Consider the following 114980-nt stretch of genomic DNA (forward strand, 5'->3'; position numbering starts at 1 on the left):
GGGGGTGGCGGACGGGGGAGCAAGCGACATGACGGTCTCCGAAGGGCAAGGTGGAAGAGACGAGGAAATAAAAAAAGCCACGGGGGTTGCCCGTGGCTTCGCTGTGCTTGAGAACTTGCGTGTTATCGCAGTCGATAGCGTGCCGCGCGGCATCCCGGATGGGGCAGCGTACGGCGACGTCGGATCGAGGCGATGGCAATCAGGTTCATGTCGGCAAGCATAAAGCGCTCAGGCGGCGCTTGTCAAAGGGTATGCGCGCACTGTGGCGCGCGTGCATCTGCGGGCCGGCGCCAGGCGGCGCCGCGTGTCACTGACCGCCGCCCGGATTGTCGGCCTCGGTGGTGAACGCGTCGGCGAAGAAGGCGTCTTCTGGCAGCCGGTGGTGGGCGACGAAGTCGCGGCGTGCCGACTCGACCATCACCGGCGCGCCGCAGGCATATACCTCGTAGCCCGACATATCGGGCAGGTCTTCGGCCACGGCGCGGTGCACGAAGCCCGTGCGGCCTTGCCACTGGTCTTCCGGCGCGGCCTCGGAGAGCACGGGCACGAACCTGAAACCCGGGATCTCGCGCGCCCACTGCTCGGCGAGTTCGCGCATGTAGATGTCTTTCAACCGACGCGCGCCCCAGTAGAGCGTCATCGGCCGCGTGAGCCCCTTGTGAACGGCATGCTCGACAATGGCCTTGATCGGCGCGAAGCCGGTGCCAGAGGCGAGCAGCACGATCGGCTTGTCCGACTCCTCGCGCAGGAAGAAGGTCCCCAGCGGGCCTTCGAAGCGTAGGATCTCGCGCACTTTCATGTGCTCGAACACGTGGTCCGTGAACACCCCGCCGGGCATGTGGCGCAGGTGCAGTTCCATGAAGCCTTCCTCGTGGGGCGCGGTGGCCATCGAGTAGCTGCGGCGCCTGCCGTCCTTCAGGATGAATTCGATGTACTGGCCGGCAAGGTACTGGAACCGCTCGTTGGCGGGCAGTTGCAGGCGCATGACCATCACGTCGTCGGCGCGGCGCTCCAGCGCATTCACGCGGCACGGCAGGCGCTTGACCGGGATATCGCCGATGCCCTTGACCTCGCGCGATTCCACGACGAGATCGCTCTTGGCATGCGCGCAGCACAGCAGCGCGAAGCCGCGTGTTTCCTCGTCCTTCGACAAGGCGGAGCTCGAATGCGCACCATGCTCGACGGCGCCCTCGACGAGCTTGGCCTTGCACGACCCGCAACCGCCGTTCTTGCAGCCGTAAGGCAGCCCGATGCCCTGACGCAGCGCCGCGGAAAGCACGGCCTCGCCGTCTTCGACCTGGAACTCGCGCCCGCTCGGCACGAGGGTAACGTTGTAAGCCATACTACAATCCGAAAAATGAAAAATTCGTCGAAACTCTTCGGTCGTCCGCGCCTGCTGGTGGTGGGCTGCGGCGACGTCGGCATGCGTGCGCTGCCGGCCCTCGTCAAACGCTTTCGCGTCTTCGCGGTGACCTCCAGCGATGCGCGTCACCCGGCCTTGCGCGCGGCGGGTGCCGTACCCGTCGTCGCCAACCTGGACCATGCCGCGAGCCTGCATCGCATCGGACATCTGGCGCCACGGGTGTTGCATCTGGCGCCGCCCGCCGGGGTGGCAGGCAGCGGCCGGCTGGACCTTCGCACCCGCCGGTTGCGCGCCGCACTGACCCGTGCGCCGAAGCCTGCCATTGTACCCGACGGGGGCCATCGGACCGTGCCACGACAGCCACGTCGGGTATTGGTCTACGCGAGCACCAGCGGGGTGTACGGCGACTGTGGCGGCGCCCGGGTGAACGAGACACGTACGGCATCGCCACGCTCGCCGCGCGGGCAGCGGCGCGTCGACGCGGAGCGCACCGTGCGCATGCTGGGTCGTCCGTCATCGCACGCCCGGAACACGCGCCGCACCCTGGCAGCGGGACCCGCGCGGGCCATGAGCCCGGCCGCCGGCGGCGTGCGTGCGACCTGGCGTCGATCGGCGCCAGGTCGCACGCCATGGCGCACGACGCTGGTGCGCATTCCCGGCATTTACGCGGCCGACCGTCTGCCCGTGGGGCGTCTGCAGCGCGGCACGCCGGCACTGCTGCCGGCCGACGACGTCTTCACCAATCACATCCACGCCGACGATCTCGCCGCGATCCTGATTCGCGCGATGTGGCGAGGCAAGGCGCAACGCGTGGTTCACGCGAGCGACGACACGGAATGGCGCATGGGCGAGTACTTCGATCGCGTGGCCGACGCGCTCGGGCTGCCGCGGGCCCCGCGCGTGTCGCGCGCCGAAGCCCAATGTGTGCTGGAGCCGACGCTGCTGTCGTTCATGTCGGAATCGCGCCGGCTCGACAATACGCGCCTCAAACGCGAGTTGGGCTACCGGCTGGCATATCCGGACGTGGCGGCACTGCTGGCCACGCTGACCCCTTCGGCCCATCCTGCCCTTCCAGCCCCTTCATCCCCGTCAACCCATATAGCCGCCCCGGCGTTGTCCGCGCCTTCCGGTGACGACGCCTGAGCGGCGTGGCGAGCCAATGCCGTGCTGGAGCATGCCTGTGGCGAGCACGGCGTCTTCCGGAATGGCGCGTGTGACGCGGGCGCTGAGATAGGCCGGCGCGCTCGCGCGCGGCCAGGCCAGCCAGGCCAGCCAAACGACGAGTGCGAACCGCGGCGCCATTACGGCAGCGGGCGCGCGCCGGCCGGTGGTTCGGGGTGCGCCGGCGTCGGGTAGGTCGGGCGCGGGGGCGGCGTGCCGGGGCGGCGTACGACGATCTGATCGACTACGGCTTCGACGTCGGCCGTCTCGCCGAGCGCCTTGATGAATTTCGCCACGGGAAAGCCCGGCGCGACGCAGCCCTGCACGACGACGATGCGCCGCTGGAACGTGAGCCAGAGCGATGTTTGCTTCGCCCACGGCAACGCGACGGCAAGGCTCGAAAGCCGGCGTTGGGCGGACTCGGCGATCTCGGTGTCGTATCGATAACTGTTCGACAGCCGGCAGCGTCCCTCCAGCCAGCAGTGGTTGCCCTTCTCGATGCGATGATGGGCGTCGGCAAGCCAGTCCGATTCACGCATCGCGGGGCCCAGCGGGGTGGGGCAGTCGGCGATGGCCGATGAAATGTGGAGAAACGGATCGTGGCCGAAATTGCGCAGCTCGTCCTGCGCGGCGGGGCCCGCGGACGCTTCGGAAGCCCCCGGCGCGCCGCCGGACAAGGCGTTCGGCGCGGCCTGCGCGCCGGCGTGCGCAAGACACGCGAGCGCGGCGCACATGGCGATGGGGCCGCACAGTGTGAAGATGGCTCGGCACATGCTGCCTCCGATGCCCGTCTCGGGCGATACGGACAACGCCGTGGTGTCGGCGCGGGTAGGGTGCGAAAGCTATAATTGCGCGTTATGTCGTGCAACGTCGCCTTATTTCATGCTTTTTTGATCTTTCGCGAGCACGTCGCTTTCGTCGTGGTCCGGAGGCGCCTTTCCAATCCTTTCCGGAACAGGGCTTGAGCGCCATTCTATAAGATGCTTCGGCCGACGCCGGAACGGGCGAACGTGCAAACTTCGGTGCATCTCGACATCGAGGGGAGCACGCATCATGTTCAAGGGGACAGGCGCGCCACGTTTCAATTACCGAGAGAGATCCATGAGTCTGCATGTTCTTCTGGTCGACGACGATCCGGTCGTACGCGACCTGTTGCGCGAATTGTTGCATGCCAACGGCATGCAGGTCTCGGTGCTGCACGACGGCGCGTCGTTGCTGCGCCGCCTCGAACTCGAGCGCCCGTCGGTGATTCTGCTCGACATCATGATGCCGGAGCGCGACGGCCTGCGCGCGCTCCAGGACCTGAGAGCCGCCGGCGAGGACATCCCGGTCATCATGCTGTCCGCGCGCGGCGGGCCGCTCGACCGGGCGCTCGGGCTCGAGCTGGGGGCCGACGACTATCTGGCCAAGCCGTTCGATCCGCGCGAACTGCTCGCCCGCATTCACGCCGTGCTGCGCCGCCGGGGCCCCGTGGCGGCGAGCGCACCCGATGCACGCGCGCCGTATCGCTTCGGGCCGTTCGAGCTCGATTACGGGCTGCGCACGTTGCAGCGCGAGGGCGAGCGGCTGCCGCTGCGCGACACCGAGTTCGCCATGCTCAAGGCATTCACGCACCACCCGATGCAGGTGCTGCCGCGTGTGAAGCTGCACGCCATGCTGTACGGCGACGGCATTGCGTTTCGCGACCGGAGCCTGGACGTGCCGGTGTGGCGCCTGCGGCGTCTCATCGAAGCCGACCCGTCGGCGCCGCGCTACATCCAGACGATTCGCGGCAAGGGGTACGTGTTCGTGCCGGGTGGTGAGTTGGCCGAGGACGCGACGTCCGAGGCGGGCGAGCGCTCCGGTGGTGCGCAAGGCACGGGCGGTGCGGGTGGCGTGGACGATCGCGGTGCCCCCGGCGGCGTGGCGCTTGCGCCAGCCGCGGCGAACCTTGGCGCCATGCGCGCATGGCGGGAGTCGGCGGCGTGAATTGGCGGCGGTTGCTGCGCGACTCTTTGTTCGCGCGCATGGCATGGCTGGGTATCGCCGTCTTGCTGGTGATGCATCTGGTGTGGAGCGCACTGGTGTTCTATCAGCGTCCTCGCCAGCAGGTCGACGGCTTTGCGCGCGGACTGCTCGTGGCCATTCAGAGCGTGGATCAGCGCGCCGTCGATCCGGGCAGTTTCGCGCCGCCGCACGGCTTGCGCCGCGTGCCGTTGGCCGACGCGCCGACGTTTGCCGCCGAAGCCGACGACGCGCGTGCCTCGCGGCTGCGGCACGAGTTGCTCTCGCGTCTTCCAGCGGGCACGCAGTTGCATCTGGTCAACGAGCGCAAGCGGGGCAATCTGTGGGTGCTGTTGCCCGGGCACACGGAATGGATCGTCATCGGACTCGATCTGCCCCCCATGCCGCCGTTCGTGCGTGAGACGCTCGGCATTCTGATCGGCGCCGTGCTGCTCGCGCTGCTCGTCGCCTGGCAAATGCAGCGGCCCATCGCCCGCGTGGCGCAGGCCGCCCGCGTGATCGCGCGCGGGCGGCGCCCGGCGCTGCTGCCCGAGCAGGGGCCGCACGAACTGCGCGACCTCTCGCACGCGTTCAACGACATGGCCAAGCGCCTGGCCGAAGCGGAGGACAATCAGGCGATCATGCTCGCCGGCATTGCGCACGACCTGAAGTCGCCGCTCACGCGACTGCGTCTGCGCGCCGACCTGATCGACAACGAAGGCTCGCGCGAAGGTTTCGTGCGCGACATCAAGTCCATCGATCACATCGTGCAGCAGTTCCTCGCGTATGCCCGCGACGAGGCCGACACGAGCCCGCTCGTAAGCGTCGACGCGTTCCTGCGCGAGCAATTCCCGGCGGAGGATTCGCTGTTCGTTTCTCACCTGCGCGCGGGCGAAGCGTTTCAGCTTCCGCGCACGTTGCTCGATCGCGTGATGTCGAATCTCGTGGACAACGCGCTGGAGCATGGCGAGCCGCCGGTGCGGCTGGCAACGTGGCGCGACGGCGCGGCGGGGTACATCGAAGTGAGCGACTGCGGCGCGGGGATCGCCGAGGATCAGGTGGCGCTGGCGATGCGGCCGTTCGTGCGGCTCGATGCGTCGCGCGGCGGCGAGGGACACTGCGGGCTCGGCCTGGCGCTCGTCGGCCGTCTGGTGGAAGGGCGCGGGGGGAGTGTTCGGCTGGACCGGTCGCCGGGCGGTGGCTTGCGCGTGACGCTGTGCCTGCCGATCCCGCCCGGGCGCACCGGACTCCCGGTATACCAGGGGCGGGACGCGGCAGGCGCGCGGGCCGCCTGACCGATGGCATGACGCCGCAAGGGCGGCTTCGCGCCATCGGCGCCGGACGTCAATAGATTTCCGGCACGATCATCTCGGGCGGAACGGGGTGACGCATGTAGTCGTCGCTGCGTGCGCGCTCGGGCAGCACCACCTGCGAGCGCTCGACGTCGTGATACGGCACCTGAGCGAGCAGGTGGTGAATGCAGTTCAGCCGGGCGCGCTTCTTGTCGTCGGCCTGCACGACCCACCAGGGGGCTTCGGGAATATGGGTGCGTTCGAGCATCACTTCCTTGGCCACCGTGTACTTCTCCCAGCGCGTACGGCTCTCGAGATCCATCGGGCTGAGCTTCCATTGCTTGAGCGGGTCCTGAATCCGCGCCATGAAGCGTGCTTCCTGCTCTTCATCGGAAATCGAGAACCAGTACTTGACGATCTGGACGCCGCTGCGCACGAGCATCTTCTCGAACTCGGGCACCGAGCGAAAGAACTCCTCGTATTCGTTCTGGGTGCAGAATCCCATCACGTGCTCCACGCCCGCGCGGTTGTACCAGCTGCGGTCGAACAGCACGATCTCGCCCGCTGCGGGCAGATGCTGCACATAGCGCTGGAAGTACCACTGCGTGCGCTCCCGGTCGTTGGGGGCGGGCAGGGCGGCCACGCGGCATACCCGCGGATTCAGGCGCTGGGTGATGCGTTTGATCGCGCCGCCCTTGCCGGCCGCGTCGCGGCCTTCGAAGATCACGACCAGACGGTGTCGGCTGCGGATCACCCAGTCCTGGAGCTTGACGAGCTCGCCCTGCAGTCGGAACAGTTCGCGGAAATAGTGCAGACGATCGTCTCGCGCGGCATCGGTCAGGTCGTTCAGGCCGGGCAGGCGAAGATCGTCGATCTCCATCTCGATCTCTTCGTCGTAGCTGTCGATCAGGTCGTCCTGCAGACGGCGCACGAGCCTGTCGTCGGGCGTATGGGCGGCGTCGGAATCGAATTTGGTCATGGCGGCGATCTCTTGCGGGCCGGAAAGACGAAGGACACCCGTAACGTCCGGGTGGTGGCGGGCGGACGGCCTGCGCCGTGGCGCCGGGCGGATGGCCGCGTTTGGCGCGCCCGTGAGGCAGCACCGAGTATGCGACGATTTTATGACAATCGCATGGCGCTGGCGAACGTGACGCCCTTGGCGACCTCGGCCATCGCCTGAAGCACGGGGGCGCCAGTGTGTCGACGGGCAGGGGTGTCGGCAAAAACGCTGTCATGAAAGCGAAATATGACATTGCCATGATGGTCCCTCCCACCGCCATGCGGTGCGGCGACCGTCCTTCCCCTCGCTCGTTCAGACACCGCGCGCATGTTCGCTGACCTGGTTCACAACGCTTACGGCTGCGATCAGGCCGGCCTGATCTATGGCTACCGCTTCGTCGATGGCGCGTCGCCCGAGCCGATCGATTCGGACGATGCGCTGGCGTGGCTGGCACAGGGCGAGCGCGCGCAAGGGTTTCTATGGCTGCATTTCAACTTCGCGCATGTGGCGTGCGAGAAGTGGCTGCAACAGCGCCTGACGCTCCCCGGCGAGTTCTACGACAGCCTGAGCGAGGGGTCGCGCTCCACGCGCATTGAACATTCCGAGGACTGGCTGCTGGCCGTCATCAACGATGTGATTTTCGCGTTCGATATCGCGCAGTCCGAAATTTCGACGCTACGTGTGGCGGCCAACGCGCGACTGCTGGTGACCGGACGTGTGAAGCCATTGCGCTCGATCGACAAGCTGCGCGCGTCGGTCAAACGCGGCGATGCCTTCCGTTCGCCGCTTGCGCTGCTGGTGCACCTGTTGCGCGACCAGGCCGACGTGCTCGAGCGCATCGTGCGCGAGACGAGCCGCCGGGTCGATACGGTCGAAGACCGCCTGTTGCAGCAGCGCATCGAGAGCAATCGCGCCGATCTGGGCTCGCTGCGCCGGGTGCTCGTTCGGCTGCAACGTCTGCTGGCGCCGGAGCCTGCCGCGCTGTTTCGCCTGCTCAGCCGCCCGCCAGCCTGGGGGCATGCGGAAGACGTGCAGGAGTTTCGCCAGGCGACGGAGGAGTTCGCGGTCGTGCTAAACGACCTCTGCGCATTGCTCGAGCGCATCAAGCTGCTACAGGAAGAGATTGCGGCAATGGTGAGCGAGCGCACGGACCGCACCATCTACACGCTCACGGTCGTGACCGTGCTGGCGCTCCCCATCAACATCGTGGCGGGCTTCTTCGGCATGAACGTGGGCGGCATTCCGCTCTCGGATCATCCACACGGCTTCTGGGTGCTCGTGGCGATTGTCGCTACCGGCACCGCAGCCGCAGGCTGGTGGGCGTTTCGCCGCCGTCCCGAGTGATATCGGTGGCGCAATTGCCACGCCCAGACCGGTCGCAGCCGCGGTGTCGCAAGCGCCGTGGCGATCGCCGCGCATGCCGGCGTCGCGGGTGGGCGGTCCTTTAAACGACCGTTCAAAACCCGGGTTTGAAATCCCCACCGCCCATTGGGTGCGGGTTTCGGCGCGTTTCGAACGCGGGCTTGAGGGGGGGCGGCGAAACCGTACCGCCTGTCTTCATCCCGTTATTCAAAATACCATTTGCACGACGAATTAAAGGGTCTGCGAAAGCGCTTGCCTTCCTCGTATAATTCTTCGAATCAAGGATTGACCAGAGAGAGTCCATTCAACCGCTTTCAGGCGAGGAGACCGACAATGAAGTGTCCCCCTGTATCGCCGATGGAAACCGAGAGACTCGCGGCGCTGGCTGAATACGGTCTGGGAAGTGACCGTCCGCTGCCGAGTCTCGATGCCGTTGTCCAGATCGCCGCGCGCATGTTCGACGTGCCGGTGGCCGCGGTCAACATGGTTGGCGATGATCACGTGTTCTTTGCCGCGGCCACGGGGTTTGGTTGCGAGAATGTCGACATGAGTCGCGACGCCTCGTTCTGCGCACACGCGATTCTCCAGGACGGCGTGATGGTCGTGCCGGACACGCACGCCGACGAGCGTTTCCACGACAATCCGCTCGTCACCGGCGCCACGAGCGTTCGGTTTTACGCCGGCGTGCCGCTGCTGTCGGTCGGCGGTCATGCGCTCGGGGCGATCTGCATCCTGGACACGCAACCGAACCCGCACTTCTCCGGCGTGGATCGCGAGCGCCTGCGCGAACTGGCGAAGATGGCGTCCGATCGTCTCGAACTGCGCCGCGTCGAATTGTTCATCGAGCGCGACCGGCACACGTTCGCCGAGCCCGAGCGTTGTTCGCCGACGGCCATGATCCGCTTCAGTGCCACCGGTGAAATCCTCGACTGGAACCAGGCCGCTGCCTCGCTCTATGGCTACGACGTGGCCGAGGGCCGCGGGCGCGCTGTCCTGTCGCTTGTCTCCGATCGAGGGCGAGGGCCGCTGTACGACCACTTCGAACAGGCTGTGCTCGCGGGCACGGTCGACGGCATGACCATGCCGGAACATCTATTCGGATTGCGTAAGGACGGTACCGAGTTCCCAATGAGCGTCTCGCTGTTTTGCTGGCGAGAGAACGGCGTGCCGACGTTCAACGCCCACGTGCACGACCTGGGCGTGGCGCGACGCGAGGCTGACGCGGACCGGCGTCTGGCGAGCACCGATGCGCTTACCGGTGTGGCGAATCGCGCGCGCTTCTATCGCGACACGGAGGCGGCGTCGGTGTGCCGCAACGGCGCCGCCGTGGTGATCCTCGATCTCGACGGCTTCAAGGACGTCAACGACACGCTCGGCCACGCGGTGGGCGACGCTATCCTGCGCGAAGTCTCGCGGCGCCTGTGTCGCAGCGTTCGGCCGATCGATACGGTCGCGCGCGTGGGCGCCGATGAGTTCGGGCTGTTGTTGCCCGGAGTCAGTACGGCCGTCGAAGCGCGGCGTCTTGCGGACGTGGCGGCTGCCGCGGTGGCCGAGCCGATGGTCGTCGACGGTTTCGACGTGCGGGTCACGGCATGCTGCGGCATCGCGGTCAAGCCCTTGCATGCCATGGAGGCGTTGCGCCTGATCAGCAATGCCGACCTGGCACTCTCGGGCGCCAAACGGCACGGCCCGGGCCAGGTCTTCGTCTATGTCGACGCGCTGCGCGCGGAGGCCGTCGAGCGCCGCGTCTACAACATCGAACTGCACCGCGCGGTCAGCGACGGCGAGTTCGTGTTGTTCTACCAGCCGCAGGTGGATTTGCGCGATGGCTCGCTCACCGGCGCCGAAGCGTTGATTCGCTGGCGACACCCGCAGCGCGGCCTGCTCTCGCCTGCGGCGTTCCTGCCGGCGCTCGAACGCGGGCCGCTCGCGGCCACCGTCGGTGCGTGGGTGATCGACGAGGCATGCTCGCAGGCCGCGTTCTGGCGCCGCCAGGGCGCGCCGCAGTTCCGAATGGGGGTGAACCTGTTCGGCTTGCAGTTTCGCGTGGGGAACATCGTCAACGATGTGATGGCGGCGCTGGACCGGCATGGATTGCCGCCCCACGCACTCGAGCTGGAAGTCACCGAGGGCATCGTGCTCGAAGACGATGGGGTGCTTCACGCGTTGCAGCGCCTTCGCGGGCACGGCGTGAGCATTGCCTTCGACGACTTCGGAACGGGGTATGCCTCGATCAGCCAGCTCAGACGCTATCCGCTCAGCCGAATCAAGATCGACCGGTCGTTCGTGCAGGCCATGATGGACGCCGAGCGCGATGCGTCGGTCGTTCGCGCCCTCGTGGACATGACGCGCAGCTTCGACCTGCGCACGATCGCCGAAGGCGTGGAAACCGTGGCGCAACGCGACACGTTGCGCCGGCTCGGATGCGACGAGGGGCAGGGGTACCTGTTCGGCATGCCCATGCCCGCGCGTGAGTTCGGCGAGACGTTCGGCGTCGGACAGGGGCCCGAGCGCCGGTGGAGCTTCGCATGAGCGCGCAGCGCCAGGGCGCTCACGCGGCCGATCGCGCCCCCTGGATCATCTTCCAGCCGTTGCCGGCCGGGTCCCGGAAGCCGGCGTCGACGCTGCCGTATCGGTCGACTGGCGCCTGCGTGAATTCCACGCCGCTCGCCTTCATCCGGTTGTAGCTCTCGCGGCAGTCGTCCACGTACATCACGAGCGGCGGCATCGCACCCTTGGCCACCATCGCGTCGAGTGCGCGCGCCGTCGCGTCGTCGTGAATGGGGGGGCCGGGCCGGAACAGCCCGAGCTGGAACGACGGCTGATCCGGGTGTTGCACCGTCAGCCACCGATAGGGGCCATTGCGCACGTCCGTATGAACGCGAAAGCCGAGTTTGTCGACGTAAAACGCGAGGGCCGTATCCTGATCGTCGACGTAAAGTCCCACCACACCGATGCCTGAGTTCATGAGCGCTCCTTGGTTGATGTGTCGACTTTACCGTCGCGCATGCGACGGCGCTTCTCCAAAACTGCGATGTTGAGATCGGGGCGTTGCGCCGCTTTCAGCACGCAGGACGGCACGCGATCGAGTTCGTTTCCCGCCTGCCGCGCCGCCACGCGAGCGCTGCCGGGCGTGTGCCCGGTAATGGCGCGGAAGATGCGGCCGAACGTGCCCACGCTTTCCCAGCCGGTGGCCAGCGCAATGTCGGTGATGCTCAGGTCGGTGTCGCGCAGCAGGGTGTTCGCCTGCTCGATGCGGCGCGTAAGCAGGTAGCGATGCGGAGGCAGGCCGAAGGCCTGCTTGAACGAGCGCGCGAAATGCGCCTCGGACGTGCCGCTCACCGCGGCAAGGCGCCGAACCGGCCAGGCTTCGTGCGAGGCGGCGTCCATGCGGTCCTTCGCGCGCAGGAGGCGGCGCAGCAGGGTCGGGGCTTGCGCCGGCGCGGCGTCTGCGGGCGCCGTGCCGGTGCGGGGGCGTGCGCGTGAGACCATGAGATTCGCGATTCGCGTGGGGGGACGCCTAGTTTATGCCCAACGCCCGGTCCACGGCCGCGAGCACCCTTTCGGGCGTGATCGCCCGCGTGCATTCGAATGCGCGGGGGGTGTCCTTGTGGCGCGGACACCAGTGAAAGTCGTCGTGGTCGTAGCGCAGCGCGGGATCGTGCCAGCACCCGGTGCAGACCTGCGGCGCGATGACACGGTACGGCGTGTCGAACTCGTTGTGCGGCAGCGTGAAGCCGGACACGAGCACCGTTGGCGTGCGCATGGTCCATGCGAGCCACGACAGTCCGCTCGACAGTCCGACAAAGGCGCGCGCGTGGGCGAGCCATCGCGCCCGTTCGGTCAGCGGCAGATCGCCCGTGGCGTCGATGGCGCCCTCGGGCACCGTCTGCCAGAAATCGCCCTTGCCGTGCCGCGGCTTCTGATCGATGCACACCACCTCGAACCCGCGTGCGCGCAAGCCTGCCACGACCGTTTCCCAACCCTGCGGGCGGTTCCAGTACTTGCACTGCGCCGTGCTCTGCACGGCGATGCACACATAGGGTGCCGCCATCGGGCACGACGTGTCCGGCAAGGCGGTTCGCGCATGCGCCTCGCCGTCGTCCACGCCGAGAATGTGCGCGGCCGTGCGATGCAGGCCCGTTTCCCGAAAGTCGCGCGGTTGCTGGAGGCGCGCCTTGTCGTCGAAGAACAGGCCGACGTTGTAGGTCGCGTAGTACTTGCGTCGCTCGACCTGGTCCTGCGCCACGAAGTCGACGTCGGGATACGCATCGCGGAACAGCGCGGCAACCCCCGGCGTGACCACGCAGGCGAGGCGGCATCCGTGGACATCGGCAAAACGCAGGGCATACGGCAGCCAGCCGAGCACGTCGCCCAGGGCGGCAAGCGGGAACTGGACAAGCACGTCCTGATGCCGGGCGTCGTAACGATGCTCGAAGACCACGACGTCGTTCAGCCAGATCGTGATGCCATACGGCACGTAGTACTTCGCGGGGCTGCGCACCACGCCGGAAGACAGCGGGACGTCGGCGAGCGTGGCGTCGTTGCGCAGATCGCTGATACGCACCCGCCACGGTAGCGGCTGGCCGAAGTCGGGAATCACCACCCGTGCGCCGTCGTTGAAGTCGTACCGTAGGCCGGCGGGACCGACTTGCGTCGGCAGCAGCGCCGGCGGCAGGAAAATCTGTCGGGGCGACTGCGCGAATGGCCCGACTGGGGCGATCGGGGCGCCGGACGTGCCGGGCAGGGGCGAGACATCCGCCGCCGACGACGGCGAAGCATCGAGGGAGGGGGGGCGGCAGGCGGGGGTGGGAGACGCGATGTCGTTCATGGACAACACCTTACGCCAGTCGCTTGCTCGCCGATTTGGCGGCAAACGAGCGAAAAAGGGCGCATTTCGCGAAATTGGCCGGCGTTGCCTTCAAAAGACCCTTCCGCGACTTTGTGCTCCTTCCCTGGCCACGGGCCTGCCCGTGCGCGTACCGTCGCTCAGGGCGCCCCGGTCATCGACTGGTACTGAGCGCGCAGGGCCTGGGTGAACAGTCGATGCGTCTCGCGTGGATTCTCGCGACGGGTGAACATCGCCACTGGCGGCAGCGTCCAGGTGAGCGACCACGGCACGATGGCCACACCGGCAATGCGCACGAGCTCTTCCGCGATGTCGGCCGGCAGCAGTGACACTGCGCGCTCGCTGCTGGCCAGGAGCTCGCCGGTCAGGCGCGACGAGAAGCTCTCGACGATGGGCACCGGCGGTACCACGCCCGCATGCAGGAAAAGATCGGAGAGCTGGTCGCGCATGGGCGTATGGGGGGCGCCCATGACCCAGTCGAGCTCGGCGAGCTGCGGCCATACCGGTGCGCTGCGTCCGAGCCGTGCAGCCAGGCGGCGGCTGGCGACCACGCGCGGCATCTGGTGATGCAGCACCTCGAACTGCACCTGAGAGAGATCGACGCTGGCGGCCGCGCGCCCGATCACCACGTCGAGCGTGTGGTCGCGCAGTTGCGCCATCAGCGCCTCACTGGTGCCCTCGTGGAGGGTGACCGTCAGCCGTTGGGGGATCTGCGCGAGTGTTTGCTGGATGGCCGCCGCGAGCGTCTTGCCGGAGATGTAGGGAATCACGCCGACCTGGAGCCTGGCCGCGTGACCGGCCATCACGGCTTCGATGTCGCGGGTCAGATGGTCCAGGTCATGCACCATTGCCTGCGCGCGGGCCAGAACCACGTCGCCCAGCGGCGTGGGCGTCATGCCGCGCGGGGTGCGGTCGAAGAGCGGGCCGCCGAGCATGCTCTCGAGCTCGGCCAGTGCGCTGGTGACCGCGGGCTGGCTCGTCGCCATGTGTTCGGCCACCCGCGTGAGCGACCCGTGCTGCTGAATCTGCAGCAACAGCACGAGATGTCGCATCTTGAGCCGAGTGGTCAAGCGCCGGACCACTTCCCCGGTATCGAATGGCACCGCCACCATCTGTCCTGAATCCCCTGGAACCCCCGATATGCCGGGCTTATAAGAAAACGTGATGCCCCCATAGTAATTCAGAATCGCCCCCGGCTGGCGGCTGCCTAGAATGGCCTCACCTCTGATGCGACATCGCCGGAGCCGTCGACAGAACGGTTGTGCAGCGCAAACCAGAGTCGAGACATTCACCGAGGACGACATTGCCATGAGCACCAACAACGACCACCAGGCCGCCCTGGAATATCACCAGTTCCCGACCCCGGGCAAGATTTCCGTCACGGCGAGCAAACCGCTCGTCACGCAGCGCGATCTGGCGCTCGCCTACACCCCGGGCGTGGCTATCCCCTGCCAGGAAATCGCGGCGGACCCGGCGGCGTCGTTCAAGTACACCGGGCGTGGCAATCTGGTCGGTGTGATCACCAACGGCTCGGCCGTGCTCGGTCTGGGCAATATCGGTGCGCTGGCCTCCAAGCCCGTGATGGAAGGCAAGGCCGTGCTCTTCAAGAAGTTCGCGGGCATCGACGTCTTCGACATTGAAGTCACGGAAAGCGACCCGGACAAGCTCGTCGAGATCATCGCAAGCCTCGAAGCCACGTTCGGCGGCATCAACCTCGAAGACATCAAGGCCCCCGAGTGTTTCACCGTCGAGCGCAAGCTGCGCGAACGGATGAAGATTCCGGTCTTCCACGACGACCAGCACGGCACCGCGATCACCGTGTGCGCCGCGTTCATCAATGGCCTGAAGGTCGTGGGCAAGGACATCCGCGAGGTGAAGGTCGTCACGTCCGGCGCCGGCGCCGCCGCGCTTGCCTGTATCGACCTGATGCTCGACCTCGGCCTGCCCATCGAGAACGTCTGGGCGACGGACATCGATGGCGTCGTGTACGAAGGCCGCACCGTCGGCATGGACCCGGACAAGGCCCGCTTCGCCCAAAAGACCGACAAGCGCACGCTTGCCGAAGTGATCGAGGGTGCCGACGTCTTTCTCGGCTTGTCCGCCGGCGGCGTGCTCAAGCCGGAAATGCTCGCCACGATGGCCGCGCGCCCGCTGATTCTTGCGCTCGCCAACCCGACCCCGGAAATCTTCCCGGAAGTCGCGCGTGCCGCCCGCGAGGACGTGGTGCTCGCCACGGGCCGTTCGGATTTCCCGAACCAGGTCAACAACGTGCTGTGCTTCCCCTACATCTTCCGTGGCGCGCTCGACGTAGGCGCCACGACCATCACGCGCAACATGGAAATCGCGGCGGTGCATGCGATTGCCGGGCTGGCGCAGGAAGAGCCGAACGATTCCGTCGCGACCGCGTATGGCGCATACGATCTCTCGTTCGGGCCGGAATACCTGATTCCGAAGCCGTTCGATTCGCGACTGATCGTGCGCATCGCGCCGGCCGTGGCGCGCGCGGCCATGGAAGATGGCGTGGCGACGCGCCCGATCACCGATTTCGACGCGTACGCCGATCAGCTCCAGCAGTTCGTCTACCACTCCGGTGCGTTCATGAAGCCGATTTTCTCGGCCGCGAAGCAACTGGTGCGCGACGGCGGCAAGGCTCGCATCGTGTTCGCCGAGGGCGAAGAAGAGCGCGTGCTGCGCGCGGTCCAGGTCATCGTCGACGAGAAGCTGGCGCGTCCGATTCTCGTGGGCCGCCCCGAAGTGCTGCTCGCCCGCATCGAGAAGTTCGGCCTGCGCCTGCGTCTGGGCGAGGACGTCGAAGTCACGAACCCATACTACGACGAGCGCTTCCACCAATACTGGACGAGCTATTGGGAGCTGCGCTGCCGAGACGGCATCACCAAGGAAATGGCGCGTGTGGAAATGCGCCGCCGTCTCACGCTGATCGGCGCGATGATGGTGCGCCTGGGCGACGCCGACGGCATGATCTGCGGCACGGTGGGCGCGTATCACGATCACCTGCGTTTCGTCGATGAAGTGATTGGCAAGCAGGCTGGCGCGAATACCTACGCCGCGATGAATATCCTGCTGCTCGACAAACGCACCGTGGCGCTGGTCGACACGCACGTCAACGACGATCCGACGGCCGAACAGATTGCCGAATTCACGCTGGCGGCGGCGCGGCAGATGTCGTGGCTGAACCTCAACCCGAAGGTGGCGCTGCTCTCGCGTTCGAACTTCGGGTCGGGTAGTGCGGCGTCGGGCACCAAGATGCGTCGCGTGCTGGAGATGGTCACGGCACAGGCGCCGGAGCTCGAGATCGACGGCGAAATGCACGGCGATTGCGCCCTGGACGAAGGCCTGCGCAGCCGCATCCTGCCGCAATCGCGTCTGAAGGGTGCCGCCAACCTGCTGGTGTGCCCGAACGTCGACTCCGGCAACATCGCCTACAACCTGCTCAAGACGGGCGCCGGCAGCAACGTGGCCGTGGGACCGTTCCTGTTGGGCGTGGGTGCGCCGGTCAACGTGTTGACGTCGAGCTCGACCGTGCGACGCATCATCAACATGACCGCGCTTACGGTCATTCAGGCCAATCGCGACTGACGCGACCGGCGCGACTGACGTGCGCACGGCGCTGGCACCCGGCACGCGCGCGCCGTTTCGTCATCCCCCGAACGCAAAACGCCGACGCTCACGAGCGTCGGCGTTCCGGTTACCGCAAGGTTGCGCCGCCATGGGAGGCGACGTCGACGTCACTGAAGTGGCGCAAGCCACCGCCGAGAGACGGGTCAACCGTGGTAACGGTCGTGGTCCTGTTGGTGATCGTCGTGGCGATCCCGTCCCCAGCCGCGGCGTCCACGGTCATCGCGGCCCCGGTCGTCGTGCCCCCAGCCGCCGCGATCAAGCTGCCAGCCGCGCGGCCCCTGATGCCAGGCTGGGGCGCGATAGGCATAGCCCGGACGCGCACGTTCCCAGTGCCCGCCGCGCCATTCGTGACGGTGGCCGTCCCAGTCCCAGAAGCCCGGCGCCCACACATAACCGGCGCGAGGCGGCGGCACCGGCTCGTAACGCGGCGGCGGCGGTGCGCCGATGCTGATCGACACGCCCACCTGAGCGTGGGCCGGTGCGACGGCAATGCCGCCGAGCGTGGCGGCCACGAGTGCGATGGTCAACGTTAGTTTTTTCATTTTCGCCCCCTTTGAAAGCGATGTCTTGGTACGCCTTCATCGTACGAGCGAAGGGCGAGGAGGCGAAGCAAATAGTCGTAAGAAAGTGTTGGAATTGTTTCTTTCCCTTTCCTGAAACGTCGAATTGGCGCGGCTTTCCGGCGTTCGTCCCCCCAGTCGATGTTCGGCCCGTCGCTGGGGGCGAAGGGCGCCGCGACACGGCGAACGGCACGCTCCGCCGGTGCCGCACGCGCCATCGCCATGGTTCGACATGGGGGGGCGGTTCGGGAGCCGCCGGGAATCCATCGGCGTGCCGGAACGCTTGCCGCGGCGCTCACGGATTCGCGGCGCTCGCGCTTCAGGTCGCCGGGTGCTGATGCCGAAATTCCTGCGTGCGTCCACCGTAGCCGTAGGCCGCGCCGCGCGCATCGATGACATGGATGTAGGAACACGGATGCACGTTGCCAAGCAGTCCGGACAGCGTCTCGAACACCTGCGCGATGAACTGGGCCTTTTCGGCCTTCGTGTTCGTCTCGTCCGTCACGCTGATGTCGAGGTGGAACGCATTCCTGCCCTGTTCCGCGAGCGGCGTGCCGGCGATGAACCAGCGCTCGTGAGGAATGAACTCGACGGTCATTGCAATGACGTCCGGTGCCTTGTGCAAGGTGTCGACCGTCAGTTGCGAGACTTCGCGCACGGCGCGGCGGGCGAGCGTGTCGTTGGGCGTGCCCGAGAGTTGCAGGACGATGTGCGGCATGGTGTGACTCCTGGATCGGAAGGACTGTGGAAACAACGCCTTCAGTCTAGGGGCCGGTTTGACATCGGAAAAGCGGGAATATACGATTTCATCCATCGGTTTCTTGAATGGATGAAATCATGATCCCCGGATTCGATTTCGATCAGCTGCGCACCTTCGTCGCGGTAGCCGAGGCGGGCAGCCTTTCCGCCGCGGCGCCGCGCGTGTTCCTGTCGCAGTCGTCGGTGAGCGAGCAGATGCGCAAGCTCGAAGAGCGCATCGGGGTGACCTTGTTCACGCGCGGCAAGCAAGGTGTTGCCACCACGCCCGCCGGCGAGCGCCTGCTCGCCCATGCGCGTCAGTTGCTTGCCCAGTCGGAGCACGCCTGGCATGACGTGCGCGGCTATTCGCTGGCGGGAGAGTTGCGACTGGCGATCACCGATTACTTCCGCCCCGGCGATGTGGCGCGCATGCTGCGGCATCTTGGGGTGGCGTATCCGGCGCTGCGCATTCACGTAACGATTCTGAAAAGCGGCGAGATCGAATCCGGCTACGAGACCGGCGACTTCGATATCGGGCTGTCGATGCGCATCCTCGGCAAATCGCTCGGGCGCGACACCGTGGCCGGCACCCGCGCGCTGGGGCGCGAGTCGCTTGAATGGGTAGCCGCCGCCGACCTGGCGCTGTCAGCGGGCGAGCCGTTGCCATTGCTGGTGTTGCCCGACACGTGCGCGTTGCATCGGTTCACTACGCAATGGCTCGACGGGCATCGCGTCCCATACACGATCGCGCATGTGGCGTCGGGGGTGGCGGGGTTGAAGCTGGCGTTGAGCGCGGGACTCGGGGTGGCCTGCCTGAATGCCTCGGCGGCGGGACCCGGGCTCGCACGCATCGAGACGCTGATGCCCGGGCGCCGCCTACCGGCGCTGCCCGACGCCGAGTTTCACCTGCTGCCCGCGCGTCGCGGCGAGCCGACGTGGGTCACGCAGGCGCGCGAAGCGTTGGCCGGGCAACTCACAGCACATTGAGCGGGATCTTCAGGTAACGCGTGCCATTGGCCTCGGGCGCGGGCATGTCCCCGGCGCGAATGTTGACCTGTACCGCCGGCAGGATCAGCGTGGGCATCTCGAGCGTGCGGTCGCGTGCCTCGCGCATGGCGACAAAGGCGTCTTCATCGATGCCGTCGTGCACATGAATGTTCGCGCGGCGCTGCTCCGCCACCGTCGTCTGCCAGTTGGGCGCGCGCGTGGCGGGCGGGTAGTCGTGGCACATGAACAGACGTGTCGCTTCCGGCAGCGACAGCAAACGGCGAATCGAGCGAAACAACGTGTGGGCATTGCCGCCGGGGAAATCGCAGCGCGCGGTGCCCACGTCGGGCATGAAGAGCGTGTCGCCCACGAAGACGGCGTCGCCCACGCGGTAGGCCATGTCGGCGGGCGTATGGCCCGGCACGAACATCGCCTCGGCCTGCAGCGCGCCGATCGCGAACGTCTCGCCGTCTTCGAAAAGGTGGTCGAATTGCGAGCCGTCCGGCGGCACGTCCGCGCCCAGATGGAACAGCTTCTTGAACACGTGTTGCACGTCGCGGATGTGCGCGCCAATGGCAATGCGTCCGCCCACATGCTCCTTGAGCCAGCGCGCCGACGACAAATGATCGGCATGCGCATGCGTCTCGAGAATCCAGTCGACGGTGAGTTGCTTGTCCGCCACGAAAGCGAGCACCCGCTCGGCCGACGCCGTATGCGTGCGGCCCGCCTTCGGATCGTAGTCGAGCACGGGGTCGATGATCGCCGCCCGGCCGCCCGGGGCATCGAACACGACGTAAGTCACCGTGGCGGTGACGTTGTCGAAGAAGGCTTCGATGTGTGCTGAGGTGGCTGACATGACCGGCTCCTGCAATAATTTATGAATTGATATATTATAAACCAGTAAAGTGTACGCGATGCCGGTGACAAATGGAGAACGGCTTGCGAGGGGTGCGACATGGCGTCGCGCCCGACTTTCCCATTTGCTTCGATCCTGCCATGCCCCGAACCAGCACGCTATCCCTCCTGTCGGCCCTGTCCGCCGAATCGACGCCGTCCGTCGCTCCGACGGGGACGGGGGGAGGTGCGGCCGACACGGACGACACCGACGATAAGGACGCAAAGGGCGCTAAGGGCGCCAAGGCCGTTGCCGGTGCGCTCGACGTCACGCCGCTGCGCGCGGCCGCGCAGGAAGCTAGCGCCCTGCTGCGGGCGCTGGCCAACGAAGACCGTCTGCTGATCCTGTGCCAATTGACGCAGGGCGAGCTGTCGGTCGGCGAGCTCGAAGCCCAGCTCGACATTCGTCAGCCCACGCTCTCGCAGCAACTCGCCGTGCTTCGCACCGAAGCGCTCGTGACGACCCGTCGCGAGGGCAAGCGCATCTATTACTCGGTGGCCGACGGCGCGGTGCTCGCCGTGCTCGCCTGTCTCTACGCCCAATTCTGTCCGAAAGCCTGATTGCCATGACACTCGATACTCTGCATTTCACCCCCTGGTCGGCGCTCGCCGGTGGGGCTCTGATCGGCGCCGCAGCCGTCTGGCTGATGCTGTCCGACGGGCGCATTGCCGGGATCTCCGGCATCGTGGGGGGCCTGCTGCGACCGTATGCCGGCGACGTGGGCTGGCGGATCGCCTTCATCGTCGGCATGCTGCTCGCGCCCTGGGCGTACCGTCTGGTTGCAGTGGTGCCGGAGGCGCAGATCGATGCCGGCACGGCAATGCTCGTGACGGCGGGACTGCTGGTGGGCTTCGGCACGCGGCTTGGTTCGGGCTGCACGAGTGGCCACGGCGTGTGTGGTTTGTCGCGGCTGTCGTGGCGCTCGCTCGTCGCCACGCTCTGCTTCATGGCGACCGGCTTCCTGACGGTCTTTGTCGTGCGCCATGTGCTCAACGTGGGAGGTGCCGCATGAAAAAGCTCGCATTCGCGTTCATCGGCGGCCTCGCGTTCGGCGCGGGGCTGATTCTCGCGGGCATGGCGAACCCCGCGAAAGTGCTTGGATTTCTCGATCTTGCCGGTCGCTGGGACCCGTCGCTCGCCTTCGTGATGGGCGGCGCCATCGCGGTCGGGCTCGTCGGCTTCCGTCTGGCTCGCGCAAACCCGCTTGCGTGGTCGGGCGAGCCGCGTGCGTGGCCCGCGTTGCGCCAGCTGGACAAGCGGCTGGTCGTCGGCGCGTTGGTGTTCGGCGTGGGCTGGGGGATCGCGGGCATCTGCCCGGGGCCGGCGCTGGTATTGCTCGGCGCGGGCTCGGGCAAGGGGTTGATCTTCGTCGTCGCCATGCTGATCGGGATGGCGATTCACGCGGTCGCGACACGGTCCGGCGCGAAGTCCTGACGTCGTGCCGGGTCGTGGTTTCAGCGCTTGCGCGCCAGTTCGGTCCCGGCGTTGGCGGGCAACTGGCGGGTAATGGGGATCGAGAGCACTGAGAACAGGCCGATCACGAGGAACGCCGGCAGGAAGTCGCTGGCGGTGAGTCGGTCGTGACCGGCCAGGCGACTGCTCGCTTGCAGCACCATGCCCGAGATCGTTACGCCGAGCCCCAGCGACAGTTGCTGGACCACGCTCGCGAGGCTCGTCGCGCGGCTCGCATCGGCGCTCTTGATGTCGGCGTAGACGATCGAGTTCAGGCACGTGAACTGCAGCGAGGGGAAAAAACCGCCGAACGCCACCACGGCGAGCATCACAAGGACCGGCGTGTCGTGCGTGAACAGGCCATAAGACGACAGCGCCACGCCGGCGAGCGCGGCGTTGACGATCAGCACGCGCCGGAAGCCGAATCTCGCAAGCACGCGCTGGGCGATCGCCTTCATGAAGATCGCGCCAAACGCCGAGGCGCACGTGATCATCCCCGATTCGAATGGGTCCATGTGCAGTCCCTCCTGCAACGCCAGCGGCAACAGGAACGGCACGGCGCCCAGCCCGATGCGAAAGAGCGAGCCGCCCACCACGCTGGCGTGGAACGTCGGAATGCGCAGCAGCCGGAAGTCGAGCAGCGGCGCCTGCACCCGATTGGCGTGACGCCAGTAGGCAAGGACGCACAGCGCACCCGCGACGCACATCGCGATCACCACGCCGTTGTCGACCTGGTGCTCGCCGATCAGCGCCAGACCCAGCATGAGCAGGCCGCTGCCGAGCGCCGAGAGAATGAAGCCGAGCGTGTCGAGGCGTCCCGCGTTGCCGCCCCGTTCGTTGTCGATGTACTTGCCCGCGAGATAGATGCCGAGCAGGCTCACGGGAATGTTGATGAAGAAAATCCAGCGCCAGTGCAAATAGGCGGTGATCGCGCCACCGAGCGGCGGGCCGATGACCGGGCCGAGGAGCGCTGGCATGGTCAGATACCCGATGGCCTTGACGAGGTCATGTTTGGGCACGGTCCGAAAGATCACGAGACGACCGACCGGAACCATCATCGCGCCGCCAACGCCTTGCAGAAAGCGGGCGAACACGAAGGTCGGCAGCGAAAACGATACCGCGCACAGGATCGAGCCCGCCATGAAGATGCCGATCGCGGTGCGGAATACGTTTCGTGCACCAAACCGATCGGAGACCCAGCCGCAGACAGGGATAAAGATCCCCAGCCCGACCACGTAGGCGGTGAGCGCCATCTTGAGCGAGATCGGATCCTGATGGAGATCGCGTGCCATGGCAGGCAGCGAGGTGGTGATCACCGTGGCGTCGATGTTCTCCATGAACAGGGCGCAGGCGATGATGAGCGGAATGATGACGGCGCGCGACACGATGGGGGAGGCTGCTGGCGCAAAGAGCGCAATTCTCCCACGAATTAAACAGGCGCTTCAATCGCGGAGGCGACGCCTACCGCGTGCCGCACGCCAGCGCGTCTGCCTCGAGCCGGTACAGCACATGACGACGCAGGCGGTGCCCCGGGGGAATCAAAGGGTGCAAGAAGTCCTCGTCGGGACAATGGCGCATGCCGATGCGCTCCATCACCGCGCGCGAGCGCACGTTCGCCGGCACCGTGAAGGATACGAGCTCGCTTAGCCGCAGCGTGTCGAAGGCGAATTGCGCCGCGGCAATGGCCGCTTCCGTCGCGTACCCTTTCGACCACCAGGCTTGCGCCAGCCGCCAACCGATCTCGACCGCCGGCGCGAACGGCGCGTCGAAACCGACGCGCATGAGGCCGACGAATCCGGCGAACGGCGTCACACCGGGAATTTCCAGTGCCCACGGTCCGTAGCCGTGCGTGTGCAGATGCTTCGCCAGCCGAAGCGCGACGGCGTCGCTCTGCGCCCGGTCGAGCGTTGTCGGGAAGTGCCGCATGACCTCGCGATCGGCGTTGAGCGCGGCGAACGGCGGCAGATCGTCGGCGCGCCAAGCACGCAGGATCGTGCGCTCGGTGCGCAGGACCGGCGCGTCGGTGTCGAACGGCGAACTCGAAGTGACGGGCGAAGGGCTCATGCGCGGGCAGTGTCTCCATGGCGTCGGCGCGAGTATTCGCCGATTGCGACAAATCAGGAATGGCTTAATTTCGATGTTTCCAATCTGGATATACGGGGCAAATCCAGACCTGACAGGCCACAGCGGGCGTTAGGCCCCATCTTACGAAAACTCCTGCGTTTAGGGAAATGACATTGCCGCATGAGTTTGACGTATACGTCAATGGATCCGTCATAAGCGCCATTTCTCCGGTGGACCTTGATAATACCGACTCGCGAACGCTCATCGTGGACAATTCGATTGCGGATAGCTCCGATATCGAGGAAACGTTCATTAGGATGGACAGGCATGTCGAAATCCGGAGGCGTCATTAATGTTCGCCGAAAGCCATATGGACGGATTGGCCGGGATTTGTCGTTTGGTATCCGTAGTTTGCGTCGCCCCGATGCGAATCGTCCGAGTGCCGACGCTGCTTTGGATAACAGACTGATCGGATAGCGATTAAGTATTTGCGATCGTATATTTTGCCGCGCCGAATTATCGGGAAAAAGAAGTCGGGACGCTCCCGCGAGTCGAGGGGGAATGCTTTCCACGTCTTGTTCGATGCGTAGTGAACTAAATTGGCATTGTGGAGTCCTGATGACAGGCCCCTCGGATTCACCGGGAATCTCGAAGAAATTGAAGTGGCATGCGCTGGGATTATGATGTGAACAATCCGGCGGTATTCCCGGAATCGTGCCCTGACTTTGTGCATATTCCGAGGTGCCACTCGGATAATTCATTACTTTTTCGCGTCTCAAACCCCATTTGCCGGAAATGCGGTTTTCAAATAATTAAAACTCGTGTTATTTTAAGTGGCGATCCATTTTAACAACGTAAGGACACGCCAGATGGCAAGCTATAAGGAACTCGTCGCCCAGCGCGAAAAGATCGAAAAGCAGATCGAAGAGGCCCGCGCCCGTGAAGTGGCTCAGGTCATTGCAGAAGTCAAACAGAAGATCCAGGAATACGAACTGACGGCGAAAGACCTGGGCCTGGTGGCCACGGATGGCCGTCGTCGCGCCGCTCGTGCGCAGATCGCGCCGAAGTACATGAACCCGGCGACGGGCGAAACGTGGTCGGGTCGCGGCCGCGCGCCGAAATGGGTCGGGAAGAACAAAGAGAAGTTCCTGATCAAGTAAGCCGCCGGCAAACGTCGGGCCGGCGCTGCCGGTCACATGCCAGGGAGAGGTTGGGGGCGGTGCGTCGCGGCAACGCGTGCCAACAGGCGCCGGCGCAAAGCGGCGGCCATCTTCACCGTGTCCCTGAGAGCAGTAAAGCAGCAGCCCAGTTATCGCATTGCCCCCCAACCCGGATCGCCTGGCTGTGGCTTGATGTGATGCAGCGCCACGCACGAAAAAAACCCGCCCTTCGTTGATCGATGGCGGGTTTTTTCATCGTCGGCATCCGGCGCGCTAGGCGGCGTTCGTATCGTCCGGAGGGAACATCAAGGTGACTTGCAAGCCGCCGGCAGGGCGGTTGCTGAACGACACACGGCCGCCGAGTTGCTGCGTGAGCTTGTCGACGATGGCGAGTCCCAGCCCGCAGTGTGCATTGCCGCCGCGCGCCGGATCGAGGCGCACGAAGGGCCGCACGATACGGTTGATGTCCTCGTTGGGAATGCCGGGGCCGCTGTCTTCGATAACAAGACGCCAGCCGCCCGGGTCCTGTGATGTTCGGATCGTGAGCGGCGCGCGCCCGTACGTCACGGCGTTATCGAGCAGATTGTTCACGATGCGCTCGAGATACGTCTGCTTCAGCTTGAAGCCGGGGCCGGCCTGAAGATCCAGATCGATGGCATAGCCCTGGTCGAGAAACGGTGCGATCAAGGCTGGGATGCGCGCTTCCACCGGCGACGCCGCGCCCTCCATCTCGACGCCTCGGGCGAACAGCAGGAACTGATCGACGATACGGGTCATCGACTCGGCGTCGCGCGTGATGCCTTCGCTCATCTGCATGTCTTCGAGCATTTCCGCGCGCAGGCGCAAGCGGGCGAGCGGCGTTTTCAAGTCGTGGGCAATGCCGGCGAGCATCGTGTTGCGCTCCCGGTCCGTTTGCACGATGTCGTGGCTCATTCGGTTGAAGCGCTCTGTCAACTGCCGCAGTTCTAGCGGGCCGCGCTCCTTGACCTGCGTGCGCACGCGATGCGTGGCCAGTTGCTCGGCCGCCGCGGCCATGTCGCGCACGGGGCGCTGCAACTGCCAGGCAGCGAACAGCGCGAAGATGACGGTAATGCCCAGCACGGCGGCCAGGCCCGGAAGAATGGTTGCCGTGCCCGGCGGATTTCGCACGGACAACACCGGCGTGGCAATCCAGTAGTCGCGGTTGGGCAGGCGCGCCCAGATGCGCGGCGGCGGCGTGCGCTCCACGCGCAATTGCGTCCCGGCGGGCAGCCGGCGCGCCAGTTCGGTGGTCAGGCGTGCGCTTTTGCTCGCGGGCTCGAACACGTCGCCGTGCGCGAACGACACTGGCACGACCTGCACGAGGTCGGGCAGCGTGAGCGCCGAGTTGCCGTCGTGCACCTCGGCGGCGGCCTTGATGATGAACGCCATCTGCTCGGCGGCGTTCTGAACGCGCGTTTCGTCGTGATCGCTGCGAAGGATCGTCAGATACGAGAAATGGCTGATGACCAGCGCCGCAATGATGATCACCGCGAGCCGGCCGAACAGCGTGTCGAAGCGAAGCCCCTTCATGCCATGCTCCGCATGAGGGACGGAATGTCCAAAATCGGCCGCATGCCGGAATCCTTGTCAGACCGGGAATATCGGCGCCGGACAGCGTGGCGCCGTGCGTTTCGCTTCATTAACCGGTGGCCATGTCGGCGCGCTGGCCGTCGGGGACGAAAATGTAGCCGCGCCCGCGCACGGTCTGAATGAAGCGCGGGCTCTGCGCGTCCTCGTCGAGCAGCCGGCGCAGGCGCCAGATCTGCACGTCGATGCCGCGGTCGTTGACGTCGCTCTCCGCGCCGTAGAGCAATTCGATGATGCGTTCGCGCGAGAGCACCTGCATGGCGTGGTTGACCAGCAGGCGCAGCAAGCCGTACTCGCCATCCGAGAGCGTGAGCAATTGCGCGTCGCGGGTGAGCGTGCGGCTGCGGAAGTCGAGTACGAACGGACCGAACGTGTAGTTCTCGCGCTGTTCCGGTACCGCCGCATCGGGCGTCTTGCGTCGGCGCAGCACGGCGTTGATACGCGCGAGGAGCTCGCGCGGGCTGAACGGCTTGCCCAGGTAGTCGTCGGCGCCGATCTCGAGTCCGACGATGCGATCGATCTCGTCGCTGCGAGCGGTGAGCAGAATCACCGGCACGTCGTCGTTGCGCGCGCGCAGGTCGCGCAGGGCCGTGAGGCCGTCGACTTTGGGCATCATCAGGTCCAGCACGATCAGGGCGGGGCGCTCACGCTCCAGGCGCGCGGCCAGCCCGTCCCCGTCGTGCATGACCGCGACGGAGAAGCCGTGACGGCTCAGATACTCTCTGAGCAGGTCGCGCAGGTCGGGATCGTCGTCGACAACAAGAATTTTCATATTCGATCGGACAGGGTGTGTCGTCATGATAGTGGCCTCGGCGCGCGCCCAGACACGCATTTTGTTTCCGGACATTACAGTCTTGGCGGCCTGTAACGATGCGTAATAATAGAGCGAGCCCGCGTAACGCGCGATTTTCGCACGCATCACGTAAGCTTCAATCTCACCATTTCCGCATACCCAGTCGCGCATTCCGCATGTTTTCATGTGGCGAGAATGGCGCGATCAGGCATTGCACGGCACCGCCGCGGCCGGATGAGGTGACGTTCCGCGATGACGCGCGTCGACAGGCGTGCATCGACGAAATGTGCCGATGAATTGCCTCGGTCCGATGCCGCTTCGAAATGCGACGCAAGGATTCGACGCGAACCATCTCGCGTGCCTTCGGTCTTTTCACAGCACTGCCAATCTTGAGCCGGCGGCACGAAAAAACCAGACAGGTGCGTCGCCCGCGTCACGCCGGCGACGCCCGCATGGGCCGCGCCTGCGCGAAGGCATGTCGGTCTGCTATGCTGATCGGCCAAATCCGGCTTCAGGCGCGGCCCCGCAAGGTTTTCGGGCATCTTTGCCGCGCCGCAGCAAACCGACCGAAAAAAACGTCGTCCCCAACGGACGAATCCGCCAACGACTCCGCTGTTACGAGGAAGTTATGACCGAGCACGGTCCCCACGGTTCGGAACCACCGAACGGTTCTGATCGGCCCACGTCCCCCAACGGGACGCCACGTACCGCCACGCCCGCGCTTGCCGAATCGCGCCGGCGCCGATGGCTCGTGCCCGGCATCATCGGATTGATCGTCCTGCTCATTGCCGGCGGCGTGTATTACCGTTTGCACGCGCCAAAGGCGCAGGGTCCGGGGCAGGCGAGCGGGCGTCGCGGCGGTCCGCCGGGCGGCATGGCCGGCGCGGGCATGCCGGCCACGCCGGTGACCGCCGTCGAGGCGAAAACGGGCGATCTGCCGGTCTTCCTCAACGGGCTGGGTACTGTCACGCCGACGCGCAGCGTCACCGTGCACTCTCGCGTGGACGGCCAGCTCATGAAGGTGCACTTCAAGGAAGGCGACATGGTCAAGGCGGGGCAGTTGCTCGCCGAGATCGATCCGCGTCCGTTCCAGGTGCAGGTCACGCAAATGGAAGGTCAGTTGGCCCGTGACCAGGCGCTGCTCAGGAACGCGCAACTCGACCTGGCCCGCTATGAAACGCTGCTCACGCAGGACTCGATCGCCAAGCAGACGGTCGACACCCAGCGCGCGCTCGTCAAGCAGTACGAAGGGACCGTGAAGTCCGACCAGGGGCAACTCGACAACGCGCGGCTGCAGCTGAACTATGCGAGCGTCACCGCGCCGGTGTCGGGCCTGGCGGGCCTGCGACAGGTCGATCCGGGCAACATCGTCCACGCCTCGGACACCAACGGTATCGTCATCATCAACGAAGTCACCCCGATCACGGTCGTCTACACGATCCCCGAAGACAATCTGCCGTCGGTGGTCAAGCGATCGCGCGCCGGCGAAGCGCTGCCGGTCGAAGCGTTCGACCGCGCGAACAGGATCAAGCTCGCCGACGGCAAGCTGGCGTCGATCGACAACCAGATCGATACGACCACCGGTACCGTCAAGCTCAAGGCAGAGTTCGCGAATCTCGACGGCGTGCTGTTCCCGAACCAGTTCGTCAACGTGAAGATGCTCGTCGACACGCTCAAGGGTGCCACGCTCGTGCCGAGCGCCGCGGTGCAGCGCGGCACGCAGGGCAGCTTTGTCTACGCCGTGCAGCCCGACCACACCGTCAAGTTGAAGACGGTGAAGCTCGGCCCGACGGACGGTGTCAACGTGGCGGTCGAAGCGGGTATCGCGCCGGGCGAGAAGCTCGTGATCGACGGCATGGACAAGCTGCGCGACGGCGCGAAGGTCGAGGTGATCACCCCCGAGAGCCGGGCGGCAGCCGTCGCCCCGCGCGCCCCGGGCGCCCCGGGCGACAAGCGCGGCGCCGCTGCCAACGGCGGCCATCGCCGCCAGGCGCAGTGACGATGCGCCGCGCGATCCCGCGTGAGGCCGGGCCTGGCCCGGCGGCGACGCCGGACGCCGCCGCGCCCGCGATCCCGCGCGAGCACGCCGCCCGGCCCGGCGCCGGATGGCAGCCCCAGAGACGCCTTCGAACGTAGCCAATGAATCCGTCACGCCCGTTTATCCTCCGGCCGGTCGCCACATCGTTGCTGATGCTGGCGATCCTGCTCGCCGGTTTCGTCGCCTACCGGCTGCTGCCGCTGTCGGCATTGCCGGAAGTCGACTATCCGACCATTCAGGTCGTCACGCTCTATCCGGGCGCCAGCCCGGATGTGATGACATCGTCGGTGACCGCGCCGCTCGAGCGCCAGTTCGGCCAGATGCCGGGGCTCAACCAGATGTCGTCGACCAGTTCGGGCGGCGCGTCGGTGATCACGCTGCAGTTCTCGCTCAATCTCGGCCTCGACGTCGCCGAACAGGAGGTGCAGGCCGCCATCAACAGCGCGAGCAACCTGCTGCCGAGCGATCTGCCGATGCCGCCGATCTACAGCAAGGTGAATCCGGCCGACACGCCGATTCTCACGCTGGCGATCATGTCGAAGACCATGCCGCTGCCCAAGCTGGAGGATCTCGTCGACACCCGCGTGGCGCAGAAGATCTCGCAGCTGCCCGGTATCGGTCTGGTGAGCCTCTCGGGCGGGCAACGCCCCGCGGTGCGTATCCAGGTCAATCCACGCGCCGTCACGTCGTACGGATTGAACATCGAGGACGTGCGCACGTCGATTGCCGCCGCGAACGTCAACGGCGCGAAGGGTAGTTTCGACGGACCGCTGCGCGCGTCGACCATCGACGCCAACGACCAGCTCGCCTCGGCCGACGAATACCGTAACCTGATCATCGCCTACAAGAATGGCGGGCCGATCCGGCTGTCCGACATTGCCGACGTGATCGACGGCGCGGAGAACACCAAGCTCGCGGCGTGGGCCGACACCACGCCCGCCATCGTGCTCAACGTGCAGCGCCAGCCGGGGGCGAACGTGATCGAGACGGTCAACAAGGTCAAGGCGCTGCTGCCGCAGCTTCAGGCCTCGTTGCCGGGCAGCATCGACGTCAAGCTGCTGACCGATCGCACCACCACGATTCGCGCCTCGGTCTCCGACGTGCAGTTCGAGCTCGTGCTCGCCGTCGCGCTCGTGGTCATGGTGATTTTCGTCTTCCTGCGCAACGTCTCGGCGACCCTGATCCCGAGCGTGGCCGTGCCGCTGTCGCTGGTCGGCACGTTCGGCGTGATGTATCTGTCCGGTTTCTCGATCAACAACCTCACGCTCATGGCGCTGACCATCGCGACGGGCTTCGTGGTCGACGATGCCATCGTCATGATCGAGAACATCGCGCGCTACATGGAGCAGGGCGAGAAGCCGCTGCAGGCGGCGCTCAAGGGCGCCGAGCAGATCGGCTTCACGATCATTTCGCTCACGTTCTCGCTGATCGCCGTGCTGATTCCGCTGTTGTTCATGGGCGACGTGGTGGGCCGGTTGTTCCGGGAGTTCGCGATCACGCTGGCCGTGTCGATCCTGATCTCGGCGGTCGTGTCGCTCACGCTCACGCCGATGATGTGCGCCAAGCTGCTGCGTCACGTGCCCGAAGAGAAGCAGGGCAAGTTTTATCGCAAGACCGGCGAAATGTTCGATCGCATCATCGCGAAGTACGGCGAGTGGCTCACCTGGGTGCTCGACCGTCAGCGGGCCACGCTGCTTGTGGCGCTCGGCACGCTCGTGCTCACGGTGTTGCTGTATCTCTGGGTGCCCAAGGGCTTCTTCCCGGTGCAGGATACCGGGGTGATCCAGGGCATTTCCGAGGCGCCGCAGTCGATTTCGTTCGCCGCGATGAGCGAGCGCCAGCAGGCGCTGGTGGCCGCGGTGCTCAAGGATCCGGCCGTCGAATCGGTGTCGTCGTTCATCGGCGTCGACGGCGTGAACACCACGCTCAACAGCGGGCGCCTGTTGATCAATCTGAAGGACAAGCATACCCGTGGGCTCGACGCCTCCGAGGTCATCCGCCGCATTCAACCCGAGGCGGCGAAGGTGCCGGGCATCGCGCTTTACATGCAGCCGGTGCAGGATCTGACGATCGAAGACCGTATCAGCCGCACGCAATACCAGTTCACCCTGCAGGACCCGAGTCTGGACACGCTTGGCGTGTGGGTGCCCAGGCTGGTCGACAAGCTCCGTGAGGTGCCGGAGCTGGCCGACGTGACGAGCGACCTTCAGGTCAACGGACTGCAGGCGTACGTCGAGATCGATCGCGATGCCGCGAGCCGACTGGGCGTGACGCCCGCCGCCGTCGACCAGACGCTTTACAGCGCGTTCGGCCAACGCCTGATTTCGACGATCTACACGCAGGCGTCGCAATACCGCGTGGTGCTGGAAGTCGCCGACGACTTCCGGCGCGGGCCCGATGCGCTCAGGGGCATCTACGTGGCCTCGACCTCGGGCGTGCAGGTGCCGCTCACGTCGTTCGCGAAGGTCATCGAGAAGCCCACGCCGCTCGCGATCAACCATCAGGCGCAGTTCCCGTCGGCGACGATCTCGTTCAACCTGGCGAAGGGCGCGTCGCTCGGCCGGGCGGTCAAGGCGATCACCGCGGCGGAGCAGTCGATCGGCCTGCCGGTCAGTACGCAGACCACATTCCAGGGGGCCGCGCAGGCGTTCCAGGCATCGCTCTCGAATACGCTGTGGCTGATTCTCGCGGCCGTGATCACGATGTACATCGTGTTGGGCGTGCTCTACGAGAGCTACATCCATCCGATCACGATCCTGTCGACGCTGCCCTCGGCCGGCGTCGGTGCGTTGCTCGCGCTCATGGTCTCGGGCAACGACATCAGCATCATCGCGATCATCGGCATCATCCTGCTGATCGGCATTGTGAAGAAGAACGCCATCATGATGATCGACTTCGCCCTCGAGGCGGAGCGTGAGCACGGCATGACGCCGCGCGAGGCGATTTATCAGGCGTGCCTGCTGCGTTTTCGCCCGATTCTGATGACGACCATGGCCGCCGTGCTCGGGGCGCTGCCCCTCATGCTCGGCTCGGGCGTGGGCTCGGAGCTGCGTCAGCCGCTCGGGATCACGATGGTGGGCGGGCTGATGGTGAGCCAGGTACTCACGCTCTTCACCACGCCGGTGATCTATCTGTGGTTCGATCGACTCGCCTACCGGGCGCGGGCCTGGCGCGAGCGACGTTTCGGGCCGTCGGACGACGTATCGCACGACGACCGGGGCGATGCTGACGACTCGGGCGGCCAGGGTGGTCAGGGCGGCCCGGCAACCACGGACGGTCCTGCGCGATGAACCTGTCGGCTGTCTTCATCAGGCGCTCCGTCGCGACGGTCCTGCTCACCATCGGGGTGACGCTGGCGGGCAGTGTCGCGTTCGGGTTGCTGCCGGTCTCGCCGCTGCCGCAGGTCGATTTCCCGACCATCTCGGTGTCCGCGTCGCTGCCCGGCGCAAGCCCGGAGACGATGGCCGCCAGTGTGGCCACGCCGCTCGAACGCTCGCTGGGGCGCATTGCGGGCGTGACGGAAATGACGTCGAATAGCACACTGGGCTCGACACGCGTCACGTTGCAGTTCGACCTCTCGCGCGACATCAACGGCGCCGCGCGCGACGTGCAGGCCGCCATCAACGCCGCGCGCAGCCTGCTGCCCACGGGCCTGCCGAGCAATCCGACCTATCGCAAGGTGAACCCGGCGAGCGCGCCGGTGATGATCATCGCGCTCACGTCGGAGAGCATGACGCGCGGCCAGATGTACGACGCCGCCTCGACCATCCTTGCGCAGAAGATCTCGCAGCTCGACGGCGTGGGCGATGTGACCGTGGGCGGCAGTTCGTTGCCGGCGGTGCGCGTCGAGCTCAACCCGACGGCACTCAACAAGTATCAGATTCCGTTGGAAACGGTGCGCACCACGATTCAGTCGGTGAATGCGAATCGTCCCAAGGGAGCGCTCGAAGACGGCGACCGCCGCTGGCAGATTCTCGCCAACGACCAGGCGAAGACGGCCAGCGAATACATGCCGGTCATCGTGAGTTACAAGGACGGTCGTCCGGTGCGTCTCTCCGATGTGGCCGACGTGGTGGATTCAACGCAGGACCTGCGCAATGCCGGATCGGCAAACGGCAAGCCGTCGGTGCTGCTGATCGTCACGACCCAGCCGGGCGCGAATATCATCCAGACGGTCGACGGCATCAAGCGGATTCTGCCGAATCTGCGCGCGTCGATCCCGGCGGCGATCAATCTCGATGTGGTGCTGGACCGTACATCGACGATTCGCGCGTCGCTCAGGGAGGTGGAACGCACGCTGCTGATTTCGATCGCGCTGGTGGTCATGGTGGTATTCCTCTTCCTGCGGAACTGGCGCGCGACGCTCATTCCGAGCGTGGCGGTGCCCGTGTCGCTGATCGGCACCTTCGGGATCATGTACCTGTGCGGGTTCAGTCTCGATAACCTGTCGCTCATGGCGCTGACCATCGCCACGGGCTTCGTGGTCGACGACGCCATCGTGGTGCTGGAGAACATTTCGCGGCACATCGAGGAAGGGCTGAGTCCGTTCGCGGCGGCGCTCAAGGGCACCCGCGAGGTCGGCTTCACCGTGTTGTCGATGAGTATCTCTCTGGTGGCGGTCTTCATCCCGCTGCTGCTCATGGGCGGCATCGTGGGACGCCTGTTCCGCGAGTTCGCGGTCACGCTCTCCGCGGCGATCATGGTGTCGCTGGTCGTGTCGCTCACGACCACGCCGATGATGTGCGCACGTCTGCTCAAGGGGCGCGCCGCGCCGGGCGTTCCCCCGGAGACGGCGCCGCTCGCACCCGAGCCGCCGCGTCGAGCGTCGGTCTGGGCGCGCGTGGGCGACTGGACCGAGCGCATGTTCGCGGCGATGTTGCGCGAGTACGAGCGCTCGCTCGGGTGGGCGCTGCGGCATGGGCCGCTGATGCTGATCATTCTCCTCGGCACGATCTGTCTGAACGTCTGGCTCTATGCCGTCGTTCCGAAGGGTTTCTTCCCGCAGCAGGACACGGGGCGCATGATCGGCTTCATCCAGGCCGACCAGGCCATTTCGTTCCAGGCGATGGAAAAGAAGCTGGCCGACTTCATCACGATCGTGCGGGCCGATCCCGATGTCGCGACGGTGACCGGCTTTACCGGCGGGTCGAACCGCAACGGCGGGATGATGTTCGTCACGCTCAAGCCGCTGGGCGAGCGAAAGATTTCGGCCGATCAGGTGATCGCACGCCTGCGCGGAAAGCTCGCGAAAGAGCCCGGGGCGATGCTCTATCTCCAAGCGGCGCAGGACATTCGCGTGGGCGGGCGGTCGAGCAATGCGCAATATCAGTACACGCTGCAGGCCGACGATCTCCAGCAATTGCGCGAGTGGGAGCCGAAGGTGCGCAACGCCATTTCGCGTCTGCCGAACCTCGCCGACGTCAACACCGATCAGCAGGACAAGGGCCTGCAGACGACGCTCGTGGTCGACCGGGACCAGGCGTCGCGTCTGGGGCTGACGATGAGCCAGATCGACAATGTGCTCAACGACGCCTTCGGGCAGCGCCAGGTTTCCACCATCTACAACCCGCTCAATCAGTACAAGGTCGTGATGGAAGTCGCGCCGCGCTGGTGGCAGAGCCCGGAGTCGCTCAAGGATATCTATGTGGTGACCTCGGCCGGCGCGCAGGTGCCGCTCTCGGCGTTTGCGAGCTACAAGCCGACGAACACGGCGCTGGGCGTGTCTCACCAGGGGCAGTTCGCCGCGAGCACGATTTCGTTCAACCTGCCCCCGGGCGTCTCGCTCTCGCAGGCGCAGGCGTCGATCCAGGACGCTGTGAACCGGCTTGGCATGCCCACGTCTGTGCACGGCAGCTTCCAGGGCACGGCGCAGGCGTTCCAGTCGGCGCTGTCGTCGCAACCGATCCTGATTCTGACGGCGTTGCTCACGGTGTACATCGTGCTTGGCGTGCTCTATGAGAGCTACATCCATCCGCTGACGATTCTCTCGACGTTGCCGTCCGCGGGCGTGGGGGCGTTGCTGGCGTTGATTCTCTTCGACACGGAGTTCAGCATCATCGCGCTCATCGGCGTGATCCTGCTGATCGGCATCGTGAAGAAGAACGCCATCATGATGATCGACTTCGCGCTCGACGCGCAGCGGCGCCACAACATGCCGCCGCGCGAGGCGATCTTCCACGCTTGCGTGTTGCGTTTCCGCCCGATCATGATGACGACCATGGCGGCGATGCTCGGGGCGATCCCACTGGCCCTGGGCACGGGCGACGGCGCCGAGCTGCGCCAGCCGCTGGGAATTTCCATCGTGGGCGGGCTGCTGGTGAGCCAGGTGCTCACGCTGTACACCACGCCGGTGGTGTATCTGTACCTCGACCGTTTGCGTCTGCGTTGGGCCCGCTGGCGTGCCCGCGCACGCACCGGTCACGGCGACGCCGGGGAGGTGGGGCATGGCTGACAGCGTTTGCCGTCCGCGACGGTCCCCTCAGGCGCGCATCGTCGCGTTCGTCGCGCTTTCCAAAACCCAAGTCCCGGCCGATGGGCCGATGTGTGCTATGTCCCGTATCCCGAATCGTGAAGCCGTTCCCGCCTGCTCTCATGCCGTCCCGGCAGCGTGCGATGCGCGAGGGCGAAGCGTGCGGGCGCTTCGGCCCATGCGCCGCACGGCCACGTTCCTCGCGGCGAGCGCCGTGCTGTGGCTTGCCGGTTGCGCCGTGGGGCCAGACTACGTCCGCCCGGAAATCGACATGCCGGCCGCATTCAAGGAAACCGGCGACTGGAAATTCGCGCAGCCCAATGACGCCGCAGCCAAGGGCGATTGGTGGGCGATCTACCAGGACCCGGTACTCTCCGACCTGATGTCGCAGGTCGACGTCAACAACCAGAACATCAAGGTGGCCGAGGCGAACTACCGGCAGGCCCTGGCGGTGGCGTCGCAGGCACGCTCGGCGTTCTTCCCGACGATCGGCGCCGACGCCGGACTGACCCGCTCCAGTTCGCGGGTGAGCAACACGGCGGTCAGCGGCTCGGGCGCAGGCGGCATTTCCAACAGTTATTCCCTGTCGGGCACGGCGAGTTGGGAGCCGGATATCTGGGGCAGCGTGCGTCGCTCGGTGGAAGCCGGCAATGCCAGTGCGCAGGCGAGCGCGGCCGATCTGGCCAACGCGCGGCTGTCAGCACAGGCACTGCTTGCGCAGAACTACTTCGACCTGCGCGTGACGGACGCGCAAAAGGCGCTGCTCGATCGCACCGTCGCCGCGTATGAGGAGACGCTCAGACTGACGCAGAATCAATATGCGGTCGGCGTCGCGCAGCGCTCCGACGTCATCCAGGCGCAGTCGCAGTTGCAGTCGGCGCAGGCGTCGGCGCTCGACATCGAAGTGACGCGGGCCCAACTGGAGCATGCGATCGCGCTGCTCGTCGGCAAAGCGCCCGCGACGTTCTCGCTCGCTCCCGCGCCATTGCGTGCGGCCCTGCCTCCGGTGCCGGCCAGTCTGCCGTCGCAATTGCTCGAGCGCCGGCCCGATATCGCATCGGCGGAGCGCGCGGTGGCCGCGGCGAACGCCAGGATCGGCGTGGCCAAGGCGGCCTTCTTCCCTTCACTCACCTTGTCGGCCACGGGCGGCTTCCAGAGCAGCAGCTTTGCCGACTGGCTCACGCTGCCGAGCCGGTTCTGGTCGGTCGGCCCCGCGCTGGCCGCCACGCTCTTCGACGGCGGTCTGCGCCGGGCGCAGACCGACGCCGCCATCGCGGCCTACGACGCGCAGGTGGCGACCTACCGCCAGACAGTGCTCACGGCGTTCCAGGCGGTCGAGGACAACCTTGCCGCGCTGAACTATCTCGGCCGCGAGGCTGCCGTGCAGACGCAGGCGGTGCAGTCCTCCCGTGAGGCGGCGCAGCTCATCCTCAACCAGTACAAGGCCGGCACCGTTGCGTTCCAGAATGTGCTGACGGCCCAGGCCACGGCCTATGCCACCGAGCGCACCTCGCTCACGATTCTCGGACGTCAGTTCACGGCGAATGTGCTGTTGGTGACGGCCCTGGGCGGCGGCTGGCATGGCCTGCCGACCGACGGCGATGGCGCGGCCCGCGACGACGCCGCGCCCGATGCGGCAAAGGCCTCGGGCGCGGCCGCCGGCAAGTGACGAGACTCGGCCGTTGCCACTACGCATCCGCCGATGCCGGGCGGTGGCCGAGCACTAATTTCGCCTCCGGTGTTTAAGTAATTTCCGAACTTCGCATTCGGAATGAGAGAAACGCGCCCGGCGAAACCTCCGAACGCCGGTGACGCGAGTAGCACAGACTCGGGCGCTGCGTGTCTGTGCAATTTCATCTCCCTGCGAGCCCGGTCAAGCAGTTAGACGGCAGTTACCGCTCTATCGGGCAGCACGCGGGCCTCGCGCGGGCTGAGCACGCCGCGTGGCAGTGCCGCGCGGCCTCCGCGACTATGTGACGTTTCCCATCTGATTGGCGCGACCGCTTTTTGCCAGAATGATCCCGCTTCGCGGCGACGGCAGACGCGGGGCACCCACCGTGCATGGCATGAGGCGCGCACGGCCACTACGGGGCTGCCAGATGACGAATAAGGAGGGGGACAGGGATGACGATCAATGTCGTGGTCGCGGATGACCATCCGATTGTGCGCTTTGGGATACGACGCCTGCTCGAAGAGCGCGAAATGATTCATCTGGTCGGCGAGGCGGCCAATTCGTCGGAGCTCGTGAGCTTGCTGGCCAAGGCGCCGTGCGACATTCTCGTGACCGATTTCTCGATGCCGGGCGGGCATTTCAAGGATGGCCTGTTTCTCATCGGTTACGTGCGCCGCTACTTTCCCAACATCAAGATCATCGTCGTGACGATGCTGGAGAATCTGGCGATCCTGCGCGGCATGCTCAAGCTGGGGGTTCACTCGATCCTCTCGAAGCTCGACGAGCAAAGCTCGATCGCCGACATCGTGTGCGTGGTGGCGGACGGCAGCCGCTACATCCCGGCGGGGCTGGCGACGCGGCTGCACGACGCCGTGGCCGACGATACCGAGATCGACGCGACGAAGCTCTCGGGGCGGGAAGTCGAAGTGGTGCGGTTGTTCGTCTCGGGGCTCACCATCAGCGAAATCGCGTTCAAGCTCAGCCGCAGCGTGAAGACCGTCAGTTCCCAGAAGACCAACGCCATGCGCAAGCTCGGCCTCGACCGTGACGTTGATCTCTATCATTACGCCACGCGCTCGGGCATCGCCTGACGGCCGCAGGCCACGCCCGCCGCTCTCCTGCCGGGGGCGGACGCGCGACGTGCGGCGGCGCCGCGTCAGGCAGGCAGACGAATCCCTCGCATATCCCGAAGAATCAGCTCGCCGGCGCGCAGCATCTGCTTGAGTTGGTGCACTACCTGTTTGATCTCCTGCACTTGCGCTTCGGACACATCCGGTTGCTGTTCCTGCGCCACGACCAAGGCATCGAGACGCCGCGTATAGTCCCGCATGGCCTCGGTCGCGGCCTGCGCATCCGTCGGCACCGACGCCGCCGGCGCGGCCACCGCCTGTGACAGCAGATCGCTGATGGCCGAGACGACCTGCTCGAGCTCGCCGCTCTTGTCCGCCGCGATTCTACGCGGCAACACATCCGCCATGCCCGTGATGTACGACGCCATGACGTGGTTCTGCACCAGCAAATCGTTCAGTTCCCCGACGCAGACCTGCTTGGACTTCGGCTCGAGCATCATGCGCTTGAACGCCCCGCCGAAATTGCCGAAGGCGATGTGCATGTCCTTGCGCGCCATGCGATAGGCCAGATCGTCGCGCTTGCCGTCGCGCCCGGCGCTCGCCTCGAGGTAAGCACGGGTCGATTGCACGGCCTGGCGAATGAGCGGTCCCATCAGACGGTACTCCCAGTATGGGAACAGGTACGAGCACACCAGCGCGACGGCCGAGCCGATCAGGGTGTCGATGGCGCGCTCGCCGATGACCGACAGCGATCCCGGCAGCAGGAAGTGGAACAGCAACAACACATACGACGACATGAATACCACCGACAGGCCGTAGTTGAAGAGCGACAGACTGTTCCCCATGACCATGCAGAAGAACATGAGCGCAAGCAGCACCCAGGACTTTTGCACGAACGAGAGGATGACCAGCACGCTCACGCAGCCCACGAGCGTGCCCGTCAGACGCTGGGCGTTCTTCTGCTTCGTCAGGCTGAAGCCCGGCTTCAGAATCACGATGATGGTGAGCAGCACCCAATAGCTGTGCGCCTGGCCGGCGAGCACCGACCAGTTCTCGCAGATGATCAGGCCGGCCGTGATGGCAATCGTCACGCGCAGCGCATGACGAAAACTCGGCGACGAGAATGTCAGGTTTTTCCAGAGCAGCTTCGGCGAGAAGCTCTGGCGCGAGGTAAAGCGCAGCAGCGCCTGATCGATCTGCACCTCGGTGGCCGTGCCGGCCGTGGATAGATCCGTATTGCGATGCATGCGCTCCACGATGCGCGTGGCGCTCCATACGCGGCGGAAGGTGCTCGTGAGCGCCTGATAGGCCTCGGGTGAGCGCTGCGGCAACTGTTGCTTGCGCATCAGCTCGATCTCGTACTCGATGGCGCGGAATTCCGCCCGCCAGCTGCGTTGCGCCCGCGAAGGCTCGTTCGTGGCGATGGCGTAGCCGATGGCATCCACCTCGTTCGCGATCTTGCGCACCATGTCGCGGAAGAACAGCAGTACGTCGTTGTCCGCGAATTCGCGGCGCAACATCGGGTAGTCGGTGTGCACCGAAACTACCGTCTCGTGCAGATCGACGATGTTGATGAACAGGTTGAACAGCATCGTGCGGCGCGGCTCGAGCGTGCCGGTACGCAGGCGCGGCAGGTTGCGCAGGATGATCTCGCGCGCGGCCTGCTGCTTTTCCACGACATTGACCTGCGCGGCGATCAGGCGCCGGTAACATTCGTCGATATCGGTCGAGGTATCGTAAAAGGCCGCTTTGGCCGCCAGATATTCCGACGTGACGAAGAAACTCTCCGCGAGTGTCTGCTGTTCGATGCGAAACCACCAGATGCGACAGACGACGAGACTGAAATAGGTGTACCAGAGCCCGCCCGCGAGCACGGCACCGGCGTCCAGCACGGCCTGATGCCGCGTGAGATCGGCCTCGACATTCAGGACCATCATCATCAGGCAGGCAAAGCTCACCAGCGAGGCGCGCATGCCATACACGACCAGCATCGAGAGGCCGAACGTCAGGATCAGCGTGGTGATCCACAGTTGCCAGGGCTGGGCGGCCGTGGCCATGCCGGTAATGAGGACGGTGAGGGCGCCGAGCAGGGTGCAGCTGAGCAGCTCCGTGTGCTTGTGTCGCAGCGGTCCGTTGATGTCGACCACGCTCGCGCAGAGCGCGCCGGAGGCGACTTCGATACCGAGCAGGTGCTGGTCCATGCCCCAGAACAACACGAGAGCGGGCAGCACGACACCCACTGCCTGCCGGGTGCCGCTGAAAAAGTAGTGGCTGTAGAGGAACTTCTTGATATCGGTCTGGTAGTCCATGCGTCGGGTGCGAGGGTTCCGCAGCAAAGGCGGCCGCGCGACGGGGTACGGCGCGGCGCACAGAGAGTCTAGCCGAAGCCCTGCGCGCCGCGAAGAGGGGATACCGCCGGTTACACGCGGCGCGCCGAGGCACGCCAATGCATCGCATCCGCGGGGCTGCCGGCAGGCGTCACGCATGAGGGGGCGGATTTCAGGATCCGTCCGATGGGCTGTGCGACAGGCCATTTGCTATGCTTGCGAACAGATCCGATCAGCCGCCACGCCCGCATGCTCCACCTATTCTTTTCCAACCGGTTCACCACGCTCGAAGCCGCCTTGCTGCGCGATCTCGCGCAAGCGCCCGGCCAGGGCGACGCCGCCGCGAATCCCTTCGACACGGAAACCATCGTCGTGCCGAGCGTGGCGGTGCGGCGTCGGCTCGAACTGGACTACGCGGACATCTTCGGCGTATGCGCGAACGTCCGGCTGACCTACCTCGCCCAGTGGCTCTGGGACATGGCGGGCAAGCTGCTCACGGTGCCGGAGAGTTCGCCGTTCGCGCCGGACCGGCTCGTCTGGCCGCTGTACCAGTGCCTGGCCCAGCCGTGGGTCAGGAGCTCGCCGCGTTTGGCCGGCTATCTGGCCGGCGCCGACGATGTCATGCGCTTCGAACTGGCGGAGCGTCTGGCGCACATCTACGACCAGTATCTGACCTATCGGCCGAACTGGCTCGAGCGTTGGCAGGCCGGCGAGCCCATCGATGCCGGCACGGCGCCGGGCTGGGGGCAGGTGCAGCGTGACGACGAAGCGTGGCAGAGCGCGTTGTGGCGAAAGGTGCTGGCGCATCTGGACATCCGCGAGCGTCATCCCACGCTCCGGGCGATCGACCGGATCGAACAACTGACACCGGAAACGGTGCCCCATGGCTGGCCCAGGCGTGTGTCGGTGTTCGCACTGTCGTCGATGCCGCCGTTGTCGATGGCGCTGCTCAAGGCGATGTCTCGCCTGATCGACGTCCATCTGTACGTCCTCAATCCGTGCGAGAGCTATTGGTTCGACATCGTCCCGCCGTCGCGTCTGTCGTATCTCACGCGCCGCGATGGCGCGGCGCACCGGGAGGTGGGGCATCCGTTGCTGGCCGAGTGGGGTCGCCAGACGCAGTCCCACATCGACGCGCTGTATGCCGATCTCGCGCCACAGGCGGTCGAGGACCGGGCGCTGTTCCAACCCAATCCTGCCCCGACGCTGCTCGCCGCCTTGCAGAACGGCATCCTCACGCTGGACGACGGCCGTCACGGCACCACGCAGGGGGGCGGCGCCGATGGTTCGGTGCAGGTGCATGTGTGCCACAGTCTGGCGCGCCAGATCGAGGTGCTTCACGACCGGCTGCTTGCCTGCTTCGACGAAATTCCCGATCTGCGGCCCGACGACGTGCTGATCACCGTGCCCGATCTGGCGCGCGCGGCGCCGCTCATCGACGCCGTATTCGGGACCGCCACGCCTCGCATTCCCTATCTCGTGACGGGCCTGCCGCCCACGCGCACCAATCCGGTCGCGCGCGCCTTCGCTTCCATACTGGCATTGCCGCAGCAGCGGGTGGCGGCATCGAGTCTCGTGGAACTGGCGCGCACGGAAGCCGTGGCGCAACGCTATGACCTCGGGGGCAATGTGCTCGATGCCATCCAGAACTGGCTGCACGCCGCCGGCGCACGTCGCGGCTGGCGCGGCGACGCGCTGCTGCGGCTGGAGGCACCGCGGCAGGCCGCAGACGGCGACGGGGAGATGGCGCCCGCGCTGGAGCGTCATACGTTGGGAGACGCCATGATGCGGCTGTTCCTCGGCTATGCGCTGCCGGATGACGCCTTGCCGGTCGACGACTGGCTGCCGGTCGGCGGTATCGAGGGCGGTCGTGCCGAGTTGCTTGGCCAGCTGGCGCGTCTGATCGACGATCTCGACATGACGTCCGTTGCGCTGCGGACGGAGCGCACGGGGCTTGAGTGGCGCGATCAGTTGCTCGCGATGCTGGAGCAGTTCTTCTCCGACGAGACGCGCTTCGCCGACGACGTGGCCGAGGTGCGCATGGCAATCGAGCAGATCGGTTCGGCCATTGCCGACGGTGCACCGGAGGTTCGCGTGCCGGTTGAAGTGGTCGCCCGCGTGCTGGCCGACGCCCTCGACGATCCCACGCGCGGCGGCGTGCCCTCGGGGCGCGTGACGTTTGCCGCCATCCCGAGCCTGCGTCTCTTGCCGTACCGCGTGGTGTGCATGATCGGCATGGACGACGGTGTGCTTCCGGGGCGCGTACGCGCCGACGAGTTCGACCTGATGCGCGTGTTGCCGCAGCGAGGCGATCGTCAACGACGCGACGACGAGCGCAACCTCTTCCTCGACCTGATGCTCAGCGCCCAGGATCGTTTTCTCATCACCTACACCGGGCGCAGCGTGCGCGACAACGCACCGCTGCCGCCCTCGACCGCGGTCGACGAACTGCTCGATTTCACGGGACAGTTGCTTGCCCCGGTATCCGCGGGGTACACGCTCGAGGCACAGCGCGAGGCGCGCGACGCCCTGATCGTGCTGCATCCGTTGCAACCGTTTTCCCCGGCATATTTCGACGGTCGCGACGCGTCGCTCTTCAGCTACGACGTGTCCAACGGCGACGCCGCGCGGGCGTTGGCCGACCCCCTGGCCGTGCCCGCATCAGACGTCCCCGAGGCGCCCTTCGTGCGAGAAGCGCTGCCCGCCGTGGCGCAGACGCATCTGACGCTCGACGACCTGCTCCGCTTCTGGCGGCATCCCGGCCGTGCGTGGGCAAGGGACAGACTGGGACTGTCGCTTGGGGAGATGCTCACCGAAGTGGAGGACGACGAGCCGTTCGTGCTGGATTGGGCGGGCCGCGATGCGCTGGCGTCCAGGCTGCTGCCGCGATTGCTGCGCGACGATGCACGCGACGCCCGCCATCATGCCGAAGCCGTCGAGCGAATCGCCCGCGTGAGTCATGAGTTGCCGGGCGGCGCGACAGGCGCGGTCTGGCGCCGGCGCGAGCTGGGTGGCTTGCGCGCGCTCGCGGCGCAGGTGCGCGAGGCCCAGGCCGAAGGGACGCAGGAGCTATTGGTGGCCCTGCCGTTGACGCCGGCACTGCCGCCGTCGTGGAAGGCATCGACGCCGGCCGCATGGCACGGTGACGCGACCTTGTCGGCGCAGTGTCTGTTGCAAGGACGGCTCGCACCGGTTTCGCGTTACGGGCTGGTGATGTATCGCTATGGCAGCATGCGTCCAAGCGATCTGCTCGCCGCGTGGCTGGCGCATCTTGCCTTGTGTGCGCATTTGCAGCAGAGCGCGCATGCCGGTCTGGATGTGGCGCCAAGAACGTTGTGGTACGGCGAGAACGAGACGTTCGCCCTTCGTCCCGTGGAAGACGCGGCGGCGTTGCTCGCCCAATGGGTGGCGTTGTACCGGCTGGGCCAGACGCGTCCGCTACCGTTTTTCGCACGCAGCGCGTGGAAGCTGGCGAGCACCGGCAAGGCCGCAGAGGCCGAGAGCGCCTGGCAGGGTTCGGCGTTCGCACGCGGTGATGCCGACGATCCTTACACGCGGCTACTTTGGCGCGGCGTGGAGAATCCCTTGGCGCCGCCCTTCGATCTGCTTGCGAATACCGTGTTCGGGCCGGTGGTTCAACATCTCGAAGTCGTGGAGGGCGCATGACGCAACTCATCGACCTCGACGTGTTCGGCTGCGATCTGGACGGCGTCTGCCTGATCGAAGCGTCGGCCGGCACCGGCAAGACGTGGAACATTTGTGCGCTGTACGTTCGGCTGTTGCTCGAGAAACAACTGACAGTCGAGCAGATTCTCGTCGTGACGTTCACCAATGCCGCGACCGCCGAACTGCGCGAGCGGATTCGCGCACGCCTGGCCGGACTGGTGGCCGCCATGGCACCGGTGTTCGATGAGGCATCGAACGACTGGCATGACGAGGACGTGGATGAGGGGGAGGGGTTCTCCGATTTCGATCCCGACGCCAGCGACGACCCGTTGTTCAGCGTGATGATCGCCGGGCTGATCGAGCGCGGCGAGATGACGCCGAAAGCCGTTCGCGACTGTCTTCAGACCGCATTGCGCGGGTTCGACCAGGCGTCGATTCATACGATTCATGGATTCTGTCAGCGGGCGTTGGCGGAAGTCCCGTTCGCGGCCGGGCTGCCGTTCGCCTACGAGTTGGTGCCGGACGACAACGGTGTGCGCCACGATCTGGCTGTCGATTACTGGCGACGGGTGGTCGAGCCGCTCGCGGCGCAGGACGATGGCTTCGCGGCTTGGCTCGTCGATCGCAAACGCTCGCCGGGCACGCTCACCGACCAGTTGGCGCGCCGCCTGAAGAAGCCGATGTCGGCGTTGCGTTGGCCGCCTGCCGTCGACGCCGCCCCGCCATCGCCCGACGACGCCCTGCTCGCGACCTACCGGGCCGCGCGCGAATGCTGGGAGGCGCAAGCCGCGGTCATCGCCGACCTGATGCGCGCCGCGCTGCCGTCGTACAAAAAGAACATCTATCACGAAGGATCGCTCTCCCAGGCGGTTGCCGCGTGGCGCCGTTACCTGTCGGCAGGCGACGTCGGCGCGCCGCTCGGGCAGAAGGCCGAACTGCTCACGAGCGCACGTCTGGCCAAGGACATCAAGAAGGGGGAGACGCCGCCCGATCATCGGTTCTTCGACATGGCGGATGTGCTGGTTCGTGCGCGCGCCGACGCCGACGAACGCTACGCCATGCAATGGCTGCGAATCCTGCGCGACTGGCTGGCGCAGGCGCCCGAGCAACTGGCGCTTCGCAAGCGCGAGTTGCGAGTGGTGTCGTTCGACGACCTGCTCGGCAACATCGCACGTGCACTCATGCAGCATCCAGAGTTGGCCGATGCCCTGCGAGAGCGCTATCCCTGCGCGCTGATCGACGAGTTTCAGGACACCGATCCGTTGCAGTTCGCCATCTTCAGCGCGGTTTACGGAAACGGTGGACACGGCGGACACGATGGACACAGCGGGCACCGTGGACAGCGCACGCCCACCTCGCCCGCGCAGGGGCGTGGACCGATGTTCATGGTGGGCGACCCGAAGCAGGCCATCTACAGTTTCCGCGCGGCCGATCTGCACACTTATCTGTCCGCGCGCCAGAACGCCGATGCCGCCTATACGCTGGCGGTCAATCAGCGTTCGACGCCGGCCATCATCGACGCCGGCAACCGCCTGTTCGGCGCCAACGACCGGGCGTTCGTGCTCGAAGGGCTCGAATATCCGCCGGTACGTCCGGGCGCGCGGCGTCGTCCTCCGCTCACCGACGTGCGGGACGTCGCCGACTTCACGGTCTGGTGGCTGCCCGACGATGACGAGCCGCTGTCGAAGGACGACGCGTTGCAAGCCTGCGCGAAGGCCACCGCTGCCGAGGTGGCGCGCTTGCTGGCCGGTGCCTCGCGCGGGGACGTCCTCGTCGGCGAGCGCCCTCTCGCGCCGGGCGATATTGCCGTGATCGTCCAGACGCACCGCCAGGGGGCGCTGATGAAGGCGCGCCTTGCCGAACACGCCGTGGGTAGCGTGGAACTCACGCAGGATTCCGTATTCGCGAGCGAAGAGGCGGAAACCCTGTTGCGGGTGTTGCGAGCGGTGGAGTCGCCGGGCGATGTTCGTGCGCTGCGCTCGGCGCTGGCGACGGAACTGTTCGGTCTCGACGCCACCGCGTTGTATCGCATGCAGACGAGCGAGGCGTCCGACGCCGAAGCCATTGCGTGGATCGAGCGACTTCAGCGGTATCGTCAGTTATGGGCGGACCGGGGCTTCTCAGCGATGTGGCGCACGCTCATGCGCGAACTTGGACTGGCGGCGCGCCTGGTGGCGCAGTCCGGCGGCGAGCGACGGCTGACCAATTTCATGCACCTGGCCGAGCTGGCGCAGGCGCGCTGGGCCGAGCAGCCGGGCATGCCGGCGTTGCTGCGCTGGCTGGCCTCGCAGCGCAACGCCGGCGGTGGCGAGGAGGCCCAGTTGCGTCTCGAGTCGGACCAGAACCTGGTGCAGATCGTGACCGTGCACAAATCGAAAGGCCTGGAATACGGCGTGGTGTTCTGCCCGTTCCTGTGGGACGGCGCGGTGCGCGACGGCGGTGGTCTCGACGGGCTCGAGTATCACGACGGACCGACGGCAGTGATCGATTTCACCGACGCCGCGGGCAAGGGCTCACCGGCCGCCGCCGCGCTGCGGCAGGAGCAATCGGCGGAGCAGGCGAGGCTGCTTTACGTTGCGTTGACACGCGCCGTCTACCGCTGCTATCTGGCCGCCGGCATTTACTCGTCCCGGCGCAGCGTGAAGGAATCGTGCGGCGGCATGCTCAACTGGCTCGCGGCCGGGCAGGGGATTGCGTTCGACGCGTGGATCGCATCGACGATCGATACGGACGAACGGGTGCAAACCATCCGGGCCGCATGGAAGTCCCTGATCGGTGGCCCGCTCGATGTGGTGCCGTTGCCCATCGGCGATGCGCTCGACGCGGCCACGCGTGTCGCACCTCCGATGGCCCCCGAACTCGCCACGCGCACCAGCACACGCGCATTGCGCGAAGCGTGGCGCATCGGCAGCTTCTCGGGCCTGCTGGCCGGGATGCACGCCGGGCCGCAATTGGGGGGCGGTCAACTCAGCGCGCCCGAACGCACGCGTCCCGACTACGACGCGCAGGCCAACGCGGGGCCGACATTTGCCTTGCCCCCGGAAGGCGACGACGTCTGGCCGCCGTCCGATGACATTCTTCGCTTTCCGCGCGGCCCTGCGGCCGGCGAGAGCCTGCACCGGGTATTCGAACTGGCGGATTTCCAGTCGCGTGCGCAGTGGCCTCACGCCGTATCGCGTGCACTGCGGGAGCGTCCACCGGGACGAGGTGCCGAGAGCAACGACACCTGGCGCGCCATGATGATGAACATGCTCGCCGACACGCTCGCCACGTCACTGCGCCCCGGCATGCAGCTCGCCGACGTGTCGCTGGCCGAGCGACTCACCGAAATGGAATTCACCTATCCGGCCGATGCCGTCCCGCTCGAAGCGCTGCGAGGTTTGCTTCGACAGTTCGGCTATCCGGACCTGCCACTCGACGCCACGGTACTGCGCGGCTATCTCAAAGGGTTCATCGACCTGGTGTTTCGCCATGGCGGGCAGTGGTGGATTCTCGACTGGAAGTCGAACTACCTCGGCACCGCCCCGGAAAACTACGGTTCCGAGGGCTTGCGCGAGGCGATGGCCGAGCATGGCTACCATTTGCAGTATCTGCTCTACACACTGGCGTTGCATCGCTATCTGCGGCGCCGTTTGCCCGATTACGACTACGACCGCGACATGGGCGGAAGCCTCTACCTCTTTGTTCGGGGCGTGCGCCCCGACTGGGCCAACGCCCATCTGGCCGGTGACGATGTCCCCGGCGTCTTCTTCGACAAGCCGTCGCTCGACATGGTGAACGCGCTGGATCGTCTGTTCGCTGCAGGGGACAACGCCGCGCTGGCGCAGGCGCTGGCGCTGGACGCGCCACCGGCCCCGCTGACGGCCGATGGGGAGGACGCATGAACGAGCTGCGTCGCACCGCCGACACGCCGTCGGGGGCGCAAGCCGACAGCGGTGTCGTGCGTCTCGCGCAAGGTTTCGCACGCCGCATGGCCCTGCTCGCCAAGGGCAACGGCGCCGACGAGGTGACGTGCCGCTATGTCTGGCGTGCCTCGCTTGCCGTAAGCCTCGCGACTGCGGAAGGTCATGTGTGCGTGCCCCTCGGCGACCTGCTCGACACCCAGGCCAGCGGCGAGTTGTTTCCTGGCGACGCCCCTTCGCTGGCCGTCTGGCGAGAGGCCCTTTTCGCCAGTGGTCTGTGCGCGCGGGCAAGCCTCGCGCATGCATTGACGAACCATGCGCCCACAGGCGCGTCGACTGGCGCGTCGACGATCGATGCGCCGGCCGAGGCGTTTCCGCTGTTGCTCGACGAGCGCGATCGTCTCTATCTGGCGCGCTATTACGGCTACGAGGCGCGTCTGGCGACGGCGCTCGGGCGCAAGCTGTCGACTGGGCAGCGCATGGCCGTCACCTCCGAGGACCGCGCTCGCCTGCGACGATACTTCGGCGAGGGGGTGCTGACGGGGGCGGACGGACAACCGGAACCGAACTGGCAGATGGCGGCTGCCGCGCTGGCGCTGCAACGCTCGTTGGTGGTGCTCAGCGGCGGCCCCGGCACCGGCAAGACCACGACAGTGGTCGGTTTGCTAGCCTGCCTGCTGGAGCGCGACGCCGATCTGCGCGTCGCGCTGGCGGCGCCCACGGGCAAGGCCGCGCAACGCATGCAGGAGGCGCTCACCGCGCGCCAGGATCTGCCCGAGACCGTGCGGCAGGCGCTGCCCGAGGTGGCACTCACCCTGCACCGTCTGCTCGGCGTGCTTCCCGAGTCCGCGGATCAGGTCGGACGTCGCTTCCGGCATCATGCGGGCAATCCGCTGCCCTACGATCTGATCGTGGTGGACGAGGCATCGATGATCGACTTGTCGATGGCGACGCAACTGCTGGAAGCCGTGCCGGAGGGCGCCCGTCTGATTCTCCTGGGTGACAAGGACCAATTGGCGGCCGTGGAGGCCGGGGCGGTCTTCGGCGAACTGAGCGCGCAGCGTGCGTTTTCGCCACAGATGCGTTCGCGTCTACTCGACGCGCTGGGGTGGCCGCGGGATCGTCCGCCGCTCACGGGGCCGTTGGCCAGGCCTGGTGCGCAGGGTCAAGGCGGTGTCGACGCAACTGCCGATGATGCCGAAGCGGCGAACACGCAGCACACGCAGCGCGCCCGCGGGCTTGAAGATGCGGTGGTCTGGCTCGAACGCACCTATCGGTTCGGTGCCCACTCGGCCATTGGCCGACTGGCTACCGCCATCAAGGCGGGCAAGGTCATCGAGGCGCGCAAGGAGTGTGTCGCGCCGGACACCGTCCAGATGGCGGAAGTGGTGGATATGACGGAAATGGCGGGGGCGGACAGGGTGACGCTGACCGAGGACGGCGGCATCCAGTTGTCGCCGACGAATCTCAATGCGCTCGCCGACGGGTATTCGGCTTACCTCGACGCGCTGACGCAGGCCTTCGAGACGATCGATCGGCTCGGCGACCCTGCGGCGGCGAGTGTCGCTGACGTCGCCATGGTCGCGCAGCCGGTTTTCGCCGCCTTCGGACAATTCCGCGTGCTGTGCGCCACGCGCGGCGCTCGCCGCGGCGTCGAGTTCCTCGGCGCACAACTGACGGCCGTGCTGGCGCGACGCGCGGGCGTCGCCCTCGGCGCTGGCGGCGGGGCATGGTTTGCGGGGCGTCCGGTACTGGTCACGCAGAACGAGTACGCGTTGAACCTGTTCAACGGCGACATCGGCATAGCCCTGCCGCTCGGTCCGTCCGGTACGCTGCGTGTGGCGTTCGCCACGCCGGACGGCGGCTACCGACTGTACTCGCCGGCAAGCCTGCCCGCACACGAGACCGCGTTCGCGATGACGATTCACAAGTCGCAAGGCTCGGAGTTCGATCGCGTCGCGATCGTCCTGCCCGAGCAGGCGAGCCGCGTGCTCTCGCGGGAATTGATCTACACGGGCGTGACGCGTGCCCGCCGGCAAGCCGCGCTTTATGCGCCGTGGCCGGTCATCGCATCTGCCATCGCGCGGCCGACGCAGCGCGACGGCGGCTTGACCGACCGCTTGCGCGAGGTGTTAGCTACGATGCCGGCTTCGCCGCCGCAATCGCGGCTTCCGTGACGGCGCCCAGGCGCGTGACGAGCAACTGGTCGATCTTGTAGTTGTCGATGTCGACCACTTCGAATTTGTAGCCGGCGGCCTCCGTTGCTTCCGATTTCTTCGGAATGCGCTTGAGTTGATAGATCATGAAGCCGGCGATGGTCTCGAACTCGCCTTCGCCCGGCAATTCGTCAATGCCAAGCGCTTTCTTGACGTCTTCGACCGACGTCACGCCGTCGACGAGCCAGGAGTGCTCGTCGCGCTGCACGATCTGGTCCTCGTCGGCGGGGTGGACCACGTCGCCCATGAGCGCGCCGACGATGTCGTTGAGTGTCACGACACCGACGACGAGGCCGTATTCGTTGATGATGACGGCGAAACCCTCGCGGGTTTCCTTGAAGCGCGCAAGTGCCTCGGACAGGTTCAACGTGTCGGGAATCACCAGCAGCTTCTTGGCATAAAGGCGATCCAGGTTGCGGATGACGCTCGACAGGTCTTCGCTGGCAATGCGCTGGAGCAGATCCTTCGAGTCGACGTAACCGAGCACGTTGTCGATTTCATCGCGGCAGACGAGATACTTCGAATGCGGGCTTTCGGTGATTTTCTGGCGAATGCTGCGCTCGTCCTCTGCGATGGTGAAGTACACCACGTCGTCCCGGAATGTCATCACCGATCCGACCGTGCGCGACTCGAGCTCGAAGACGTTTTCGATCAGATGCAGCTCCTGCTTGCGCAGGACACCGGCCTGAGCGCCGGCCCCTACCATCGCCGCGATGTCTTCGGACGTGATGTTCTCGATGGCGTGCGTGGGCAGCTTGAAGATGCGCAGGAACAGGTTCGCGACGCCGTTGAAGACGAACACCAGCGGGCGCAGGACCTTCAGGCACAACAGCATCGGATCGATGATGGCCGTGGCGACGCGCTCGGGATTGACCATCGCCAGACGCTTCGGAATCAGGTCCGCGAACTGAATGAAGGCGATGGTGATGAACAGGAATGAGCCGATGCCGGAGAGCCGCAAGGCCAGCGCCTGATCCACGAACGGGGAAATCCAGGCAAACAGATAGCCGGTGAGGAAGCTCTCGCCAAGGACGCCGCCGAGCACGGCCACGGCGTTCACACCGATTTGCACGACCGTGAAGAAATTGCCGGGTTGTTCCTTGAGCGCGAGCACCTTCACGGCTTGCTGGTCGCCCTTTTCCATGAGCACCTGGAGTTTGGTGCGCTTGGCGGCGGTCAGCGAGATCTCCGCGGCGGAAAAGAAGGCGCTTGCCAGCACCAACAGAAAGATACTGAAAAGAAAGCCGTAACCACTCATATTGTTTTCCCTGGACGTGCGATGGCGGTACCTGGCCGCGACGCAGGCCGGACCGGTTCGCACGGGGGAGGGTCCGGTGGCAGGGAGACATTTCAAAACAAGGCCCGTGGGGGCCGTCATTTTGAGATGCCTTCGGGCTGGGCGCGCAGTGCGCGTCCGGGGTCGGTCCTGCCGTCTGGCGGGCCGCGTCAGCCGTTCGGGCTGTACCGCTGACCGATAGCATGCCATAAGTCGAGGCCGTATCGTCAGGCGATCCCGCCGTCATGAGCGGAATGGGACACGCCATGCGTCGCGGACGACGGGCGTGTCCCACGGGGTCCGCCGTCATGCGGAACACGCCTTGTCTACTCCCGGGCGGTGGCTTGCACGAGCTGCGAGACACGCCGTACAGAACCGACAATCGGCGCAGCACCTCTCGTGCATCGTGATGCCTGCCTCGACACGGTGTCGGGGCCGTGGCCACGAACCACGCCTTCTCCGATGAGGACTTCACGATGATGCATGGCATTCAACCCGCAATCCACGCGCCCGGCACGGGCGGTCTGACATCGCTTTCCCCGCTTGCACCCACGGAGTCGGTTTTCCGGGCGGGCGGCGTCGCCGGCACTGCATTGGCGCACGTTGCGAACGCACGTGTGGCGGCATCGTATCACCCGTGGTCGGTCGACCGGGCATCAGCCAGGTCGATGCCGGTCGTTGCGAACCACGCGATGCGCACGGATTTCCAGGCGGTATCATTCGGCGGCGACGTTGGCGTCGTGACGGCCGGATCAGTGGAATCGATGCAGTCGATGGAATCGGCCGAAGCCGACCCGACGCATGGGGGCGACTCCCTGCTCATGGCACCACGCACCGGCGCCCCGCGTGTTGCGCAGCCGGTACTTTGCCCATCTGCGCTGGCGGCGCTACATGTCTGTGCAAGCCTGCCGTCGCCCAATGCGCGCGGCGCGTCGATCGATGGGCGCCAGCATCCGGTCGTCATGCCGGACGGACGCAGCGAACGCGCGCAGCTCTGCCGCGACATCGTCGCGGGCGCCTTGCTCGGTACGGAAGGGCGTAATGGCACCGTGCCGTTCGAGCCCACCCGGGAAACGGTGACGCGAACCGTGGCCGATACCGCGCGTCGCTGGACGGGCAAGCCGTCGCTCGCGGGCAAGAAGGAGTGGACGCAGGCGTGCATGACGTTCGAGGCGCCGGGCGGCTTCATCGGCAGACTCAACGATCGGCTGCATTCGGGAGCGCGGGTTCTGCCAGACGCGCAAAGCACCGAATGGATGCTTCGGGTCGGGTTCGCCGACAGTTTGCCGATGCATCAGGCTCTGGTCCGCGGCGACTTGCCACCGTCCGTTGGCATGGGCACCGACGAATGGGCGCGGCTGGCGCTGGGCGTCGAGCATCTGGGGGCGCGCCACTGGGAGATGCGCCACACCGAAGTGATGGACGCGGCAGTGCTGCCCGCAACGAACACCAAGGCATTCACCGCCCTCGCCACGTCGATGTCGACGCTGCCGGCGCACATCGCCACGCAACGCCTGCGCAACAAGCTCTCGATGTACGGTGTGCCGACGGCACCCGCGCCAGGCACCAGTACCGCGCCATCGGTCGGTTGAGGGGCTTGCACGTGGCAGTCGCGCGGCGCGAATGAAAAAAGCGCCCGGGGTGAAGTGCCCCGGGCGCTTTGCACTGCAACGTCCGCGCCGACGCACAGGGCGTCGGCACGCGGCGAGGCATCAGGTACGGCGATAGATCTCGGCGCCGCTCTTGACGAACTCGACGGCCTTGACTTCCATGCCCTGCTTGAGGGCGGCTTCGTCCGTGATGCCTTGCTTGGCCGCGTAATCGCGCACGTCCTGCGTGATCTTCATCGAGCAGAAGTGCGGACCGCACATCGAGCAGAAGTGCGCGACCTTGGCCGAATCCTTCGGCAGCGTTTCGTCGTGGAATTCGCGTGCCTTGTCCGGATCGAGACCCAGGTTGAACTGGTCTTCCCAACGGAATTCGAAACGCGCCTTCGACAGCGCGTTGTCGCGAATCTGCGAACCGGGGTGGCCCTTGGCGAGATCGGCGGCGTGCGCGGCGAGCTTGTACGTGATGATGCCTTCCTTGACGTCGTCCTTGTTCGGCAGACCCAGGTGTTCCTTCGGCGTGACGTAGCACAGCATGGCCGTGCCGTACCAGCCGATGGTCGCTGCACCGATGCCCGACGTGATGTGGTCGTAGCCCGGCGCGATGTCCGTCGTGAGCGGTCCGAGCGTATAGAACGGCGCTTCGTCGCAGTACTCGAGCTGGAGATCCATGTTCTCCTTGATGAGTTGCATCGGCACGTGGCCCGGGCCTTCGATCATCACCTGGACGTCGTGCTTCCACGCGATCTGGGTGAGTTCGCCCAGCGTCCTGAGTTCGGAGAGCTGCGCTTCGTCGTTGGCGTCGTAGATCGAGCCGGGGCGCAGGCCGTCACCCAGCGAGAAGGCGACGTCGTACGCCTTCATGATTTCGCAGATTTCTTCGAAGTGCGTGTACAGGAAGCTTTCCTTGTGATGCGCGAGACACCACTTGGCCATGATCGAGCCGCCGCGGCTGACGATGCCGGTCATGCGGTTGGCCGTCATCGGCACGTAGGCGAGACGCACGCCGGCGTGGATCGTGAAGTAGTCGACGCCTTGCTCGGCCTGCTCGATGAGCGTGTCGCGGAACATTTCCCACGTCAGTTCCTCGGCCTTGCCGTTGACCTTTTCGAGCGCCTGATAGATCGGCACGGTGCCGATGGGCACCGGGCTGTTACGCAGAATCCACTCGCGCGTTTCGTGGATGTGCTTGCCGGTCGACAGATCCATCACCGTGTCGCCGCCCCAGCGGATCGCCCACGTCATCTTGTCAACTTCCTCGCCGATCGACGACGTCACGGCCGAGTTGCCGATGTTCGCGTTGATTTTCACGAGGAAGTTGCGGCCGATGATCATCGGCTCCGATTCCGGGTGGTTGATGTTGTTCGGGATGATGGCGCGCCCGCGTGCGATTTCGCTGCGCACGAATTCCGGCGTGATCTCCGCCGGGATGCTGGCGCCGAAATGCTGGCCGGGATGCTGGCGCGAGAGCAGCTTGGCCAGACGCTCGCCTTGCGGGCCCGTCTGGCGCACGCTCTCGATGTATTCCTGACGGCGGAGGTTTTCGCGGATCGCGATGTATTCCATTTCGGGCGTGATGATGCCCTGACGCGCGTAGTGCATCTGCGTCACGTTCTTGCCGGCCTTGGCGCGACGCGGCGTGCGATGCAGGCCCGGGAAGCGCAGCTCCGCGGTCGCGGCGTCGGCGGCCCGCTCGCGGCCGTAGGCCGAGGTCAGGCCCGGTAGCGCTTCGGTGTCGCCGCGCGCTTCGATCCATGCGGCACGCAGGGCCGGCAGGCCGGAGCGGATGTCGATCTTGGCGTTTGGATCGGTGTACGGGCCCGAGGTGTCGTACACGTAGATCGGCGGGTTCTTTTCGCCGCCGAAGCTCGTCGGGGTGTCGGCTTGCGAGATTTCACGCATCGGCACCTGGATGTCCGGGCGCGAGCCTTGCACGTAGATCTTGCGGGAATTCGGCAGCGGTGCGATCGCGGCTTCGTCCACGCGCGCGTTGGCTGAGAGGAACTTCGGGTTGGCGTTCATGCAATGTCTCCTGGCGGGGCACGTGTTGACGCCGACAATTTCGGCGCAAAGCGGCTCAGGAGCATGAACGGGGGCGAGGAATTTCTACGCTCCCTGCGCTGGCATTATCCAGATCAGGTTCTAAGGGTATTTCTCACCCACAACTCACGTTGCAGGACCCCTGCGCTTAGCTTTGCGGCAACGATACACCGACATGCCGGGCGAACACAAGCATGATGTGTCCCGAAAAACGTGAACGGATGATGGTGCAATGCGGCATGCGCGCACGCCCCACGCCAGGTTCGCTGGCGAGCGCACAATGCGGGCCGCGCGGTTCCCCGGACCGGGGATGTCGGCGACTTGGCCGACGTTGGCCTGGCGAATTTATTCGCTTTTGGCTCTTTTGATTCAGGCAGGAGGTGCGTATCGTCAACGATGTGAATGCCGGATCCGAACTGACTTCAATCGAACGGAGAGACCATCCATGCTGCGCCTGAACTACATCAAAGCCGCTCCGCGCCCGTATGAATACCTGAGCACACTGAGCCACTACTTCCACGATTGCGGACTGCCGGACGGCCTCGTCGAACTCGTGTGGCTGCGCGCCTCGCAGCTCAATGGCTGTGCGTACTGCATCGACATGCACGTGACAGACGCGCTGAAAGTCGGCATCGAGCCGCGCCGCGTGCATCTGCTCGATGCCTGGCGGGAGACGGAGCTTTATTCGCCGGCCGAGCGCGCGGCGCTCGCATGGACGGAAGCCGTCACCAACGTGCAGGACGGACACGTGCCCGACGACGTGTTCGCGGAACTGCGCGCGCATTACGATGACAAGGAGATCTCCGACCTGACCTTCGCCGTTGCCACGATCAACGCGTGGAACCGGATGGCCATCGCATTTCGCGCACCGCTGCCAAAGGTGCCGCACGGCGTGCGCTGAACTGCGTCCGAATGCACCTTGGCGGTGCGATGGGCCTGCGCCGGGCCCGGCGCGACTTCCGTTTGCGCACTATCGCCGATCGACCGTGCGTGACCGATGCGCGGGCGAACCGCGACCGTGTGGCGCAGACTCACTGTGCCAGCCGGACTTCGCGCTGAAACTCGCGCGGCACGAGCCGAAGCACGTCGCGAAAGAAGCGCCGATCGGGGGGCGGAAGCATCGGCAGCACCCTTCCCAGCGAGTGAGCCGCGTGCAACGCCTGCGGGGAGTCGCCGTCCTGGTGCAGCGCGAACCACAACATCTCGAACCACAGGTTGGCGAGCTGCAACGGCTCGAAGCCAACACGCCCCTCTTCGTGATCGGCGAGCGTGGTGGCCAGCACGTCGGTCCAGCGGGTGAATCCCTTGGCGCGCGAAAACGGTGCGCCGAACGGCTGCACGGCGTCGAGAAATGCGTCGACGGCGAGCGGCGTGCTCGCGCGCAACGTTGCAAGATCGGGATCGCGCCGCGCCGGCACGGCACCGCGCGCGATGCGCAATAAAAAAACGGTGTTCCAGACGGAGTTGCCGCCCACGCCGAAGCGGTCGCAGATCCATTCGGACAAACCAATCCAGCGCAACGCCTGACGCTGCACGTCGGCGGCGGCGAGGCGGCGTCCCGGGTCGATGAGCGCGCCCTGCCAGAACAACCACAGCGTCAGCCCGATGTTGGCCGCAACGTGTTGCGCCAGTTCGATCGAATCGCCTTCGAACGCGGCCTGCAGCGCGTCGGAAAAGGCGGCCAGCGCATCGGCGGCCGATTTGGCGCGCGCCGGCATCGGACCCGGACGGGCGGCGTGCGACTTATGCAGCAATGCCTGCAGATTTCGGCTCTCGAAGCGAATCCGCGGGTTGTAGACGAGACACGGGGCAAGCGTCGTGTCGTCGCCGATGCGTTGCAGATGGGCGAACGCGCCGGCTTCGTCGCGCAACGCGTAGGCTTGCCACGCCTGCACGATCCAGTGCATGGCGCGCAGCGTGGGCGAGCCCGGCGGGTTCGCGCCGAACGTTTCCGCCAGCGTGGTGAGGGTCCGCCTCGTGCGTTCGGCGTCGCCCATGCGGCGCCAGACGATCGTCTCGGCGAGCAGCGCGATGCCTCGCTGCACGTCGTCGACGGCGCAAACCTGCGCGGCATGGAACGAGGGGATGGCGCCCGTGCGCTGACGCCGCACGTCACCCGGCGCGCTTGCTTGCGGTGGCGCGAAGAACACGCCGTCCTGCATGTCGCGCTTGCCCAGCGTCAGGTGATGCCAGAACGCGATGTCCTGCATGACGTAATCGAGGGCGGGGGAGTGTGTATCGGGCGCCGTGTCCTGCGGGAGGCCGAGAAAGGCGGCAATCGCGCGGCGCGGGCTGTCCGGCGCGGCATTGCCGATCGTCACGCGGACCCGCGGAATTTCCCGGGGCGCGAGCCAGAACGGCCCTTTGCCACGCCCGCGCGTGGGCAGCAGACGCGGGTCGGCGTGGCGATCCTCGCCCCAGCCGACCGCGACATGCCAGCGCGCGAAATCCGAAAAAGCGCGACTGATCAGCATGCGCAGATCGCCCGCCGCGCCGGACGTCTGCCCGAAGCGGGACTTCAGCGATGCCAGCGAGACAGGCGAATTCTCGTAAAGCGCCGCGTAATACACCCGCATGAGCAGCCAGAGGCTTTGGTAGCGGACCGCCTCGCCATTGATCGTTTGTGGCGCGTCGAGGCGTACGGCGAGGGGGGCGGCGCCAGTGGCGCTGACGTTCGTGACGGTGGCGGGAATGTCGGGCATGGCGTCGAGTTTCGTCGAATGACGTCGGAGAAGCGCCCGCTTCGCGCCGGGGCGGCGTGCAGCCTGCGCCGCAATCTCACGGTCTTCGGGAGGGGCGCACCGATGATACGGCGGTTACGTCGGTTACGGTAGCTTTGCTTTGCGTCTGTCGAAACCCGAACTAAGCTGCATACGCTCTCGAGAACCGGCGCCTGGCCAGCGTCCAGACAGCATGCCGGCGATGCCCCGGAGGGTCCGCAACGTCCCGCATGTCCGACGAACCTCCCATGAAATCAGGACAACGAAATGAATACGATAGTCTCTCGCCGGTGGCGTGCCGGCCTGTGGCGGCGGCTGGTCGGCGCGGTCGTCTTGCCCGCAACGCTCGCCGCCACCCCTGCGGCCTATGCGGCCGACGTGCCGAAAGCCGCGCCGGGGCGCATCACCGAGCGCGCCGACTGGGGCAAGCTGTTCGCCGCGGAGGGCGTGAAGGGCACGATCGTGGTGCTCGACGCACGTACGCAAACCTATCAGGCCTACGACGCCGCACGTGCCGAGAGGCGCATGTCGCCGGCGTCGACTTACAAGATATTCAACAGCCTGCTGGCGCTCGACTCCGGGGCGCTGGACAACGAACGCGCGATCATTCCCTGGGATGGCAAGCCGCGACGCATCAAGAACTGGAACGCGGCGATGGACCTGAGGACCGCGTTTCGCGTGTCATGCCTGCCCTGCTATCAGGTCGTCTCGCACAAGATCGGGCGCCAGTACGCGCAGGCGAAGCTGAACGAGGTCGGGTATGGCAACCGCACCATTGGCGGCGCGCCGGACGCCTATTGGGTCGACGACAGTCTGCAGATTTCGGCGCGTGAGCAGGTGGACTTCGTGCAGCGTCTCGCGCGTGGCACGTTGCCGTTCTCTGCGCGCTCGCAGGACATCGTGCGCCAGATGTCGATCGTCGAAGCCACGCCGGACTATGTGCTTCACGGCAAGACGGGCTGGTTCGTCGACAAGAAGCCCGATATCGGCTGGTGGGTAGGGTGGATCGAGCGCGACGGCAACATCACCAGCGTGGCGATCAACATCGACATGCTGTCGGAGGCCGACGCCCCGAAACGGGCACGCATCGTGAAGGCGGTGCTGAGGGACCTGAAGCTGATTTGATCGCGCGGCGGCGCATCGTGGTCTGGCGTGCCGTTTACCGTTGCCAGGCGCTGCGCTGTGGGAACGCCTTCGGGCGTGACCACCGCGCAACGCCTGGCGAGGATTACAGTGCGCGTCCGTGTTTCAGGGCGGCCGCAATTTCGGCCACGTGTCGGCCTTGCGTGCGGGCGATCTTCAATTCGTTCTCGCTCGGCTGGCGGGAGCCGTCGGCAGCCGCCAGTGTGGTTGCGCCGTACGGCGTGCCTCCGGTGATTTCCGTCATGTTGGTCAGCGCGGGTTCCGTGTAAGGCACGCCCACGATGACCATGCCATGGTGCAGCAACGTGGTGTGGAAGCTCGTGATCGTCGTCTCCTGTCCGCCGTGTTGCGTCGCGGTGCTGGCGAACACGCTGCCGACCTTCCCGGCGAGCGCTCCCTTGGCCCACAAACCGCCGGTCTGGTCGAGGAAGTTACGCATCTGGGCCGTCATGTTGCCGAAGCGCGTGGGTGTGCCGAAGATGATCGCGTCGTAGTCGGGCAGTTGATCGACGCGCGCGACCGGTACGTTCGCAAAGGCTGCCCGTGCCGCTTTCGCGCCGCTCTTTTCCAGCACGTCGTCGGGAACGAGTTCGGGGACCTGCATGACGCTCACTTCCGCACCGGCGACGCCGCGCGCCCCTTCGGCAACGGCTTCGGCCATCTTGTAGATGTGCCCGTACATGCTGTAGAACACCACCAGGATCTTGGCATTGGCCATGGGAATCTCCTTTGGGTCGAGGAAGGCTGGCGTCGCGGGCGACATGCCACGCGAGGCGAGCCGTTCCATCATAGTCGACGCACATGACGAAACGTGTGCGCGACGACGCGCGGCACGGGGCCGGCGTGTTGTCTTCCCGATGCGGACCTGACGCCGGCCGGATGCCAACTCGATCCTGACCTGATGCCGATGCGGTGCTCGCGCCTTGCCCCCCACTGCTGGCGCGATGTTGCGACGAGCGGGGAGTTACGCGGGGATCAACGCAGGCGCGAGCCGATGAGGCAACCCAGCGCGAGTGCCGCCATCAATACCGCGACGCTGGCCGATACGCCACCCGCCAGTGCCAGCCCGGTCGCGGCAAGGCCGTGCGCCAGCAGGGCCGCGGGCACGAGCAGCATGGCGCTTACAACGCTCCAGCGCATCACATATCTCCACAGGAACCGACTCACGACGTGCATGCGTGCGTCGAGTTGATGCCGCTGCCAGAACGACAGATCGGCCGCCGCATGGAAGAGCCAAAGCGGGCTGAAGTATTTGATGAACAAGTCCATGACGCCATACGAGAAACACAATGCCCGCCGGGGGCGGGCATGGCGTCGAGGCGCGATGGCGAGACCGTCACGCGCTTTGTGGGGGGGGAGTCGACGCCCCACAATTGTAGCAGGCGCTCACTCACAATGCTCGGACGGTTTGCGATTCCCTTGGGCTTATTTCGTTGAATATCGATCAATCGTAGGTCAATAGTGCTCTTTATTCGTTATTTGTGGTTATTTTTTGGGTGTCGCCGTCTTCGCTCCGCGTGCGGCCTTGCGGGAAGGGGCCGCGAGCGCGTGTGGCGAGGCGGCCGTGACCTGCTGGATCAGCTCCCACACGGACTGTGCGGCGGGCGAAAGGGTGCGGTTCTTGCGGCGTACGAGCGTGATCGTCCGGTCGATCTGGGGCACGAGCGGCAGGGCGATGAGCCGCCCGTCGTTCTTGGGTCCGGGCATCGTGGGCAGCGCAAGCGCCGGCATGATGCTGATGCCGATGCCCGCCTCGACCATGCGGAACACGGTGATGGCGTGTCCGACTTCCTGCGCCACCTGGCAGTAAGCCCCATGCGCTGCCAGCGCACGGTCGATGAGCGGGCGGCTACCCGACGCGTAGTCGAGCAGCACGAGTTTCTCGCCATTGAGCGCTTTCCAGTCCACGGCCGCCTGTTTCGCGAACCGATGTGAGCGATCGCACACCACCAGGAACGGCTCGACCATGATCGGCTCGCCGACGAGGTCGTCGGCGCCCTCGGACGCGACGATTACCCCGAAATCGACTTCGCCATGACGCACGCTGTCGGTCGCCAGCGTCTGGACCTGGTCGCGCAGCATCAGCGTGATGTCCGGGTAGCGAGCGGCACAGGCCGAAATACATTCCGGCATGAGATTGGCCGAAATGGTCGGCGCGCTGGCTACGCGAACCCGGCCACGACGCTCCTCGGCCAGGCCGTGCGTGTCGCGCAGGGCGCTTTCCAGCTCGTCGAGCACCCGGGCGAGGGTGGCGGAGAGGCTGGCGCCCACTTCGGTCAGCGTGACTTCCCGCGTGGTACGGTCCACGAGCTTGAGTCCGAGTTCTTGTTCGAGCTCCCGAATACAACGGCTGACGGCCGGCTGAGTCAGGCCAATATCCTCTCCGGCGCGGCTGAAGCTGCCGAGGTCGGCCACTGCGAGGAACACCTTGAGCTGGCGCAGCGAGATATTCATGCGAATTTTGTATGAATAAAATTTTTAAATGAATTTGTATTTTAACTGTCCTTGCGGTCTAATACGTGAAAACCCGTATCGCGAGCGCACACTTCCGGTCACTTCCGATCGCCCGCCGATCGATTGAGACCCGCGGGCGGCGACATGCCGCCGGTGCGTGTCCTGGCGTACGGGCTTTGTCTTTTCAGGCGTATTCGAGATCGACAATGGCCAGACCGCGTTTTCTTCCCGACAATTTCACGTTGATGCTGGTGGCGACCGTCGCGTTGGCCAGCTTTCTGCCGGCGCATGGCGAGGGCGGGGTGGCCTTCAATCTGCTGACCAACGTGGCGATTGCGGCCCTGTTCTTCCTGCACGGCGCGAAGCTCTCGCGTGAAGCCGTGCTCGCCGGCGCCACGCACTGGCGCCTGCACCTGCTGGTGTTTGCCAGCACGTTCGCCATCTTCCCGATCGTCGGTGTGGCGCTCAAGCCGGTGCTCTCCTGGATGGTGACACCTGAGCTATACCTCGGCGTGCTGTTCCTGTGCACGCTGCCGGCAACGGTGCAGTCGGCGATCGCGTTCACGTCCATCGCGCGCGGCAATGTGCCGGCGGCCGTGTGCAGTGCCTCGGCGTCGAGCCTGTTCGGCATTTTCATTACGCCGCTGCTGGTCGGGCTGGTCGTGGTTCATCACGACGGCAACACCGGCGCGTCGCCGTTCGACTCGATCGGCAACATCATGCTCCAGCTGCTCGTGCCGTTCATCGCGGGGCAACTCTCGCGCAAGGCGATCGGCAAATGGGTCGAACGCAATCGCGGGCTGCTCAAGTTCGTCGATCAGGGCTCGATTCTGCTGGTCGTGTACACCGCGTTCAGCGAGGCCGTGAACACGGGGCTTTGGCACCAGATTCCGCCGCTCGCGCTGCTGGGCCTGCTCGGCTGTTGCGCCGTGATCCTCGCGATCATGCTGGCGTTCACCACCTTCTCGGCGCGCTGGCTGGGCTTCTCGCGAGAAGACGAAATCACGATCGTGTTCTGCGGTTCGAAGAAAAGCCTCGCCAGCGGAATTCCGATGGCCAAGGTGCTGTTCGCGACCGGCCCGCTGGGCGCCATCGTGCTGCCGCTCATGCTGTTTCATCAGATGCAACTGATGGTGTGTGCCGTGTTGGCGCAGCGATACGCAAATCGCCAGCGTGCGGCGCAATCGTCGAAGACGCTCAAGGCCGGCGCCGCCAAGCCGGTCGCGCGCGACGCGAAATCCGACGGCAGCGCCAACGCCGGCGCGGGCCGCTGAGCGTCGTCGCGCCCGCGCCACGGCCCGGCAAGGGCCGTTGTCACACGTTGGTCGTGCGCAAGTGCTAGAATTGCGGTTGTTTCGCTTCTTGACGACCACCCCGGTCCGGCGGCGCCCGACGCATCTGTCCCCGACAGGCCCCTCTCGCGCCAGCCTTGAGCATGGCGCGCAGCGCCCCTTGAATCTTCGCGAGTGAGCTTTGATGCGGATCCTTCCGCGTGGCGGCCCCCGTTTTTTTAAAGAGATGTCCCATCATCATGGCTGATGTAAATGCTGTTCCGACCCCCGGCTTCGATAGCTTTGGGCTGCATGCGGACATCTTGCGGGCCATTGCCGAGCAGGGCTACACCCAGCCGACGCCGATCCAGGCGCAGGCCATCCCGGTGGTGCTGTCCGGTCGTGACGTCATGGGTGCCGCGCAGACGGGGACTGGCAAGACCGCGAGTTTCTCCCTGCCGATCATCCAGCGGCTGCTCCCTGACGCGAACACGAGTGCATCGCCCGCCCGCCATCCGGTGCGCGCGCTGATCCTCACGCCGACGCGCGAACTCGCCGATCAGGTGGCCGACAACGTGCGCTCGTACGCGGGGCACACGCCGCTGCGCAACACCGTGGTGTTCGGCGGCGTCGACATGAACCCGCAGAAGGACACATTGCGCCGCGGTGTGGAAATCCTGATCGCCACGCCGGGACGCCTGCTCGATCACGTCGAGCAAAAGACGGTCAACCTCAGCCAGGTCAAGATGCTCGTGCTCGACGAAGCCGACCGCATGCTCGACATGGGCTTCCTGCCGGACCTGCAACGCATTCTGAACCTGCTGCCCAAGCAGCGTCAGACGCTGCTGTTCTCGGCGACGTTCTCGAACGAGATCAAGAAGCTCGCATCGAGCTATCTCACGAATCCGGTCACGATCGAAGTGGCGCGTCGCAACGCGACGGCCGACAAGGTCGAGCAGACCGTCTATGAGGTCGACGAAGACGACAAGCGTGCCGCCGTGGTGCAGATCCTTGGCGAGCGCGACCTCAAGCAGGTCATCGTGTTCGTCAACAGCAAGATCGGCGCGAGCCGTCTGGCGCGTCAGCTCGAGCGCGATGGCATCGTGACGGCCGCCATTCACGGCGACAAGTCGCAAAACGAGCGCATGCTGGCACTCGAGGCCTTCAAGCAGGGCGGTATCCGCGCACTGGTCGCCACCGACGTGGCCGCACGCGGTCTCGATATTTCCGATCTGCCTGGGGTGATCAACTACGATCTGCCTTACAACGCCGAGGACTACGTGCACCGGATTGGCCGCACGGGCCGTGCGGGGGCGTCGGGCGAAGCGATTTCGCTGTGCGCGCCGGACGAGCGCAAGCAGCTCGTGGAAATCGAAAAGCTGATCAAGCGCGAGCTCAAGCGCGGCCAACTGACACTGGAGCGCCGCAGCCGTTCGCGCGACGACCGAGGCGATCGCTACGAGCGCAGCGACCGGGGCGAGCGCACTGAGCGCACCGAGCGCCACAGCCGTCATGAAGGCTTGCGTGTTGGCCGCAGTGGTGGCAGCGGCGCGCCGCGTCGTGTGCGCCCGGAGGACGAATTCTTCTACAAGCCGTACGAGCCGTCGCCGAGCGCATCGGACGCGCAACGCGACAGCAACCGTGCCGCACAAGAGGCCGGCGCTCCGACGGCATTCGGCGCGCTGCCGGAAAAGGCACCGAAGCGGCAGGTCGCCGCCCTGCTCGCGGGGTTCCCCCGCAAGGCAGGCAACTGAGGGCCTGGACGTCGTGTCGGATTGAGCCCCGTCTGCCGCCGATAACAATGAGCCAGCGCGAATGCGCTGGCTTTTTTGTTGGCGGAACGCTGGCGAGGGGGCGGTTACGGGCGGCCTGGTGACTGATCGGGCCGATCAGGCCGGTTCGCGATTGAATCGTCGGCGCCCGTCACGTTTGCTGGACAGCGTGGCGACCTGTTGTTCTTCCTGGGCCTATTGGCCCCATCGCTCCCGCCACGCCTGGGTCGCCGCGGCATAGAAGTCCTCGCGGTGCGATAACGTGGCGAGCGAGGGCGGCAGGCCGAGGTGTCGCGCGGCATCCCTGAGCGCTGCGAGCACGGCGTCCGGCGTGTCCAGCGCGAGCGGCGAGGCGCCATTCTGCTTGCTCAGCTTCTCGCCGTCGTCGGCCATCACTAGCGGTACGTGCAGGTAGCGTGGCGTGGGGGCATCGAGACAGGTCTGCAAATAAATCTGACGCGCCGTCGAATCCAGCAAGTCGGCGCCGCGTACGACATCGGTGATGTGCTGCGACTGATCGTCGACGACCACGGCCAACTGGTAAGCCCACTGACCGTCGGCGCGCTTGAGCACGAAGTCGCCGACTTCCGTGGCCAGATTCTGCGACTGCGCGCCCATCCAGCGGTCCTCGAAGTCGATGCGCGCGGCGTCGCCGTCGGGCACGCGCAGACGCCATGCGCGGGCCGTCCTGCCATGTAGGCCGTCGCGGCAGGTTCCCGGGTACGCGAGTGTGGTGTGACGCGCATGCACGCGCGTGAGCGAATCGGCGATTTCGCGGCGCGTGCAGCCGCATGGATAGATCCGTCCGCGGGCCGTGAGCGAGGCCAACGCGGCTTCATAGCGCGCATGGCGTTGGCTTTGCCAGACGATCGGCTCGTCCGAGTGCAGACCCAGACGTTCCAGGGTGCGTAGAATGTCGTCGGCCGCGCCGGGCACGCACCGCGGCTCGTCCAGATCCTCCATGCGCACCATCCAGATGCCGTCATGGGCGCGGGCATCGAGCCAACTGGCCAGCGCGGTGACGAGCGAGCCGCGATGCAGCGGCCCGGTTGGCGAGGGGGCAAAGCGGCCGCGGTATTGGCTGCGCGAGGATCGGCTGTGAGACGCTTCCGGCCCTTCGGGAGCGGCTTGCACATCCCCCACGTCGCAGGTCTCGCGCGCTTCACGCGCCGGATGCCCGTCGTTTCCCCGGGGCGCGGGGCCATCCGGTGAGCACGCGCCGTTCGCCGGCAAACGGTTCACCGATGCGCTCAGGCCGACGCCGCCAGCGACGCGGCGCGCTCGGCCGCCTGCGCCTGGGCATCGGCGCTCGTACGGGTGCCGGCGCACGCCGGACACTGTTCGCCTTCGATGTATTCGGCGCTGCGCTGCGCCTGTTCCGTGACGACGGCACGGCATGCGAAGCACTGTTTCGTCGTGGACGGGGCGAGCTCGGGCGTGAGCGCCGTGCGGTAGTCGAATACGAAGCAGTCGCCCTGATAGTGCGCGCCGCCCACGTCCTCGAAGTACTTGAGAATGCCGCCGTCGAGCTGGTAGGTGTGCTCCAGGCCGATGTCGCGCATGTAGATTGCGGCCTTCTCGCAGCGGATGCCGCCAGTGCAGAACGACACGATGGTCTTGCCCTCGAACTCGGCGCGATGCGCGGCGATCACGTCGGGGAATTCCGAGAATTTGGCGAGGCGATAATCGACGGCGTTCTCGAACGTGCCGACATCGACTTCGAAATCGTTGCGCGTATCGAGCATCACGACCGGACGGCCCTCGTCGTCCTGCCCGGCGTCGAGCCAGCGCTTGAGCGTGACGGGGTCGACGCCGGGGGCGCGACCGTCCGCCGGCTTGATGACCGGCATCTTCATCGTGATGATTTCTTTCTTGGGGCGCACGAGCATCCGCCGGAACGGCTGCGTGTCCGAGAGGCTTTCCTTGACCTCGAGATCGGCGAAGCGGGCGTCGGCCCGCAGGCCGGCGAGAAACGCATCGATGGCATTGCGCGCGCCGGCGAGAAACAGATTGATGCCTTCCGGCGCGAGGAGAATGGTGCCCTTCAGGTCGAGTGCCTGGCAGCGTTCGAGCAGGGTCGGACGCAGGGTCGCGATGTCGTCGAGCGTGACGAACTTGTACGCAGCGATATTGACGATGGACATGGCAACGGAATTCGCAGGATGCGTGAAACAATAAAGCGCCATTATCGCCGATTCGGTACACGTTCGTGCTTGATTCAGGGCAAATCGCCCCCGGGTGCCGTCGGCAAGCCGCCGGAGATCGGGACATGGCGCGTCGGCGCGCGTCGCGGGGTGGGGCGCGCTGTTATCGGTGGTCAGGACGCGGTGCGGCGACGAGACCTTGTTGCGCGACCCCCTGTTATTTTGGATAGCGCGCGCGCTCGGCGATTCCTTTATTCGCTCATGCGGCGCGTGGCAGTCCGTCACCCGGCAGACGCGGCGATTTCGGAATTCCGGAAGACGCTGAAGACGGGGAGGGCGCGTTACAATGTCGCCCATGTCAGAACCTCGCTTCGTCCACCTCCGCCTCCATTCCGAATACTCGATCGCCGATGGCATCGTGCGGCTCGATGATGTCGTCAAGGCCGCCGCCAAGGACGGTCAGGGCGCGCTTGCGCTCACCGACCTCGCGAACATGTTCGGCGCCATTCGTTTCTACAAGGGAGCCCGCGGCAAGGGCGTCAAGCCGATCATCGGCTGCGATGCCTGGATCACGAACCCGGCCGACCGCGACAAGCCCTCGCGGCTGCTGCTGCTTGCGCGCGACCGTGAAGGCTACCTGAACCTCTGCCAGTTGCTTTCCCGGGCATGGCTGGGCAACCAGTGGCGCGGGCGGGCGGAAATTGACGCGTCGTGGTTGCAGCCCGACGGTCTGGCGCGCGGTTTGCTGGCGTTGTCAGGCGCGCAGATGGGCGACGTCGGCATGGCGCTGGCGGCGGGCAATCCGGAATTGGCGCTGCAATGCGCCAGGCATTGGGCCGACGTATTCCCGGGCGCGTTCTATATCGAGTTGCAGCGCACGGGCCAGCCGGGCATGGAGGCGTACGTGCAGCAGGCCGTGCAGCTCGCGGCCAGGGCCGGGTTGCCGGTCGTGGCCACGCACCCGATCCAGTTCATGACGGCCGACGATTTCACGGCGCACGAAGCGCGCGTGTGTATTTCGGAAGGCGAGATGCTCGGCAATGCGCGCCGAGTACGGCGCTTCACGCAGGACCAGAGTTTCCGCACGCAGGACGACATGATCGCCGCGTTCGAAGACGTGCCGTCGGCGATCGCCAACACCGTCGAGATCGCCAAGCGCTGCAACCTCACGCTCGAACTGGGCAAGCCGAAGCTGCCGCTGTTCCCGACGCCCGACGGCATGTCGCTCGACGACTACCTCGTACAGTTGTCCAAGGAGGGGCTGGAGAAGCGTCTCGAGCTGCTTTTCCCCGACGAGGCCGAGCGCGACAAGCAGCGTCCCGATTACTACAAGCGGCTCGAATTCGAGACGGGCACCATCATCAAGATGGGCTTTCCCGGCTACTTCCTGATCGTGGCCGACTTCATTCAGTGGGCGAAGAACAACGGCGTGCCGGTGGGGCCGGGTCGCGGCTCCGGCGCGGGCTCGCTCGTTGCCTACGCGCTCGGCATTACCGACCTCGACCCGCTCAAATACAACCTGCTGTTCGAGCGCTTCCTCAACCCGGAACGCGTGTCGATGCCCGACTTCGACATCGACTTCTGCCAGGATGGGCGCGACCGGGTCATTCAGTACGTGAAAGAGAAGTACGGCGCCGACGCCGTTTCGCAGATCGCCACCTTCGGCTCGATGGCAGCCAAGGCCGCGGTACGCGACGTGGGTCGCGTGCTCGATCTTGGCTACAACTTCGTTGATGGCATCTCCAAGCTGATCCCGTTCAAGCCTGGCAAGCACGTCACCATCGACGATGCGCTCAAGGAAGAGCCGCAACTGGCCGAGCGCTATCAGACGGAAGATGAAGTCAAGCAACTGATCGAGCTGGCGCAGCGTGTCGAGGGGCTGACGCGAAACGTCGGCATGCACGCGGGCGGTGTGCTGATCGCCCCGGGCAAGCTGACCGACTTCTGCCCGCTCTACACGCAGGGCGGCGGCGAAGACGCCAGTGGGGTCGTGAGTCAGTACGACAAGGACGACGTGGAAGCGGTCGGCCTCGTGAAGTTCGACTTTCTGGGACTGACCACGCTCACGATCCTGAACTGGGCGGAGCGCTACATCAAGCGATTGCATCCGGAGATGAAGGACTGGTCGCTCGATCAGGTCTCGCTCACCGACCCGGCGGCGTTCAGCATTCTGAAAAAAGCCAATACGGTGGCGGTGTTCCAGCTGGAAAGCCGGGGCATGCAGGGCATGTTGAAGGATGCCCAGCCCGACCGCTTCGAAGACATCATCGCGCTCGTGGCGTTGTACCGTCCGGGCCCGATGGACCTGATTCCGAGCTTCTGTGCGCGAAAGCATGGCCGGGAAAAGGTGGAATACCCGGATCCGCGCGTCGAGCCGGTGCTTCAGGAGACCTACGGCATCATGGTCTATCAGGAGCAGGTGATGCAGATGGCGCAGATCATCGGCGGTTACTCGCTCGGCGGCGCCGACTTGCTGCGTCGTGCGATGGGCAAGAAGAAGGCCGAGGAGATGGCCGAGCACCGCGAGATCTTCGCCAAGGGGGCCGCCGCCAACGGCCTCACGCGTGAAAAGTCGGACGAAATCTTCGACTTGATGGAGAAGTTCGCGGGCTACGGCTTCAACAAGTCGCACGCCGCCGCCTACGCGCTGCTGGCGTATTACACTGCATGGCTCAAGGCACACCATCCTGCCGAATTCATGGCCGCCAACATGAGCTTGGCCATGGACGACACGGACAAGGTCAAGATTCTCTACGAGGACTGCCTGGCGAACGGTCTCGGTGTGTTGCCCCCCGACGTGAACGTCTCGGCCTACCGCTTCGAGCCGGCCGACGCGAAAACCGTGCGCTACGGTCTGGGCGCCATCAAGGGCAGTGGTCAGTCGGCCATCGAGGAAATCCTGCGGGCACGCGAAGGCAAGCCGTTTACCGATCTGTTCGACTTTTGCGCGCGCATCGACCGTCGCGTCGTGAACCGTCGCACCATCGAAGCGTTGATTCGCGCCGGGGCGTTCGACACGATTCACGAAAACCGGGCCCAGTTGATGGCATCGGTGCCGATGGCGATGGAGGCCGCGGAGCAGGCGAGCGCCGCGGCCAATCAGGTCAGCCTGTTCGATCTCGGCGACGAGAGCCTTCAGGCGCCGCTGGAGTTGGCCGACGAGCCGGCCTGGACCGACAAGCGCAAGCTGCAGGAAGAAAAGCAGGCACTCGGCTTCTATCTGTCGGGGCACATGTTCGACTCCTACGCGGAGGAAGTGCGGCGTTTCGTGCGCACGCGGATTCGCGACCTCACGGACGGCCGCGACAAGCTGGTCGCCGGCGTGATCTCCAGCATGCGCACGATGATGACCCAGCGCGGCAAGATGCTGATCGTGCAGCTCGATGACGGCACGTCCACGCTCGAAGTCACGATCTTCAACGAGCAGTTCGAGGCCAACAAGCATTTGTTCAAGGAAGACGAGTTGCTGATCGTCCAGGGCAATGCGCGGCCGGACAGCTTCACGGGCGGGCTGCGTTTCACCACCGAAAGCGTGATGGACCTCGGCCGTGCGCGTGCACGTTTTGCGCGGGCGCTCAAGTTGTCGTTCAACGGCAATGCCGACTGGACGCGCCTGCGCGCCACCCTCCAGCCGCATTGCACGATGTATCGCGTGGCCGCGACGGCCGGGGCGGGCGGTGGTGGCAGCGGCGGCTTCAATGGTGGCGGCGGGTTCAACGGCGGTGGCGGTGGTGGCTTTGGCCGGCGCAACGGTAGCGGCAACGGCGATGGTGACGGCGAAAAGCAGAACGGCCTGCCGGTGCACATCGTGTATCGCCGCCCGGACGCCGAATGCGAGTCGAGGCTGGGCGACGACTGGAAGGTGCAGCCGGGCGACGAGTTGCTCGGCGAACTTCGCCAGTGGCTCACGACCGACTCGGTGCAGATCATCTACTGACACGAGCGGTCCGGCGCCGGAATGCGCGCAGGATCGGCAGCGTTGTGCGGCGCCGCGTTGCGCCGCCGCCGAAAGACACAACAAGGAAACCCCGATGTTCTCGATCATCGTTCCGACGTGGAACAACCTGGCCCTGCTGCAACTTTGCGTGCGCAGTATTCGCCAGAACTCGCGCTACGCCCACCAGATCATCGTGCACGTGAACGATGGTTCCGATGGTTCGCTCGACTGGGTGCGTGCCGAGGGCCTCGAACATACCGCATCGCCCGACAACATCGGTATCTGCTACGCGGTGAACCAGGCGGCGGCGCTCGCGCGCGAGAAGTACATCGTCTATCTGAACGACGACATGTATTGTTGCCCCGGGTGGGATACCGCGCTGATCGAGCGGGCGCAAGCGATGCCGGACACCGCGTTCATGCTGTCGGGCACGATGATCGAGCCGGTGGACACGGGCAATCCGTGTGTGCTGGTACATGACTTCGGCCGAGAGGTCGACACGTTCGACGAAGCCGCGCTGCTTGCCGCCGTGCCGAACTACCGCAAGCCCGACTGGTTTGGCGCCACCTGGCCGCCGACCCTCGTGCATCGCGACTGGTGGTTCCTGGTGGGCGGATACAGCACCGAGCTGAGCCCGGGGATGAGCAGCGACAACGACTTCTCCATGAAGATGTGGGCCGCGGGCGCCCGGCGTTTCGTCGGCGTGGGCGCGAGCCTCGTGTATCACTTCCAGTGCAAGAGCACGGGCAAGGTTGTGAAGAACGACGGCCGCACCCAGTTTCTGCGCAAGTGGGGCATGACACAGTCGATCTTCGATCGCTACTACCTGCGTCGCGGCAAGCCGGTTCCGGCCGGCAATGACGGACGCCTGGCCGAGCCCGTCGAGGACGGGAAGTTGCGTTGGGAGCTTTTCCGTTCCCGCGTGAAGCGGGCGTTGGCCAGGTAACGCGCCGGCGCGGACGTGCAGGCCGCGACCGCCGTTCCGCCTGGGACGCGTCAGCTCTCCCCGCGTCGCAGCAGATCGTACTTCAGAAAGGCGCTGCGCGCGTTCATCCGTGCGATGGCGGCGCCGGTCGCGCCATCCAGGAAGCCTCGGCGCAGGAAGTAGGTGCGAACAAAGGCCCATCCACCATTGATCCACGGTTTGAGCGGCGAGACCCGCTTGCCACGCAATGCCATCTCCTTGGCGCCGGCGCGCGCGTAACGCTGGATCTTGTCCTCAACCTGACGCGCTTCCGTGTAGCTGTAGTGCAGCAGATGGTGCGACAGCGTGCCGATCGCACCGTCGACGATCACCCGTTCGTGGACGAGATTGTCGGAGAAGCGTCCGGCTTCGCGGCGGAATAGCCGCAGCACATGGTCGGGATACCAGCCGCAGTGCCGCACCCAGTGGCCCAGAAACTGCGACAGCCGGGGCATGCGGTAGCCGGCACGGGAGGTGTCGCCGAGCGCGGCCGCGATCTCGGTCGCCAACTCGGGCGTTACGCGTTCGTCGGCATCGAGTGAAAGGACCCACGGTTGCGTGGCGTACGACAAGGCCCGATTCTTCTGCGGGCCAAAACCCGGCCAATCAGGCGTGACATACACCTCGGCGCCGGCGGCGCGGGCGATGTCGGCGGTGCCGTCGGTGCTCGCGTTGTCCACCACGACGATCTGCGACGCAAACGATTGCACCGATGCGATGCACTCGGCGATGTTGTGGCGCTCATTGCGCGTGAGGATCGTCACCGTCAGTGGCAGGCGCTGCGCCGCAGCGGCACTCAACGGCGCAGCGGACAATGAGGTTTCGGTCATGAACGCTTACGAAATAGCAATATCGGGGCCGAGGCCCGGACGTGGTGTCGACGCCGGTCGGATCGACGCGTCGCGCGCCTAGGCATTGAGCAGCTCGACGAGGGCTTCGCCATAGCGCTCGATTTTCGCTTCGCCGAGACCGGTAATATCGGCCAGCCCTTCACGATGTCGCGGACGGCGCTGTGCGAGTTCGCGCAGGGTGCGGTCATGCAGGATAACGTAAGCCGGCACCTGCTGTGTCTTGGCCATGTCCTGCCGCCAGGCGCGCAGCGTTTCGAACAGTTTCTGATCGGCAACGTCGAGCTCGATTGCCGGCGCCGAGGCGTAACCGGCAAACCGCCCCTTCTTGCCCACGGCGGCGCGCTGACGTCGCAGCATCAGCGTCGTTTCTCCCTTGAGCACCGGCTTGGCCGCCGCGTTGAGCGTGAGCGCACCGTACTGGCTGCTGTCCGGCTCGATCAGGCCGTGGGCGATCAGTTGGCGGAAGACGGCGCGCCAACCCTGATCGTCGAGTTCACCGCCCACGCCGAATGTCGGCAGCGACTCATGACCGAACATGCGGATTTTGTCGGTACTGCGCCCGCGCAGCAGATCGATGAGGTGACCGGCGCCGAAACGCTGGCCCGTGCGGAGAATCGCCGAGAGGGCCTTTTGAGCGGCGACGGTCCCGTCGAAAACTTCGGGCGGGTTCAGGCAGACGTCGCAGTTGCCGCAAGGCTCGCTCGTCTCGCCGAAATATGACAACAGCACGGTGCGTCGGCAACGCGGCGCCTCGCAATAGCCAAGCAGGGCGTCGAGCTTTTGCCGCTCGATGCGCTTCTGCAGCTCGGGCGCATTCGACTCGTCGATGCGGCTGCGATGGACCACCACGTCGTTCAGCCCGTATGTCATCCAGACTTCGGCCGGCTCGCCGTCCCGTCCCGCGCGCCCCGTCTCCTGATAGTACGCTTCGAGACTCTTGGGCAGATCCAGATGCGCGACGAAGCGCACGTCCGGCTTGTCGATGCCCATGCCGAAGGCGACCGTGGCCGCCATGACCAGCCCTTCCTCGCGCAGGAACCGCTGCTGGTGCGTGCGTCGGACCTCGGCATCGAGCCCCGCGTGATACGGCAGGGCCGGAATACCCTGAGTCTCGAGCCAGGCTGCCGTCTCCTCCACTTTCTTGCGCGACAGACAGTAGACGATGCCGGCCTCGCCGCGATGCCGCCCGAGAAAGGCGAGCAACTGCTTGCGGGGATTGTCGCGATCGACGATCTCATACCGGATGTTCGGCCGATCGAAGCTGGAGACGAAAAGGCGCGCCTCGGTCAGTCCCAGGCGGGTCTGGATCTCGTCGCGCGTCGCGGCATCCGCAGTGGCGGTCAGCGCGATGCGCGGCACGCGCGGATAGCGTTCGTGCAGTGCGGAGAGCTGGATGTACTCCGGGCGGAAGTCGTGGCCCCATTGCGAGACGCAATGCGCTTCGTCGATGGCGAACAGCGCCAGTTGCCCGCGCTCGTCGAGCCGGTCGAGCAGATCGAGAAAGCGCTCGGTCAGCAGGCGCTCGGGCGCGACGTACAGCAGATCGAGCTCGCCGCGTGCGGCGCGGCGCTCGGTATCGAGCGCTTCGTCGAAGCCGAGGCTGGAATTCAGATAGGCGGCGCGCACCCCGGCTTGCAGCAACGCATCGACCTGATCCTGCATGAGTGCGATGAGCGGCGAGACGACGATGCCGATACCGGGGCGCAGCAGTGCCGGGATCTGATAGCACAGCGACTTGCCGCCGCCGGTGGGCATCAGGACGAGCGCATCGCCCCCGTCGGCCACATGGTCGACGATGGCGGCCTGATCGCCACGGAATGCGTTATAGCCGAATACGGTACGGAGGACTTCGAGTGCGCTTGCCATGGGCGGGAGTATACCGGTTCCCCCCGCACTGCGGCGCGCCAGACGACCCGGATCGCAGGCTCCGCGGCGAATTTTGCGGCGGCGTCCGAGTCTCGCTCGGACACGTCCCGGCGAGATCGGCCGGTACGTTAGAATAGCGGTTTTTCCGCCGTTCCCGACTTACATGAGCGCAACGCACAAGCCCACCGGCCCGATTCTTCGCCGTCTGCTGGGCTATCTCCAGCCCTATTGGCATATGGGCCTGCTGGCCGTTCTTGCCATGGCGCTCGTGGCGGGAACCGAAGCCGCCATCCCGGCCGTTCTCAAGCCGGTGCTCGACAAGGGCTTTTCGGGCGGCGACCCGTGGAAGCTGTGGTACGTGCCGGCCGCGGTCATCGGCCTGGCGGTCATCCGGGGGCTGGCGCAGTATTCGGCCAACTACATGCTCTCCTGGGTGTCGAACCGCGTGCTGCTCGACCTGCGCGTGCGGATGTTCGAGCGTCTGCTGCACGCCCCGGCGGCGTATTTCCAGCGCGAGACGACCAGCACGCTCATCAACGCCATCGTCTACGAAGTCAACCAGGTGCTCGGCGTGCTGACCACGGTGCTCATCACGCTGGTGCGCGACTCGCTCACCGTCGTCGGTCTGCTGGGCTATCTGTTCTATCTGAACTGGCGGCTCACGCTCGTGGTGGCCGTCATTCTGCCGCTCATCGGCTGGCTGGTCGGCAAGATCAACCGTCGTCTGCGCCGCCTGAACCGCGAGCAGCAGACGCTGACCAATGCGCTGTCGTACGTGGTCGAAGAGGCGGTGGGCGGCTACAAGGTCGTGAAGATCCACAACGGCGAAGCCTACGAAAAGTCGCGTTTCGACAAGATGACCGGCACGCTGCGCGGTTACGCCATGCGCGTGACTGTGTCGGGCGGGCTTGCCCAACCGGTCACGCAGGCGCTCGCGTCGCTCGCGCTGGCCATCGTCATCACAGTGGCGATGATCGAATCGTCATCGGGCGAGATGACCGTGGGTGGCTTCACCGCCTTCGTGACAGCGTTGCTGCTGGTGGTCTCGCCGCTCAAGCATCTGATGGACGTCAACCAGCCGCTGCAACGCGGTGTGACGGCCGCCGAGCTGATTTTCGACGTGATGGACGTGGAAGTCGAGCCCACGGGCGGCGATCGCCGGCTCGAGCGCGCCAAGGGGCGCGTGACGTTCGATCAGGTGAGCTTCAATTACGGTGCGGCCGAGCGTCCGACGCTCGACAGGATTTCGCTCGATGTCGCGCCCGGCGAGATGGTGGCGCTGGTGGGGCCGTCCGGCAGCGGCAAGACGACACTGGTCAATCTGGTGCCGCGCTTCTTCGATCCTACCGGCGGGCGCATTCTGCTCGACGATATTCCGCTCGACGAACTACGTCTGGCCGACCTGCGCAGCCAGATCGCGTTCGTGAGCCAGGACGTGGTGCTGTTCAACGACACCATCGCCGCGAACGTGGCCTACGGTCAGGAAATCGATCCGGAGCGCGTGCAGGCGGCGCTGCGGGCGGCCAATCTCGCCGATGCGGTCGCGGCCATGCCCGACGGCGTGCAGACGATGGTGGGCGACAATGGCATGCGCCTTTCGGGTGGCCAGCGTCAGCGCCTGGCGATTGCCCGCGCGATCTACAAGGACGCACCGATTCTGATCCTCGACGAAGCGACCTCCGCCCTCGACTCGGAGTCCGAGCGTCACGTGCAGGCGGCGCTCGAGGTACTGATGGAAGGGCGCACCACGCTGGTGATCGCGCACCGTCTGTCGACCATCGAGCGCGCCGATCGCATCGTGGTGCTGGAACATGGCCGCATCGTGGAGCAGGGCTCGCACAACGAACTGGTGGCGCATAATGGCCTTTACGCCCATTTGCACCGTATCCAGTACGCCCAGCAACAGGAAGCCTGAGGGCGTTCCTTGCGTCGCAGGCGCCAGGGACCTGCCCCGCCCGTCAATGAGGAGAACACGATGCGCCAACCACCGATCAGTCGCTTTCCCGTACCGGATCTCGCCGGGCTGCCGGCCGATATCCGGGCGCGCATCGACGAAGTGCAGGAAAAGGCGGGGTTCGTGCCCAATGTATTCCTGACGCTGGCGCATCGCCCCGACGAATTCCGGGCATTTTTCGCCTATCACGATGCCCTCATGCTCAAGGATGGCCATCTGAGCAAGGGCGAGCGCGAAATGATCGTGGTCGCAACCAGCGCGGCGAATCAGTGTCTGTATTGCGTGGTGGCGCATGGCGCGCTGGTGCGCATCTACGAGAAGCAGCCGTTGCTGGCCGACCAGGTGGCGGTCAACTATTTGAAGGCGGACCTCACGCCGCGCCAGAAGGCGATACTCGCGTATGCCATGAAGGTGTGCGAGCGCTCGCACGAAGTAAGCGACGACGATTACGCCACGCTGCGTGCGCACGGTCTTGACGACGAGGACATTTGGGACATCGCCGCGATCACGGCTTTCTTCGGGATGTCCAACCGTCTGGCCAATGCGATTTCGATGCGCCCGAACGACGAATTCTTCCTGATGGGGCGCGTGCCGCGCAGCCGCTGACCCGACTTCCCAACCCATTTCGACACTTATGATCTTTGTGACAGGCGGCGCTGGCTTTATTGGCGCGAACTTCGTTCTGGACTGGCTCTCGCAACACGACGAGCCCGTCGTTACCATCGACAAGCTGACCTACGCCGGCAATCTGGCGAATCTGGCAAGTCTGGAACATGATTCCCGCCACCACTTCGCGCAGGTCGATATTTGCGATCGCGTGGCGCTTGATCGCTTGTATGCCGAGCATCGTCCGCGCGCGGTGCTGCATTTCGCCGCCGAGAGCCACGTTGATCGCTCGATCCACGGCCCGGGCGATTTCGTGCAGACGAACATTGTCGGCACGTTCACGATGCTCGAAGCCGCGCGTGCCTACTGGGGCTCGCTCGCGGGCGAAGCGCGCGACGCCTTTCGTTTCCTGCATGTGTCGACCGACGAAGTCTACGGTTCGCTGAGCCCGACCGATCCGGCCTTCACCGAAACGACGCCGTACGCACCCAACAGTCCGTACTCGGCCTCGAAGGCCGGCTCCGATCATCTGGTGCGCGCGTACCACCACACCTACGGCCTGCCGGTGCTCACGACCAACTGCTCGAACAACTACGGCCCTTACCAGTTCCCCGAGAAGCTGATTCCGCTGGTGATCGCGAATGCCGTCGCGGGCAAACCCCTGCCGATCTACGGCGACGGCAGCAACGTGCGCGACTGGTTGTACGTCGGCGATCATTGCTCGGCGATTCGCGAAGTGCTCGCCAGGGGAGCGCCGGGCGAGGTGTACAACGTGGGGGGCTGGAACGAGCAGAACAATCTATCGGTGGTGAACCATCTGTGCAAGTTGCTCGACGAACTGTCTCCGCGCGCCGATGGCAAGTCGTACACCGACCAGATCACGTTCGTCACCGACCGCCCTGGCCATGATCGCCGCTACGCCATCGATGCGCGCAAGCTCGAGCGCGAACTGGGTTGGCGCCCGGCCGAGACCTTCGAGACTGGCATGCGCAAGACGGTTCAGTGGTACCTCGCCAATGGCGAGTGGGTGCGCCAGGTGCAATCGGGCGAATATCAGCGCTGGATCGAGACGCACTACCGTGGGAACGACTGAGGCACGTATGGGCATTCAACGCAAAGGCATCATTCTGGCCGGAGGCTCGGGCACGCGCCTGTACCCCGCCACGCTGGCCGTCTCCAAGCAACTGCTGCCGGTGTACGACAAGCCGATGATCTATTACCCGCTCACCACGCTGATGCTGGCGGGGATTCGCGACGTATTGGTCATCTCGACGCCGCAGGACACGCCGCGGTTCGAGCAATTGCTCGGCGATGGCAGCCAGTGGGGGCTGAACCTGCAATATGCCGTGCAGCCGTCGCCGGACGGCCTGGCGCAGGCGTTCCTCATCGGGGCGGACTTCATCGGCCGCGACCCTTGTGCACTGGTGCTTGGCGACAACCTGTTCTACGGGCACGACTTCGCGGGATTGCTGTCCGCGGCCAACGCACAGCAGGAAGGTGCGTCCGTATTTGCGTATCCGGTGCACGATCCCGAGCGCTATGGCGTGGTGACGTTCGACGAGGCCGGCAAGGCGATCGAGCTGGTCGAGAAGCCCAAGGAGCCGAAGTCGCGTTACGCCGTCACGGGGCTTTACTTTTGCGATAACGACGTGATCGACATCGCGCGCGCCATCAAACCGTCCGCGCGAGGTGAGCTGGAGATTACCGACGTCAACAACGAGTACCTGCGCCGCGGCAAGCTCAATGTGCAGATCATGGGGCGGGGTTACGCATGGCTCGACACCGGCACGCACGAATCGATGCTGGAGGCCAGTACCTTCATTCAGACCATTGAAAGCCGTCAGGGTCTCAAGGTCGCCTGTCCGGAAGAGATCGCCTATCGACGTGGGTGGATCTCGGCGTCGGATATCGAAACGCTGGCGCAGCCGCTCGCGAAGACCGGCTACGGCCAGTATCTGCTGGCGATGTTGCGAGAGCGCGTTTTCTGACCGCCCTCACCTTTAGGTCTTTTTATGCAACTGATTGCTACCGCCATTCCCGACGTCAAGGTCGTCGAGCCGAAAGTGTTCGGCGATACCCGTGGCTATTTCTTCGAGAGCTTCAACCAGCGCAACTTCGACACCGCGCTGGGCGAGACGCTCACGTTCGTGCAGGACAACCAGTCGCGGTCGGCGCGCGGCGTGCTGCGCGGGTTGCACTATCAGGTGCAGCAGCCGCAAGGCAAGCTCGTGCGCGTGCTTCAGGGGGAGATCTACGACGTGGCCGTCGACATCCGCGAAGGCTCGCCGACCTTCGGCAAGTGGGTCGCCGAAGTGCTGAGCGCCGAGAACAAGAAGCAGCTGTGGATTCCCGCGGGGTTTGCCCATGGATTCGTCGTGACGTCGGAGACGGCCGAGGTGCTGTACAAGACGACCGACTATTGGGCGCCGCAATTCGAGCGTTGCATCCGCTGGGACGATCCGACGCTGGCGATTCCCTGGCCGCTGGCGGGCATCACGCCGCTCGTCTCCGACAAGGACCGACAGGGCATGCTGTTCGCGGACTACCGGCACGAAGGTTGATGTCGCGACGGGGCGTCGCTTGCCCCGTCAGGTCCTGGTGTCCGATCCGCATCGGCCGCCGTGGTGCTCGCGTCAACCGACCGAGAGCCCGGCGGCCGATTCATTTTTTGGCTACGGAGTGGCGCCGGGGGTGTCGGCGCCGGCGTCTGCCGCCATTGCCGACGTCTCGCCCGTCACCCGAAGTACGCGGACGTGACGCAGCCCGAGCGGGGCGAAGTGCGCGGCGAGTGCGTCGGCGACCGTCTGCGACGCCCGTTCCATGGCGCCATCGGTCGGCTCGGCAGAGTATGCGGGCGGCGCCGGTTCAGGTTGGGTTTCGACGGTCACGTCGGCCTCCAGCCTGTTGTTCAGATAGTGCAGATTGACGTCGCGCAGGGCCAGGCCATTGGCCCGGCACAGGACTTCGGCCGCGCCCACGACCACGGCGCGCGCCGGCCACTCCTGCAAGGCGGTGCCCTTGGCGTCGCTCTCCGGATCGACGTGCACGAGCACGTCGAGAATCTGCGGCTCGCGCATGACGGCGGCGCGAGCCTGTTCGGCGATGTAGTGCCCTTCGGATACCGACAGCCGGGCGTCGACGAGCACGTGCACATCGACGACAATCTCGTCGCCCATGCGTCGCGTGCGCAGCATGTCGAGCGCACGCACGCCGGGTGTAGCGAGCAGACGTTCGCGAATCGTGATGGTGGTGGCGTCATCCACGCCGCGGTCGATGAGATCCTGCAAGGCGTTCCAGCCGAACTTCCAGCCGGTGCGCCCGATCATCAGCCCCACGAGAGCGGCCGCGAGCGGGTCGAGAATGCGATAGCCGGCAAGGTTGCCAAGGATGCCGCACGCGACCACGAGCGACGACAGGGCGTCGGAGCGGGCGTGCCAGGCGTTGGCGACGAGCATTGCCGAGCGCACGCGCTGGGCTGCGCGCAGCATGTAACGAAACAGGCCTTCCTTGCTCACCAGCACGAACACCGCGACCAGCAGGGCAATCATGTGGACTTCCGGAATTTCCTCCGGATGCAGTAAACGCTCGATGCCCCGCCACAACATGCCGGCGCCCACGGCGAGCAGGATCGCGCCGAGAAACAGCGAGGCCGCGTTTTCGTAGCGGCTGTGTCCGTACGGGTGATCGGCGTCCGGCGCGCGCGCGCTGCCACGGGCGGCGGCGAGCACCACGAAATCGGACACGATGTCCGACAGCGAGTGAATCCCGTCGGCGATCAGCGCCTGCGAGCGCGCGAAAATGCCCACGACGATCTGCGCCGCCGTGAGCACCACATTGACCCAGATGCTCACCCAGGTCGAGTGACGTGCAACCGCGTGCTTGTCGAGCGCCTCGCTCGATGCCGCAAGATTGTCGTAGTTCGTGTAAGGCATGGCGTCGGCGCGAACGAGGGATAAGACCCGTTACATCAGAATGATGTCGTACTGCTCCTGGTGGAACGTCGATTCCACTTGCAGGGAGATGGGCTTGCCGATGAAGTCGATGAGCATCGCCAGATGCTGCGACTCCTCTTCGAGGAACAGGTCGACGACTTCCTGCGAGGCGATCAGACGAAACTCGCGCGGGTTGAACTGGCGCGATTCGCGCAGGATTTCGCGCAGGATGTCATAGCACAGCGTACGTGGCGTTTTCACCTGGCCCTTGCCCTGGCACACCGCACATGGCTCGCACAGCACGTGGGCGAGCGATTCTCGCGTGCGCTTGCGCGTCATCTCGACCAGCCCCAATTGCGAGAAGCCATTCACGGTGATGCGGGTGCGGTCCCGGGCGAGCGCCTTCTTCAGCTCGGCAAGCACCGAGTCGCGATGCTCGGCACTTTCCATGTCGATGAAGTCGATGATGATGATCCCGCCCAGGTTGCGCAGCCGCAACTGGCGCGCAATCATCAGCGCCGCTTCGAGGTTCGTCTTGAAGATCGTGTCGTCGAAGTTGCGCGCGCCGACGTAGCCGCCGGTGTTCACATCGATGGTCGTCATCGCTTCGGTCTGATCGATCATCAGGTACCCGCCGGACTTCAGGTCGACGCGACGCGACAGCGCCCGCTCGATCTCCGTCTCCACGTTGTACAGGTCGAACAGCGGACGCTCCCCGGTGTAGTGCGTCAGCTTGCCGAGCACCGCCGGGGTGTAGGTGGCGGCGAATTCGGCCAGCTTCTGAAACGTCTCGCGCGAGTCGACGAGAATCTTGCCCGTTTCCTCGTGGACGAAATCGCGCAGTACACGCTGCGCCAGGTTCAGGTCCTGGTAGAGCAGCGCCGGCGCGGGCACGCGCGTGCTCTGTTCTCCGATGGTCTGCCACGACTTGCGCAGGTAGGCGATGTCGTTGGCCAGCTCGGCGTCGGCCGCGTCTTCGGCGATCGTGCGCACGATGAAGCCGCCTTTCTCGTCGGCGGGCACCAGCGCCTGGATCTTGCTGCGCAACGCTTCGCGCTCGGCTTCGCTCTCGATACGTTGCGAGATGCCGATGTGCGGCTCCTGCGGCAGGTAGACGAGCGTGCGCCCGGCGATGCTGATCTGCGTCGAGAGGCGAGCGCCCTTGGTGCCGATCGGATCCTTGATGACCTGCACCATGAGCGTCTGGCCCTCGAAAACCGTTTTTTCGATGGGCGGCTGGGGGTGCGGCGTGGACGTATCGTTGTTCGTGCGCGGGTGCCAGATATCGGCCACGTGCAGGAAGGCGGCGCGCTCGAGCCCGATATCGATGAACGCCGATTGCATGCCCGGCAGTACGCGCACGACCTTGCCCAGATAGATGTTGCCGACCAGCCCTCGCGAGAGCGTACGCTCGATGTGCAGTTCCTGCACCGCGCCGAGCTGCATGAGCGCCACACGGGTTTCCTGTGGCGTGATGTTGACCAGAATGTCTTCGTTCATAAGGTGTCGACCGGACTCGAATGGCTTGGCAAATGCAGTACGCGTCAGAAGTCGACGCCCGCCTGGCGCAACAGCGCGGCGGTCTCACACAGCGGCAGTCCCATGATGCCGGAGTAGCTGCCGTCGATTCGCATGACGAATTCCGCGGCCTTGCCCTGGATGCCGTAGGCGCCTGCCTTGCCTTTCGGTTCGCCCGACGCGACGTAGCGCTCGATTTCCTCGCGACGCAACGGTCGGAACCAGACATGCGAGATGTTCAGGGCCTGGTGAATCTGCCCGTGCGCGAACACCGCCACGGCGGTCAGTACGCGATGACGCGTGCCGGACAGGCGGGCGAGCACGGCACGCGCGTCGGCGTCGTCGAAGGGTTTGCCGAGGATGGTGCCGTCGAGGCAGACCGTCGTGTCGGCGCTCAGAATGGGCGCGGCGGGCAGGCCGGCGCGGGCCAGGCGCGCCACGCCGGCTTCGGCCTTGGCGCGCGTGACGCGCTGCACGTAATCGTCGGGCGGCTCGCCAGGCAGTACGGCTTCAAGCGCTTCGGCGTCTTCGTCGGCCCCGGGCAGCAGCAGTTCGTAGCGAACACCGAGCTGGTGCAGCAGCTCCTGACGGCGGGGACTTTGCGACGCGAGATAGATGTACGGCATGGCGGCTTGGCTTGAATTCGTCCAGCCCGGCACACGAATTCGTTTCGATTCGCAATGGTGTGCCGGGCCGCTGGATGGGCTGGGCGAGGGAACGCCCTATTATGCCGCCTTGCGCCCACGCCCGCCAGCGTGGGGCGGGGGACGCACGAGGGCATTTCTCAGGGCGTTCAGGCGCCTTCGAGGAAGTCGGCGCCGATCAGGTCGATGCGGTCGGTGCAGATGGCGTCGACCCCCCAGGCGGCCAACTCGCGTGCCAGCCCCGGGTCGTTGACCGTGTAGACGAGCATGTGCAGCCCGGCCGCCTTGATTTGCGCGACCCTGGGGCCGTCCAGATGTCGATGGCTGGCGTGCAGGGAGACGGTCGCGAGTCGGCGGGCGTCATCGCGCCAGTGTTCGGGAATCGCCTCGTAGAGCATGCCGCGCGGCAATTCGGGCACGGCCGCAGCCGCGGCTTCGAGTGCTTCATACGAAAACGACGACAGCAGCGGCATCTGCGCCTGTCCGTCCCACAGTGCCCGAACGGCTTCGGCGACGCGCTTGCCGGTGTGAGCCTCCCGGCCCGGGCTCGGCTTGATCTCGACGTTCGCGGCGAGTCCCAGCGTCAGACACCGTTTCGCGACCTGCTCGAGGGTGGGCATCGTCTGTCCGGCGAACCGGGCGTCGAACCAACTGCCCGCATCGAGCTTCTCGATCTCGGCATACGTCATGCGCGCGGCGTCGCCATGGCCGTTGCTGGTCCGGTCGACGGTGTCGTCATGCAGCAGGAACACCACGTCGTCGGCCGAGAGCTTGGCATCGAACTCCACCATGCGCAGGCCGAGCGAGGCGCCCATGTCGAACGCCGCCAGCGTGTTCTCAGGGGCCAGCTTACCGCCGCCGCGGTGCGACACAATGCGCGGATAGGGCCAGTGGGGCCACAAATGCGAGGAGAGGGGCGCGTCGCTCATGCTTCGACTCGCTTGCCCGTGGCCGGATCGAACAGATGCAGCGCCTTGGCGGAGATGGCCAGCGGCACGACCGAGCCTGCCGCCGGGCGCAGTTCGTGCGGCAGGCGTACGGTCACGCTCTGATCGCCCCAGCGGCCATGCACGAGGTTGTCGGCGCCGAGCAGTTCGAGCTGGTCGACCTTGATGCTGGTCTGTGCGGCGAAGGCGCCCAGCCCGTTTTGCTGTTCGGCGGGAATCAGGTGCTCGGGACGCACGCCGAGCACGAGTTCGCGGTTGGCGTGCGCGAGGCTCGTGGGCGGCAGGCGCAGCGACGGGCCGCCACCGTCGACCTGGAAGGTGCGGCCTTCCGAGTCGATGCGCCCCTTGAGCAGGTTCATCGCGGGCGAGCCCATGAAGCCGGCCACGAAGAGCGAGGCGGGGCGCTCGTAGACTTCCGTGGGCGTGCCGATCTGCTCGGCGTAGCCCTTGTTCATGACGATCACGCGATCGGCGAGCGTCATGGCTTCGACCTGATCGTGCGTGACGTACAGGCTGGTGGTTTTCAGGCGGGCATGCAGGCGCTGGATTTCAAGACGCATCTGCACGCGCAGTTTGGCGTCGAGGTTCGAGAGCGGCTCGTCGAACAGGAACACGGCCGGTTCGCGCACGATGGCGCGCCCCATCGCCACACGCTGGCGCTGACCGCCCGAGAGTTCGCGCGGCTTGCGCGCAAGCAGCGGTTCGAGCTCGAGAATGCGGGCCGCGGCGAGCACACGCTCGTCGATGGTCTTCTTGTCGATGCCGCGAATCTTCAGGCCGTACGACATGTTCTGGCGCACGTCCATATGCGGATAGAGCGCGTAGTTCTGGAACACCATCGCAATGTTGCGATCCTTCGGCTCGAGCTGATTGACGACCTGCGAGCCGATCAGGATGCTGCCCTCGCTCACCGATTCCAGTCCGGCGACCATGCGCAGCAGCGTGGATTTGCCGCAACCCGACGGGCCGACGATGACCACGAACTCGCCGTCCTCGATGTCGATATCGACCCCGTGCAGGACGTAGTTCTTCTGGTCGTAGGTTTTCTTGACGCTATGGAGTTTGAGATTTGCCATGATTACTTTTCCGAATCGACCAGACCGCGCACGAACCACCGCTGCATGAGCAGCACCACCGCGAGCGGGGGCAGCATGGCGAGCAGCGTGGCGCTCATGACGAGTTGCCATTGCGTGGCGGTGTCGCCGCTGCCGATCATGCTCTTGATGCCCACCACAGCCGTCGTCATCGACGGCGCGTTGGTCACGAGAATCGGCCACAGGTACTGATTCCAGCCATAGATGAAGGTGATGACGAACAGCGCCGCGATGTTGGTCTTCGACAGCGGCAGCACCACGTCGACGAAGAAGCGCATCGGACCGGCACCGTCGATGCGCGCGGCTTCGACGAGTTCGTCGGGCAGCGTCATGAAGAACTGCCGGAACAGGAAGGTGGCGGTGGCCGACGCGATGAGCGGCACCGTCAGGCCCACATAACTGTTGATGAGCCCGAGGCTCGAGATCACCTGCACCGTCGGGAAGATGCGCACCTCGACCGGCAGCATCAGCGTGACGAAGATGAGCCAGAAGAACAGATTGCGCAGCGGGAAGCGAAAATACACGATGGCGAAGGCCGACAGGATCGACACCGAGATCTTGCCGATCGTGATGACCAGCGCCATGAGCAGGCTGTTGCCGAGCATCAGCCCGAACGGCATGGCCGCGTCGCCCGTGCCCTGTCCCCAGATGGTCGAGAGGTTCTCGAACAGATGGCTGCTCGGGATGAGCGATAGCGGAACGTTGAAGATTTCCCGCTCGTTCATCGTGGCGGCGACGAACGCCACATAGAGCGGGAAGACGACCAGCAGCACGCCGATGACCAGCATGACGTGGCAGAAAATATCCAGGCCGCGACGGTTCTCGATCATGCGTATTGCACCTTGCGTTCGATGAAACGGAACTGCACGACCGTGAGCACGATGACGATCGCCATCAGCACCACCGACTGGGCAGCCGAGCTGCCGAGGTCGAGCCCCTTGAAGCCTTCCGAGTAGATCTTGTAGATCAGCGTCATCGTCGACTGGCCCGGGCCGCCGCCGGTCGCGGCATCGATCACCGGGAACGTGTCGAAGAACGAGTACACGAGGTTCACCACGAGCAGGAAGAAGGTCGTCGGCGAGATCAGCGGCAGTACCAGACCGAAGAAGCGCCGCACCGGGCCTGCACCGTCGATCGCCGCCGCTTCCACCAGCGAGCGGGGAATGGCCTGCAAGCCGGCGTAGAAGAACAGGAAGTTATAGCTGATCTGCTTCCAGATCGAGGCGAGCACGACGAGGAACATCGCCTGGCCGCCGTTCAGGGCGTGGTTCCACTCGATCCCGAGCTTGGCCAGACCGTACGTGACGAGTCCGATGCTGGGATTGAAGAGGAAGGCCCACAGCACCGCGGCGATCGCGGGTGCCACGGCGTACGGCCAGATGAGCAGCGTCTGGTAGACGCGCTTGCCGCGCGTGACGCGATCGGCCATGGCCGCGAGCAGCAGCGAGATGACGAGCCCGCAGACCGTGACCAGTCCGCTGAAGATCATCGTGGTACGAAACGATGCGAGGTAGAGCGGATCGCCCCACAGCGCGGTGAAGTTGTCCAGGCCGACGAACTGGCTCGACAGGCCGAAGGCGTCCTGCGCCGAGGTGGACTGCCACAGGGCCTCGCCCGCCGGCCACAGGAAGAAGACGACCGTAATGAGGAGCTGCGGGGCGACGAGCGCGTAGGGCAGCCAGCCGGTGCCGAAGCGGGGGCGTTCTCTGGTGTTATGCGCCATAAACGTATCGATCAAAAAAAACCAACCCGGCCCGCGTTGTCGGCGAGCCGGGTGGTGTCATTGTAACGTCGCGAGTTTCGCGGCGATCGCAGGAATCGTCCCTGCGGCACCGGCGTCGTCGCGCGTCAGGGGCGGCTTAGCTGCCCTGCTTCTCGAAGCGGCGCAGGAGGTCGTCGCCACGGCTGACCGCCTTGTCCAGTGCGGCTTTGGGCGTTTGCTTGCCATTCCACACGCCTTCGAGCTCCTCGTCGATGACGGTGCGGATCTGCGGCATGTTACCCAGACGCAGGCCGCGCGTGAACGGCAGGGGCGGCTTGTTGAGCATCTGTTTGATGGCCATGTCGGCGCCCGGGTTCTTCGCGTAGAAGCCCTGCTTCTCGGTCAGTTCATAGGCCGCCTTCGTGACGGGCAGGTAGCCGGTGTCCTGGTGCCACTTCGCCGCCACGGCCGGCGAGGCGAGGTAGTTCAGGAACTTGGCCACGCCCTTGTACTCGGCGGCCGACTTGCCCGCGAGCACCCACAGGCTGGCGCCGCCGATGATGGCGTTCTGCGGTGCGCCCTTCACGTCGGCGTCGTACGGCATCATGCCCACGCCGTAGCTGAACTTCGCGTACTTGGCGATGTTCGCGAGCGCGCCCGACGTCGTCATGGCGATACCGCAATCGCCGCTGTAGAACTTCGAGGTCACCTCATCCTTGCGGCCCACATACGTGAACGAACCTTCCTTGGCCATGTCGGCCAGGAACTGGATGTGTTTGGTCTGCTGCGGGCCGTTGAATTCCAGCTTGGCATCAAGACCGTCGAAGCCATTGTTCTTCGTGGCGAACGGCAGGCCGTGCCACGCGCTGTAGTTCTCGAGCTGCGTCCAGCTCTGCCAGCCCATGGTGAAACCGCACGACAGGCCGGCGGCCTTGAGTTTCTGGGCATCGGTGCGCACGTCGGCCCAGGTCTTCGGCGGCGTGTTCGGGTCGAGGCCCGCCTTCTTGAAGGCGTCCTTGTTGTAGTACAGCACCGGGGTCGAGCTGTTGAACGGCATCGACACGAGGTGGTTGGTCTTGCTGTCGGCGTAGTAGCTGGCCACGGTCGGCACGAAGGCCTTCTCGTCGAACGGCTCGCCGGCGTCCTTCATGACTTGCCAGACTGGCTTCACGGCCTTCTTGGCCTGCATCATGGTGGCGGTGCCGACTTCGTACACCTGAAGAATGGCCGGCGCGTTGCCGGCGCGGAATGCCGCGATACCGGCGGCGAGGCCCTGCTCGTAATTGCCCTTGTAGATCGGGACGATCTTGTAATCGCTCTGCGACGCGTTGAAGTCGTTGGCGATCTGGTTGACGCGTTCGCCGAGGGCCGATTCCATCGAATGCCAGAACTGGATCTCGGTGGCGGCCAGGGCGGACGCGCTCATGCCGAGCATCATTGCGGCGCCAACGCCGGCGAGGGCGAACTTGCGCAGGGAAGGTTGCTTCATGCCAATCTCCGGTGGTTCACGAGAAGTCTTGTTGTTCGCGATGCGAACCTTGTAGCGCCGCGTAGACTAACACGCTGTCATGTTTTTTCCACTCGCAGTGCACAAACGCTGTTGCAACGCCACGTCTGGCGGGGATTGACAACGTTGGGGGACCGGCCTGCCGACGCAGGGTTGCGGGCAGCGGCAAGCGCGGTGCAACGGGGCGTTGCACCGCACAAGACGGTATGACTTATTTCTGTCTTGCTGCCGATATCGGGAAGATCGGGGTCGCAGGCGACGCCGAGACGCGCTCAGACCCGGTGATAGGGGTGATTGGCGTTGATGCTCCACGCGCGATACAGCTGCTCGGCGAGGAGTACGCGCACCATGCCGTGGGGCAGGGTGAGGCTGGAGAGCCGGATAAGGGTGTCCGCGCGCGCCTTGAGCGCCGGGTCGAGCCCGTCGGCACCGCCGATCACGAACGCCACGTCGCGCCCGTCCTGCTGCCAGCCGGTGAGCGACTGCGCGAGGCGCATGGTGGTGACATCCTGCCCGCGCTCGTCCAGGCACACGAGACGGCAGCCCCGGGGCAGGGCAGCGTCGATGCGCTGCGCTTCGGCGGCCATGACCGTCTCGGCCGTGCGGGAATTGGAGCGCTGCTCGGGCTTGATTTCCTTGAGTTCGATGCGCAGCTCGGGCGGCATGCGCTTGGCGTACTCGGCGAAGGCGGTCTCGATCCAGCCGGGCATCTTGTGCCCGACCGCGAGAATGAACAGACGCATGACGGCAGGAACCTGGGAGCGGCCTACGCCAGACTTACTTTGCCTTGCGGCGCGTCGACGGGGCGCTCGCTTCGCCGCTCTCGTCGCCCTCGTCATCCTCGTCGTCCGGGGCGTCCACGCTGGCCTTGGCGCCGGCCCGGGTGCCGGCGGCCTTCAGGCGTACCGGCTTCTCGCCCCAGATCTCTTCGAGGTTGTAGTACTGGCGCAGGGCCGGCTGCATGATGTGCACGATGGCGTCGCCCGTGTCGACCAGCACCCATTCGCCCACGTCCTCGCCTTCAATGCTCACGATGTCGCCACCGGCGGCCTTGACCTTGTCGCGCACGCTTGCGGCGAGTGCCTTGGTCTGGCGGTTCGAGGTGCCGCTGGCGATGATCACGCGCTCGAACAGGGCGGTGAGGTGCTCGGTGTTGAACACCTTGATGTCCTGTGCCTTGACGTCCTCGAGGGCGTCGACGATGAGGCGCTGCAGTTTACGAATATCCATAGTGCGTCTATTTGGTGATACAGGGGCGCCGGGTGGCGGTCCGGCGGTTCGATGCGGGGCCGTCAGGCGCGGTACAGGTGTTGCGCGCGAATGTATCGCCACACGGGTTCGGGCAGGTTCGCCGGGGGCGTGGCCGCGTCTCGCGCGTGCGCCAGCGTGGCGCGCAACTCGGTGGCGGAGATGTCGACGGCCAGTGAGTCGTCGATCAGGATGCCGCCGCATGGCGTGGATTGTACCCCGAGCGCGGACTTTTCCCGCGCGGCGAACACCTCGCGCAGTTCGGCGGAGGCGGCGTCGCGGTCGAAACCCGGTCTGGCCGCCGCGCAAACGTGGGCATAGTCGAACAGTTCGCGCCAGGCGTGCCAGGTGTCCAGGCGGACCAGCTGGTCCGAGCCGATGAGCAGCGAGAGCGAGGCTTGCGGCCCGAGTTCCCGGCGCATTTCCCGCAGCGTGTCGACGGTGTAGCTGGGACCGGCGCGTTCGATTTCGCGGGTGCTCACGAGCAACTGCGTAAACGGTCGCGAGTGTTCGAGCTCGGCCGCGAGCTGTTGCGCGGCCAGACGCGTCATCGCCAGCCGGTGCGCCGCGGGCGTGCTGCCCTGCTTTTGCGGCTGCTGCCCGGCAGGCATCAGTACGAGTTCATCGAGGGCAAGCGTACGGGCGAACAGCGCGCCGAGCGCCAGATGGCCGGTGTGAATCGGATCGAACGTGCCGCCGAGCACGCCGATGCGCCGCGGCCGGGCGCCCATGGCCGCAGTGACGGCGCTTGCGGCGCTGGTGGCCGTTGCGGGCGCCGAGGCCGGCGCGTCGGAGGTGCCGGCTGCGGCGTGCGCGTCGCGGGTATGCGGTGCAACGGAAGACGAGACAGTCATGCGCACGCGGCCCTTAGACCCACTCGCGGCGCACGAGGAAATCGGTGTAGAGCTGCGCTTCGGGCGTGCCCGGTTCCGGCTTCCAGTCGTAATGCCACTTCACGATCGGGGGCATCGACATGAGGATCGACTCGGTGCGCCCGCCCGATTGCAGGCCGAAGTGCGTGCCACGGTCCCAGACCAGGTTGAATTCGACGTAGCGGCCGCGGCGATGCGCCTGAAAATCGCGCTCGCGCTCGCCGTACGGCATGCCGCGGCGACGTTCGACGATGGGCACATAGGCGTCGAGGAAGGCGTTGCCCACGCTTTGCATCACGGCAAAGCCCGTATCGAAGCCGCCGCCGGAGAAGTCGTCGAAGAAAATGCCGCCGATGCCGCGCGGTTCCTGACGGTGTTTCAGGTAGAAGTACTCGTCGCACCAGGTCTTGAAGCGCGGATACCACTCGGCGCCGAAGGGGTCGAGCGCGTCCTTGCAGGTCTGGTGGAAGTGCTGGCAGTCCTCTTCGAACGGGTAGTACGGCGTGAGGTCCATGCCACCGCCGAACCAGTACGCGGGTGCTTCACCCGCGGCGGTTGCAATCAGGATCCGCACGTTGAAGTGCACCGTCGGGCAGTATGGATTGCGCGGGTGAAGCACCAGCGAGACGCCGAGGGCTTCGAAGCCGCGCCCCGCAAGTTCGGGGCGCGAGGCGCTGGCGGAGCCCGGCAGCTTGTCGCCGACCACGTGTGAGAAGTTCACGCCGCCGCGCTCGAAGAAGTCGCCGTCGTCGAGCACCCGGGTGCGACCGTCGCCGCGCAGCGCGCCATCGGCCGGACGTTGCCAGTCGTCGGCGAAGAAACGTTTGCCGTCGAGGCGCTCCAGCGTCTCGACGATGCGGTCCTGAAGCCCGAGGAGATAGGTGCGTACCGCGCCCGTATCCGGTGCCGGTGCGGCGTCTTGCGCTGCCATGCTGTGACTTCCCTGAACGTAGTAGTTACCGCGATTGTACCGGCTGCTACCGGTTCGGGGGCAGACCCGCGTGGCGCGCCGTCCGGCCAAATGCCACCCGGATGACCTGCATCAAGCCATCCGGCCGGATCCCGGTCATGCCGGCGAATTGGGCAGCGGCGGGGCCGAAGCCGTGCCGGTCGCCGGTGCGGCGGGCATGGCCTTGGGCATCTCGCCCGGGGGCGGCATGAAGATCTGGCGCGGCGCGGGCACCGGCCAGTGCGCCGTGCCACCGACTTCCGCGATCGCCCGGTTGGTGTCGAAGTACACCTGCCAGTAATCCCGGTTGTGGCAGTAAGGACGCACCGCCAGCACGGGGCCGGACGGATTGAACTCGAGGATGGCCACGTCGACCGCCGGCGTGGGCATCACGTTGGGAATCTGGGCGACCCGCGTCTTGAGCCGCGCCACGGCGTCCTGCACGTCGACCGTATGCGCGAGCTGCGCGGTCAGGTCGACGCGACGAAACGCGTTCGCGTCGAAGACGGTGATGTTGTCGCTGAACACCTTGGTATTGCCGACGTACACGCGCAAGTTGTCCGCCGTTGTCATCGTGGTCACGAACAGGCCGATTTCGTCGACCACCCCGGTCACGCCGCCCGCGCTGATCATGTCGCCGGTCTTGAACGGACGCAGCACGATCAGGAAGATGCCGGACGCGAAGTTCGACAGCAGGCCGGACCATGCCGCCCCGATGGCGACACCGGCGGCGGCGAGCAACGCGGCGAACGACGTCGTCTCGATGCCGCAGACGCTCAGAATGGAGATGATCAGGGCGATGCGCAGGGCGATGCGCAGCGTCGATTCGGTGTAGCGAACGAGGGTGGGATCGATGGCCCGCCGGGTCATCGCGCCGCGCACGAGGCGCGCCACCACGTTGATGACGATGCCGCCCACGATCCAGATGACGACGGCCATCAGGATCTTCAGGCCGAAAGGCACCAGATAGTCATTGACCAGCTTGTCGAGGTCGAACATGTGAGTCTCCGTCGAGCGAGGGGTCCGTCGGGAAAACTGCATGAATTCCGCCGAGGCTGGCCGGATACGCGGAACGCGGTGTCCACGCGGTGCCAGCGTGCCAAGTTGCCCCTCGCTTGTCAATCATGCCGGCGCGACGATGTGACGGACCCCAAACGACAACGGCCCGGGCGGACGCAAAGTCCCCGGGCCGTTGCCGATGGGCCGGCGCGCGAGCTGACTTCCCGCACTCCGGTCCGTGACGCCGGATTACTCCGGCTTGCGCGCGAGCGCGCGATTGCCGATGTCGTGGCGATACTGCATGCCGTCGAAGTTGATCTGGTTGACGGTCTGGTAGGCCACGCTCTGCGCGCCGCGCACGGTGTCGGACAGGCCGACCACGCACAGCACGCGCCCGCCCGTGACCTTGAGTACGTCGCCGTCGAGTTGGGTGCCCGCGTGGAAGGTCACACAATCCGCGGTCTCCGCGGGAATCTCGGAGATGCGGTCGCCCTTGCGAGGGGTGTCCGGATAGCCGTGTGCGGCGAGCACGACGCCCAGCGCATAGCGGCGGTCCCAGTCGAGTTCGATCTTGTCGAGCGTGCCTGCGATCGCGTGCTCGACCACCACCGAGAAGTCGCCCTTCAGGCGGGCCATGATCGGCTGCGTTTCCGGGTCGCCCATGCGGCAGTTGAACTCGAGCGTCTTGACGTTGCCGTCGGCGTCGATCATCAGGCCAGCGTACAGGAAGCCGGTGAAGCGGATCCCGTCGGTCTCCATGCCGCGCACGGTCGGCATGATGATCTCGCGCATGACTTTCGCGTGGATTTGCGGCGTGACGATCGGTGCCGGCGAATAGGCACCCATGCCGCCGGTGTTCGGGCCCTGATCGTTGTCGAGCAAACGCTTGTGATCCTGCGACGTGGCCAGCGGCAACACGTTCTTGCCGTCGACCATCACGATGAAGCTGGCTTCCTCGCCCTGCAGGAACTCCTCGATCACCACGCGGGCGCCGGCGTCGCCGAGCTTGTTGTCCGCGAGCATCATGTCCACGGCGTGGTGCGCCTCGTCGAGCGACATCGCCACGACCACGCCCTTGCCGGCGGCGAGGCCGTCGGCCTTGATGACGATCGGCGCACCCTTGGCGTCGATATAGGCGTGCGCGGCGGTGGCGTCGGAAAACGTCTCGTAGTCGGCCGTCGGAATGCCGTGGCGCTTCATGAACGCCTTGGCGAAATCCTTCGACGATTCGAGCTGTGCGGCTTCCTTCGTCGGGCCGAAGATCTTCAGGCCGCGAGCGCGGAAGATATTGACGATACCGGCGGCGAGCGGCGTTTCCGGACCCACGACGGTGAGGGCGATGCCTTCGCGCGCGGCGAACTCGGCCAGCACGTTCGGATCGGAGATCGGCACATTGCGCAGGCGCTCGTCGAGCGCCGTGCCGCCGTTGCCCGGGGCGACGTAGACCAGCTGGATGCGCGGCGATTGCGCGAGCTTCCAGGCCAGCGCGTGTTCGCGGCCACCCGAGCCGACAACCATGATTTTCATCTTATTCCTCGATGACGGCGTTGGTGAACACTTCCTGCACGTCGTCGAGGTTTTCGAGCGCGTCGAGCAGCTTTTGCATCTTCACGGCGTCCTCGCCGGTGAAGACCACTTCGGTTTGCGGTTTCATGGTGACTTCGGCAACTTCGGCCTTCAGGCCGGCCGCTTCGAGCTTGTCCTTGACGGACTGGAAGTCGTTGGGCGGGCAGACCACTTCGAAGCTGCCGTCGTCGTTGGTGATGACGTCGTCGGCGCCGGCGTCGAGTGCCACTTCCATCAGCTTGTCTTCCGGCGTTTCCGGCGAGAACAGGAACTGGCCGCAATGCGTGAAGAGGAAGGCCACCGAGCCGTCGGTGCCCATGTTGCCGCCGAACTTGGAGAAGGCGTGACGCACTTCCGCCACCGTGCGCACGCGGTTGTCCGTCATGGTGTCGACGATCACCGCCGCGCCGTTGATGCCGTAACCTTCGTAGCGGATTTCTTCATAGTTGGCGCCGTCCAGACCGCCCACGCCGCGATCGATCGCGCGCTTGACGTTGTCCTTGGGCATGTTGGCGTCGGCGGCCTTTTCCACGGCCAGACGCAGGCGCGGGTTGCTGTCCGCGTCGCCGCCGCCCAGGCGGGCGGCCACCGTGATTTCCTTGATCAGGCGTGTCCAGACTTTACCGCGCTTGGCATCGGCTGCTGCCTTCTTGTGTTTGATGTTGGCCCATTTGCTATGACCCGCCATGAATTTCTCCGTCGTGCCGCGCTCGGCGGCGATGTGTGCCCTGTCGTTCGAGCGGCAAGCTGCCGCTATAATCGGAGGCAATTTTATCATGCCGCCGCACCGTGCCACGGGTGTTTGCTGCGCCGTGTCACGATCCCCGCCGCGTCTACCGCCGAGGTCTCTCATGCCCAAGAAGCCCGTGCCGTCGCAAGCCTCCGCAAGCGCAGGCATTGTCGACGATCAAGCCGCCCAGGCGGTCCAGGCCACCCCGAACGATCCCGCGGCCGACGCCGGAGACGGCCTCTTCATCGCCCGCAACGACCGGCACGTGCTGCGTCTGCTGCCCGCGATGGGCAACCGCCACGGGCTGATCACCGGTGCCACCGGAACCGGCAAGACCATCACGCTGCAAGTCATGGCGCAGGCATTCTCCGACATCGGCGTGCCGGTCTTTCTCGCGGACGTGAAGGGCGACCTGACCGGCATCACGCAGCCCGGCGTCGAGACGCCCAAGCTCAAGGAGCGCATCGCGAATCTCGGCTTCGATGCGCCCGACTGGCACGGCAGTCCCGCCACGTTGTGGGATGTCTTCGGCGAGCAGGGGCATCCGGTGCGCGCGACCGTCTCCGATCTCGGCCCGCTGCTGCTCGCGCGCCTGCTCGGCCTGAACGAGACGCAGACCGGCGTGCTCAATCTCGTCTTCAAGATTGCCGACGACAACGGCCTGCTGCTGCTCGACAGCAAGGACCTGCGGGCCATGCTCCAGCACGTGGGCGACAACGCCTCGACCTTCACCACCCAGTACGGCAACATCTCGGCCGCGTCGATCGGTGCCATCCAGCGCGGACTGCTCACGCTGGAGCAACAGGGCGCGGACAAGTTCTTCGGCGAGCCGATGCTCAACATCGAAGACTTCATGCAGACGGACGCCCAGGGACGCGGCATCGTCAACATTCTCGCCGCCGACAAGCTGCTGGCCGCGCCGCGTATCTACGCGACGTTCCTGCTGTGGCTGCTCGCGGAGCTGTTCGAGCGTCTGCCCGAAGTGGGCGACCCGGACAAGCCCAAGCTCGTCTTCTTCTTCGACGAGGCACACCTGCTGTTCAACGAGGCGCCCAAGTCGCTGCTCGAACGCATCGAGCAGATGGTGCGCCTGATTCGTTCGAAGGGCGTGGGTGTTTATTTCGTGACGCAAAACCCGGTCGATGTGCCCGATACCGTGCTGGGCCAGTTGGGCAATCGCGTCCAGCATGCGCTGCGCGCCTATTCGCCGCGCGACCAGAAGGCGGTGAAGGTGGCGGCCCAGACGATGCGCGCCAATCCGTCGCTCGATATCGAGACGGTCATCGGCGAGCTTGGCGTGGGCGAGGCGCTGGTGTCGTTGCTCGACGAGAAGGGGCGCCCGGCGGTCACGGAGCGGGCGTTCATTGCGCCGCCGGCCTCGCGCATCGGCCCCATCACGCCGCAGGAGCGGGCGGCGCTGATGGCGGGCTCGCTCGTGGCCGGCGTGTATGAGAACGCCGTGGACCGCGAATCCGCGTACGAGAAGCTCGTCGGTCGCACGCAGGCGCGGCAACCCGAGGGCACGCCGGCGCCACCGTCGCCGGGTGGCGCCGAATCGTCGTCCGGCGGTGGACTGCTCGACGCCATGAAGGACTCGCTCGGCGGCCTGCTGGGCGGGTCGGGCGGCTCGCGACGCAAGGACACCGCCGTCGAAGCCATGGTCAAGAGCACGATGCGCACCGTCGGCAGCCAGTTGGGCCGGGAGATCGTGCGCGGCGTGCTGGGCAGCATTCTGGGCGGCAACCGTCGCCGATAGTCCGATAGTCCGATAGGGCCGCAACGCAGGAAGGGAATCTCGCCAACTCATGTCGCTGAAATCCTCGATGGCACCGGTGCGCACCGGGGTCGCTCACGATCCGCTGTGGCTGCGCGCCGCGCCGCTCATCTTTCTGTTCCTGTGGTCCGTCGGCTTTACCGTGGCGAAGATCGGACTGGCCTACGCCGATCCGCTGACCTTCCTCGCCTTGCGTTACGGGCTGGTGCTCGTGCTGCTCGCGCCGCTGGCGATCGTCATGCGCCCGCCGCTGCCGAAGACGGCCGCCGCCTGGGGACATCTGGTCGTCATCGGTCTGCTGATCCAGGCGCTGTATTTCAGCATGACGTATCTGGCCTTGCGGCTGGGAGTTTCGGCGGGTAGCGTGGCGCTGATCACGTCGCTGCAGCCGATCCTCGTGGCGCTGGCCGTGCCTTATCTGGTGGGCGAACGCGTGAGCGGGTTGAACTGGATCGGTCTCGGATTGGGACTCGCGGGCGCGGCGCTCGTGATCGTGGCGCGCTCGGCGGTCGAGGCCACCTCCGCGCTGGGGCTGGGGCTCACGTTCGTGGCGCTCGGCGCCATTACCTGCGGCACGCTGTACGAGAAGCGCTTCGGTGTAGGGCAGCACCCCATCACCTCGAATCTCGTGCAGTACGCCGTGGGGTTCGCGGCCACGCTGCCGCTGGCGTGGTGGCTCGAGCCGATGCGCGTCGACTGGACCTGGCAGCTCGGCCTGACGCTCGTCTACCTCGTGATCGGCAATTCCATCGTGGCGATCTCGTTGCTGCTGGCGATGATTCGTCGCGGCGAGGCGTCGCGCGTGTCCGCGCTGTTCTTCCTCGTGCCGCCTTGCGCGGCGCTCGCGGCGTGGGCCATGGTCGGCGAGCACATGCCGCCGCTGGCCTGGGCCGGGATGGTGCTGGCGGCCATCGGCGTGGCGATGGCCACGCGGCGCAGGGCGGGCCGAGGCCAGTGAAAAAAGCCCCGGTTCGACCGGGGCTTTTTACGTCCGCTTCAGTTCTTGGTGCCGAACAGGCGATCGCCCGCGTCACCCAGGCCCGGAATGATGTACGCGTGATCGTCCAGGCGCTCGTCGAGCGAGGCGACATACAGCTTCACGCCGGGATGCGCGTCGTGCAACACCTTGACGCCTTCGGGCGCGGCCACGAGTGCGAGGAAGGCGATGTTCTCTTCGGCCACGCCGCGCTTGCGCAGCACATCCACGGCATGCACGGCCGAATAGCCCGTGGCGACCATCGGATCGCACAGAATGAAACTGCGGTCGGCCACGTCGGGCAGGCGTACCAGATACTCAACCGGACGATGTTGCTCGTCGCGATACACGCCGATGTGGCCGACGCGCGCCGACGGCACCAGATCGAGCAGACCGTCGCTCATGCCGACGCCCGCGCGCAGCACGGGGACGATGGCAAGCTTCTTTCCGGCGATGACGGGGGCGTCCATGGCGACCATCGGCGTGTCGATGCGCTCGGTCGTGAGCGGCAGGTCGCGCGTGATTTCGTATCCCATGAGCAAGGTAATCTCGCGCAGCAGGCCGCGGAACGTGCGCGTCGAGGTTTCCTTGTCGCGCATGTGCGAGAGCTTGTGCTGGATCAGCGGGTGATCGCAGATATAGAGATTGGGGAAGCGGGTGTCTTGTTTCATGGCAGGCAATCGGGGGCAGGGCCGGTGTGGCCCGCATGGCCGCGATTTTAACCGATGCGGATGGCAGCGGCGCGCCCGCGATTCCCTTAGAATCGCGGGGAGATGGCCCGAGGGCCGTATCCGACCAATGCGTGACTTGTCTGGAAGACCGAACATGGATCTGGGAATCAAGGGCCGCACCGCACTCGTGTGCGGCGCGAGCAAGGGCCTGGGGCGCGCCTGTGCGCAGGCGCTGGCCGAGGCGGGTGTGAACCTCGTCATCGTCGCGCGCACGGCCGACGCCCTGAACGCCGCGGCGAACGAGATTCGCGCCGCGACCGGCGTTGACGTGAGCGCGGTGGCCTGCGACATCACCACGCCCGAGGGGCGCGCCCAGGCGCTCGCCGCCTGTCCGCAGCCCGATATTCTCGTGACGAATGCGGGCGGTCCGCCTCCGGGCGACTTCCGCGACTGGCAGCGCGACGACTGGATTCGCGCGCTCGACGCGAACATGCTCACCCCCATCGAACTGATCAAGGCGACCGTGGATGGCATGATCGCGGGCGGTTTCGGGCGCATCGTGAATATCACGTCGTCGGCCGTGAAGGCGCCGATCGACATTCTCGGCCTGTCCAACGGCGCACGCTCGGGGCTGACCGGTTTTGTTGCGGGGCTGGCGCGCACGACCGTCTCGCACAACGTCACCATCAACAATCTGTTGCCGGGTGCGTTCGATACCGACCGTCTCGCGGGCACCATGCGGGCGTGGGCCGACAAGAGCGGGCAGACGGTGGACGAAGCGCGGGCCAGGCGGGCCGCGGCCATTCCGGCGCGCCGTTTCGGGCAGCCGCAGGAGTTCGGCGCGACCTGCGCTTTCCTGTGCAGCGCGCAGGCGGCCTACATTACCGGACAGAACGTGCTGATCGACGGCGGCGCGTATCCGGGCACCTTCTGAACCGTCCTCACCACACCGTGTCTCGACCCAGCGAAGGGATCGCATCAATGACTGTATCGACCGTACCCAAAGTCCGAATCGCGCTCATCGCGCACGACAAGAAGAAGGACGAGATTCTCGCGGTCGCGCGCGACTACGTGGAAGTCCTGCGTCAATGCCAGCTCGTGGCCACGGGCACCACGGGCGGGCGCATCGCCACCGAACTGGGCCTGGAGGTGGAGCGCATGCTCTCGGGGCCGCACGGCGGCGACCTCCAGATCGGCGCGCAACTGGCCGAAGGGCGGGTGGACATGGTGCTGTTCCTGCGCGACCCGATGACGCCGCAACCCCATGAACCCGACATCAACGCGCTGGTGCGCGCGTGCGACGTGCACAACGTGCCGTGCGCGACCAACAGTGCCACGGCGCGGCTGCTGCTCGAACAACTGATCGTGCGTCTGGCGGCGCAGCCGCAGGGCTGACGCGTCGCGACAGGCGGCCTGATAACCCAAGCATCGAAGGAGCGAGGATGACCAAAGCGATTCGCATTGAACAGAATGGTGGGCCGGAAGTGATGAAGTGGGTCGACGTCGAAGTTGGCGACCCCGGTCCGGGCGAGGCGCGCGTGCGTCACAACGCCGTCGGTCTGAATTACATCGACGTCTATTTCCGGACCGGTCTGTATCCGCAGCCGCTGCCGGCCGGCCTCGGCATGGAAGCCGCGGGCGTGGTCGAAGCGGTCGGGGAGGGCGTGACGCATGTCAGGCCGGGCGACCGCGTGGCTTATGCGGGCCGTCCGTGCGGCGCCTATTCGCAGGCGCGCGTCATGCCCGCCGCGCCGCTGGTGCGTGTGCCGGACGCGATCAGCGACGACCAGGCCGCCGCGATGATGCTGCAAGGCATGACCGCGCAGTATCTGCTGCGCCGCACCTACCCGGTCAAGGCGGGCGACACGATCCTGATCCATGCGGCCGCAGGCGGCGTGGGCCTGATCGTCTGTCAGTGGGCCAGGGCGCTCGGCGCGACGGTGATCGGCACCGTCGGCTCCGACGAGAAGGCGGCGCTCGCACGCCGGCATGGCTGCAATCACCCGATCGTGTACACCCGCGAGAACTTTGTCGAGCGGGTCAAGGAAATCACGGGCGGTGAAGGCGTGCCGGTCGTCTACGATTCCATCGGCAAGGACACTTTCATCGGTTCGCTCGACTGCCTGCGTCCGCTGGGCATGATGGTGAACTTCGGCAGCGCCTCCGGGCCCGTGACGCAGATCAACACGGCTGACCTCGTGTCGCGCGGCTCGCTGTTCTTCACGCGTCCGACGCTGTTCAGCTACACGGCCAAACGCGCCGATCTCGAGGCCAGCGCGAACGAGTTGTTCGACGTCGTGGCCCGGGGGGACGTGAAGATCGAGGTCAATCAACGCTATGCGCTGGCCGACGTGGCGCAGGCGCACCGCGATCTCGAAGCGCGCAAGACGACCGGCTCGACGCTGCTCATGCCCTGAGGCCGGGCAGCCATCCCGACGCGCCCGCGGCCGGTAACCCGACCAGGCGGCGGGAGCGCCGGATCGACCCGGCATCGATTCCGGTGCCCGGACTCAGGCGCGTTGCGTGAACACGTGGGCGCGAGCGTCCTCGCGGACATCGAACGGCAGACGGCCGATCAGCCAGTGCACCACCATGCCGATCACGACCACGTCGTCGAGCAAACCGAACACTGGCACGAAATCGGGGATGAGATCGAACGGGCTCAGCAGGTACACGACGAGCAGGCCCACGGCGGGCAACAGCCACCATGGACGACGCGGGTCGCGGGCCGCGTGCCAAAGTACGCGGAAGTCGTGGCGGGCGATCTGCCACAGGCGGAGAAAACGCTTCACTTGCAGGCTCCTGATACTCACGTGCCCGCCAGACAGCGACGGGCATTTTTTCGTCCAATGGTGGCGAACCGCGCCCAAATTGGATGAATGTCTTGCATATTGTCGCGATTATACGCGTGGCCTTTCGGTCTCGCCGACGAGGCGCGCAGCCGTTCAACGCGTGACAATGCATTTCGACATCGCGGCGACGGGACGGTTTCATCGCCGCGTTCAGGGCGAGTTCGGGCGATCGTCGTCCATCGCCATGCCGCAAGCGGCTTGCCGCGCGATCGTCGTCCATCGCCATGCCGCAAGCGGCTTGCCGCGCGATCGGCTTTCCCGGTTGCGGTGGGACCGGGGCGGCGGGATAATTTCCCGGCCGCAGTGGTCAATCCATCTTTCCCCCTTCGCGGACGCCTTCCCAACGCCATCATGACCGACGCTCAAGACCCGAAATCGCCGCAGCAGCCCCAGAAGCCTGAATCCGAGACGAGCAAGAGCGCAACGCCACAACCGACACCTCCGGCCACCGACACCGGCAGCATTGCCGGCGCGTCCGGGGGCACGGCATCGACCTCATCCACGCCATCATCCGACTACGCGACGTCGGCCACACCGGCCTCGCCGCGGGCCACCGCCAAGCCGGTCGCCGGCACGGCGGAAGGCTCGTCGGACATGCCGCCGAATCCCGACACGCTGACGCGCCCGGTCCAGCCCGGTGATGCCCAGGCGCAGCCTTCCCAGCCCGCGGCGGCCCCGTCCGCCAAACCCGTCGCCCAGGCGTCCGCTGCGGAGGTGGCGTCGGATCGCAATCCGATCGGCGCGCCGACGCCGGCATCGGGCGACGACGTCAAGGCGGCCGGCGTCGGCAGCGCGGGCGGTCAGATCGGGGAGGCGGGGGAGACGGGGGGCGCCGCGGGCGGTGGTGGTGTGGAGCCACCGCATCAGCCGTCGTTCGGCTCGGCGCCGCGTCCCGGCAGTCCGGCGTCGATGGGCGGTCAGCCGTCCTACCTTCAGGCGGGGGACTCCCCGTGGTCGGTTCTGCGACGCATCATGTCGGCCCGCTTTCGCGCCTGGTACGACCGTGCGGGCCAGCGCATCACGCAGCGCACGCTGAAGATCGGTATCTCGGCACGCATCTTTCATCCGGAGCCCGGTTCGAAGGGGTTGCGCAGCAAGACGCTGCAATACCTCGAAGAGTCGATCGCGCACTGGGTGATGTCGCGCGACGTGCTGGTGTTCATGATTCCGACGGTCGACACACAAGGCCTGCTCCATCCAAGCCACATTCGCCTGCACGATTACGCGAAGCATCTGGATGGTCTGGTGCTGCAGGGCGGGGCGGACGTCTCGCCGCTGACCTATTCGGAAGTGGCGACGCGTCACGAATGGCAGGGCGACCGCATGCGCGACATGTACGAACTCGAACTGCTGCACGAGTTCGTCGAACAGGGCAAGCCGATTCTCGGCGTGTGCCGGGGGTGTCAGCTCATCAACGTGGCGTTCGGCGGCACGTTGCACCAGGACATTGCGACCGATCTGCCTGAAGCGATTCCGCACGTCACCGAGACGTACGAGCACAACCGTCATACGCTGACGTTCCCCGAGGGATCGTCGCTCGCGCAAATGCTCGCGCCGGTCGATGTGCCGATCGTCAACTCGATCCACCACCAGTCGGTGAAAACGCTCGGGCGCGACCTGAGCGTGGAGGCCGTGTGTGCGGAAGACGGCGTGGTCGAGGCAATCCGCTACCGCAAGGCGCCGTTCGTGATGGGCTTGCAGTGGCACCCGGAGTTTCACCGGGCCGGCGGGCCGGAGTTCCTCGATTGCACGCCGGTACTCGACAACTTCCTGCGTGCGGCGCGCGAGACGCGCTTCTGAGGCGAAGCGAAGAGAATGGGGGCGACGCTGCCGAGCGCAGGCGTCGCGCCCACGAAAAAAGGGCAGCCCGGAGGCTGCCCTTTTTTGTGTCAGGCGTACCGCGATGTCGCTGCGGTACGCGCGCCGCCTGGCTTAGAAGCGGTGACGGATACCCGTGCCCACAACGGTTTGCGAGCTGGTCGACGACATACCGCCGGCAGCGCCGACACCGGCTGCGAGGCCCGTGCCTTCGTTGTCGGAGATGTGCTGGTACGAACCCGTCAGGTACACATCGGTGCGCTTCGACAGACGGTAGTCGGCTTGCAGCGTAACGGTGTGGAACTTCGGCTTCTTGTCCGTCGAATCCTGCTTGGCCATCGTGTACGTGTACGCGGCCGACAGCGAGACTGCCGGGGTCAGCATGTAGCGACCGTTGACTTCGAAGTTGTCGAACTTCAGACCGTCGTTGTTGAAGCCAACGGCGGTGCTGTTGAAGTTGATGCCCGACAGGCCTTGGAGTTGCGTGTGGGTGTACACCAGGCCGACAGTTGCCGGGCCGAAGGCGTAGTTACCACCGATACCCCAGACGCGTTGCTTCTGCGCGTTGAAGACCGAGTCGCCACCGGCCGACGTATCGACGGCGCCGCTTGCGTTGTTGTTACCCGGATTGCCTTGGCGCTCCAAGTAAGCGGCGGCAACCGTCAGCGGGCCGTTCGCGTAGTTCACGCCGGCGCTGAATGCACGGTTGTTGGCGAAATCGCCGGCCTTGTTCGAGAAGCCATACAGGCCGCCGAAGGTCAGGCCGTTGTAGTTGGCGCTCGAGTACTTCACCGAGTTGTTCACACGGAACGAGTTGTTCGTGTTGTCGTTATCGTACGGGTGCGCTGCGATCGTGCCGCCGAACGACGAACCGTTCAGGGTCAGCGGAGCCAGGTAATCAACCAGCGAGTCGTACTGACGACCGATCGTGACCGAGCCGAACTTGTCGTTCTGCAGGCCGACGAAGGCTTGACGACCGAACATGCGGTTGTTTTGGCCCAGGCTGCCGTTGTTGATCGAGAAACCGTTTTCCAGCACGAAGATGGCCTTGTTACCGCCACCCAGGTCTTCCGAGCCCTTCAGGCCCCAACGGCTGCCGTTGACCAGGCCGCTCGTGGCGCGGAAGTTCTTCGAACCCGAAGCACCGATCGTGTTGGTCGAGTTGCTGGTGTAGGCAACGCCAGCGTCGATCAAGCCGTACAGGGTGACGCTGCTTTGTGCGTGCGCGCCCACCGAGAACGCGCCGATGGCGGCCGCGGCAAGAAGAGTTTTTTTCATGGTTTAAGCTCCAGTAACGTGACACGAATCGCAGAATTCGCGTGAAAACAGAACGCGGCGAAACAGAACATGTCGAGGTGACGGTTTGTCATTCGCGGACCCGATCAGGTATCGGCACTGCTCTGTTGACAGGGGGCAGTGTATGAGTGAGCGCTACTCCCGCCTATTTCAGAATCCGCAAGAATCTATTTCATATCTGAAAAGAATCATGCAAACGTGTCGCAAAGCGTTGTGTGACAAGGGATCGGCTTGATTAAGCGTAGGCGAGAAATGCCGATGCAAGCGAAGTGTGTTGCGCTCGGGACACAGTGAGAGCGACCTGCGAAAGCGCGTCGGAAGCGTTGTCAGTGCTGGATTTGCGCGCGACACGCGTGGGTCCGATTAGTTCCGGCGCTGCGTGATCATGTCGCAGAGGCGGTTCGCGCGGCGGGCGCATCGCACGAAACGTGTCGCGTCGACGTAGGCCTCGTTTTCGACACCTCGTACCTCATCGCTGATGACGATGAAATCGAAAAGCGCACGTGACATGCAAGTGGGCCCCGATGAGCACATCATCGCCTTGCCTCCATCGCGCGTAATGAGTGATGTCTTAGATTTTTGTGCGTGGAAAAACTCGGACCTCACCGAAAAACCCTTTATTCATGCAGTTTTACGAGACTATTGCGAGTCCTCGAATAATTCATTGCGTCGAATGATGACAATGATTTTCGACGCCAGACCTATACTACGTTCCGCGAGAAGTAGACTTTTGCGTTGAGTGAAAAGTCTCCAAACCTTGGCGCGGCCTCATTGGCCGCGCTTTTTTTTGCCCGCGCTTTTCCCATGCCCCGTGCGACCTTCATTGTCGTCTGGCGTCGCCGCCACCCGACACCTCGACCGTTGCGTCGCCTCTACGCGAAGTGAGCCGCATTGAGGGCGTCGCCGCAATCGCGCACATGCGGAATGCTCAACTGCTTGAGCTTTCGATATAGCGACGCACGACAGAACCCGAGCGTGCGCGCGGCGGCCGAAATATTCCAGCGATGTTGCGCGAGCGCCTGCAGAATGCGCTCCCGCTCGACTTCGCTCTCGTTTCCCTGGCGCGCATCACGGGCCTGACGGTCGTGCACCCCGCCAGGTATTTCGCGCGACATCGCCGAAGCCTCGATTTCGACGCGCGACGAGGTCGCGGGCGCCATCGGTGTACTCCCCGCCGACGTGCCGCGCGACGCCCCAACGAGTTCCGGCGGCAGATCGTTTACACACAACTGGTTTGTGCTCATGACGGCACATGCGTAGCGCAACGCGGCGCGCATTTGGCGCAGGTTTCCCGGCCATGCGTGGGTGAGCAGACAAGACAGCGCTTGCGGTGACACGCGGGCGAGCGCCTGATCGGCGCGCAGTCCGGGCCACTCGTCGCAAAGCATGCGCGCGATCAGCTCCGATTTATCCTCGCGCTCGCGCAGCGTGGGCAGCGTGAGAACGCCGACCGCGATGCGGTAATAAAGATCTTCGCGGAATGTCCCGTTCGCTACGGCGCTGGCCAGATCCTGGTGCGTGGCGCAAATCAGTTGCACGTCGACGGGCACGGGATGGCTCCCGCCCAGCGGCGTGACCTCGCGCTCGGACAGCACCCGCAGCAGGCGCGTCTGCATCGCAAAGGGCATGTCGCCGATCTCATCGAGAAAGAGGGTGCCGCCGTCGGCCTGTTGCAGCTTGCCCTTCATCCCGCCCGGAAGGGCGCCGGAAAATGCGCCGCGCTGATATCCGAACAACTCGCTCTCGACGAGATGCTCCGGCAACGACGCCGTATTGATGGCGACGAATGCCTGCGCGCGCCGCTCGCTGTAGGCATGCAGCGCGCGGGCGAGAAACTCCTTGCCGGTGCCTGTCTCTCCGAGAATCAGTACCGGGATGCCGCGATCGACGAAGCGCTTGCCGCGCGCGAGCAGTTCGCGCATGCGGGCATCGGTGCCGCTCAGATCGTCGATGGCGAGATAGTCGGGGCGCATGCCGCGGGTCGATGCCGAATCGGGCGCGGCGGCGGTGATGGGGGCGGCAGGGGGGACCGGCAGGCGGGCGATGCGTTCGGCGATCGCGGCGATGCTGCTGAACGCGGTATTGGCATTGGCGGCGCCGTGGGGGGCGGCGTGGCCGACAGGTCGAGCGGGGGCGGACGCTACAGCGAGGTGAGCGGGCATGACTTGTCTCCTTCTCGTATCGGTACGAAAGGGCGCCGTCGGTGGCTTGTGGCCTGGCGATTCCTGACGTCTCTTTATATTGCGACCGGCTCGGGTGGCCAATCGCCAATGCAGGATACGACTCGAGAGTCATAACATCCAATACAATATTGATGCGCTATTAATACCTCTGAGGTATCAGATGATCGAGCTGCGTCATTTCCAATATTTCGTGGTGCTCGCGGAGACCCTGCATTTCGGCCGCGCGGCCCAGCAGCTGCACATCTCGCAGCCGCCGTTATCGCGCCAGATTGCCCTCATGGAGGCCGAGCTGGGCGTGCGGTTGTTCGAGCGCACGCGCAGAAGCGTGAGACTCACGCGCGCGGGGGCCCGCTTCTATCAGGATGCAGTGGAAATCCTCAACTCGGTCGACCGCGCACGGCGCAATGTGGTCGCGGCGAGCCGGGGAGAGGACGGCGCCATCACGGTTGGCTTCATGATGTCCTCGGCGTACAACATTCTGCCGGCGCTTACGCGCACATACGCCGCGGCCTACTCGCGCGTCGACATGAAACTCGCGGAGACGCTGCCGAACCTGTTGGCCGACGCGGTGCGGGCGGGGAAGATCGACGTCGGCATCATGTACCGTCCCGAAGATCTCACGGGGGTGGAGACGGCGACGGTGTTTCGCGAGGAGATGGTGGCGGTATTGCCGCGCACGCACGCCCTGGCGTCGGTCGACGTGCTCGACGCCTCCCAGCTCGCCGACGAGTCCTTCGTGAGCATTCCGCGCGAGATCGCGCCGCTCGTCTACGACCTGATCGTCGACCATTGCCGCCGCGCGGGCTTTTCGCCGCATATCCGGCTCGAGACCAATCTTCAGCAGACGATTATCAACCTCGTGGGGGAAGGGCTGGGCGTCGCGATGGTGCCGATGTCGATGAGCAGCACGAGCGCGTCGGGCAGTGCGGTCTTCAAGCCCTTGCACAACGCGCCGGTGGCCGAGGTGGCGTTGTTGTGGAGCCGGGACAATCACAACCCGTGCGTGGCCACGTTCGTGGAAAATGCGCGCGAGGTGTGGCGCGAGATGCAGCGCGCGCCGGGGGCGCGGCTGGTGCCCGACCTGCCGGACACCCGCCTGCGCTGAGCGATGGAGGCGAAGTGACGGGCCCGGACGGCGTCAGATCTCGAGGATACCGGCCGCCACGAAACCGCCGTCGACTGGCAGGATATGGCCAGTGACATACGACGAATCTTCCGACGCCAGGAAGCTGACCGCGCCCGCGATCTCTCGCGGTTGGCCGTAGCGCCCCAGCGGCGTGGTCTCCGTATAGTGACGGCGCGAGATGTCGGAATGCAGCGCTTGCGTGAGCGGCGTGTCGACCGGACCCGGGGCGATGCCGTTTGCCGTAATACCGAAGGGGGCGAGCTCGATGGCCATCTGACGGGTGAGACCGATGACCGCCGCCTTCGACGTGCCGTAGGCCGTGCGCCCGGCGCTGGCCAAGATGCCCGCGACCGACGCCAGGTTCACGATCCGCCCCCAGCGCTGCTCGCGCATGAGACGCGCGGCGTGCTGACCGCACAGCAGCGTGCCGGTGAGGTTCACATTCATCACCTGATGCCAGTGATCGATCGGATAGTCGAGGAACGGAAACGTCTTGGCGATCCCTGCGTTGTTCACGAGCACGTCGCAACGCCCGTGACGCTGCGCGACCTGTGCAAAGCCGTCGGCGATCGATTGCGCATCGCCCACATTCATGGTCAGCGCCCACGCGTTGCCACCTGCCGCGCTCAGCTTCGCCGCCGTCTCCGCCGCCGCGCCTTCGTTCAGATCGGCCACCACCACCGTCATGCCGTCCTTGACCAATCGTTCGCAAATGGCGGCGCCAATGCCCATGCCGCCGCCCGTGACCACTGCAACTTTCTCCGTCATGCTATGGACTCCTAAATTTATTGACTTCTACAGCACGGGCCCCGCCGCCAGCTGCGCGGCGGAGCCCGTCGGTAAAAACGTTAGTGAATGTGTCTTACTTCAGGAAACCGATCGAGATCCAGGGGACGAAAACCACGATGAGCAAGGCCACGAGCAGCGCGCCCATATAGGTCCACATCCGGTTGAAGACCTTGTCCGGTGAGGTCTTGCCGATGGCGCATGCGGCGTAGAAGCCCACGCCCAGCGGCGGTGCGAACAGGCCCATGCCCATCGACAGGATCACGACCATGGCGTAGTGCACGTCGTGAATGCCCATCGAACGGGCGACCGGGAAGAGCAGCGGCCCGAACAGCACGATCGCGGGAATGCCCTCGAGCACGCTGCCGAGCACGATGAACACGACCATCGAAATGAGCAGGAAGCCGATCTGCCCGCCCGGCACGCCATGCATCAGGCCGACGAGCTTCGCGGAGAAGCCCGACTGCGTCAGTGCCCATGCCATGGCGGTGGCCATGCCGATGATGAGCAGGATGGCACCGGACAGCGCGGCCGTCTCGGTGAGCAGCGGGTACAGGCGCTTGAAGTCGAGATGCTTCTTGAAGATGTGGACGATCAGGCCGATCACGATCGTGTACGCGATGCCGACGGTCGAGACCTCGGTGGCCGTGGCGGCGCCCTCGATCACGGCCGTGCGAATCAGGATCGGCAGGGCCAGGGCGGGCAGCGCCACGATGAAGGTCTTGCCGATCACGCTCCACGGCGCGCGTTTCGCCGCGTGCGGCGCTTCCTTGCGCGAGCGGGCAAAGCAGACGACCACGATGGCGAGCGTGGCGATGACCGCGGGCAGCAGGCCGCCGACGAACAGGGCCGTGATCGACACGCCGCACACCGCGCCGATGGTAATCAGCACGAGACTTGGCGGAATCGTCTCGGTCATGGCGCCGGTCGACGAGAGCAGCGCGACGAGGTCTTCCGGCTTGGAGCCGCGGCGTTGCATTTCGGGAAAGAGTGCCGGGGCCACGGCCGCCATGTCGGCAGCCTTTGAGCCGGAGATGCCGGACACGAGGAACATCGCGCCGAGCAGCACGTATTGCAGGCCGCCGCGCACATGCCCGAGCAGCGAGGCCATGAATTCGATCAGGCTGCGGGCGAGACCGCTCATCTCGATGAGCGCGCCGAGCAGCACGAACAGCGGCACCGACAGCAGGATGAGACCGGACATGCCTTCGTCCATGCGGCTCACCACGATCTGCAACGGTGCGTCGGTGACCAGCGCGAGATACGCCAGTGTCGCGGTGCCGAACGCGAAGGCGATGGGAATTCCGCCTGCCACGCAGGCGCCCACGATCAGCACGAAGAACACCAGCAGGTTGTAGTTGCCCATGGCGATGAGCGCCGGGCGTCCGAGCCAGAGTGCCGCACCGAGGGCGGCCACGACCAGCACGCCCAGGCCCAGCTGGCGCATGCTCGAGCAGCGAGCCAGCCGCGAAATCGCGGCGATGAGCATCAGACCGGCGCCGACCGGGAGCGCCGCGGCGCGCAGACCGTCCGGAATTTCCAGTGCCGGCGTGGTGATGTCCATCTGTTCGATGGCATGCGTGTATGCGGGCATGATGATGAGTGCCACGAACACGCAGACCGTGAGCGCGGCCATGGTCTGAAACCATTCGCGCCACGCAACGGGGAGCTTGTTGACGATGGCGGACAAACGCATGTGCTCGCCCCGGTCGAGCGCCAGCACGGCGCCGAGCATCGATAGCCAGATGAACAGGATCTGGGCGAGCTCGTCCGACCACGTGAGCGGATTGTCGAACCCGTAACGCGAGATCACGCCCGCGAGCAGGATGAGTGTCTCCGCCACCACCAGCAGCACGGCAACCGCCTCGGTGACTTTCATCACCGCGCGGTTGACGTGGCAGAAGAGGCGGGCGAGCGCGTGCGTCGGCTCGGCCGTCATCGTCAACGTTTCCATTTACGCGAGCTTCCCGGTGTACTTTTCCAACATGGCCCAAGCCTCATCGCCGAACTTCTTGTGCCATTCGGCATAGAAGCCCGCGCTGCGAAGCTTGTCGCGGAATTGCTCGTTGTTCGGCGCATTGAACACGAGGCCCTTCTGCTTGAGCTCCGCCATCACGCCGTCGTTGAGCTTGCGCACGTCGTCGCGCTGCGCCATGGCGGCAGCGTTCACGTTGGCCGTCACGATCGCCTGCAGATCCTTGGGCAGCTTGTCCCACTTCTGCTTGTTGGCGAGGAACCAGAAGCCGTCCCACATGTGATTCGTCATCGATACGTACTTCTGCACTTCGTAGAGCTTGGCCGTGGTCAGCAATGCCAGCGGGTTTTCCTGCGCTTCGACGATGTGCGTCTGCAGGGCCGAATACACTTCGGCGAAGTTGATCGACGTGGGCGATGCGTCGAACGCCTTGAACATCGACGTCCACAGCGGGCTCGTCGGCACGCGGATCTTCAGGCCCTTGAGATCGGCGGGCGAGTTGATCGGACGGCTGCTCGTGGTGATCTGTCGATAGCCGTTCTCCCAGATCCTGTCGAAGGCGAACACCGAGGTCTTGGCGATCTGGCCGCGCACGTGCGCACCGAGGTCGCCGTCCATGGCGGCCCACACCTGGCTGTAGTCCTTGAATGCGAAGCCCACGCCGGAGATCTGTGCCGACGGCACGAGCGTGCCGAGAATCAGCGGCGAGAGCGTGAAGTAGTCGATCGCGCCTGCGCGGATCTGGCTCAGCATGTCGCTGTCGCTGCCGAGCTGGTTGTTCGGATAGATCTGGAAGTCGATGCGGCCCTTCGACTGCTCGGCGATCTTCTGCGCCATCTCCTTGGCGCGGATATTCATCGGGTGGCTGACGGGGAGATTGTTCGCGAACTTCAGCGTGAATTCGGCGGCGTGTGCCTGCGTCTGGTACAACCCCGTCGCAGCGGCTGCCGACGTGGCTGCCACGACCTTGATGAAGTGGCGGCGATCCATGGTGCTCATACTGCATGTCTCCTGTTTATTGGTTTGGTGACCGCATCTGAAGCGCGAGGCGCGCCAGCGTGTTGCCTTGCAGCGCCCCGGCCGGCTCGCGTCCTGCGGCGTGCGAGTGGCCTGGCTATCTTACGCAAGTCGAATGCCAGATCGCGCGCCGAGCGGGAAAACCCTTACGTTGTTAAGCATCGGTGAATTCCCTCGCATCGCCGCCACGCGCCACCACGCGCGCCCCGCGCTGTCTCGCTGGCTTTCGCTTGATGGGTGCGGCGCGCGGCGCGACCGGTTCGCCCCTCGGCGATGACGAAGCCGCTGGCGTGCGCGACGCGTCGCGGTGCGACAGGTGTCGCATCCGCCGCGCAGTTTGCGACACCTGTCGCAGGCCGGACATCGTCGCGATGCGACAGGTGTCGCATCGACCGCGCGACATACCCGGCGTGTTGCGGCACAGCAAATTCGCCTCACGCGGGGTGCAGTCGAATTCACTTGCCCGGCGGGTGACACGCGCTTTACGCTTGCGTCAATTGCCGGCGCGCCACAAGCGTCGCCGCTGCAAGGAGGACGCAGGGGGCAGGTCGACGCCGCCCGCGCCGCACCGAATGGCGCCCGCATCACGTCAAATCGGGCAGGCGCATTTGTCTGGCATCGAAATTGCTCACCGGAGTCTGGATGACCCCAATTTTCCGGAGAACACTTCATGGTTGCTGCATGCCTTACCGGCTGGGCCCACTCCCAGTTCGGCAAACTCGATAACGTCGATGCCGAAGTTCTGCTGGCCGATGTCGCACAAGCCGCTCTCGACGACGCGGGCCTCGCGCCCGAGCAGATCGACTCGATTCATGTCGGCACCTTCAACGGCGGTTTCCTGTATCAGGACTTTCCGTCCTCGCTCGTCTTCAACCGCATTCCCGGGCTGCGCTTCAAGCCCGCCACGCGCTACGAGAACGCCTGCGCCACGGGTTCGGCCGCGGTGCACGGCGGCTTGCAATCCGTCGAGGCCGGCAAGGCGACGCACGTGCTAGTGATCGGCTTCGAGAAGATGACCGAGCTGGCCACCCCGCAAGTCGGCGACGTCCTGCTCAAATGCAGCTACGCGCGGGAAGAGGCGGGCATTCCGGGCGGCTTTGCCGGCGTGTTCGGCACGATCGCGCAAACCTACTTCGAGCGTTACGGCGATCAGTCCGACGCGCTTGCACGCATCGCAGCGAAGAATCATCGCAATGGCGCGGTGAATCCCTACGCGCACATGCGCCGCGACTTCGGCTACGACTTCTGCCGCAACGTCTCGGAGAAGAATCCGTTCGTCGCCGGACCGCTCAAGCGCACCGATTGCTCGATGGTCTCCGACGGGGCCGCCGCGCTGGTGATCTCCTCGGCCGACGTCGCACGCACGATGCCCAAGGCCGTGGGCTTTCGCGCGGCCGTGCAGGTCAACGATTACCTGCCGCTTTCGCGCCGTGACCCGCTGGCCTTCGAGGGCGGTCAGCACGCCTGGCGTCAGGCGCTGGGCGTGGCGGGCGTGTCGCTGAAGGACTTGTCGCTGGTCGAGACGCATGACTGTTTCACCATCGCCGAACTGATCGAGTACGAGGCGATGGGACTCGCGAAGCCCGGCCAGGGGGCCAACGTGATCGCCGAGGGCCTGACGGAGAAGAATGGTCTGCTACCGGTCAACCCGTCGGGCGGCCTCAAGGCCAAGGGACATCCGGTCGGCGCGACGGGCGTGTCGATGCACGTGATGGCGGCCATGCAGCTCACGGGCACCGCCGGCGAGATGCAGATCCCCAACGCGAAGCTTGCGGGCGTGTTCAACATGGGCGGCGCGGCCGTCGCCAATTACGTCAGCATTCTCGAGGCGCGATGAGGCGTAGTCCGGCGCACTGAGGTGCATCGATGCGCATGGGTGTGCATCAATGCGCATCGCGTCGCAAGCCGCATCGAAGTCCATCGACGCACGCCGGACCGTTGGGGGGGGGCGAAGCATGTCAGGCAGGTGGCCCGGCGCTGGCCGGGCCCGTCATATCGCAAGACTGAGCCATAAGAAAGTAGAGGAGACGAGCGACATGCTCAAGAAGGTCATGAATCTCGGCCGGCTGCTGGCCGACGTTGCCCGGCGTCACCCGGACGAGCCCGGATTGATCGTCGGCGACAAGGTCACCACGTGGGCGCAGATCGACGCTCGCGTGAATGCGGCCGTCGACGCGCTGCGCAAGTTGGGCGTGGGCAAGGGCGACAAGTTGCTGGTGCACTCGCGCAACAACCTGCCGATTTTCGAGAGCGCGTGGATCGCGTTTCGCCTCGGCGCCGTGTGGGTGCCGACGAACTTCCGCATTACCGCACCCGAGGCGGCGTATCTCGGGCAATCGAGCGGTGCGTGCGTGATGATCTACGACGCCGGCTTCGAGGGACACGTCGACGCCGTGCGTGCCGCGTCGCCCGCCCTGCGTCATGTGATCGCGCTGGGTGCGCCGCGTGCGGGCGAGTTCCATTACGAAACGCTCGTGGCCGCGCATATGGGCGCGGCCGGTTACGAGGCGGAAGTCGAGTACGAGGACCCGCTGTGGTTCTTCTACACGTCCGGCACGACCGGGCATCCGAAAGCGGGTGTGCTCTCGCACGGGCAGATGGCGTTCGTCGTCACGAACCATCTGGCCGACCTGATGCCCGGCATCACGTATCGCAGCCGCTCGATGGTCGTCGCACCGCTCTCGCACGGTGCCGGTATCCACGCCATCGTCAACACCGCGCGCGGCGCGGCGAGCGTGCTGCTGCCGGGCGAAAAGATGGACGCGGCGCAGGTGTGGCAGGCGATCGAGCGCCATCGCGTGGACAACATGTTCACGGTGCCCACCATCGTGAAGATGCTCGTGGAGGATCCGGCGGTGGACCAGTACGACCACAGCTCGCTGCGTTTCGTGATCTACGCGGGTGCGCCCATGTATCGCGCCGACCAGAAATACGCGCTGCGGAAGCTGGGGCGTGTGCTGGTGCAGTACTACGGGCTGGGCGAGGTGACCGGCAACATCACTGTGTTGCCGCCGTGGCTGCATGGCGAAGACGACGATGCGCCCGATGCGCGCGTGGGCACGTGCGGCATGCCGCGCACCGGCATGGAGGTGGCGATTCTCGACGAGCGCGGCGAGCGTCAGCCGCCGTTCGCCTCGGGTGAGATCTGCGTGCGCGGTCCCGCCGTCTTCATGGGCTATCACAACAATCCGGATGCGAATGCCAAGGCGTTCAAGGATGACTGGTTCCATACGGGCGATCTGGGCCACGTCGACGCGCAGGGCTTCCTCTACATCACGGGACGCGCGTCCGACATGTACATTTCGGGCGGCTCGAACGTCTATCCGCGCGAAATCGAGGAGGCCCTGCTCACGCATCCGGCCGTGTCGGAGTGTGCGGTGCTCGGCGTGCCCGACCCGAAGTGGGGCGAGAGCGGGCTCGCGGTGGTGGTCGCCCGGGAAGGCATGGCCGCACAGGCCGATGAACTGCTCGGACATCTCGAGGCGCGCATTGCCCGATACAAGTGGCCGCGTCGCTTCGTTTTCTGGAATGCCATGCCCAAGTCGGGCTACGGCAAGATCGTGAAGAAGCAAATCAAGACGATGCTCGAAGAGCAAGGAGACTATCGACTATGAAACCTGCGCTTTCGCGGATCTATCGGCATGCAGGCGTCCCCACGTTACCCCGTGTGGAAGACTGCGTGTTGAGCGGGCAGCACGAACTGCGCGTGACGATCCGGTCTGGTGCGAATCTCGGCGAGTCCCTGCGTGCGGCGTTATCCCGCTATACGTATGGTGGCGGCGTCGGCCGTTTCTGCGCGGGCACCGCGCGAGGACTGCGGTATCACATGATCGAGACCACTGCCGACGCTGAGCGCCCGTTCGGCTACGGGGCGCCGGTCGACGAAACCCGCGAGGTGGATCTGATCGGCGGGGCCATCACGATAGG

General features: G+C 65.6%; 87 protein-coding genes, 1 pseudogene and 1 riboswitch. Of the genes and pseudogenes, 41 read left to right on the plus strand and 47 right to left on the minus strand.

All coding sequences use genetic code 11. The features are described from left to right. Window positions 1-307 precede the first annotated feature (307 nt). A complete protein-coding gene (locus W930_RS0104985) occupies window positions 308-1342 on the minus strand; it encodes a CDP-6-deoxy-delta-3,4-glucoseen reductase (protein ID WP_023594605.1) in 1035 nt (344 codons plus the stop codon). 15 nt (window positions 1343-1357) lie between these two features. Between W930_RS0104985 and W930_RS26110 the strand changes: the two genes are divergently transcribed. Next, window positions 1358-2506 carry an NAD-dependent dehydratase gene (locus W930_RS26110; protein WP_023872104.1) on the plus strand — a complete coding sequence of 383 codons (1149 nt, stop codon included), beginning with the start codon at window positions 1358-1360 and terminating at the stop codon, window positions 2504-2506. 158 nt (window positions 2507-2664) lie between these two features. Here W930_RS26110 and W930_RS26115 read toward each other — a convergent pair whose 3' ends face one another. Then, window positions 2665-3297 (minus strand): hypothetical protein, encoded by a 633-nt coding sequence (locus W930_RS26115; RefSeq protein WP_023872103.1) that lies wholly within the window; start codon window positions 3295-3297, stop codon window positions 2665-2667. A 328-nt stretch (window positions 3298-3625) separates the two neighbouring features. On the opposite strand from W930_RS26115, the gene W930_RS26120 reads away from it, so the two are divergent. After that, window positions 3626-4492 carry a response regulator gene (locus W930_RS26120; protein ID WP_023872102.1) on the plus strand — a complete coding sequence of 289 codons (867 nt, stop codon included), beginning with the start codon at window positions 3626-3628 and terminating at the stop codon, window positions 4490-4492. After that, complete coding sequence (locus W930_RS26125) at window positions 4489-5802, plus strand: ATP-binding protein (protein ID WP_235195514.1); 1314 nt, start codon at window positions 4489-4491, stop codon at window positions 5800-5802. Before W930_RS26120 ends, W930_RS26125 begins: the two co-directional genes overlap by 4 nt. Window positions 5803-5851: 49 nt before the next feature. On the opposite strand, the gene ppk2 is transcribed toward W930_RS26125, so the two are convergent. Beyond that, on the minus strand, window positions 5852-6778 hold the full coding sequence (gene ppk2, locus W930_RS0105020) for a polyphosphate kinase 2 (RefSeq protein ID WP_023594610.1): 927 nt from the start codon (window positions 6776-6778) through the stop codon (window positions 5852-5854). Window positions 6779-7126: 348 nt separating this feature from the next. Between ppk2 and W930_RS0105025 the strand changes: the two genes are divergently transcribed. Then, entirely contained in the window at window positions 7127-8143 is a 1017-nt protein-coding gene (locus W930_RS0105025; protein WP_023594611.1) for a transporter, read from the plus strand. Between the two features lie 351 nt (window positions 8144-8494). Next, window positions 8495-10693, plus strand: a complete 2199-nt coding sequence (locus tag W930_RS26130) for a bifunctional diguanylate cyclase/phosphodiesterase (RefSeq protein ID WP_023872100.1) — start codon at window positions 8495-8497, stop codon at window positions 10691-10693. 19 nt (window positions 10694-10712) lie between these two features. On the opposite strand, the gene W930_RS0105035 is transcribed toward W930_RS26130, so the two are convergent. The 4 genes from W930_RS0105035 to W930_RS0105050 form a co-directional block, all read right to left on the minus strand. Further along, entirely contained in the window at window positions 10713-11129 is a 417-nt protein-coding gene (locus tag W930_RS0105035; RefSeq protein WP_023872099.1) for a VOC family protein, read from the minus strand. Beyond that, window positions 11126-11653, minus strand: coding sequence for a helix-turn-helix domain-containing protein (locus W930_RS0105040; protein WP_023872098.1), 528 nt, complete (start codon window positions 11651-11653; stop codon window positions 11126-11128). Before W930_RS0105040 ends, W930_RS0105035 begins: the two co-directional genes overlap by 4 nt. A gap of 28 nt (window positions 11654-11681) precedes the next feature. Next, on the minus strand, window positions 11682-12992 hold the full coding sequence (locus W930_RS26135) for an autotransporter strand-loop-strand O-heptosyltransferase (protein ID WP_024788584.1): 1311 nt from the start codon (window positions 12990-12992) through the stop codon (window positions 11682-11684). A gap of 158 nt (window positions 12993-13150) precedes the next feature. After that, window positions 13151-14113: a LysR family transcriptional regulator gene (locus tag W930_RS0105050; protein ID WP_023872096.1), complete on the minus strand. Its 963-nt coding sequence runs from the start codon at window positions 14111-14113 to the stop codon at window positions 13151-13153. Window positions 14114-14318: 205 nt separating this feature from the next. Between W930_RS0105050 and W930_RS0105055 the strand changes: the two genes are divergently transcribed. Continuing rightward, the gene (locus tag W930_RS0105055) at window positions 14319-16607 is read left to right on the plus strand and encodes an NADP-dependent malic enzyme (RefSeq protein WP_023594615.1); all 2289 of its coding nucleotides are present in this window, start codon (window positions 14319-14321) and stop codon (window positions 16605-16607) included. A 185-nt stretch (window positions 16608-16792) separates the two neighbouring features. Here the strand turns inward: W930_RS0105055 and W930_RS0105060 are convergent, their stop codons facing one another. Further along, complete coding sequence (locus W930_RS0105060; RefSeq protein WP_023594616.1) at window positions 16793-17191, minus strand: YXWGXW repeat-containing protein; 399 nt, start codon at window positions 17189-17191, stop codon at window positions 16793-16795. Between the two features lie 337 nt (window positions 17192-17528). Continuing rightward, the gene (locus W930_RS0105065; protein ID WP_023594617.1) at window positions 17529-17927 is read right to left on the minus strand and encodes a 4-oxalocrotonate tautomerase; all 399 of its coding nucleotides are present in this window, start codon (window positions 17925-17927) and stop codon (window positions 17529-17531) included. 122 nt (window positions 17928-18049) lie between these two features. On the opposite strand from W930_RS0105065, the gene W930_RS0105070 reads away from it, so the two are divergent. Continuing rightward, a complete protein-coding gene (locus W930_RS0105070) occupies window positions 18050-18934 on the plus strand; it encodes a LysR family transcriptional regulator (protein ID WP_023872095.1) in 885 nt (294 codons plus the stop codon). Here the strand turns inward: W930_RS0105070 and W930_RS0105075 are convergent. Continuing rightward, window positions 18921-19790: an MBL fold metallo-hydrolase gene (locus tag W930_RS0105075; protein ID WP_023594619.1), complete on the minus strand. Its 870-nt coding sequence runs from the start codon at window positions 19788-19790 to the stop codon at window positions 18921-18923. The genes W930_RS0105070 and W930_RS0105075 overlap by 14 nt on opposite strands. A gap of 314 nt (window positions 19791-20104) precedes the next feature. On the opposite strand from W930_RS0105075, the gene W930_RS0105080 reads away from it, so the two are divergent. From W930_RS0105080 to W930_RS0105090, 3 genes are read left to right on the plus strand one after another with little or no spacing between them, the layout of a single operon-like run. Further along, window positions 20105-20389 carry a helix-turn-helix transcriptional regulator gene (locus W930_RS0105080; RefSeq protein WP_023872093.1) on the plus strand — a complete coding sequence of 95 codons (285 nt, stop codon included), beginning with the start codon at window positions 20105-20107 and terminating at the stop codon, window positions 20387-20389. Window positions 20390-20394: 5 nt separating this feature from the next. Then, a complete protein-coding gene (locus W930_RS0105085; RefSeq protein WP_023594621.1) occupies window positions 20395-20841 on the plus strand; it encodes a YeeE/YedE family protein in 447 nt (148 codons plus the stop codon). Next, window positions 20838-21263 carry a DUF6691 family protein gene (locus W930_RS0105090; protein WP_023594622.1) on the plus strand — a complete coding sequence of 142 codons (426 nt, stop codon included), beginning with the start codon at window positions 20838-20840 and terminating at the stop codon, window positions 21261-21263. The genes W930_RS0105085 and W930_RS0105090 overlap by 4 nt, the downstream gene beginning before the upstream one ends. Before the next feature lie 20 nt (window positions 21264-21283). Here W930_RS0105090 and W930_RS0105095 read toward each other — a convergent pair whose 3' ends face one another. Then, entirely contained in the window at window positions 21284-22666 is a 1383-nt protein-coding gene (locus tag W930_RS0105095) for an MFS transporter (RefSeq protein ID WP_023594623.1), read from the minus strand. A gap of 76 nt (window positions 22667-22742) precedes the next feature. Then, entirely contained in the window at window positions 22743-23345 is a 603-nt protein-coding gene (locus W930_RS0105100; RefSeq protein ID WP_023872091.1) for a GNAT family N-acetyltransferase, read from the minus strand. An 869-nt stretch (window positions 23346-24214) separates the two neighbouring features. Here W930_RS0105100 and W930_RS0105110 point away from each other — a divergent pair. Beyond that, a complete protein-coding gene (locus W930_RS0105110) occupies window positions 24215-24505 on the plus strand; it encodes an H-NS family nucleoid-associated regulatory protein (protein ID WP_023594626.1) in 291 nt (96 codons plus the stop codon). Window positions 24506-24778: 273 nt separating this feature from the next. Here the strand turns inward: W930_RS0105110 and W930_RS0105115 are convergent, their stop codons facing one another. Together W930_RS0105115 and W930_RS0105120 are read right to left on the minus strand one after the other, a co-directional pair. Further along, entirely contained in the window at window positions 24779-26056 is a 1278-nt protein-coding gene (locus W930_RS0105115) for an ATP-binding protein (protein WP_023872089.1), read from the minus strand. Between the two features lie 109 nt (window positions 26057-26165). Next, window positions 26166-26885: a response regulator gene (locus tag W930_RS0105120; RefSeq protein ID WP_028730836.1), complete on the minus strand. Its 720-nt coding sequence runs from the start codon at window positions 26883-26885 to the stop codon at window positions 26166-26168. Between the two features lie 772 nt (window positions 26886-27657). Between W930_RS0105120 and W930_RS26140 the strand changes: the two genes are divergently transcribed. From W930_RS26140 to W930_RS0105150, 5 genes are all read left to right on the plus strand, one after another. After that, a complete protein-coding gene (locus W930_RS26140; protein ID WP_023872086.1) occupies window positions 27658-28905 on the plus strand; it encodes an MdtA/MuxA family multidrug efflux RND transporter periplasmic adaptor subunit in 1248 nt (415 codons plus the stop codon). A 140-nt stretch (window positions 28906-29045) separates the two neighbouring features. After that, on the plus strand, window positions 29046-32234 hold the full coding sequence (locus W930_RS0105135; protein ID WP_023872085.1) for an MdtB/MuxB family multidrug efflux RND transporter permease subunit: 3189 nt from the start codon (window positions 29046-29048) through the stop codon (window positions 32232-32234). After that, window positions 32231-35395, plus strand: a complete 3165-nt coding sequence (locus W930_RS0105140) for a multidrug efflux RND transporter permease subunit (RefSeq protein WP_023594632.1) — start codon at window positions 32231-32233, stop codon at window positions 35393-35395. Before W930_RS0105135 ends, W930_RS0105140 begins: the two co-directional genes overlap by 4 nt. A gap of 196 nt (window positions 35396-35591) precedes the next feature. Beyond that, window positions 35592-37082: an efflux transporter outer membrane subunit gene (locus W930_RS0105145; RefSeq protein WP_023872084.1), complete on the plus strand. Its 1491-nt coding sequence runs from the start codon at window positions 35592-35594 to the stop codon at window positions 37080-37082. 455 nt (window positions 37083-37537) lie between these two features. After that, on the plus strand, window positions 37538-38176 hold the full coding sequence (locus W930_RS0105150; RefSeq protein WP_023594634.1) for a response regulator: 639 nt from the start codon (window positions 37538-37540) through the stop codon (window positions 38174-38176). Between the two features lie 65 nt (window positions 38177-38241). On the opposite strand, the gene W930_RS0105155 is transcribed toward W930_RS0105150, so the two are convergent. Further along, entirely contained in the window at window positions 38242-40464 is a 2223-nt protein-coding gene (locus tag W930_RS0105155) for an FUSC family protein (RefSeq protein ID WP_023594635.1), read from the minus strand. Between the two features lie 267 nt (window positions 40465-40731). Here W930_RS0105155 and recC point away from each other — a divergent pair, with 267 nt between their 5' ends. From recC to recD, 3 genes are read left to right on the plus strand one after another with little or no spacing between them, the layout of a single operon-like run. Continuing rightward, window positions 40732-44148, plus strand: a complete 3417-nt coding sequence (recC, locus tag W930_RS0105160; protein WP_023872083.1) for an exodeoxyribonuclease V subunit gamma — start codon at window positions 40732-40734, stop codon at window positions 44146-44148. Next, on the plus strand, window positions 44145-48032 hold the full coding sequence (gene recB, locus W930_RS26145; protein ID WP_023872082.1) for an exodeoxyribonuclease V subunit beta: 3888 nt from the start codon (window positions 44145-44147) through the stop codon (window positions 48030-48032). Before recC ends, recB begins: the two co-directional genes overlap by 4 nt. Beyond that, window positions 48029-50227: an exodeoxyribonuclease V subunit alpha gene (gene recD / locus W930_RS26150; protein WP_023872081.1), complete on the plus strand. Its 2199-nt coding sequence runs from the start codon at window positions 48029-48031 to the stop codon at window positions 50225-50227. Before recB ends, recD begins: the two co-directional genes overlap by 4 nt. Here the strand turns inward: recD and W930_RS0105175 are convergent. Continuing rightward, a complete protein-coding gene (locus W930_RS0105175; RefSeq protein ID WP_023594639.1) occupies window positions 50187-51524 on the minus strand; it encodes a hemolysin family protein in 1338 nt (445 codons plus the stop codon). The two genes, recD and W930_RS0105175, sit on opposite strands and share 41 nt — an antisense overlap. A gap of 455 nt (window positions 51525-51979) precedes the next feature. Here W930_RS0105175 and W930_RS0105180 point away from each other — a divergent pair, with 455 nt between their 5' ends. Beyond that, complete coding sequence (locus W930_RS0105180; RefSeq protein ID WP_023872079.1) at window positions 51980-53134, plus strand: hypothetical protein; 1155 nt, start codon at window positions 51980-51982, stop codon at window positions 53132-53134. A 120-nt stretch (window positions 53135-53254) separates the two neighbouring features. Here W930_RS0105180 and thiC read toward each other — a convergent pair whose 3' ends face one another. Next, on the minus strand, window positions 53255-55171 hold the full coding sequence (gene thiC / locus W930_RS0105185; protein WP_023872078.1) for a phosphomethylpyrimidine synthase ThiC: 1917 nt from the start codon (window positions 55169-55171) through the stop codon (window positions 53255-53257). A gap of 73 nt (window positions 55172-55244) precedes the next feature. Then, a riboswitch (TPP riboswitch) is annotated at window positions 55245-55343 on the minus strand. 291 nt (window positions 55344-55634) lie between these two features. Between thiC and W930_RS0105190 the strand changes: the two genes are divergently transcribed. Further along, on the plus strand, window positions 55635-56090 hold the full coding sequence (locus W930_RS0105190) for a carboxymuconolactone decarboxylase family protein (RefSeq protein WP_023594642.1): 456 nt from the start codon (window positions 55635-55637) through the stop codon (window positions 56088-56090). Between the two features lie 130 nt (window positions 56091-56220). Here the strand turns inward: W930_RS0105190 and W930_RS26155 are convergent, their stop codons facing one another. Then, entirely contained in the window at window positions 56221-57891 is a 1671-nt protein-coding gene (locus W930_RS26155; RefSeq protein WP_023872077.1) for a hypothetical protein, read from the minus strand. A 285-nt stretch (window positions 57892-58176) separates the two neighbouring features. On the opposite strand from W930_RS26155, the gene blaOXA reads away from it, so the two are divergent. Further along, complete coding sequence (gene blaOXA, locus W930_RS0105200; RefSeq protein ID WP_023872076.1) at window positions 58177-59034, plus strand: OXA-62 family carbapenem-hydrolyzing class D beta-lactamase; 858 nt, start codon at window positions 58177-58179, stop codon at window positions 59032-59034. 103 nt (window positions 59035-59137) lie between these two features. Here blaOXA and wrbA read toward each other — a convergent pair whose 3' ends face one another. The 3 genes from wrbA to W930_RS26160 form a co-directional block, all read right to left on the minus strand. Beyond that, window positions 59138-59770 carry an NAD(P)H:quinone oxidoreductase gene (gene wrbA, locus W930_RS0105205; protein ID WP_023594645.1) on the minus strand — a complete coding sequence of 211 codons (633 nt, stop codon included), beginning with the start codon at window positions 59768-59770 and terminating at the stop codon, window positions 59138-59140. A gap of 257 nt (window positions 59771-60027) precedes the next feature. Further along, entirely contained in the window at window positions 60028-60321 is a 294-nt protein-coding gene (locus W930_RS0105210) for a hypothetical protein (protein WP_023594646.1), read from the minus strand. A gap of 216 nt (window positions 60322-60537) precedes the next feature. Further along, entirely contained in the window at window positions 60538-61506 is a 969-nt protein-coding gene (locus W930_RS26160) for a LysR family transcriptional regulator (protein WP_023872075.1), read from the minus strand. Window positions 61507-61712: 206 nt separating this feature from the next. On the opposite strand from W930_RS26160, the gene W930_RS0105220 reads away from it, so the two are divergent. Together W930_RS0105220 and W930_RS0105225 are read left to right on the plus strand one after the other, a co-directional pair. Then, window positions 61713-62780: a bile acid:sodium symporter family protein gene (locus W930_RS0105220; protein ID WP_023872074.1), complete on the plus strand. Its 1068-nt coding sequence runs from the start codon at window positions 61713-61715 to the stop codon at window positions 62778-62780. A gap of 257 nt (window positions 62781-63037) precedes the next feature. Continuing rightward, on the plus strand, window positions 63038-64531 hold the full coding sequence (locus W930_RS0105225) for a DEAD/DEAH box helicase (protein ID WP_023872073.1): 1494 nt from the start codon (window positions 63038-63040) through the stop codon (window positions 64529-64531). A 213-nt stretch (window positions 64532-64744) separates the two neighbouring features. Here the strand turns inward: W930_RS0105225 and gluQRS are convergent, their stop codons facing one another. Both gluQRS and W930_RS26165 read right to left on the minus strand, forming a co-directional pair. After that, window positions 64745-65683 (minus strand): tRNA glutamyl-Q(34) synthetase GluQRS, encoded by a 939-nt coding sequence (gene gluQRS / locus W930_RS0105230; RefSeq protein WP_051399286.1) that lies wholly within the window; start codon window positions 65681-65683, stop codon window positions 64745-64747. A 116-nt stretch (window positions 65684-65799) separates the two neighbouring features. Continuing rightward, window positions 65800-66693, minus strand: coding sequence for a sulfurtransferase (locus W930_RS26165; protein ID WP_023872071.1), 894 nt, complete (start codon window positions 66691-66693; stop codon window positions 65800-65802). A 346-nt stretch (window positions 66694-67039) separates the two neighbouring features. On the opposite strand from W930_RS26165, the gene dnaE reads away from it, so the two are divergent. Together dnaE and W930_RS0105245 are read left to right on the plus strand one after the other, a co-directional pair. After that, the gene (gene dnaE, locus W930_RS0105240) at window positions 67040-70630 is read left to right on the plus strand and encodes a DNA polymerase III subunit alpha (RefSeq protein ID WP_023872070.1); all 3591 of its coding nucleotides are present in this window, start codon (window positions 67040-67042) and stop codon (window positions 70628-70630) included. A gap of 94 nt (window positions 70631-70724) precedes the next feature. Continuing rightward, window positions 70725-71576, plus strand: a complete 852-nt coding sequence (locus W930_RS0105245) for a glycosyltransferase family 2 protein (protein ID WP_023872069.1) — start codon at window positions 70725-70727, stop codon at window positions 71574-71576. A gap of 50 nt (window positions 71577-71626) precedes the next feature. Here W930_RS0105245 and W930_RS0105250 read toward each other — a convergent pair whose 3' ends face one another. Together W930_RS0105250 and recQ are read right to left on the minus strand one after the other, a co-directional pair. Then, on the minus strand, window positions 71627-72424 hold the full coding sequence (locus W930_RS0105250; RefSeq protein ID WP_369798643.1) for a glycosyltransferase family 2 protein: 798 nt from the start codon (window positions 72422-72424) through the stop codon (window positions 71627-71629). Between the two features lie 78 nt (window positions 72425-72502). Continuing rightward, window positions 72503-74311, minus strand: a complete 1809-nt coding sequence (gene recQ, locus W930_RS0105255; RefSeq protein ID WP_023872067.1) for a DNA helicase RecQ — start codon at window positions 74309-74311, stop codon at window positions 72503-72505. Between the two features lie 163 nt (window positions 74312-74474). On the opposite strand from recQ, the gene msbA reads away from it, so the two are divergent. Genes msbA through rfbC form a run of 5 tightly spaced genes read left to right on the plus strand, consistent with a single transcriptional unit; the run spans window position 74475 to window position 79432 of the window. Further along, window positions 74475-76226 (plus strand): lipid A export permease/ATP-binding protein MsbA, encoded by a 1752-nt coding sequence (gene msbA, locus W930_RS0105260; RefSeq protein ID WP_023594656.1) that lies wholly within the window; start codon window positions 74475-74477, stop codon window positions 76224-76226. 60 nt (window positions 76227-76286) lie between these two features. After that, on the plus strand, window positions 76287-76871 hold the full coding sequence (locus W930_RS0105265) for a peroxidase-related enzyme (RefSeq protein WP_023594657.1): 585 nt from the start codon (window positions 76287-76289) through the stop codon (window positions 76869-76871). Window positions 76872-76899: 28 nt separating this feature from the next. After that, entirely contained in the window at window positions 76900-77964 is a 1065-nt protein-coding gene (gene rfbB / locus W930_RS0105270) for a dTDP-glucose 4,6-dehydratase (protein ID WP_023872065.1), read from the plus strand. A gap of 13 nt (window positions 77965-77977) precedes the next feature. After that, on the plus strand, window positions 77978-78859 hold the full coding sequence (rfbA, locus tag W930_RS0105275; protein WP_023872064.1) for a glucose-1-phosphate thymidylyltransferase RfbA: 882 nt from the start codon (window positions 77978-77980) through the stop codon (window positions 78857-78859). 24 nt (window positions 78860-78883) lie between these two features. Then, window positions 78884-79432: a dTDP-4-dehydrorhamnose 3,5-epimerase gene (gene rfbC / locus W930_RS0105280; protein ID WP_023872063.1), complete on the plus strand. Its 549-nt coding sequence runs from the start codon at window positions 78884-78886 to the stop codon at window positions 79430-79432. A gap of 111 nt (window positions 79433-79543) precedes the next feature. Here rfbC and W930_RS26170 read toward each other — a convergent pair whose 3' ends face one another. The 15 genes from W930_RS26170 to W930_RS0105355 all read right to left on the minus strand — a co-directional run bounded on the left by W930_RS26170 (window position 79544) and on the right by W930_RS0105355 (window position 94537). Further along, window positions 79544-80803: a cation diffusion facilitator family transporter gene (locus W930_RS26170; protein ID WP_023594661.1), complete on the minus strand. Its 1260-nt coding sequence runs from the start codon at window positions 80801-80803 to the stop codon at window positions 79544-79546. 30 nt (window positions 80804-80833) lie between these two features. After that, window positions 80834-82303 carry a ribonuclease G gene (rng, locus tag W930_RS0105290; RefSeq protein WP_023872062.1) on the minus strand — a complete coding sequence of 490 codons (1470 nt, stop codon included), beginning with the start codon at window positions 82301-82303 and terminating at the stop codon, window positions 80834-80836. Between the two features lie 44 nt (window positions 82304-82347). Further along, the gene (locus W930_RS0105295; RefSeq protein WP_023872061.1) at window positions 82348-82947 is read right to left on the minus strand and encodes a nucleoside triphosphate pyrophosphatase; all 600 of its coding nucleotides are present in this window, start codon (window positions 82945-82947) and stop codon (window positions 82348-82350) included. Between the two features lie 167 nt (window positions 82948-83114). After that, window positions 83115-83894: a glycerophosphodiester phosphodiesterase gene (ugpQ, locus tag W930_RS0105300; protein WP_023872060.1), complete on the minus strand. Its 780-nt coding sequence runs from the start codon at window positions 83892-83894 to the stop codon at window positions 83115-83117. Continuing rightward, a complete protein-coding gene (locus W930_RS0105305) occupies window positions 83891-84988 on the minus strand; it encodes a sn-glycerol-3-phosphate import ATP-binding protein UgpC (RefSeq protein ID WP_023594663.1) in 1098 nt (365 codons plus the stop codon). The genes ugpQ and W930_RS0105305 overlap by 4 nt, the downstream gene beginning before the upstream one ends. 2 nt (window positions 84989-84990) lie before the next feature. Then, window positions 84991-85836: a sn-glycerol-3-phosphate ABC transporter permease UgpE gene (ugpE, locus tag W930_RS0105310; RefSeq protein ID WP_023594664.1), complete on the minus strand. Its 846-nt coding sequence runs from the start codon at window positions 85834-85836 to the stop codon at window positions 84991-84993. Next, window positions 85833-86729, minus strand: coding sequence for a sn-glycerol-3-phosphate ABC transporter permease UgpA (gene ugpA, locus W930_RS0105315; protein WP_023594665.1), 897 nt, complete (start codon window positions 86727-86729; stop codon window positions 85833-85835). The genes ugpE and ugpA overlap by 4 nt, the downstream gene beginning before the upstream one ends. 136 nt (window positions 86730-86865) lie before the next feature. After that, on the minus strand, window positions 86866-88197 hold the full coding sequence (gene ugpB / locus W930_RS0105320; protein ID WP_023594666.1) for a sn-glycerol-3-phosphate ABC transporter substrate-binding protein UgpB: 1332 nt from the start codon (window positions 88195-88197) through the stop codon (window positions 86866-86868). 290 nt (window positions 88198-88487) lie between these two features. Further along, window positions 88488-88958 (minus strand): 23S rRNA (pseudouridine(1915)-N(3))-methyltransferase RlmH, encoded by a 471-nt coding sequence (gene rlmH, locus W930_RS0105325; protein ID WP_028730841.1) that lies wholly within the window; start codon window positions 88956-88958, stop codon window positions 88488-88490. A gap of 34 nt (window positions 88959-88992) precedes the next feature. Then, window positions 88993-89445 (minus strand): ribosome silencing factor, encoded by a 453-nt coding sequence (rsfS, locus tag W930_RS0105330; protein ID WP_023594668.1) that lies wholly within the window; start codon window positions 89443-89445, stop codon window positions 88993-88995. A 62-nt stretch (window positions 89446-89507) separates the two neighbouring features. Beyond that, the gene (locus tag W930_RS26175; protein ID WP_080685169.1) at window positions 89508-90317 is read right to left on the minus strand and encodes a nicotinate-nucleotide adenylyltransferase; all 810 of its coding nucleotides are present in this window, start codon (window positions 90315-90317) and stop codon (window positions 89508-89510) included. A 13-nt stretch (window positions 90318-90330) separates the two neighbouring features. Further along, window positions 90331-91266: an oxygen-dependent coproporphyrinogen oxidase gene (gene hemF, locus W930_RS0105340; protein ID WP_023594670.1), complete on the minus strand. Its 936-nt coding sequence runs from the start codon at window positions 91264-91266 to the stop codon at window positions 90331-90333. 135 nt (window positions 91267-91401) lie between these two features. Further along, complete coding sequence (locus W930_RS26180; protein ID WP_023594671.1) at window positions 91402-92283, minus strand: mechanosensitive ion channel family protein; 882 nt, start codon at window positions 92281-92283, stop codon at window positions 91402-91404. 249 nt (window positions 92284-92532) lie between these two features. After that, window positions 92533-93810 (minus strand): phosphoribosylamine--glycine ligase, encoded by a 1278-nt coding sequence (purD, locus tag W930_RS0105350; RefSeq protein ID WP_023594672.1) that lies wholly within the window; start codon window positions 93808-93810, stop codon window positions 92533-92535. Between the two features lies 1 nt (window position 93811). Next, window positions 93812-94537, minus strand: coding sequence for a YebC/PmpR family DNA-binding transcriptional regulator (locus W930_RS0105355; protein ID WP_023594673.1), 726 nt, complete (start codon window positions 94535-94537; stop codon window positions 93812-93814). 328 nt (window positions 94538-94865) lie between these two features. On the opposite strand from W930_RS0105355, the gene W930_RS0105360 reads away from it, so the two are divergent. Both W930_RS0105360 and W930_RS0105365 read left to right on the plus strand, forming a co-directional pair. Then, window positions 94866-96335, plus strand: a complete 1470-nt coding sequence (locus tag W930_RS0105360; RefSeq protein ID WP_051399285.1) for a helicase HerA-like domain-containing protein — start codon at window positions 94866-94868, stop codon at window positions 96333-96335. A 49-nt stretch (window positions 96336-96384) separates the two neighbouring features. Beyond that, window positions 96385-97311 carry a DMT family transporter gene (locus W930_RS0105365; RefSeq protein WP_080685161.1) on the plus strand — a complete coding sequence of 309 codons (927 nt, stop codon included), beginning with the start codon at window positions 96385-96387 and terminating at the stop codon, window positions 97309-97311. A gap of 38 nt (window positions 97312-97349) precedes the next feature. On the opposite strand, the gene upp is transcribed toward W930_RS0105365, so the two are convergent. Further along, the gene (gene upp, locus W930_RS0105370) at window positions 97350-98000 is read right to left on the minus strand and encodes a uracil phosphoribosyltransferase (RefSeq protein ID WP_023594676.1); all 651 of its coding nucleotides are present in this window, start codon (window positions 97998-98000) and stop codon (window positions 97350-97352) included. 154 nt (window positions 98001-98154) lie between these two features. Between upp and W930_RS0105375 the strand changes: the two genes are divergently transcribed. From W930_RS0105375 to W930_RS0105385, 3 genes are read left to right on the plus strand one after another with little or no spacing between them, the layout of a single operon-like run. Then, entirely contained in the window at window positions 98155-98934 is a 780-nt protein-coding gene (locus W930_RS0105375) for an SDR family oxidoreductase (RefSeq protein WP_023872056.1), read from the plus strand. A 47-nt stretch (window positions 98935-98981) separates the two neighbouring features. After that, window positions 98982-99395, plus strand: coding sequence for a methylglyoxal synthase (locus W930_RS0105380; protein ID WP_023872055.1), 414 nt, complete (start codon window positions 98982-98984; stop codon window positions 99393-99395). Between the two features lie 47 nt (window positions 99396-99442). Next, complete coding sequence (locus W930_RS0105385) at window positions 99443-100417, plus strand: quinone oxidoreductase (protein ID WP_023872054.1); 975 nt, start codon at window positions 99443-99445, stop codon at window positions 100415-100417. 93 nt (window positions 100418-100510) lie between these two features. On the opposite strand, the gene W930_RS0105390 is transcribed toward W930_RS0105385, so the two are convergent. Continuing rightward, window positions 100511-100792 carry a YkvA family protein gene (locus tag W930_RS0105390; protein ID WP_023594680.1) on the minus strand — a complete coding sequence of 94 codons (282 nt, stop codon included), beginning with the start codon at window positions 100790-100792 and terminating at the stop codon, window positions 100511-100513. Between the two features lie 411 nt (window positions 100793-101203). Here W930_RS0105390 and W930_RS0105395 point away from each other — a divergent pair, with 411 nt between their 5' ends. Then, on the plus strand, window positions 101204-102652 hold the full coding sequence (locus tag W930_RS0105395; protein WP_023872053.1) for a type 1 glutamine amidotransferase: 1449 nt from the start codon (window positions 101204-101206) through the stop codon (window positions 102650-102652). 132 nt (window positions 102653-102784) lie between these two features. Here W930_RS0105395 and W930_RS0105400 read toward each other — a convergent pair whose 3' ends face one another. Next, window positions 102785-103948: a porin gene (locus W930_RS0105400; protein WP_023594682.1), complete on the minus strand. Its 1164-nt coding sequence runs from the start codon at window positions 103946-103948 to the stop codon at window positions 102785-102787. A gap of 890 nt (window positions 103949-104838) precedes the next feature. Beyond that, window positions 104839-105939, minus strand: a complete 1101-nt coding sequence (locus W930_RS0105410; RefSeq protein ID WP_028730844.1) for a sigma-54-dependent Fis family transcriptional regulator — start codon at window positions 105937-105939, stop codon at window positions 104839-104841. Between the two features lie 370 nt (window positions 105940-106309). On the opposite strand from W930_RS0105410, the gene W930_RS0105415 reads away from it, so the two are divergent. After that, window positions 106310-107254, plus strand: a complete 945-nt coding sequence (locus tag W930_RS0105415; RefSeq protein WP_023872051.1) for a LysR family transcriptional regulator — start codon at window positions 106310-106312, stop codon at window positions 107252-107254. A 33-nt stretch (window positions 107255-107287) separates the two neighbouring features. Here W930_RS0105415 and W930_RS0105420 read toward each other — a convergent pair whose 3' ends face one another. The 3 genes from W930_RS0105420 to W930_RS0105430 form a co-directional block, all read right to left on the minus strand. Next, the gene (locus W930_RS0105420; RefSeq protein WP_023594686.1) at window positions 107288-108043 is read right to left on the minus strand and encodes an SDR family NAD(P)-dependent oxidoreductase; all 756 of its coding nucleotides are present in this window, start codon (window positions 108041-108043) and stop codon (window positions 107288-107290) included. A gap of 94 nt (window positions 108044-108137) precedes the next feature. Further along, window positions 108138-110000, minus strand: coding sequence for a TRAP transporter large permease subunit (locus tag W930_RS0105425; RefSeq protein ID WP_048806709.1), 1863 nt, complete (start codon window positions 109998-110000; stop codon window positions 108138-108140). Window positions 110001-110015: 15 nt separating this feature from the next. Beyond that, on the minus strand, window positions 110016-111035 hold the full coding sequence (locus tag W930_RS0105430; RefSeq protein ID WP_023594688.1) for a TRAP transporter substrate-binding protein: 1020 nt from the start codon (window positions 111033-111035) through the stop codon (window positions 110016-110018). 688 nt (window positions 111036-111723) lie between these two features. Between W930_RS0105430 and W930_RS0105440 the strand changes: the two genes are divergently transcribed. The 3 genes and pseudogenes from W930_RS0105440 to W930_RS26185 all read left to right on the plus strand — a co-directional run. Further along, the gene (locus W930_RS0105440) at window positions 111724-112890 is read left to right on the plus strand and encodes an acetyl-CoA acetyltransferase (RefSeq protein ID WP_023594690.1); all 1167 of its coding nucleotides are present in this window, start codon (window positions 111724-111726) and stop codon (window positions 112888-112890) included. A gap of 166 nt (window positions 112891-113056) precedes the next feature. After that, complete coding sequence (locus tag W930_RS0105445; RefSeq protein ID WP_369798644.1) at window positions 113057-114667, plus strand: acyl-CoA synthetase; 1611 nt, start codon at window positions 113057-113059, stop codon at window positions 114665-114667. Further along, window positions 114664-114980: pseudogene (locus W930_RS26185) on the plus strand (hypothetical protein); the annotation flags it as partial. The gene W930_RS0105445 and the pseudogene W930_RS26185, both read left to right, overlap by 4 nt.

This window comes from Pandoraea sp. E26 (genome assembly GCF_000681415.1).
GTDB classification, from domain to species: Bacteria; Pseudomonadota; Gammaproteobacteria; order Burkholderiales; family Burkholderiaceae; genus Pandoraea; species Pandoraea pnomenusa.

Coding starts and splice junctions, on each gene's coding strand:
- msbA (WP_023594656.1), top strand. CDS start 74,475: ATGAGCGCAACGCACAAGCCCACCGGCCCGATTCTTCGCCGTCTGCTG.
- recB (WP_023872082.1), top strand. CDS start 44,145: ATGACGCAACTCATCGACCTCGACGTGTTCGGCTGCGATCTGGACGGC.
- rsfS (WP_023594668.1), bottom strand. CDS start 89,445: ATGGATATTCGTAAACTGCAGCGCCTCATCGTCGACGCCCTCGAGGAC.
- W930_RS0105035 (WP_023872099.1), bottom strand. CDS start 11,129: ATGAACTCAGGCATCGGTGTGGTGGGACTTTACGTCGACGATCAGGAT.
- rfbB (WP_023872065.1), top strand. CDS start 76,900: ATGATCTTTGTGACAGGCGGCGCTGGCTTTATTGGCGCGAACTTCGTT.
- recC (WP_023872083.1), top strand. CDS start 40,732: ATGCTCCACCTATTCTTTTCCAACCGGTTCACCACGCTCGAAGCCGCC.
- ugpE (WP_023594664.1), bottom strand. CDS start 85,836: ATGATCGAGAACCGTCGCGGCCTGGATATTTTCTGCCACGTCATGCTG.
- W930_RS0105140 (WP_023594632.1), top strand. CDS start 32,231: ATGAACCTGTCGGCTGTCTTCATCAGGCGCTCCGTCGCGACGGTCCTG.
- rfbC (WP_023872063.1), top strand. CDS start 78,884: ATGCAACTGATTGCTACCGCCATTCCCGACGTCAAGGTCGTCGAGCCG.
- W930_RS0105265 (WP_023594657.1), top strand. CDS start 76,287: ATGCGCCAACCACCGATCAGTCGCTTTCCCGTACCGGATCTCGCCGGG.
- hemF (WP_023594670.1), bottom strand. CDS start 91,266: ATGGCAGCGCAAGACGCCGCACCGGCACCGGATACGGGCGCGGTACGC.
- W930_RS0105190 (WP_023594642.1), top strand. CDS start 55,635: ATGCTGCGCCTGAACTACATCAAAGCCGCTCCGCGCCCGTATGAATAC.
- W930_RS0105365 (WP_080685161.1), top strand. CDS start 96,385: ATGTCGCTGAAATCCTCGATGGCACCGGTGCGCACCGGGGTCGCTCAC.
- W930_RS0105375 (WP_023872056.1), top strand. CDS start 98,155: ATGGATCTGGGAATCAAGGGCCGCACCGCACTCGTGTGCGGCGCGAGC.
- rng (WP_023872062.1), bottom strand. CDS start 82,303: ATGAACGAAGACATTCTGGTCAACATCACGCCACAGGAAACCCGTGTG.
- W930_RS26115 (WP_023872103.1), bottom strand. CDS start 3,297: ATGTGCCGAGCCATCTTCACACTGTGCGGCCCCATCGCCATGTGCGCC.
- W930_RS0105360 (WP_051399285.1), top strand. CDS start 94,866: ATGGGCAACCGCCACGGGCTGATCACCGGTGCCACCGGAACCGGCAAG.
- W930_RS0105355 (WP_023594673.1), bottom strand. CDS start 94,537: ATGGCGGGTCATAGCAAATGGGCCAACATCAAACACAAGAAGGCAGCA.
- purD (WP_023594672.1), bottom strand. CDS start 93,810: ATGAAAATCATGGTTGTCGGCTCGGGTGGCCGCGAACACGCGCTGGCC.
- W930_RS0105085 (WP_023594621.1), top strand. CDS start 20,395: ATGACACTCGATACTCTGCATTTCACCCCCTGGTCGGCGCTCGCCGGT.
- W930_RS0105145 (WP_023872084.1), top strand. CDS start 35,592: ATGCGCCGCACGGCCACGTTCCTCGCGGCGAGCGCCGTGCTGTGGCTT.
- ugpQ (WP_023872060.1), bottom strand. CDS start 83,894: ATGAGCGACGCGCCCCTCTCCTCGCATTTGTGGCCCCACTGGCCCTAT.
- recQ (WP_023872067.1), bottom strand. CDS start 74,311: ATGGCAAGCGCACTCGAAGTCCTCCGTACCGTATTCGGCTATAACGCA.
- W930_RS0105380 (WP_023872055.1), top strand. CDS start 98,982: ATGACTGTATCGACCGTACCCAAAGTCCGAATCGCGCTCATCGCGCAC.
- W930_RS0105225 (WP_023872073.1), top strand. CDS start 63,038: ATGGCTGATGTAAATGCTGTTCCGACCCCCGGCTTCGATAGCTTTGGG.
- W930_RS0105135 (WP_023872085.1), top strand. CDS start 29,046: ATGAATCCGTCACGCCCGTTTATCCTCCGGCCGGTCGCCACATCGTTG.
- W930_RS0105055 (WP_023594615.1), top strand. CDS start 14,319: ATGAGCACCAACAACGACCACCAGGCCGCCCTGGAATATCACCAGTTC.
- W930_RS0105395 (WP_023872053.1), top strand. CDS start 101,204: ATGACCGACGCTCAAGACCCGAAATCGCCGCAGCAGCCCCAGAAGCCT.
- W930_RS0105400 (WP_023594682.1), bottom strand. CDS start 103,948: ATGAAAAAAACTCTTCTTGCCGCGGCCGCCATCGGCGCGTTCTCGGTG.
- W930_RS0104985 (WP_023594605.1), bottom strand. CDS start 1,342: ATGGCTTACAACGTTACCCTCGTGCCGAGCGGGCGCGAGTTCCAGGTC.
- ugpA (WP_023594665.1), bottom strand. CDS start 86,729: ATGGCGCATAACACCAGAGAACGCCCCCGCTTCGGCACCGGCTGGCTG.
- rlmH (WP_028730841.1), bottom strand. CDS start 88,958: ATGCGTCTGTTCATTCTCGCGGTCGGGCACAAGATGCCCGGCTGGATC.
- blaOXA (WP_023872076.1), top strand. CDS start 58,177: ATGAATACGATAGTCTCTCGCCGGTGGCGTGCCGGCCTGTGGCGGCGG.
- W930_RS26180 (WP_023594671.1), bottom strand. CDS start 92,283: ATGTTCGACCTCGACAAGCTGGTCAATGACTATCTGGTGCCTTTCGGC.
- W930_RS0105150 (WP_023594634.1), top strand. CDS start 37,538: ATGACGATCAATGTCGTGGTCGCGGATGACCATCCGATTGTGCGCTTT.
- ugpB (WP_023594666.1), bottom strand. CDS start 88,197: ATGAAGCAACCTTCCCTGCGCAAGTTCGCCCTCGCCGGCGTTGGCGCC.
- W930_RS26170 (WP_023594661.1), bottom strand. CDS start 80,803: ATGCCTTACACGAACTACGACAATCTTGCGGCATCGAGCGAGGCGCTC.
- thiC (WP_023872078.1), bottom strand. CDS start 55,171: ATGAACGCCAACCCGAAGTTCCTCTCAGCCAACGCGCGCGTGGACGAA.
- W930_RS26175 (WP_080685169.1), bottom strand. CDS start 90,317: ATGACTGTCTCGTCTTCCGTTGCACCGCATACCCGCGACGCGCACGCC.
- W930_RS0105245 (WP_023872069.1), top strand. CDS start 70,725: ATGTTCTCGATCATCGTTCCGACGTGGAACAACCTGGCCCTGCTGCAA.
- W930_RS0105025 (WP_023594611.1), top strand. CDS start 7,127: ATGTTCGCTGACCTGGTTCACAACGCTTACGGCTGCGATCAGGCCGGC.
- W930_RS0105425 (WP_048806709.1), bottom strand. CDS start 110,000: ATGACGGCCGAGCCGACGCACGCGCTCGCCCGCCTCTTCTGCCACGTC.
- W930_RS0105090 (WP_023594622.1), top strand. CDS start 20,838: ATGAAAAAGCTCGCATTCGCGTTCATCGGCGGCCTCGCGTTCGGCGCG.
- W930_RS0105175 (WP_023594639.1), bottom strand. CDS start 51,524: ATGAGTGGTTACGGCTTTCTTTTCAGTATCTTTCTGTTGGTGCTGGCA.
- W930_RS26110 (WP_023872104.1), top strand. CDS start 1,358: ATGAAAAATTCGTCGAAACTCTTCGGTCGTCCGCGCCTGCTGGTGGTG.
- W930_RS0105410 (WP_028730844.1), bottom strand. CDS start 105,939: ATGCGCCCCGACTATCTCGCCATCGACGATCTGAGCGGCACCGATGCC.
- wrbA (WP_023594645.1), bottom strand. CDS start 59,770: ATGGCCAATGCCAAGATCCTGGTGGTGTTCTACAGCATGTACGGGCAC.
- W930_RS0105295 (WP_023872061.1), bottom strand. CDS start 82,947: ATGCCGTACATCTATCTCGCGTCGCAAAGTCCCCGCCGTCAGGAGCTG.
- W930_RS0105155 (WP_023594635.1), bottom strand. CDS start 40,464: ATGGACTACCAGACCGATATCAAGAAGTTCCTCTACAGCCACTACTTT.
- W930_RS26165 (WP_023872071.1), bottom strand. CDS start 66,693: ATGTCCATCGTCAATATCGCTGCGTACAAGTTCGTCACGCTCGACGAC.
- W930_RS0105220 (WP_023872074.1), top strand. CDS start 61,713: ATGGCCAGACCGCGTTTTCTTCCCGACAATTTCACGTTGATGCTGGTG.
- dnaE (WP_023872070.1), top strand. CDS start 67,040: ATGTCGCCCATGTCAGAACCTCGCTTCGTCCACCTCCGCCTCCATTCC.
- W930_RS0105210 (WP_023594646.1), bottom strand. CDS start 60,321: ATGGACTTGTTCATCAAATACTTCAGCCCGCTTTGGCTCTTCCATGCG.
- W930_RS0105120 (WP_028730836.1), bottom strand. CDS start 26,885: ATGAAAATTCTTGTTGTCGACGACGATCCCGACCTGCGCGACCTGCTC.
- W930_RS0105040 (WP_023872098.1), bottom strand. CDS start 11,653: ATGGTCTCACGCGCACGCCCCCGCACCGGCACGGCGCCCGCAGACGCC.
- W930_RS0105060 (WP_023594616.1), bottom strand. CDS start 17,191: ATGAAAAAACTAACGTTGACCATCGCACTCGTGGCCGCCACGCTCGGC.
- recD (WP_023872081.1), top strand. CDS start 48,029: ATGAACGAGCTGCGTCGCACCGCCGACACGCCGTCGGGGGCGCAAGCC.
- W930_RS0105305 (WP_023594663.1), bottom strand. CDS start 84,988: ATGGCAAATCTCAAACTCCATAGCGTCAAGAAAACCTACGACCAGAAG.
- W930_RS0105100 (WP_023872091.1), bottom strand. CDS start 23,345: ATGAGCCCTTCGCCCGTCACTTCGAGTTCGCCGTTCGACACCGACGCG.
- W930_RS26160 (WP_023872075.1), bottom strand. CDS start 61,506: ATGAATATCTCGCTGCGCCAGCTCAAGGTGTTCCTCGCAGTGGCCGAC.
- W930_RS0105415 (WP_023872051.1), top strand. CDS start 106,310: ATGATCGAGCTGCGTCATTTCCAATATTTCGTGGTGCTCGCGGAGACC.
- W930_RS26135 (WP_024788584.1), bottom strand. CDS start 12,992: ATGAACGACATCGCGTCTCCCACCCCCGCCTGCCGCCCCCCCTCCCTC.
- W930_RS0105065 (WP_023594617.1), bottom strand. CDS start 17,927: ATGCCGCACATCGTCCTGCAACTCTCGGGCACGCCCAACGACACGCTC.
- W930_RS0105115 (WP_023872089.1), bottom strand. CDS start 26,056: ATGAAGGGGCTTCGCTTCGACACGCTGTTCGGCCGGCTCGCGGTGATC.
- W930_RS26130 (WP_023872100.1), top strand. CDS start 8,495: ATGAAGTGTCCCCCTGTATCGCCGATGGAAACCGAGAGACTCGCGGCG.
- W930_RS0105250 (WP_369798643.1), bottom strand. CDS start 72,424: ATGACCGAAACCTCATTGTCCGCTGCGCCGTTGAGTGCCGCTGCGGCG.
- W930_RS0105440 (WP_023594690.1), top strand. CDS start 111,724: ATGGTTGCTGCATGCCTTACCGGCTGGGCCCACTCCCAGTTCGGCAAA.
- ppk2 (WP_023594610.1), bottom strand. CDS start 6,778: ATGACCAAATTCGATTCCGACGCCGCCCATACGCCCGACGACAGGCTC.
- W930_RS0105430 (WP_023594688.1), bottom strand. CDS start 111,035: ATGAGCACCATGGATCGCCGCCACTTCATCAAGGTCGTGGCAGCCACG.
- W930_RS0105420 (WP_023594686.1), bottom strand. CDS start 108,043: ATGACGGAGAAAGTTGCAGTGGTCACGGGCGGCGGCATGGGCATTGGC.
- W930_RS26120 (WP_023872102.1), top strand. CDS start 3,626: ATGAGTCTGCATGTTCTTCTGGTCGACGACGATCCGGTCGTACGCGAC.
- W930_RS0105075 (WP_023594619.1), bottom strand. CDS start 19,790: ATGTCAGCCACCTCAGCACACATCGAAGCCTTCTTCGACAACGTCACC.
- W930_RS0105110 (WP_023594626.1), top strand. CDS start 24,215: ATGGCAAGCTATAAGGAACTCGTCGCCCAGCGCGAAAAGATCGAAAAG.
- W930_RS0105385 (WP_023872054.1), top strand. CDS start 99,443: ATGACCAAAGCGATTCGCATTGAACAGAATGGTGGGCCGGAAGTGATG.
- upp (WP_023594676.1), bottom strand. CDS start 98,000: ATGAAACAAGACACCCGCTTCCCCAATCTCTATATCTGCGATCACCCG.
- W930_RS26155 (WP_023872077.1), bottom strand. CDS start 57,891: ATGCCCGACATTCCCGCCACCGTCACGAACGTCAGCGCCACTGGCGCC.